The sequence below is a fragment of the Rhodococcus sp. SORGH_AS_0301 genome (genome assembly GCF_030818285.1).
GTDB lineage: Bacteria > Actinomycetota > Actinomycetes > Mycobacteriales > Mycobacteriaceae > Rhodococcoides.
In genome coordinates this window covers 4,005,001-4,120,343 of record NZ_JAUTAC010000002.1, presented here as the reverse complement: position 1 = coordinate 4,120,343, position 115,343 = coordinate 4,005,001, and the positions used below count along the sequence as shown (strand labels likewise).

General features: G+C 69.0%; 109 protein-coding genes, 3 tRNA genes and 1 pseudogene (2 of these 113 only partly in view). 55 read left to right on the top strand and 58 right to left on the bottom strand.

Translation table 11 applies throughout. From position 1 onward, the window contains the following. Positions 1-571, bottom strand: the 5' portion of a protein-coding gene (locus QE397_RS20110; protein WP_027505973.1) for a YqgE/AlgH family protein. Its footprint begins 35 nt before the window's first position; only the first 571 of its 606 coding nucleotides appear in the window; the start codon lies at positions 569-571; its stop codon lies off the left edge, out of view. 73 nt (positions 572-644) lie between these two features. On the opposite strand from QE397_RS20110, the gene QE397_RS20105 reads away from it, so the two are divergent. Then, on the top strand, positions 645-1,985 hold the full coding sequence (locus tag QE397_RS20105) for an MFS transporter (RefSeq protein ID WP_307096929.1): 1,341 nt from the start codon (positions 645-647) through the stop codon (positions 1,983-1,985). On the opposite strand, the gene QE397_RS20100 is transcribed toward QE397_RS20105, so the two are convergent. Beyond that, the gene (locus QE397_RS20100; RefSeq protein WP_222629431.1) at positions 1,930-3,381 is read right to left on the bottom strand and encodes a CCA tRNA nucleotidyltransferase; all 1,452 of its coding nucleotides are present in this window, start codon (positions 3,379-3,381) and stop codon (positions 1,930-1,932) included. The two genes, QE397_RS20105 and QE397_RS20100, sit on opposite strands and share 56 nt — an antisense overlap. Positions 3,382-3,459: 78 nt before the next feature. Here QE397_RS20100 and QE397_RS20095 point away from each other — a divergent pair, with 78 nt between their 5' ends. The 8 genes from QE397_RS20095 (at position 3,460) to QE397_RS20060 (ending at position 14,754) form a co-directional block, all read left to right on the top strand. Next, complete coding sequence (locus QE397_RS20095; protein ID WP_222637845.1) at positions 3,460-4,122, top strand: NUDIX hydrolase; 663 nt, start codon at positions 3,460-3,462, stop codon at positions 4,120-4,122. After that, positions 4,119-6,533 carry a DUF6049 family protein gene (locus tag QE397_RS20090; RefSeq protein WP_307096924.1) on the top strand — a complete coding sequence of 805 codons (2,415 nt, stop codon included), beginning with the start codon at positions 4,119-4,121 and terminating at the stop codon, positions 6,531-6,533. The genes QE397_RS20095 and QE397_RS20090 overlap by 4 nt, the downstream gene beginning before the upstream one ends. A 126-nt stretch (positions 6,534-6,659) precedes the next feature. Further along, positions 6,660-10,481, top strand: a complete 3,822-nt coding sequence (gene murJ / locus QE397_RS20085; RefSeq protein ID WP_373425305.1) for a murein biosynthesis integral membrane protein MurJ — start codon at positions 6,660-6,662, stop codon at positions 10,479-10,481. 76 nt (positions 10,482-10,557) lie between these two features. Continuing rightward, complete coding sequence (gene sigM / locus QE397_RS20080) at positions 10,558-11,136, top strand: RNA polymerase sigma factor SigM (RefSeq protein WP_307096920.1); 579 nt, start codon at positions 10,558-10,560, stop codon at positions 11,134-11,136. A 60-nt stretch (positions 11,137-11,196) separates the two neighbouring features. Next, positions 11,197-11,874, top strand: coding sequence for a hypothetical protein (locus tag QE397_RS20075; RefSeq protein ID WP_307096918.1), 678 nt, complete (start codon positions 11,197-11,199; stop codon positions 11,872-11,874). Between the two features lie 134 nt (positions 11,875-12,008). Beyond that, positions 12,009-13,004: a thioredoxin-disulfide reductase gene (gene trxB / locus QE397_RS20070; RefSeq protein ID WP_307096916.1), complete on the top strand. Its 996-nt coding sequence runs from the start codon at positions 12,009-12,011 to the stop codon at positions 13,002-13,004. Between the two features lie 45 nt (positions 13,005-13,049). Next, positions 13,050-13,382: a thioredoxin gene (trxA, locus tag QE397_RS20065; RefSeq protein WP_027505953.1), complete on the top strand. Its 333-nt coding sequence runs from the start codon at positions 13,050-13,052 to the stop codon at positions 13,380-13,382. A 187-nt stretch (positions 13,383-13,569) separates the two neighbouring features. Then, a complete protein-coding gene (locus QE397_RS20060) occupies positions 13,570-14,754 on the top strand; it encodes an N-acetylmuramoyl-L-alanine amidase (RefSeq protein WP_027505952.1) in 1,185 nt (394 codons plus the stop codon). Positions 14,755-14,784: 30 nt separating this feature from the next. Here QE397_RS20060 and QE397_RS20055 read toward each other — a convergent pair whose 3' ends face one another. The 9 genes from QE397_RS20055 to rpmH all read right to left on the bottom strand — a co-directional run bounded on the left by QE397_RS20055 (position 14,785) and on the right by rpmH (position 21,386). Further along, positions 14,785-15,495 (bottom strand): hypothetical protein, encoded by a 711-nt coding sequence (locus QE397_RS20055; RefSeq protein ID WP_027505951.1) that lies wholly within the window; start codon positions 15,493-15,495, stop codon positions 14,785-14,787. A gap of 212 nt (positions 15,496-15,707) precedes the next feature. Beyond that, positions 15,708-16,700, bottom strand: coding sequence for a ParB/RepB/Spo0J family partition protein (locus tag QE397_RS20050; RefSeq protein ID WP_307096913.1), 993 nt, complete (start codon positions 16,698-16,700; stop codon positions 15,708-15,710). After that, complete coding sequence (locus tag QE397_RS20045; protein WP_307096911.1) at positions 16,697-17,692, bottom strand: ParA family protein; 996 nt, start codon at positions 17,690-17,692, stop codon at positions 16,697-16,699. The genes QE397_RS20050 and QE397_RS20045 overlap by 4 nt, the downstream gene beginning before the upstream one ends. A gap of 37 nt (positions 17,693-17,729) precedes the next feature. Next, complete coding sequence (rsmG, locus tag QE397_RS20040; protein ID WP_027505948.1) at positions 17,730-18,434, bottom strand: 16S rRNA (guanine(527)-N(7))-methyltransferase RsmG; 705 nt, start codon at positions 18,432-18,434, stop codon at positions 17,730-17,732. A 187-nt stretch (positions 18,435-18,621) separates the two neighbouring features. Beyond that, positions 18,622-19,227 (bottom strand): protein jag, encoded by a 606-nt coding sequence (locus QE397_RS20035; protein ID WP_081821301.1) that lies wholly within the window; start codon positions 19,225-19,227, stop codon positions 18,622-18,624. A gap of 71 nt (positions 19,228-19,298) precedes the next feature. After that, the gene (gene yidC / locus QE397_RS20030; RefSeq protein WP_307096908.1) at positions 19,299-20,402 is read right to left on the bottom strand and encodes a membrane protein insertase YidC; all 1,104 of its coding nucleotides are present in this window, start codon (positions 20,400-20,402) and stop codon (positions 19,299-19,301) included. A 4-nt stretch (positions 20,403-20,406) separates the two neighbouring features. Continuing rightward, positions 20,407-20,796, bottom strand: coding sequence for a membrane protein insertion efficiency factor YidD (yidD, locus tag QE397_RS20025; RefSeq protein ID WP_307096905.1), 390 nt, complete (start codon positions 20,794-20,796; stop codon positions 20,407-20,409). Next, entirely contained in the window at positions 20,796-21,218 is a 423-nt protein-coding gene (rnpA, locus tag QE397_RS20020) for a ribonuclease P protein component (RefSeq protein WP_051613399.1), read from the bottom strand. Before rnpA ends, yidD begins: the two co-directional genes overlap by 1 nt. 24 nt (positions 21,219-21,242) lie before the next feature. Further along, positions 21,243-21,386: a 50S ribosomal protein L34 gene (gene rpmH / locus QE397_RS20015; RefSeq protein WP_027505944.1), complete on the bottom strand. Its 144-nt coding sequence runs from the start codon at positions 21,384-21,386 to the stop codon at positions 21,243-21,245. A 549-nt stretch (positions 21,387-21,935) separates the two neighbouring features. Here rpmH and dnaA point away from each other — a divergent pair. From dnaA to QE397_RS19945, 14 genes are all read left to right on the top strand, one after another. Beyond that, positions 21,936-23,498, top strand: a complete 1,563-nt coding sequence (dnaA, locus tag QE397_RS20010) for a chromosomal replication initiator protein DnaA (protein WP_027505943.1) — start codon at positions 21,936-21,938, stop codon at positions 23,496-23,498. 498 nt (positions 23,499-23,996) lie between these two features. Continuing rightward, positions 23,997-25,181, top strand: coding sequence for a DNA polymerase III subunit beta (gene dnaN / locus QE397_RS20005; protein WP_027505942.1), 1,185 nt, complete (start codon positions 23,997-23,999; stop codon positions 25,179-25,181). A 46-nt stretch (positions 25,182-25,227) separates the two neighbouring features. Further along, complete coding sequence (gene gnd, locus QE397_RS20000) at positions 25,228-26,133, top strand: phosphogluconate dehydrogenase (NAD(+)-dependent, decarboxylating) (RefSeq protein ID WP_027505941.1); 906 nt, start codon at positions 25,228-25,230, stop codon at positions 26,131-26,133. Then, positions 26,134-27,399 (top strand): DNA replication/repair protein RecF, encoded by a 1,266-nt coding sequence (recF, locus tag QE397_RS19995; protein WP_285186387.1) that lies wholly within the window; start codon positions 26,134-26,136, stop codon positions 27,397-27,399. It begins immediately after the preceding gene. Continuing rightward, entirely contained in the window at positions 27,396-27,941 is a 546-nt protein-coding gene (locus QE397_RS19990; protein WP_027505939.1) for a DUF721 family protein, read from the top strand. Before recF ends, QE397_RS19990 begins: the two co-directional genes overlap by 4 nt. Before the next feature lie 154 nt (positions 27,942-28,095). Continuing rightward, entirely contained in the window at positions 28,096-28,959 is an 864-nt protein-coding gene (locus tag QE397_RS19985) for a metal-dependent hydrolase (RefSeq protein ID WP_231476351.1), read from the top strand. 26 nt (positions 28,960-28,985) lie between these two features. Continuing rightward, positions 28,986-30,080: a PDR/VanB family oxidoreductase gene (locus QE397_RS19980; protein ID WP_222632697.1), complete on the top strand. Its 1,095-nt coding sequence runs from the start codon at positions 28,986-28,988 to the stop codon at positions 30,078-30,080. Between the two features lie 254 nt (positions 30,081-30,334). Next, a complete protein-coding gene (gyrB, locus tag QE397_RS19975; RefSeq protein ID WP_027505936.1) occupies positions 30,335-32,374 on the top strand; it encodes a DNA topoisomerase (ATP-hydrolyzing) subunit B in 2,040 nt (679 codons plus the stop codon). A 37-nt stretch (positions 32,375-32,411) separates the two neighbouring features. After that, positions 32,412-34,934, top strand: a complete 2,523-nt coding sequence (gene gyrA, locus QE397_RS19970) for a DNA gyrase subunit A (protein ID WP_027505935.1) — start codon at positions 32,412-32,414, stop codon at positions 34,932-34,934. Continuing rightward, positions 34,931-35,896, top strand: coding sequence for a DUF3566 domain-containing protein (locus QE397_RS19965; RefSeq protein WP_222632471.1), 966 nt, complete (start codon positions 34,931-34,933; stop codon positions 35,894-35,896). Before gyrA ends, QE397_RS19965 begins: the two co-directional genes overlap by 4 nt. Before the next feature lie 98 nt (positions 35,897-35,994). Continuing rightward, positions 35,995-36,068, top strand: a tRNA-Ile gene (locus QE397_RS19960). A 132-nt stretch (positions 36,069-36,200) separates the two neighbouring features. Beyond that, positions 36,201-36,273: transfer RNA gene (locus QE397_RS19955), tRNA-Ala, on the top strand. A 121-nt stretch (positions 36,274-36,394) separates the two neighbouring features. Beyond that, entirely contained in the window at positions 36,395-37,390 is a 996-nt protein-coding gene (locus tag QE397_RS19950) for a GGDEF domain-containing protein (RefSeq protein ID WP_231476347.1), read from the top strand. 110 nt (positions 37,391-37,500) lie between these two features. Then, positions 37,501-38,817 (top strand): alpha/beta hydrolase, encoded by a 1,317-nt coding sequence (locus tag QE397_RS19945; RefSeq protein WP_307096901.1) that lies wholly within the window; start codon positions 37,501-37,503, stop codon positions 38,815-38,817. 14 nt (positions 38,818-38,831) lie between these two features. Here QE397_RS19945 and QE397_RS19940 read toward each other — a convergent pair whose 3' ends face one another. After that, positions 38,832-39,194, bottom strand: coding sequence for a hypothetical protein (locus QE397_RS19940; protein WP_056695686.1), 363 nt, complete (start codon positions 39,192-39,194; stop codon positions 38,832-38,834). 41 nt (positions 39,195-39,235) lie between these two features. On the opposite strand from QE397_RS19940, the gene QE397_RS19935 reads away from it, so the two are divergent. Together QE397_RS19935 and QE397_RS19930 are read left to right on the top strand one after the other, a co-directional pair. Further along, a complete protein-coding gene (locus tag QE397_RS19935) occupies positions 39,236-39,763 on the top strand; it encodes a peptidylprolyl isomerase (RefSeq protein ID WP_027505933.1) in 528 nt (175 codons plus the stop codon). A gap of 39 nt (positions 39,764-39,802) precedes the next feature. Next, positions 39,803-40,696 carry a rhomboid family intramembrane serine protease gene (locus tag QE397_RS19930; protein WP_307096897.1) on the top strand — a complete coding sequence of 298 codons (894 nt, stop codon included), beginning with the start codon at positions 39,803-39,805 and terminating at the stop codon, positions 40,694-40,696. Here QE397_RS19930 and QE397_RS19925 read toward each other — a convergent pair. After that, positions 40,693-41,154: a PH domain-containing protein gene (locus QE397_RS19925; RefSeq protein ID WP_027505931.1), complete on the bottom strand. Its 462-nt coding sequence runs from the start codon at positions 41,152-41,154 to the stop codon at positions 40,693-40,695. The two genes, QE397_RS19930 and QE397_RS19925, sit on opposite strands and share 4 nt — an antisense overlap. Before the next feature lie 78 nt (positions 41,155-41,232). After that, positions 41,233-41,496: a cell division protein CrgA gene (crgA, locus tag QE397_RS19920; protein ID WP_027505930.1), complete on the bottom strand. Its 264-nt coding sequence runs from the start codon at positions 41,494-41,496 to the stop codon at positions 41,233-41,235. A gap of 126 nt (positions 41,497-41,622) precedes the next feature. Here crgA and QE397_RS19915 point away from each other — a divergent pair, with 126 nt between their 5' ends. Beyond that, positions 41,623-42,255, top strand: a complete 633-nt coding sequence (locus QE397_RS19915; RefSeq protein ID WP_222632479.1) for an aminodeoxychorismate/anthranilate synthase component II — start codon at positions 41,623-41,625, stop codon at positions 42,253-42,255. Between the two features lie 18 nt (positions 42,256-42,273). Here QE397_RS19915 and pknB read toward each other — a convergent pair whose 3' ends face one another. From pknB to QE397_RS19880, 7 genes are all read right to left on the bottom strand, one after another. Further along, positions 42,274-44,208, bottom strand: a complete 1,935-nt coding sequence (gene pknB, locus QE397_RS19910; RefSeq protein ID WP_307096895.1) for a Stk1 family PASTA domain-containing Ser/Thr kinase — start codon at positions 44,206-44,208, stop codon at positions 42,274-42,276. Next, the gene (locus QE397_RS19905; RefSeq protein ID WP_307096892.1) at positions 44,205-45,617 is read right to left on the bottom strand and encodes a serine/threonine-protein kinase; all 1,413 of its coding nucleotides are present in this window, start codon (positions 45,615-45,617) and stop codon (positions 44,205-44,207) included. Before QE397_RS19905 ends, pknB begins: the two co-directional genes overlap by 4 nt. A 7-nt stretch (positions 45,618-45,624) precedes the next feature. Beyond that, positions 45,625-47,112 (bottom strand): penicillin-binding protein 2, encoded by a 1,488-nt coding sequence (locus QE397_RS19900; protein WP_222637829.1) that lies wholly within the window; start codon positions 47,110-47,112, stop codon positions 45,625-45,627. Then, complete coding sequence (locus QE397_RS19895) at positions 47,109-48,593, bottom strand: FtsW/RodA/SpoVE family cell cycle protein (RefSeq protein ID WP_222632699.1); 1,485 nt, start codon at positions 48,591-48,593, stop codon at positions 47,109-47,111. Before QE397_RS19895 ends, QE397_RS19900 begins: the two co-directional genes overlap by 4 nt. Further along, entirely contained in the window at positions 48,593-50,053 is a 1,461-nt protein-coding gene (locus QE397_RS19890) for a PP2C family serine/threonine-protein phosphatase (RefSeq protein WP_307096889.1), read from the bottom strand. Before QE397_RS19890 ends, QE397_RS19895 begins: the two co-directional genes overlap by 1 nt. Further along, a complete protein-coding gene (locus QE397_RS19885; protein WP_027505924.1) occupies positions 50,050-50,511 on the bottom strand; it encodes an FHA domain-containing protein in 462 nt (153 codons plus the stop codon). The genes QE397_RS19890 and QE397_RS19885 overlap by 4 nt, the downstream gene beginning before the upstream one ends. A 138-nt stretch (positions 50,512-50,649) precedes the next feature. Continuing rightward, entirely contained in the window at positions 50,650-52,299 is a 1,650-nt protein-coding gene (locus QE397_RS19880) for a DUF3662 and FHA domain-containing protein (RefSeq protein ID WP_307096887.1), read from the bottom strand. 275 nt (positions 52,300-52,574) lie between these two features. Between QE397_RS19880 and QE397_RS19875 the strand changes: the two genes are divergently transcribed. The 3 genes from QE397_RS19875 (at position 52,575) to QE397_RS19865 (ending at position 59,165) form a co-directional block, all read left to right on the top strand. Further along, a tRNA-Leu gene (locus QE397_RS19875) sits at positions 52,575-52,660 on the top strand. A 444-nt stretch (positions 52,661-53,104) separates the two neighbouring features. Continuing rightward, positions 53,105-57,706 (top strand): glutamate synthase large subunit, encoded by a 4,602-nt coding sequence (gene gltB, locus QE397_RS19870; protein ID WP_222632497.1) that lies wholly within the window; start codon positions 53,105-53,107, stop codon positions 57,704-57,706. Beyond that, a complete protein-coding gene (locus QE397_RS19865; RefSeq protein ID WP_027505921.1) occupies positions 57,699-59,165 on the top strand; it encodes a glutamate synthase subunit beta in 1,467 nt (488 codons plus the stop codon). The genes gltB and QE397_RS19865 overlap by 8 nt, the downstream gene beginning before the upstream one ends. Before the next feature lie 78 nt (positions 59,166-59,243). Here the strand turns inward: QE397_RS19865 and QE397_RS19860 are convergent, their stop codons facing one another. After that, a complete protein-coding gene (locus tag QE397_RS19860) occupies positions 59,244-60,755 on the bottom strand; it encodes an MFS transporter (RefSeq protein WP_204869460.1) in 1,512 nt (503 codons plus the stop codon). Between the two features lie 114 nt (positions 60,756-60,869). Here QE397_RS19860 and QE397_RS19855 point away from each other — a divergent pair, with 114 nt between their 5' ends. Both QE397_RS19855 and QE397_RS19850 read left to right on the top strand, forming a co-directional pair. Further along, positions 60,870-61,736: an NAD(P)-dependent oxidoreductase gene (locus tag QE397_RS19855; protein ID WP_307096883.1), complete on the top strand. Its 867-nt coding sequence runs from the start codon at positions 60,870-60,872 to the stop codon at positions 61,734-61,736. 97 nt (positions 61,737-61,833) lie between these two features. Beyond that, positions 61,834-62,118: a putative quinol monooxygenase gene (locus QE397_RS19850; RefSeq protein WP_027505918.1), complete on the top strand. Its 285-nt coding sequence runs from the start codon at positions 61,834-61,836 to the stop codon at positions 62,116-62,118. A 1-nt stretch (position 62,119) separates the two neighbouring features. Here QE397_RS19850 and QE397_RS19845 read toward each other — a convergent pair whose 3' ends face one another. From QE397_RS19845 to QE397_RS19825, 5 genes are all read right to left on the bottom strand, one after another. Further along, the gene (locus QE397_RS19845) at positions 62,120-63,712 is read right to left on the bottom strand and encodes a phage infection protein (protein WP_307096881.1); all 1,593 of its coding nucleotides are present in this window, start codon (positions 63,710-63,712) and stop codon (positions 62,120-62,122) included. An 87-nt stretch (positions 63,713-63,799) separates the two neighbouring features. Beyond that, the gene (locus QE397_RS19840) at positions 63,800-64,417 is read right to left on the bottom strand and encodes a histidine phosphatase family protein (RefSeq protein WP_222641406.1); all 618 of its coding nucleotides are present in this window, start codon (positions 64,415-64,417) and stop codon (positions 63,800-63,802) included. A gap of 19 nt (positions 64,418-64,436) precedes the next feature. Continuing rightward, on the bottom strand, positions 64,437-64,835 hold the full coding sequence (locus QE397_RS19835; RefSeq protein ID WP_307096880.1) for an MmcQ/YjbR family DNA-binding protein: 399 nt from the start codon (positions 64,833-64,835) through the stop codon (positions 64,437-64,439). Positions 64,836-64,857: 22 nt separating this feature from the next. Then, positions 64,858-65,397: a GNAT family N-acetyltransferase gene (locus QE397_RS19830; RefSeq protein WP_222647782.1), complete on the bottom strand. Its 540-nt coding sequence runs from the start codon at positions 65,395-65,397 to the stop codon at positions 64,858-64,860. A gap of 2 nt (positions 65,398-65,399) precedes the next feature. Then, positions 65,400-66,203 (bottom strand): transglutaminase family protein, encoded by an 804-nt coding sequence (locus QE397_RS19825; RefSeq protein ID WP_307096877.1) that lies wholly within the window; start codon positions 66,201-66,203, stop codon positions 65,400-65,402. A 157-nt stretch (positions 66,204-66,360) separates the two neighbouring features. Between QE397_RS19825 and QE397_RS19820 the strand changes: the two genes are divergently transcribed. Beyond that, positions 66,361-66,975: a maleylpyruvate isomerase family mycothiol-dependent enzyme gene (locus QE397_RS19820; protein WP_051613396.1), complete on the top strand. Its 615-nt coding sequence runs from the start codon at positions 66,361-66,363 to the stop codon at positions 66,973-66,975. Between the two features lie 67 nt (positions 66,976-67,042). Here the strand turns inward: QE397_RS19820 and QE397_RS19815 are convergent, their stop codons facing one another. From QE397_RS19815 to lysX, 3 genes are read right to left on the bottom strand one after another with little or no spacing between them, the layout of a single operon-like run. Next, positions 67,043-67,921, bottom strand: coding sequence for an oxygenase MpaB family protein (locus tag QE397_RS19815; RefSeq protein WP_027505911.1), 879 nt, complete (start codon positions 67,919-67,921; stop codon positions 67,043-67,045). A gap of 26 nt (positions 67,922-67,947) precedes the next feature. Beyond that, positions 67,948-68,832 carry an alpha/beta fold hydrolase gene (locus tag QE397_RS19810; protein ID WP_261770429.1) on the bottom strand — a complete coding sequence of 295 codons (885 nt, stop codon included), beginning with the start codon at positions 68,830-68,832 and terminating at the stop codon, positions 67,948-67,950. Between the two features lie 9 nt (positions 68,833-68,841). Next, on the bottom strand, positions 68,842-72,201 hold the full coding sequence (gene lysX / locus QE397_RS19805; RefSeq protein ID WP_307096874.1) for a bifunctional lysylphosphatidylglycerol synthetase/lysine--tRNA ligase LysX: 3,360 nt from the start codon (positions 72,199-72,201) through the stop codon (positions 68,842-68,844). A gap of 224 nt (positions 72,202-72,425) precedes the next feature. On the opposite strand from lysX, the gene QE397_RS19800 reads away from it, so the two are divergent. Beyond that, positions 72,426-73,001, top strand: coding sequence for a TerD family protein (locus QE397_RS19800; protein ID WP_027505908.1), 576 nt, complete (start codon positions 72,426-72,428; stop codon positions 72,999-73,001). On the opposite strand, the gene QE397_RS19795 is transcribed toward QE397_RS19800, so the two are convergent. Both QE397_RS19795 and QE397_RS19790 read right to left on the bottom strand, forming a co-directional pair. Beyond that, complete coding sequence (locus QE397_RS19795; RefSeq protein WP_231476344.1) at positions 73,002-73,289, bottom strand: hypothetical protein; 288 nt, start codon at positions 73,287-73,289, stop codon at positions 73,002-73,004. Between the two features lie 40 nt (positions 73,290-73,329). Next, positions 73,330-74,556, bottom strand: a complete 1,227-nt coding sequence (locus tag QE397_RS19790) for a diguanylate cyclase (RefSeq protein ID WP_307096868.1) — start codon at positions 74,554-74,556, stop codon at positions 73,330-73,332. 165 nt (positions 74,557-74,721) lie between these two features. Between QE397_RS19790 and QE397_RS19785 the strand changes: the two genes are divergently transcribed. Next, on the top strand, positions 74,722-75,762 hold the full coding sequence (locus QE397_RS19785; RefSeq protein ID WP_156380436.1) for a nitronate monooxygenase family protein: 1,041 nt from the start codon (positions 74,722-74,724) through the stop codon (positions 75,760-75,762). Between the two features lie 4 nt (positions 75,763-75,766). Here QE397_RS19785 and QE397_RS19780 read toward each other — a convergent pair whose 3' ends face one another. Both QE397_RS19780 and lat read right to left on the bottom strand, forming a co-directional pair. Then, positions 75,767-76,576, bottom strand: a complete 810-nt coding sequence (locus QE397_RS19780) for an alpha/beta fold hydrolase (protein ID WP_027505905.1) — start codon at positions 76,574-76,576, stop codon at positions 75,767-75,769. A gap of 60 nt (positions 76,577-76,636) precedes the next feature. Beyond that, positions 76,637-77,974 (bottom strand): L-lysine 6-transaminase, encoded by a 1,338-nt coding sequence (lat, locus tag QE397_RS19775; RefSeq protein ID WP_307096866.1) that lies wholly within the window; start codon positions 77,972-77,974, stop codon positions 76,637-76,639. An 85-nt stretch (positions 77,975-78,059) separates the two neighbouring features. Here lat and QE397_RS19770 point away from each other — a divergent pair, with 85 nt between their 5' ends. Together QE397_RS19770 and QE397_RS19765 are read left to right on the top strand one after the other, a co-directional pair. Next, complete coding sequence (locus tag QE397_RS19770) at positions 78,060-79,571, top strand: aldehyde dehydrogenase family protein (protein WP_222632527.1); 1,512 nt, start codon at positions 78,060-78,062, stop codon at positions 79,569-79,571. A 143-nt stretch (positions 79,572-79,714) separates the two neighbouring features. After that, entirely contained in the window at positions 79,715-79,912 is a 198-nt protein-coding gene (locus QE397_RS19765; protein WP_027505902.1) for an RNA-binding S4 domain-containing protein, read from the top strand. A gap of 8 nt (positions 79,913-79,920) precedes the next feature. Here QE397_RS19765 and rraA read toward each other — a convergent pair whose 3' ends face one another. After that, positions 79,921-80,415: a ribonuclease E activity regulator RraA gene (rraA, locus tag QE397_RS19760; RefSeq protein ID WP_056440786.1), complete on the bottom strand. Its 495-nt coding sequence runs from the start codon at positions 80,413-80,415 to the stop codon at positions 79,921-79,923. Positions 80,416-80,553: 138 nt separating this feature from the next. On the opposite strand from rraA, the gene QE397_RS19755 reads away from it, so the two are divergent. After that, the gene (locus QE397_RS19755) at positions 80,554-80,853 is read left to right on the top strand and encodes a DUF6480 family protein (RefSeq protein WP_231476342.1); all 300 of its coding nucleotides are present in this window, start codon (positions 80,554-80,556) and stop codon (positions 80,851-80,853) included. Between the two features lie 61 nt (positions 80,854-80,914). Here QE397_RS19755 and QE397_RS19750 read toward each other — a convergent pair whose 3' ends face one another. Beyond that, positions 80,915-81,682, bottom strand: a complete 768-nt coding sequence (locus QE397_RS19750) for a MerR family transcriptional regulator (protein ID WP_027505899.1) — start codon at positions 81,680-81,682, stop codon at positions 80,915-80,917. A 170-nt stretch (positions 81,683-81,852) separates the two neighbouring features. Between QE397_RS19750 and QE397_RS19745 the strand changes: the two genes are divergently transcribed. The 3 genes from QE397_RS19745 to QE397_RS19735 all read left to right on the top strand — a co-directional run bounded on the left by QE397_RS19745 (position 81,853) and on the right by QE397_RS19735 (position 85,964). Then, the gene (locus QE397_RS19745; protein ID WP_056442105.1) at positions 81,853-83,397 is read left to right on the top strand and encodes a succinic semialdehyde dehydrogenase; all 1,545 of its coding nucleotides are present in this window, start codon (positions 81,853-81,855) and stop codon (positions 83,395-83,397) included. A 126-nt stretch (positions 83,398-83,523) separates the two neighbouring features. Further along, on the top strand, positions 83,524-84,951 hold the full coding sequence (locus tag QE397_RS19740; RefSeq protein ID WP_027505897.1) for a hemolysin family protein: 1,428 nt from the start codon (positions 83,524-83,526) through the stop codon (positions 84,949-84,951). After that, a complete protein-coding gene (locus tag QE397_RS19735; RefSeq protein WP_200933782.1) occupies positions 84,948-85,964 on the top strand; it encodes a CNNM domain-containing protein in 1,017 nt (338 codons plus the stop codon). The genes QE397_RS19740 and QE397_RS19735 overlap by 4 nt, the downstream gene beginning before the upstream one ends. Here QE397_RS19735 and QE397_RS19730 read toward each other — a convergent pair whose 3' ends face one another. Genes QE397_RS19730 through QE397_RS19710 form a run of 5 tightly spaced genes read right to left on the bottom strand, consistent with a single transcriptional unit; the run spans position 85,965 to position 89,282 of the window. After that, on the bottom strand, positions 85,965-86,900 hold the full coding sequence (locus QE397_RS19730) for a CopD family protein (RefSeq protein ID WP_307096857.1): 936 nt from the start codon (positions 86,898-86,900) through the stop codon (positions 85,965-85,967). Between the two features lie 3 nt (positions 86,901-86,903). Then, the gene (locus tag QE397_RS19725; RefSeq protein ID WP_307096855.1) at positions 86,904-87,410 is read right to left on the bottom strand and encodes a copper resistance CopC family protein; all 507 of its coding nucleotides are present in this window, start codon (positions 87,408-87,410) and stop codon (positions 86,904-86,906) included. Further along, on the bottom strand, positions 87,407-88,072 hold the full coding sequence (locus tag QE397_RS19720) for a YcnI family protein (protein ID WP_027505893.1): 666 nt from the start codon (positions 88,070-88,072) through the stop codon (positions 87,407-87,409). Before QE397_RS19720 ends, QE397_RS19725 begins: the two co-directional genes overlap by 4 nt. 16 nt (positions 88,073-88,088) lie before the next feature. After that, the gene (locus QE397_RS19715) at positions 88,089-88,586 is read right to left on the bottom strand and encodes a hypothetical protein (RefSeq protein ID WP_222632535.1); all 498 of its coding nucleotides are present in this window, start codon (positions 88,584-88,586) and stop codon (positions 88,089-88,091) included. A gap of 57 nt (positions 88,587-88,643) precedes the next feature. After that, complete coding sequence (locus QE397_RS19710; protein WP_027505892.1) at positions 88,644-89,282, bottom strand: DUF6474 family protein; 639 nt, start codon at positions 89,280-89,282, stop codon at positions 88,644-88,646. Between the two features lie 152 nt (positions 89,283-89,434). On the opposite strand from QE397_RS19710, the gene QE397_RS19705 reads away from it, so the two are divergent. Further along, entirely contained in the window at positions 89,435-91,066 is a 1,632-nt protein-coding gene (locus QE397_RS19705; protein ID WP_307096852.1) for a TM0106 family RecB-like putative nuclease, read from the top strand. A gap of 115 nt (positions 91,067-91,181) precedes the next feature. Here QE397_RS19705 and QE397_RS19700 read toward each other — a convergent pair whose 3' ends face one another. Beyond that, on the bottom strand, positions 91,182-91,949 hold the full coding sequence (locus tag QE397_RS19700) for an SDR family NAD(P)-dependent oxidoreductase (protein ID WP_222629296.1): 768 nt from the start codon (positions 91,947-91,949) through the stop codon (positions 91,182-91,184). An 84-nt stretch (positions 91,950-92,033) separates the two neighbouring features. On the opposite strand from QE397_RS19700, the pseudogene QE397_RS19695 reads away from it, so the two are divergent. Then, a pseudogene (locus QE397_RS19695) lies at positions 92,034-92,529 on the top strand (nucleoside deaminase). Here QE397_RS19695 and QE397_RS19690 read toward each other — a convergent pair. The 3 genes from QE397_RS19690 to QE397_RS19680 all read right to left on the bottom strand — a co-directional run bounded on the left by QE397_RS19690 (position 92,471) and on the right by QE397_RS19680 (position 94,735). Further along, on the bottom strand, positions 92,471-93,169 hold the full coding sequence (locus QE397_RS19690) for a TMEM165/GDT1 family protein (RefSeq protein WP_222632541.1): 699 nt from the start codon (positions 93,167-93,169) through the stop codon (positions 92,471-92,473). The pseudogene QE397_RS19695 and the gene QE397_RS19690 overlap by 59 nt on opposite strands. A 317-nt stretch (positions 93,170-93,486) precedes the next feature. Next, the gene (locus tag QE397_RS19685) at positions 93,487-93,975 is read right to left on the bottom strand and encodes a peptidase (RefSeq protein WP_307096850.1); all 489 of its coding nucleotides are present in this window, start codon (positions 93,973-93,975) and stop codon (positions 93,487-93,489) included. A 136-nt stretch (positions 93,976-94,111) separates the two neighbouring features. Further along, complete coding sequence (locus QE397_RS19680; RefSeq protein WP_027507329.1) at positions 94,112-94,735, bottom strand: superoxide dismutase; 624 nt, start codon at positions 94,733-94,735, stop codon at positions 94,112-94,114. Positions 94,736-94,936: 201 nt separating this feature from the next. Between QE397_RS19680 and QE397_RS19675 the strand changes: the two genes are divergently transcribed. After that, positions 94,937-96,127: an acyltransferase gene (locus tag QE397_RS19675; protein WP_307096848.1), complete on the top strand. Its 1,191-nt coding sequence runs from the start codon at positions 94,937-94,939 to the stop codon at positions 96,125-96,127. Here QE397_RS19675 and QE397_RS19670 read toward each other — a convergent pair. Continuing rightward, the gene (locus tag QE397_RS19670; RefSeq protein ID WP_307096846.1) at positions 96,115-97,041 is read right to left on the bottom strand and encodes an LLM class F420-dependent oxidoreductase; all 927 of its coding nucleotides are present in this window, start codon (positions 97,039-97,041) and stop codon (positions 96,115-96,117) included. The genes QE397_RS19675 and QE397_RS19670 overlap by 13 nt on opposite strands. A gap of 176 nt (positions 97,042-97,217) precedes the next feature. Between QE397_RS19670 and QE397_RS19665 the strand changes: the two genes are divergently transcribed. The 5 genes from QE397_RS19665 to QE397_RS19645 are packed head-to-tail and all read left to right on the top strand — an operon-like array spanning position 97,218 to position 100,781. Continuing rightward, a complete protein-coding gene (locus QE397_RS19665) occupies positions 97,218-97,670 on the top strand; it encodes a hypothetical protein (protein WP_261776415.1) in 453 nt (150 codons plus the stop codon). A 43-nt stretch (positions 97,671-97,713) separates the two neighbouring features. After that, on the top strand, positions 97,714-98,055 hold the full coding sequence (locus tag QE397_RS19660; RefSeq protein WP_204869490.1) for a rhodanese-like domain-containing protein: 342 nt from the start codon (positions 97,714-97,716) through the stop codon (positions 98,053-98,055). Positions 98,056-98,059: 4 nt separating this feature from the next. Next, positions 98,060-99,079 carry a DUF4328 domain-containing protein gene (locus tag QE397_RS19655; RefSeq protein ID WP_307096843.1) on the top strand — a complete coding sequence of 340 codons (1,020 nt, stop codon included), beginning with the start codon at positions 98,060-98,062 and terminating at the stop codon, positions 99,077-99,079. Continuing rightward, entirely contained in the window at positions 99,076-99,858 is a 783-nt protein-coding gene (locus QE397_RS19650) for a glycerophosphodiester phosphodiesterase family protein (protein WP_204869492.1), read from the top strand. Before QE397_RS19655 ends, QE397_RS19650 begins: the two co-directional genes overlap by 4 nt. Before the next feature lie 11 nt (positions 99,859-99,869). Further along, positions 99,870-100,781, top strand: a complete 912-nt coding sequence (locus tag QE397_RS19645) for a DUF5926 family protein (protein ID WP_027507323.1) — start codon at positions 99,870-99,872, stop codon at positions 100,779-100,781. A gap of 3 nt (positions 100,782-100,784) precedes the next feature. On the opposite strand, the gene QE397_RS19640 is transcribed toward QE397_RS19645, so the two are convergent. From QE397_RS19640 to QE397_RS19625, 4 genes are read right to left on the bottom strand one after another with little or no spacing between them, the layout of a single operon-like run. Then, complete coding sequence (locus tag QE397_RS19640; RefSeq protein ID WP_081821499.1) at positions 100,785-101,378, bottom strand: ferritin; 594 nt, start codon at positions 101,376-101,378, stop codon at positions 100,785-100,787. A 42-nt stretch (positions 101,379-101,420) separates the two neighbouring features. Next, positions 101,421-102,707, bottom strand: coding sequence for an LCP family protein (locus QE397_RS19635; protein WP_222647815.1), 1,287 nt, complete (start codon positions 102,705-102,707; stop codon positions 101,421-101,423). 25 nt (positions 102,708-102,732) lie between these two features. Further along, positions 102,733-103,515 carry a CPBP family intramembrane glutamic endopeptidase gene (locus QE397_RS19630; RefSeq protein ID WP_051613717.1) on the bottom strand — a complete coding sequence of 261 codons (783 nt, stop codon included), beginning with the start codon at positions 103,513-103,515 and terminating at the stop codon, positions 102,733-102,735. Between the two features lie 30 nt (positions 103,516-103,545). Beyond that, on the bottom strand, positions 103,546-104,322 hold the full coding sequence (locus QE397_RS19625; protein WP_307096839.1) for a DUF2470 domain-containing protein: 777 nt from the start codon (positions 104,320-104,322) through the stop codon (positions 103,546-103,548). A gap of 88 nt (positions 104,323-104,410) precedes the next feature. On the opposite strand from QE397_RS19625, the gene QE397_RS19620 reads away from it, so the two are divergent. From QE397_RS19620 to QE397_RS19610, 3 genes are read left to right on the top strand one after another with little or no spacing between them, the layout of a single operon-like run. Continuing rightward, a complete protein-coding gene (locus QE397_RS19620; protein ID WP_307096837.1) occupies positions 104,411-105,106 on the top strand; it encodes a hypothetical protein in 696 nt (231 codons plus the stop codon). 1 nt (position 105,107) lies between these two features. Continuing rightward, positions 105,108-106,025, top strand: a complete 918-nt coding sequence (gene pheA / locus QE397_RS19615) for a prephenate dehydratase (protein ID WP_307096835.1) — start codon at positions 105,108-105,110, stop codon at positions 106,023-106,025. Beyond that, positions 106,022-106,684, top strand: a complete 663-nt coding sequence (locus QE397_RS19610) for a histidine phosphatase family protein (RefSeq protein WP_307096833.1) — start codon at positions 106,022-106,024, stop codon at positions 106,682-106,684. The genes pheA and QE397_RS19610 overlap by 4 nt, the downstream gene beginning before the upstream one ends. Here QE397_RS19610 and QE397_RS19605 read toward each other — a convergent pair. From QE397_RS19605 to QE397_RS19585, 5 genes are all read right to left on the bottom strand, one after another. Next, positions 106,627-107,457, bottom strand: coding sequence for an ESX secretion-associated protein EspG (locus tag QE397_RS19605; protein ID WP_307096831.1), 831 nt, complete (start codon positions 107,455-107,457; stop codon positions 106,627-106,629). The genes QE397_RS19610 and QE397_RS19605 overlap by 58 nt on opposite strands. Next, on the bottom strand, positions 107,454-108,635 hold the full coding sequence (locus tag QE397_RS19600) for a PPE domain-containing protein (protein WP_307096829.1): 1,182 nt from the start codon (positions 108,633-108,635) through the stop codon (positions 107,454-107,456). Before QE397_RS19600 ends, QE397_RS19605 begins: the two co-directional genes overlap by 4 nt. Beyond that, positions 108,632-108,943 carry a PE domain-containing protein gene (locus QE397_RS19595; RefSeq protein ID WP_307096827.1) on the bottom strand — a complete coding sequence of 104 codons (312 nt, stop codon included), beginning with the start codon at positions 108,941-108,943 and terminating at the stop codon, positions 108,632-108,634. The genes QE397_RS19600 and QE397_RS19595 overlap by 4 nt, the downstream gene beginning before the upstream one ends. Before the next feature lie 85 nt (positions 108,944-109,028). Further along, positions 109,029-109,361, bottom strand: a complete 333-nt coding sequence (locus QE397_RS19590) for a metallopeptidase family protein (RefSeq protein WP_081821502.1) — start codon at positions 109,359-109,361, stop codon at positions 109,029-109,031. A 13-nt stretch (positions 109,362-109,374) separates the two neighbouring features. Beyond that, positions 109,375-110,595: a septum formation family protein gene (locus QE397_RS19585; protein WP_081821501.1), complete on the bottom strand. Its 1,221-nt coding sequence runs from the start codon at positions 110,593-110,595 to the stop codon at positions 109,375-109,377. A 35-nt stretch (positions 110,596-110,630) separates the two neighbouring features. Between QE397_RS19585 and QE397_RS19580 the strand changes: the two genes are divergently transcribed. Both QE397_RS19580 and serS read left to right on the top strand, forming a co-directional pair. Then, a complete protein-coding gene (locus QE397_RS19580; protein WP_027507313.1) occupies positions 110,631-111,041 on the top strand; it encodes an ankyrin repeat domain-containing protein in 411 nt (136 codons plus the stop codon). A gap of 28 nt (positions 111,042-111,069) precedes the next feature. Then, positions 111,070-112,332, top strand: coding sequence for a serine--tRNA ligase (serS, locus tag QE397_RS19575; RefSeq protein WP_307096825.1), 1,263 nt, complete (start codon positions 111,070-111,072; stop codon positions 112,330-112,332). A 115-nt stretch (positions 112,333-112,447) separates the two neighbouring features. On the opposite strand, the gene QE397_RS19570 is transcribed toward serS, so the two are convergent. Further along, positions 112,448-112,843: a hypothetical protein gene (locus tag QE397_RS19570; RefSeq protein ID WP_307096823.1), complete on the bottom strand. Its 396-nt coding sequence runs from the start codon at positions 112,841-112,843 to the stop codon at positions 112,448-112,450. Between the two features lie 63 nt (positions 112,844-112,906). Beyond that, positions 112,907-113,470, bottom strand: a complete 564-nt coding sequence (locus QE397_RS19565; RefSeq protein ID WP_307096821.1) for a TetR/AcrR family transcriptional regulator — start codon at positions 113,468-113,470, stop codon at positions 112,907-112,909. Positions 113,471-113,537: 67 nt separating this feature from the next. Here QE397_RS19565 and QE397_RS19560 point away from each other — a divergent pair, with 67 nt between their 5' ends. Together QE397_RS19560 and QE397_RS19555 are read left to right on the top strand one after the other, a co-directional pair. Beyond that, positions 113,538-114,551, top strand: a complete 1,014-nt coding sequence (locus QE397_RS19560) for an NADP-dependent oxidoreductase (protein WP_307096818.1) — start codon at positions 113,538-113,540, stop codon at positions 114,549-114,551. A 22-nt stretch (positions 114,552-114,573) separates the two neighbouring features. After that, the gene (locus QE397_RS19555) at positions 114,574-115,332 is read left to right on the top strand and encodes a 1-acyl-sn-glycerol-3-phosphate acyltransferase (protein WP_307096816.1); all 759 of its coding nucleotides are present in this window, start codon (positions 114,574-114,576) and stop codon (positions 115,330-115,332) included. Here QE397_RS19555 and QE397_RS19550 read toward each other — a convergent pair whose 3' ends face one another. Further along, positions 115,333-115,343 carry the 3' portion of a VOC family protein gene (locus tag QE397_RS19550; protein WP_027507307.1) on the bottom strand. It continues 418 nt past the right edge of the window, so only the last 11 of its 429 coding nucleotides appear in the window; its start codon lies beyond the right edge, outside the window; the stop codon is at positions 115,333-115,335.

The window sequence follows — 115,343 nt, the reverse complement described above, 5'->3', positions numbered from 1 at the left end:
GCATCGCCAGCGGCAGCGGCTGACGGCGCAACACCTGCGCCCACAGATCGACGCGCGGCGGGCCCACGACGTCGGACGGCAGCGCGGACACCACCATCCAGTCGTCCCGCTCGAGTTCTCCCTCGAGCTGTCCGAGCGTCCATCCCGAGTAGCCGGCGAAGATGCGCATGCCCTCCACCAGCGGGGCGATCGCAGCCGGGTCGGAGTCCAGGTCGACCATCACGACACGGCCGTCCACTCGACGGATGCCCCGCACGTCGTCGACGTCCACGCCGGACCGCAGCGTGGCCAGACACAGTGCGGAGTCGCGTTTGACGGGTCCGCCCACGTAGAGCGCTTTCGGGGACGCCGCGAGATCCGACCACTGCGGGAGCACGTTGTGCACAGCGGTCTCGCTCGGCCGATTGATGACGACGCCCAGGCTGCCGGCGTCGTTGTGCTCGATGATGTAGACCACGGTGCGACGGAACGTCGGTTCGACGAGTTCCGTGGACGAGACCAGCAGCGATCCCGGCCGCACCACCTGATCGGCCGACGCGGTCCGGTCCTCCGGTTCTTCTGCGTGTGCCACCTCCTCATCATGGCACCGGCAGCCTCGACAGTGCGAGAGATGACGCGCCGAGGCGGCGGTTAGTGTCACCCGCGTGACCCGAACGGAGCGGACCGGCGCCGTCGACGCGCTGCGATCCGTCCGACACGAGCCCGGAGCACCTCGTCTGGTCGCGCTGCGTGTCGCCTCTCAGTTCGGCGACGGCATGTTCCAGGCCGCCCTCGGAGGCGCGATTCTCTTCGACCCACAGCGCGGTGGCGATCCCGCTGCGATCGCCGCCGGCTTCGCGGTGCTCTTGTTGCCGTACTCGCTGATCGGCCCGTTCGCCGCGCGGATCCTCGACCGCGTCGATCGAGCGACCGTGCTCGCCCGCGCAGGCATCGTGAAGTCGCTCCTCATCCTCTGCGCCACCGGGCAACTCGTCGCGGGCGCCTCGACGACGGCCGTCCTGATCACGGCCCTCGCCGTCGTCGGAGTGAGCCGGTTCGTCCTGGCGGGCCTGTCCGCGTCGCTACCGCACGTCGTTCCGGTGCGATCGCTCGTCGCGACCAACGCCGCCCTGGTCACCGTCGGCGCAGTCGTCTCCGCCGTCGGCGCGTCGGTGGCTGTCCTGGTGCTCGGACTCGTCGGGCCGTCGGATCGGGCCACGGCCCTCGCGACGGCCGTGTCCGCCGTCGGTGCCGTCGCGGCGACTCTCCTCGCGCGCGGCTTCGCTTCCGGACGGCTGGGTCCCGGCGCCGCCTCGGTGTCCGCCCCGACCCGCCGCGTTTTCGCCGACTGGGTGTCCGGCTTCGTCGCGGTGCGCCGTACCCCGTCCGTCGCCGCCGCGCTGGTGGGAGTGGGTGCCCACCGGGTTGCCTTCGGCATCGACACCCTCGTGATGGTGCTGGTGCTGCGCGAGGGCGCGCGCTCGTCCGTCCTGCCCGGCGGTGTGGCGGGCTTCGGGTTGACGGTGGGCGCCGCCGCGGCGGGCATGTTCCTCGCCGCACTCGGCACGCCCGTTCTCCTGCCGCGCCTCGGTCGCACGCGCACAGTGGTCGGTGCGCTGGTCCTGGCCACGCTCACCCAGGCCACCCTCGTCGTCGGGCTGGTGCCGGACCTGCTGATCCTCGCGGCCTTTCTCCTGGGGTTCGCAGGTCAGACGGTCAAGCTGACCGCCGACGCGGCCATGCAGACGGACATCGACGACGACACCCGCGGACGCGTCTTCGGAGTACAGGACACCGTGTTCAACGTGGCGTTCGTCGGCGCCGTGGCGGGCGCGGCCCTCGTGATCGGTCCGGGGTCGACCGCGGTCGACACGTCCGCAGCCATCGTCTGCGTGATCGCCGGCGTCGTCGCCTACGCGGCGGCAGCGGCGATCGCGCTCCGGATCGGCGTCAGGACCTCGCGGCCCACCACGCCAGGAGCTCCTTCTCCGCATCCTCACGACTGAGCGGCCCGCGGTCGAGACGAAGCTCCTTCAGGAACTTCCACGCCTCTCCCACCTGCGGGCCGGCCGGAATGCCGAGCAGTTCCATGATGGCGTTGCCGTCCAGATCCGGACGCACCCTGGCCAGGTCCTCCTGCTCGGCGAGTGCCGCGATACGCCGCTCGAGATCGTCGTACGTCGCCTGCAGGGACGCTGCACGGCGCTTGTTGCGGGTGGTGCAGTCGGCGCGGACCAGCTTGTGCAGCCGGGGCAGCAGATCGCCGGCGTCGGTGACGTAACGACGCACGGCCGAATCGGTCCACTGACCCTTGCCGTAGCCGTGGAAACGCAGATGAAGGAAGACGAGCTGCGCGATGTCATCGGTCAGCTTCTTCGGGAACTTCAGTGCGCGCAGGCGGCGACGCACCATCTTGGCGCCCACCACCTCGTGGTGGTGGAAGCTCACCCCGCCGCCGGGCTCGTTGCGTTTGGTGTCGGGCTTGCCGATGTCGTGGAGCAGCGCCGCCCATCGGAGCACCAGGTCCGGATCGCCGTCCTCGAGGTCGATCGCCTGCTGCAGAACCGTGAGGGAGTGCTGATAGACGTCCTTGTGCTGGTGATGCTCGTCGATCTCGAGCGTCATCGCCGGCACCTCCGGGAGGATGCGGGCCGCGATCCCCGTCTCGCACAGGGCGTCGATGCCGTCGACGGCGAACTCGCCGAGAATCAGCTTGTCCAGCTCGGCGGTGACGCGTTCGACCGTGATCCGGTCGATCTGCTCCGCCATGTTCTCGATCGCCGCGCGGACCCGCGGCAGCATCGTGAAGCCGAGCTGGGCGACGAACCGCGCAGCGCGCAGCATCCGGAGCGGATCGTCGTCGAAGGACGCCTCCGGGGTGGTCGGCGTGTCCAGGACTCCCTCGAGCAGCGCGTCCAGGCCACCCAGGGGATCGACGAACTCGCCGGCCCCGTCCGGCCCGATCCGCACCGCCATGGCGTTGAGTGTGAAATCGCGCCGGACCAGGTCGTCCTCGAGCGTCGAGCCGTACTGCACGATCGGATTCCGGGACACCCGGTCGTACTTGTCGCTCCGGAACGTCGTGATCTCGATCTGCCGACCGTGCTTGACCGCACTGACGGTGCCGAAGTCGATGCCGGTGTCCCACTGATGGTCGGCCCAGCCCGCCAGCAGCGCCTGCACGTGCTCGGGCAGAGCGTTCGTCGTGAAGTCGAGGTCACTGCTCAAGCGGCCCAGGAGAGCGTCCCGGACGCTCCCGCCGACGAGGTACAACTCGTGGCCCGCCGCAGCGAACAGCGACCCCAGTGGACCGAGGATGTCGTCGTGCGCGCGCAGGGCCACGGCACCCGACGCGAGGAGCCGTGCGCGGCGGTCCGGATCGGTGGCAGGCGGGGGAGGCACGACGTCACACCCTACCGAGGCGCGCACTTCGCGGTGCGTCCCACCGGGAGCAGGGCGGACGGAACTAGTATCGATCGGGTGTCCGGTGCCGAGCGAGCCAAGAGAACACGTCGCGGTGTGCGACGGCGTCCTCGTGCCGCCGCCGACCCCGGAACACGAGGGGCCGACAAACCCACACTGCGCACCGTTCGGGAGACCTCGGCCGGCGGCCTGGTCGTCGACGGACTCGACGGACCCCGCGACGGACTGTGCGCCGCCCTCATCGGTCGCACCGACCGACGCGGCCGCCTGCTGTGGTCGCTGCCCAAGGGTCACATCGAGCAGGGCGAGACGCCCGAGCAGACCGCCGAGCGGGAAGTGGAGGAGGAGACCGGCATCACCGGGTCCGTCCTCGCGCCCCTGGGAAGCATCGACTACTGGTTCGTGACCGAGGGACGACGCGTCCACAAGACCGTCCACCACTACCTGCTGCGATCCCTCGGCGGCGAACTGTCGGACGAGGACGTCGAGGTCACCGAGGTGGCCTGGGTGCCGCTCAGCGAGCTGCACTCCCGGCTCGCGTACGCCGACGAGCGCAAACTCGCCGAGCGAGCCGGCGAGATGATCGACTCGATGGCGCGCGAGAAGTCCGCCGACACGCAGAATCCCCGACCGGTCTCCGACCTTCCCGCACCATCCCGACCGGTCTCCGACCTTCCCGCCTCCCCCCGACCGGTCTCCGACCTTCCCGCCGCCGAATGACCCGGTCCGCACCGACGGCCCGGCGCCTCGCCGTGGTCATGGCGATCCTCGCCGTGCTCGCCTGGCTGACCGTCCCCGCGGGAGCGCAACCCTCCACCCCGCCCAGCGACCCCACCACGACGCGGAGCACACCGTCGCCCTCGGCCACGCTGGCGCCACCGGACACCTCGATCGACGGCACGTTCCTGTCGATCTCCGTCGACGAGGTCACGCCGACCACCGTCTCCACCAGCAGTGCGCCGGTCGTCACCGTCACGGGAACGGTGACCAACGTCGGGGACCGCGCGGTCAGCGACATCTCGGTCCGGCTGCAGCGAGCACCCGCGGTACGCACGGCCGACGAACTCCGGACCTCGCTCACCGAGGATCAGGACCGCTTCGACACGGTCGGGCCCTTCGAGTCGCTCACCGGCGACGGATCGGACACCGCGCTGCAACGCGGCGACACGCTGCCGTTCGAGCTGACCCTGCCGCTGCGCTCGACCACCGGACCGTCACTTGGTCTGGATCGGCCGGGTGTCTATCCGATGATGGTGAACGTCAACGGCAACCCCGAGTACGGGCAGGAGGCACGGCTGGACGACGCCGCGTTCCTACTTCCCGTCGCGGGTCTGCCGCGGGACACCACGGTGCTCGATCCGGCCGCTCCCGATGCCGTTCCGCTTCCACCGGACACGGGACGCCCCGTCGCCACGACGCTGCTCTGGCCGCTGGCCGACCGCCCACACCTGGCGGCGGGCCTGCCCGGCACCGTCGACGAGGAGGTGCGACTGAACGACGACGACCTCGCCGCCTCGCTCTCCGCCGGCGGTCGACTCGAAGGACTGGTGTCGGCACTGGAGTTCGCGACCGGACCGACCGTCGACACCGAGGGCGCACTCGCGTCCTCGACGTGTCTCGCCGTCGATCCCGACCTGCTGGTCACCGTCTCGAGCATGACGCGGGGTTACCTCGTGGTCGACGACCCGGCCGATCCCACCGGCCCTGCCTCCGAGGGCAGCGGCGCCGTCGCCGCCGCGTCGTGGCTCGATCGCGTCCGCACCCTCGCGTCCTCGATGTGTGTCACCGCGGTGCCGTTCGCCCAGACCGACCTCGCGGCCGTCGCCGCCGTGGCCGACCCGGTTCTGACCTCTGCCGCGATCACGACTCCGGCGGACGTCGCCGACTCGATCCTCGGAGTCACGTCCCGCCGCGACGTCCTGTGGCCGGACGCGGGTGCTCTCGACGATGCGGGGGCGGGCATGGTCGCGGCGTCGGGCCGGACGGTCGCACTGCTCGCACAGGACGCCGTGCAGACCGTCAGTACGCCCGACACGGTGACCCTCGCGACCGATGCGGGCACCCCTCCGCTGCGTGCCGCGCTCTACGACACCGAGGTCTCCACCGCGCTGTCCGCGGTGGGCGAGCACCCGACGACCCCGTCCGTGACACCGCGTGAGCAGGTGTACGACGTCGCCGAGGACTCGCGCACGGCCCGATTGCAGGACGCGCTCGGCGCGTTGCACTTCGACGCGCTGAACGCCGGAGCCCCGGACACGGTCGCTGCCACGGACGGCCCACGATCACTCACCGTCGCGCCGCCACAGACCTGGACTCCCGACCGCGACGAGGCCTCCGCGGTGCTCGGCACCATCGCGGGCCTGTTCCGTAGCGGACTCGCGACGCCGCGCTCCCTGTCCGACCTGCTGGCGGTCCCGCCTCCGCTGGAGGCGGCCGAGTCGGACTACCCGGACGCGGCCGTGGAGGACGGCGCACCGGCCGACGTCCGCGATGTCGTGGCTGCCCAGAACGCCCGCATCGGTGCGCTGGCGGCCGCGCTGATCGACGATTCGCGTGCCGCGATCTCGCCCGCGCTGTACGTCGCTCCTCTCCGGGAGGATCTCCTGCGGGCGATGACCACGTCGGACCGTCGAGGCGGGCAGCGCGGGGAGTCGGATCAGGCCGCGCGCCGCCGTGCCGCCGACGTCACCGCCGGCCTGGACCGGCTGTACGGATCCGTGACGATCCTCGCGCCCGGCGGTGTCTTCACCCTCGCCTCGGAGGCCAGCCCGCTGCTGTTGGTCGCGCGGAACGATCTGCCCATCGGCATCACCGTCGACCTGGCGGTCGACGCGCCCGACGCGATGCAGATCGAGAACATCGGCCCGCAGCAGCTGCCCCCACGGGGAAGTCGTTCTCTGCAGATCCCCGCTCGAGTGAGCGATTCGCGCAAGATGGTGGTGGAGTTCTCCCTGAGCACCACCGACGGGACGCGACTCGGGCAGGCTGCGACCGTCAATGTGCGGTCCAATGCGTACGGTCGTGCTTTGGCGATCATCACAGCAGGCGCCGGTGCGCTCCTGCTGCTGCTCGCGGGCCGACGGTTGTGGCACCGGTTCCGGGGCCAACCGGATCCCGCCGACGAACAGTAAGGATTCTCGATGACGGGGAGCATTCCTCACGGGCGACGGGACGCCGTACCGCGGGCGCCTCGCGCGCCCTGGGAGCGCAGCTCCGATGGGGCGCAGCAGCGCAGCTCCGACGCGGCTCAGGATCCGATGATGGTGCCCACGAGCGTCGCGCCCCCGGTCCGTCCTGCCGCCCCGACCCGCATCCCCCCGGCCGCGGCGTCACCGCAGCCGGCGTCCGGCTCCAGCTCCTCCCGCCTGCTCTCCGCGACGGGTGCGATCGCGTTCGCGACGTTGATCAGCCGCATCACCGGATTCGCCAAGCAACTGCTGCTGGTGACGGTGCTGGGCACCACCGTCGCCACGTCGTACACCGTCGCGAGTGTCATCCCCAACATGATCGCCGAGCTCGTCCTCGGTGCCGTGCTGACGGCCATCGTCGTGCCGGTGCTGGTGCGGGCGGAGAGCGAGGACGCCGACAACGGCCGTGCTTTCGTGCGCAGGCTCTTCACGGCTGCGCTGACCATGCTGATCCTCGCGGCGGTGCTGGCGACGGCCGCGGCGCCACTGCTCACGCGCTACGTCTTCCTGTCGGAGGACGGCCAGGTGAACACGGGCCTCACCACCGCACTCCTTCTCCTGCTGTTGCCCGCGATCCTGTTCTACGGCCTCTCCGCACTGTTCACGGCGATCCTGAACACTCGGCAGAACTTCAAGCCCGGTGCCTGGGCACCCGTGCTCAACAACCTGGTGGTGCTCGCCGTCCTGGTGATCTACCTACTCGTACCGGGCGAGATCTCCCTCGATCCGGTGCGCATCAGCGACCCGAAGCTGCTGGTGCTGGGCGTCGGCATCACGCTCGGCGTCGTGGTCCAGGCCCTGAGTCTGGTGCCCGCGCTGCGGCGCAACAAGATCGATCTGCGCCCGCTGTGGGGGCTCGACGACAGGCTGCGTCAGTTCGGCGGCATGGCCGTCGCGATCGTGCTCTACGTCGTCATCAGTCAGGCCGGCATGGTGTTCGCGACGCGCATCTCCTCGCACGTCGACCCCGCCGGCCCGCTCATCTACAACCAGGCCTGGATCCTGCTGCAGCTGCCGTACGGCGTGCTCGGCGTGACGGTGCTGACGGCGATCATGCCCCGGCTCAGCCGCAACGCCGCCGCCAAGGACACCCCGGCCGTCGTCGACGACCTGTCGGTGGCCACCCGGATGACCATGCTCGCGCTCATCCCGGTCATCGGCTTCCTCACCGTGGCCGGCCCGCAGGTCGGCGAGGCTCTGTACGGCTACGGCAACTTCGGCGCAGCCGACGCCGAGCGACTCGGTGAAGCCGTCAGCTGGTCGGCCTTCACCCTCGTTCCCTACTCGCTCGTCCTGATCCACCTGCGGGTCTTCTACGCCCGCGAGCAGGCGTGGACGCCCACGTGGATCGTTCTCGGCATCACCGGCGTCAAGATCGCGCTGTCCGCCCTGACGCCGTTCCTGGCGACGTCGGATCGATCCGTGGTCCTGTTGCTCGGCGCGGCCAACGGTCTCGGCTACATCACCGGGGCGATCATCGGATGGATGCTGCTGCGTCGCAGCCTCGGCGAACTACGACTCGCGGGAGTCCGGCGCACGGTCGCGGCGACGCTGATCTCCACCGCGATCGGCATGCTCGCGGTGTTCGCGGCCGACACGGCCCTCGGGCTCGACCGTCTGACCGGACCGGGCGCGCTGCTCCGCGTCGCTTTCGGCGGCGCAGTCATGCTGCTGATCACCGGTCTGTGCCTGTACCGGGCACGGATCCCGGAAATCGAATCCATCACCGTCGCGGTGGCGCGTCGCCTCGGCCGCGCCCCGGCCGTGACGTCCGGACCTGTGACGACAGCGCATGTCGGGACCGATCCGATGTATGCGGAGACCGAGTTGATCCCCGCGATCGGCGGCCCCGACATGCCCCCGGTGGGTCGGCCGACCGAGGGGTTCGGTCGGGCCACCGGCGCGGGTCGGCTCCCGTACCCTGACAGGCGAGTGGACCCGCGAGCACACGGCGGGTCCCGCGCGCCGATGTACACCGGAGACGAGTCGGAGACGACGATCATCCCCGCGTACACCGGCGCGTTCACGACCAGTAGTGACGAAGGAGTGTCAGTGACCGACGACGAGGGTGCACGGGGGCGTACGCCGTCCGAGGCCGAGGACGCCGCTCAGCCCGGTGGCGTGTCCACCGACGACCGTCGCGTCGCCGACTCCGATGCCGCCACCGGGTCGTCCGAGGACACCGACCGGCAGCACGACGCGTCCACCACGGATCCGATCGAGTCGAGCCCCGACGTGTCCGGCCAGGGCGACGTCACCGAGACCGAGCGCACGGCCGACGAGACCGAGTCCGGACTCGTCGACACCGGCGTCATGCCGGTCGGATCGCCCACGCTGCCCCCGGCCGTCCCCGTCGCCGAGTCGCCCCGCACACCGTTGCGCGGACCGAAGCTCATCCCCGGCGCGTCGGTCGCCGGCGGGCGCTACCGCCTTCTCGCACCGCACGGCGGCGCACGCGGCCTCAAGTTCTGGCAGGCCCACGACGTCAAGCTCGACCGCGAGGTGGCCCTGACGTTCGTCGACGCCGACCAACGATCGACCGGCGACGCCCCCGAGCGCGCCGACGGCCCGCAGGCCGTGCTGTCCCGGACTCTGCGCCTGGGCCGGATCAACTCGCCCGGCCTCGCCCGCGTCCTCGACGTCGTCCGCGGCAGCTCGGGCGGCATCGTCGTCGCGGAGTGGACTCGCGGACGATCCCTGCGCGAGATGGCCGACACGGAACCGTCGCCCCTGGGCGCCGCCAACGCCATCAAGTCGCTGGCCGCTGCGGCCGAGGCCGCCCATCGCGGCGGCGGCGCACTGTCCATCGACCACCCGGACCGTGTGCGCATCAGCATCAAGGGTGACGCCGTTCTCGCGTTCCCGGCCACCTTCGGTGATGCCGATCCCGGCTCCGACGTACGCGGACTGGGCGCGATGCTCTACGCCCTGATCACCGCGCGGTGGCCCCTGGGCGACCCGTCGGGCCCCGCGACCGTCGGCGGGATGCGCATCGCCGATCGCACGGCGTCCGGTGCGGCCGTCGAGCCCCGCGAGATCCGCCCCGACGTACCGTTCGAGATCTCCGCCGTCGCCGTGCGTGCCCTCGAGCAGAACAGCGGCATCCGGACCGCCGCCACCGTGCAGCACATCCTCGGCCAGGCCGCGGTGGTCAACGAGAAGACCGAGATGATCCCCGCACTGCGGCTGGGTCAGCGGCCGCCCGGATCGACCGGTCACGCACTCGCCGACCCCGACGACGAGCCGCCCGCGGACCGCTCCAACGTCATGGTCGCCGCGTTGGTGGGCCTCGGAGTCCTCACTGTCGTGGTGCTCGGCCTCGTCGGCTGGTGGCTCGCCAACCTGTTCGCCGGCGGCGGTTCCGACGAACCTCTCACCGAGCAGAACTTCGGGCTCACGACGTCCGCGTCGGCTCCGGCCGCGCCCGGAGAGGCGGCACCCGCGCCGACCACCGTGCCCGTCGCTCTGTCGTCCGTCGACGTATTCTCACCGCAGGGCACCCCGGACAACCCGGGCACCGTCGACAACGTGGCCGACAACGACGCGGGGACGGTGTGGGAGACGGACTCGTACTTCAACCCGTTCCCGTCCCTCAAGTCCGGCGTCGGCATCATGGCGACGCTCGACCAGGAGACCACTCCAGCCAGCGTCTACGTGAACTCGCCGTCGCCCGGCACGGTCGTCGAGATCCGGTCGGCCACCAGCGCGACACCCAGCCTGGACGAGACCCAGGTGATCGGGTCCGCGACGCTCGGCAACGGCCTCACCGACATCGCCGTCACACCCGACGGCCCCGTCCGGTACGTGCTGTTCTGGATCACGGATCTCAGCACAGCCGGTGGCGGCAACCAGAGCACCATCGCGGACATCGGGGTCTCCGCAGCATCCTGATCGCCGCGTGTCGTGCGCTGTCACAACAGATTTCGTGACCAGCTCGGACGGTTCGTTTCTGGGCTAGCCTCCGCGGGTGCGACAAATCGGGGGAGTCGCGGGTGGTGAGGCCACGGACGGCGAGCTGCTCGCGGCGCACATCGCGGGGGACGCGACGGCTTTCGCCGTGCTCGTACGGCGCCACCAGGACCATCTCTGGCTCACGGCACGGAGGGCCAGCTACTCCGCGGAGGACGCGGCGGACTCCCTCCAGGAGGCGCTGCTGTCCGCGCACCGCACCGCCGCCTCGTTCCGTGCGGACGCCGCCGTCCGCAGTTGGCTGCACCGGATCGTCGTCAACGCGTGCCTCGACCGCATCCGCCGCAATCGCGTCCGACCCACCGTGCCGCTCGGGGAGGAGACCCGCGAGCCACGTGATCCCTTCGACCGCTACGCCGACGTCGATCTCTCCCTCGTCGTCGAGAAGGCACTGTTCTCACTCCCTTCCGACCAGCGCGCCGCGATCGTCGCCGTCGACATGGAGGGGTACTCCGTCGCCGATGCCGCCGCGGCGCTCGGGGTTCCCGTCGGCACGATCAAGAGCCGTTGCGCCCGGGGCCGTCAGAAGCTCGCCGTCGTCCTCGCCTCCGTCCGTGTGCAGAACTCGGACGAGTGAGGGGAACCGGGGACCCGCCGCGGGCGTCCAATCTGTCATGGCGACAGACGAGGCGGTGACGTGTCCGTGACCGACCGCGCTCCCCTCACTCCCGACCTCCTCGCCGACCTGCACGCGGGCCTGCTCCCGGAGGACGAGGCCGCCCGCATCCGCGAGCGCGTCGAGACCGATCCCGAGGCAGCGGCCCGTCTGGCCGACCTGGACGCCGTCGTCGACATGGTGCGCGCACGGGGCGCCGATCTCACCGCCGGTGTCACGATGCCGCCCGACGTCGCCGCGCGACTGCACGGCGCACTCACCGGAGTACCGCGGGACGAGTTGGCGGCACGACGCTCGGTCCGACGCACCCGGATCCCGATCATCGCGGCGGCCGCGGCGATCGTCGCGCTGGTGGGGGCCGGTGCCGGCCTGGCACTCGCGTCCATCGAGACGGTCGGGGGCGGTGATCAGGTGATCGCCTCGGCCCGGCCACTCGACGACCGCACGGTGTTGTCCGTCGTCGGGTCGGTCGATCGAGGCCGCTTCGTCGATGCCGCCGTGCTGGCCGGTTGCCTCGAGGCCAACGGCATCCCGGCGTCGGCCACGGTGGTCGGATCCGGCCCGGTCACCCTGGACGGCATCGAGGCGACCCTTCTCGTCACGGCCGGGACCACGCCCGGTTCGCTCGTCGCGGTCGCTGTGGGCGACTCCTGCGGTCCGGACGATCCGGACACGGTCTCGCGCGCGGAGATCGGCTGACACGCCCGGTGCCGTCGCCTCGGGCCGCCTGCCTCGAGTGAGGGAACAACGTCTCCTGACCTAGTGTTGAGGGCATCAGAGGGCGAGCGCTGGAGCGCCGACCCTGGTTCCACACACGATCTCGGAAGGCGAAGATGACTACTTCGGACATCCACGACCTGATCATCGTCGGGTCCGGTCCCGCCGGCTACACCGCTGCGGTGTACGCCGCTCGCGCGGAGCTGAAGCCCCTGGTGTTCGAGGGCACCCAGTTCGGCGGCGCGCTGATGACCACGACCGAGGTGGAGAACTTCCCCGGCTTCCGTGACGGCATCATGGGCCCCGACCTCATGGAGCAGATGCGCGAGCAGGCCATGCGATTCGGCGCCGACATCCGCACCGAGGACGTCGAGGAGCTGTCACTGACCGGTGACGTCAAGACCGTGACCGTCGACGGCACCGAGTACCGTGCCCGCGCGATCATCCTGGCCATGGGTGCCGCCGCACGCTACCTCGGTGTTCCCGGAGAGCAGACGCTGCTCGGCCGCGGCGTCTCCGCGTGTGCGACATGCGACGGCTTCTTCTTCCGCGACCAGGACATCGCCGTCATCGGTGGTGGCGACTCCGCCATGGAGGAGGCCACCTTCCTCACCCGTTTCGCGCGCTCGGTCACCATCGTGCACCGCCGCGAGGAGTTCCGTGCGTCGCGCATCATGCTCGAGCGCGCCAAGGAGAACGAGAAGATCACGTTCGTCACCAACGCCGATGTGGTCGAGGTACAGGGTGAGTCCGGCGTGACGGGTCTGAAGATCCGCGACACCCGCTCCGGTGAGGAGCGCGTCCTCGATGTCACCGGCGTGTTCGTCGCCATCGGCCACGACCCCCGCTCCGAGCTCGTCCGCGGACAGGTCGAGCTCGACGACGCGGGCTACGTGGTGGTTCAGGCGCCCACCACGTCCACCTCCATCGACGGTGTCTTCGCGGCCGGCGACCTGGTGGATCACGTCTACCAGCAGGCCATCACCGCGGCCGGTACCGGCTGCGCCGCGTCCATCGACGCCGAGCGCTGGCTCGCCGACCAGGGCGACATCACCGAGAACACGCTCGAGAACGTCGACGTCGACGTCGACGTCGACGTCGTGAGTGTCTGAGCACCGTCCATCCCGCTACGTCCGGCACACGAGAGGCACGAGAACATGACCGACAAAAACACCGTCACCATCAGTGACGACACCTTCGCCACCGAGGTCCTGCAGAGCGAGAAGCCCGTCCTGGTCGACTTCTGGGCGACGTGGTGCGGACCGTGCAAGATGGTCGCACCGGTGCTCGAGGAGATCGCCGGAGAGCACGCGGACAAGATCACCGTCGCCAAGCTCGACATCGACGCGAATCCGCAGGCAGCGCGTGACTTCAAGGTGATGTCCATCCCCACCATGATCCTGTTCCAGAACGGTGAGCCCGTGAAGACCATCGTCGGAGCCAAGGGTAAGGCCGCGCTGCTGCGCGACCTGGACGGCGTCCTCGCCTGACCTGACATTCCCGCACCACCACACGCCCGGCCTGTTCATGACACGCCGGGCGTGTGTGCGTTCTGCGGCCGGGACGATTGTGGGAGGAGCATGATCTTCTGAGACAATCGTCCATCAGGAACACCCACCGGGGACGTGTACCGCCGGTCGCCGTTGCGACCGGTCACGAAGAAGGGTCGACGACAGTATGAAGCCACTCCGCCACGGCGATCGAGGTCCAGCCGTCGCGGAGGTCCGGGACATCCTCTCGGGTCTCGGCTTCCTGCCTCCCTCGGCCGCGGTGGACGGCGACACTGCCTGGGCGGAGCCGGACGTCCTGTTCGACGCCGCTCTCGACGAGGCAGTCCGCGCGTTCCAACAGCAGCGCGGTCTCCTGGTCACCGGCGAGGTCGACACCGCCACGTACCGCTCGGTGAAGGAGGCATCCTTCCGACTCGGCGCCCGCACCCTGATCTACCAGCTCTCCGCTCCGCTGTACGGCGACGACGTCGCCACCCTGCAGCGTCGCCTGCAGGACCTCGGGTTCTACAACGGACGGGTCGACGGCTACTTCGGTGGCGAGACGCACGAGGGTCTGTCGTCCTTCCAGAGCGAGATCGGACTGTCGCCCGACGGCATCTGTGGACCCGCCACCCTGCGTGCCCTCGACCTGCTCGGCACCAGGGTCACCGGCGGATCGCCGCACGCGATCTCCGAGGAGGAGCTCGTCCGTCGGTCGGGACCGCAGCTGACGGGCAAGCGCATCGTGATCGACCCGGGACTGGGTGGCGTGAACTCCGGCATGGTCGTCCAGACCCCCGACGGTCCGCTGACCGAGGAGGCGATCCTGTGGGATCTCGCCGGACGGCTCGAGGGGCGCATGGCGGCGACCGGTATGGAGACGTACCTGTCGCGTGCCCGGTCCGCGGATCCCAGCACGGCTGAGCGTGCCGAGACCGCCAACGGTATCGGCGCCGACCTCATGATCTCGCTGCGCTGCAGCAGCTACCCGTCGCCGGTGGCGCACGGTGTGGCCAGCTTCCACTTCGGCAATTCACACGGCTCCGCGTCGCTCATCGGTCAGGTGCTCACCAGCTACATCCAGCGTGAGATCGTGGCACGGACCTCGTTGCAGGACTGCCGGAGTCACGGTCGCACGTGGGACCTGCTGCGTCTGACCAACATGCCGACCGTGCAGCTCGAGCTGGGTTACCTCACCAGCCACGAGGACGTCGAGGTGCTCGCCGATCCGCGGATGCGCGACATCATCGCGGAGGCCGTCCTCGTCGCGGTGAAGCGCCTGTATCTCCTCGGCCAGGACGATCAGCCGACGGGAACGTTCACCTTCGCCGAGCTGCTCGCCTACGAGCTGTCTGTCGCCGAGGGCGCCTGACACTCGTCCGTCCGGCCGGCCGGACGTCGCTCAGCGAGCCCCGACGGGCACGCGAGCATCGGCCTCCACCACGGTGAGTGCTGCAGCCTCCAGCAACCGCTCGAGCGCAGCCTCCACGTCTTCCTTCCACCCGTGGTCCCGATCGAGCTCCAACCGGAGCCGCGGGAACCGGTGATGCGGAGCCACGACCTCGAAGCCGTACTTCTCGAGGAAGTCGGCGTCGATCATGCAGGTCGCCTCCCCGCACGGGGGGGTGTCGATGAGGGACCGGCGTTCGTCGACCTCGTTATCCTCGAGCCGGACTCCGAACGCCTCGAGAGCTCGCACACCACGGTTGACGAGATCGCGCACCACTGCGTGCAGGAGCGTGTCCCGAATTCCGTCACCGTCCTCCTCGGACAGCGGTGAGTAGAGCGACGTCAACAGGACTGCATCCGGGCTGACCGGTGCGGTGGGGAAGTGCGCGACTCGGGGCACGGCGCCGGGAGGTGCGTACAGAGCGCACCCCACCGAGTCGGAGGATGCCGGTACATCGGCGCCCGCGACATCGGTGGCGACCTGTCCGCACGGACCCCACTCGAGCATGACCATCGACAGCCACGCTTCCTTCTCGAATTCGGTGTCGACGAGAGTTGCCGTGGAGGGGGCCGCGGGATCCATGGTCCAGAAGACGCACTGGCGGTCGTGTGCCGGCAGCGCATCGAATCCGCCGAGGGTGAGTGTGGAGACGACGATCGACACGCGTTGACTCAGCCTCCGTACCCCGACTCGCGGCGGCGACGAGCCTCCGCGACTGTGTGTGCCCCTTCAGGATAAGCGATAGGCCTCTCCCGAGGACACCACGTCGCCCGTCAGGCGAAAGTCGAAGCAGTGCACTGACTTTCGGTTCCGATAGCGCAGTTACGTCACAGTGACGAAAGGAGCGTGGGTGGCCGTACCCGCGATCGACGCGGTCACGACGACTTCTGGCGTTCCATCATCTCCACGATGCGCTGAAGGTCGTCCACCGAGCCGAACTCGACCACGATCTTGCCTTTACGCTTGCCGAGGCTCACGGTGACACGGGTGTCGAACGATTCGGAGAGCCGCTCCGCGACGTCCTGCAGACCCGGCATCTGGATCGGCTTGCGTTTCGGAGCCGGGGCCGGCGCAGCCGGGTCCTCCCGATTCGCGAGAGTCACCGCCTCTTCGGTGGCTCGCACCGACATGCCCTCGGCCACGATGCGTGCCGCCAACTCCTCCTGTGCCGCGGCGCCCGCCTCGAGCGACAACAGTGCTCGAGCGTGACCGGCGGACAGAACGCCCGCCGCCACGCGCCTCTGTACGGGAATGGGGAGCCGCAGAAGCCTGATCATGTTGGTGATGACGGGGCGTGATCGACCCAGCCGCGCAGCGAGCTGATCATGCGTCACGTCGAACTCCTCGAGGAGCTGCTGGTACGCAGCCGCCTCTTCGAGGGGGTTCAGCTGGACCCGATGGATGTTCTCGAGGAGCGCGTCGCGGAGGAGCGTGTCGTCGGCTGTCTCGCGCACGATCGCCGGAATCGCGTCGAGTCCGGCTTCCTGGCTCGCCCGCCATCGGCGCTCACCCATGACCAACTGGTAGCGATCGTCGCCGATCTGGCGGACCACGATCGGCTGCATGAGGCCGAACTCGCGGATCGAGTGCACCAGTTCGTCGAGCGCTTCCTGCTCGAACACCGAGCGCGGCTGCTTCGGATTCGGTTCGATCTTGCTGGGTGCGATCTCCCGATAGACCGCGCCGGCGGGCGAGAGGTCGTCCTCCACGATGGACGGTGGGGTGGGGGACGGAGCCGTCGCCGTGCGGGACTCGCCACCGATGACGACGTCCGCGGCCGCCGATCCCAGGCCGGAACTCTGACCGGCGGATGTCGGAATGAGAGCCGCCAGACCGCGGCCGAGACCGCCCTTCTTGGTCGAACTCATGCCGTTCCCTCCGCTGCTGCGTTCATGCTCGCGCTCCGCGCTGCCATCTCACGCCCCGCGTCGAGATAGGACATGGCGCCACGTGAACCCGGGTCGTAGTCCAAGACGGTCATTCCGTATCCGGGAGCTTCGGAGACCTTCACGCTGCGAGGAATCACCGACTTGAGTACGGCATCACCGAAGTGCTTGCGCACCTCGTCGGCCACCTGGTCGGCGAGCTTGGTTCGGCCGTCGTACATCGTGAGGATCACGGTGGACACGTGCAGACGCGGATTGAGGTGCGCCTGGACCAACTCGATGTTGCGCAGCAGCTGACCGACGCCTTCCAGTGCGTAGTACTCGCACTGGATGGGGATGAGCACCTCCGTTGCCGCGACCATCGCGTTGACGGTCAGGAGTCCGAGCGACGGCGGGCAGTCGATGAGGACGAAGTCGATCTGCAGATCGTCGAGCGCCGCGCTGGACAACGCGGTCTTGAGTCGACCTTCGCGAGCCACCATGGAGACCAGCTCGATCTCGGCGCCTGCCAGATCGATCGTCGCCGGGATGCACATCAGGCGATCGTTCTTCGGGCTGCGTTGAATGGCCTCCACGGCGGTGATCTCACCGAGGAGCAGCTCGTAGCTGGACGGGGTGCCCGACGTGTGGACGGCGCCGAGAGCCGTGGACGCATTGCCCTGGGGATCCAGATCGACGACCAGAACAGACAGTCCCTGCACAGCGAGTGCCGCGGCGATGTTCACCGCCGTCGTCGTCTTGCCGACGCCGCCCTTCTGGTTGGCGATCGTCAGCACTCTCCGGACCGGGGGGCGCGGCAGAGCGACGCCGCTCTTGTGCAGAACCTGGCTCGCGCGCTGCGCCGCCGCACCGATGGGGGTGTCGTCCGACGTGATGGGGGAGTAGCCGTAGGACTCCGATACCGATCGTGTTTCACGTGAAACGTCGACGGCGGGTGTTTCACGTGAAACAGCGGCTTCGGATTCACCCGACATGACTTGCTCCTTCGACAACGATCGATCCACGCAGACGTCAGCGTGAGCCGGCGGAGAACTTGGGGACGCGGTTACCACGCACAGCGCGCTCCGCGCGTACAACGATAGTCGGTGTGGGAACGACGCCCTCACCACACTGCAACACCTGGAAGTTCTTCGCGCCTATCCGCGTGAGCGTCCCGGAGTCGCGATCGATCTCCTCCTGCGCCGTGCTGCCCTTCAAGGCGAGCATCACGCCGCCCTCGTGCACGAGGGGCAGGGACCAGCGCGCCAACTTCTCCAACGGGGCAACCGCACGCGACGTGACGATGTCACAACCGCCGGCTTCTTTGATGACGCCCGGCTGCTCGGCTCGTCCGCGCACCACCGTCACGTCGAGACCGAGTTGCTCCACGATCTCTGCGAGATACACCGTGCGCCGTAGGAGCGGCTCGACGAGGAACACGGACAGATCAGGTCGAGCGATCGCGAGAGGGATCCCTGGCAGCCCGGCACCACTGCCGACGTCGACCACGCTGGCGCCCTCGGGGATGAGCTCTCCGATCACGGCGCAATTCAGGAGATGACGCTCCCACAGCCGAGGGACCTCGCGCGGACCGATCAATCCTCTGACGACACCGTCACCCTTCAAGGAGTCGTAGTACGCCCGAGCCGTGTCGGCACGGTCACCGAACACTCGAACGATGGCATCGTCGACCCACGCTGGAGTCGCGGACTCTTCCTCATGTTCCACGTGAAACATCCTCTCGCGTCGTCCTGAGTGGTCGTGAACCACACTCGTGTAATTCTGCTGACGCCGGGCGCCACGCGCTGGAGGCAGTCTAGTGACGACCGCAGACATTCCTCACCCGCCGAGACGTCGTCCGACCCCGGGCACGAGAAAGGGGCGCGGTCCGTGGACCGCGCCCCTTGTCGACTCCGTCGTCAGATCACTCCTTGACGACGACCACGTGTCGATTCGGCTCGACGCCGTCACTCTCACTCGTCACACCGGCGATCGTCGCCACAGCGTCGTGCACGATCTTGCGCTCGAACGGGGTCATCGGCTCCAGAGGTTCGCTGTCACCGGACGCCGCGACGCGCTCAGCGGCCTCGGTTCCCAGTCGCGTCAACTCCTCGCGGCGGCCCGCACGCCATCCGGCCACATCGAGCATCAGCTTGCTGCGGTCGCCCGTCGACTGCTGCACAGCGAGACGCGTCAGTTCCTGCAGTGCGTCGAGTACCTCACCCTTGCGACCGACCAGCTTGTTGAGATCCTTGCCGCCGTCGATGCTGACGACTGCACGGTCACCCTCCACGTCGAGGTCGATGTCGCCGTCGAAGTCGAGGACGTCGAGCAACTGCTCCAGGTAGTCGCCCGCGATCTCGCCCTCCTCGACGAGGTAGTCCTCGGCGTCACCCTCGGGCTCGTCCGCCTCTGTGTCTGATTCCGGGGTCACGGGAGCAGCGGCCACCACGGTGTCGTCTGCCGAGGCCTCGACCTCGGGTGTGCTCTGCTCGTCCGTCTTCGAATCGATGGTCACGTTGTCGTCCATTTCCGTTCGCACTCGTATCACTTCACGTGGTTCTGGTCCGCGGGCGGACCGGCAGGGTCACGACGGCCGGATCAGCGGCGCTTCTGCTGCTTGGGTCGCACCTTGCCGGGAGGAGTCTTCTTCTTCCGAGGAGTGGTGGCGCCGTTGGTGGCCGCGGTGCCCGATGTCGGGTTCGACTCCGATGATGCCGTGTCACTACCGGTGTCCGTGGTCGATTCTGCCGCGACGGCGCGGGTGGGCTTGGCTCCCGGTGCCGGCTTCTTCTTCAGAGCGTCAGGGCGCGCACCGGGCTTCGGAGCGTTCTCGTTCCGGCGCTCCAGAGCGGCTTCCTTCTTCGCCGCCTCTTCCTTGTCGATGCGACCGAAGACGAGGTGCTGCTGCGCGTAGGTCCACACGTTGTTGCTCACCCAGTACAGGAGGATGGCCACGGGGAGGAACGGGCCACCGACGAGCACGCCGAGCGGGAACACGTACAGAGCGAGCTTGTTCATGATCGCGGACTGCGGGTTGGCCGCAGCTGCCTCGCTCTGACGCGCCACCGACGCGCGCGAGTTCAGGTGGGTCGCGATGCTGGCGATGATCATCAGCGGGATCGAGACGGCGAGGATCGGACCGATCGACGGGATGCCGCCGAACGGCTCGAACGCGCGCAGCTGCGACTCGGGTGACGTGATGGCCGCCGAGATGGGCGCACCGAACAGACGTGCCGACAGGAAGGACTGGACGTCCTCGACGCTGAAGAAGTAGTTCGGAGTCTCGGCGTTGACCTCCGGGCTCAGACCCAGCTGCCCGATTCCGGTGCCGGTGCGGTTGAACGACCGGAGCACGTGGAACAGGCCGATGAACACCGGCGCCTGTGCGAGCACGGGGAGGCAACCCATAATCGGGTTGAAGCCGTGCTCCTTCTGGAGCTTCTGCATCTCCACGGCCAGCTTCTGACGGTCCTTGCCGTACTTCTTCTGCAGAGCCTTGATCTGCGGCTGAAGTTCCTGCATCTGGCGCGTCGTCCGCACCTGCTTGACGAAGGGCTTGTAGAGGATCAGACGCAGTGTGAACACGAGGAACACCACGGACAGCGCCCAGGCGAAACCGCTGTCCGCGCCGAGCACGGCGCCGAACACTTTGTGCCAGACCCAGAGAATTCCGGATACCGGGTAATAGATGAAGTCGAGCACGGCTCTATGTACTCCTCTGTTGGTTCACCCTCACGGGGTCACGAGACTGCGGGCAAGCGTGGTCGGTGTCGGTGGGCACCGCGTCGGCACCACCCCGGAGACGACGCGGGGGTGGAACGGGATCCCACCCACCAGGGTGCCAGGGCGCGCACTTCAGGAGGCGGACGACCGCCAGAACGGCACCGACGACGAACCCACGGGTGCGGAGCGCCTCCACGGCGTACTCACTGCACGTCGGCGTGAATCGACACGTCGGAAGGCGAAGAGGGGAGATGTAGGACCGGTACCCCTCGATGAGGAGGATGACCGATCGGGTCGGGAGAGACGTCAGCCGGCGCAGGAGGCTCCGGTCGGACGCAGGCTCGACCGGGACCGGATTCGCGGACTCCGTCATCACGTCTCGGACCGGCCGAGGGCGCGGGGGCGCTCGGCGGGAACCGGGTGAGAGGAGTTCATCGCGCGCATCGCTCCGAGTCGTCGCAGACCCGACGCCAGCTGGCGTTCGAGTTCGGAGGACGCCGCGGTCGCTGCTCCGGGCAGTGCCCGCACGACCACGTCGACATCCGACTCGACGAGAGGAAGCATCGAGCTGCAGATATGACGAAGCCGGCGTGCGACTCTGTGTCGAGTCACCGCCGGCCCCACTGCTTTACTGACCACGAGCCCGAAACGCGGGTGTCCGGAAGAGACGAGAGCGTTCTCGTCCCCCCGGAACCTCAGGTGCACGACGATGTCGTGGCGTCCTGTACGGCGGCCGCGACGCACCGTCGCCTGGAAATCCGACGACTGGTGCAGCCGATGCTGCTCAGGTAACACCCGAGCGTTCCGGTTACCGGGAAATCAGGCGGTCAGCGACGCGCGGCCCTTGCCGCGACGAGCCGACACGATCGCGCGACCGGCACGCGTGCGCATGCGCAGACGGAAACCGTGCACGCGTGCACGACGACGGTTGTTCGGCTGGAACGTCCGCTTGCCCTTGGCCACGGTGGTACTCCTCGAGATATCGGCAGTCCCGAGGACTGCCGGTGGTGTGCTGATGGTCGCGAGTTCGGCGAACTCGAGTTCGGTGGCCACTCGCGCAGGAGAACGGCAGGACCGATCCACGCATGTCGCGGGTGACCGTTCGAGGGTACTGACGGCGTCGAACGAGGTCAAACCGCGCTACCCCGGGGACGGTGCTCCTGTCACGATGACACGCCTCGAGCACGACGACGACCTCGCGGCGGCAGGATAGGACCGTTCGTCTTGTTGTGCACCGACGAGCCTGCTAACTTCGCTGTGCGGGTGACGACGTCTCGCCCCGTCGGTGGGGATCTCTCACCAAGGCTCTGCATCGCCGCAGGTCAGAACGCCGCTGCTCCGGCCCGTCTCCGTGCGAGATGCCGTCGAGCTACACCGGTGTCGTTTGTCCACAGCTGTGGATAATTATGTGGAAACACAGGTCGGGTGGCATATTCGTGTCGTCGGCGGGGCCCTCGAGGCACCGCAGCATCATCGACGGCCGCGGTCACGCCACGGCCCTGGGGAGGCACCGTGGAGGACGATCCGGACGTCTTGGCCGCTGTATGGCCGAGCGTCGTCGCCGAGCTCACGGCGGAGTCGAATTCGGGGTCCTCCCTGTCTCGCGCCCAGAAGGCGTGGCTCGCTCTCGTCCGCCCCATCACTCTGGCGCAAGGTTTCGCTCTGCTCTCGGTTCCGTCGCCGATCGCGCAGGAGGCGGTCGAGCGCGGTCTGCGTGAACCCATCCTCGCGGCCCTCGGTCGCCACCTCGACCGCCCGGTCGAGGGGCTCGGTGTCCGGCTGGCGCCCGGAGCCGACGCCGACCTCTCGGACGTTCCCACGCCCGTCGACACCGAACGTCGCCCCGACACCGCACACAGTGCACCCGTATATCGCCGGCGCCTGCTCACCGAGTCCACCGCGGGCGAGCCGTCCGACTCCGAGAGCAGTGACTACGGCGATCACGAGGAGGTCGACGACGACCGGGACGCTCTGACCAGCGTCCAGAACTCGTGGCCCACCTCGTACACGGTGCCGCCGCGCTCGACGTCCACTCCGACGGGCAGCACCAGCCTCAACGCGAAGTACACGTTCGACACCTTCGTCATCGGCGCCTCCAACCGGTTCGCCCACGCGGCCGCCGTCGCCATCGCGGAGGCTCCGGCGCGGGCGTACAACCCGCTGTTCGTCTGGGGTGCGTCCGGACTGGGGAAGACGCACCTGCTGCACGCCGCCGGCCACTACGCCCAACGTCTGTTTCCCGGCATGCGTGTGAAGTACGTGTCCACCGAGGAGTTCACGAACGACTTCATCAACAGCCTTCGAGACGACCGCAAGGTGGCGTTCAAGCGCCGCTACCGCGAGACGGACGTCCTGCTGGTCGACGACATCCAGTTCATCGAGGGCAAGGAAGGTATCCAGGAGGAGTTCTTCCACACCTTCAACACGCTGCACAACGCGAACAAGCAGATCGTGGTCTCCTCCGATCGGCCGCCCAAGCAGCTCGCGACCCTCGAGGAACGACTGCGCACCCGCTTCGAGTGGGGCCTCATCACCGACGTGCAACCGCCCGAGCTCGAGACGCGTATCGCGATCCTGAGCAAGAAGGCGCAGATGGACCGCCTCGACGTGCCCCACGAGGTGCTCGAACTCATCGCGAGCCGGATCGAGCGGAACATCCGTGAGCTCGAGGGCGCGCTCATCCGAGTCACGGCCTTCGCGTCGCTCAACGGGCACAACCTGGACACCGCGCTCGCCGAGGCCGTTCTCCGAGATCTGATGCCGGACTCGACGGGACTGGAGATCACGGCGGCGACGATCATGGCCGTCACCGCGGAGTACTTCGACACCTCGATCGAGGAACTGTGCGGCCCCGGCAAGGCCCGCGCGCTGGCGCAAGCGCGACAGATCGCGATGTATCTGTGCCGCGAGCTGACCGATCTGTCGCTGCCCAAGATCGGTCAGACGTTCGGCCGTGACCACACCACCGTCATGTACGCCGACAAGAAGATCCGCAAGGAGATGGCCGAGCGGCACCGTACGTACAACCAGGTGCAGGAGCTCACCGCTCGCGTGAAGCAGCGCTCCAAGCGCTGACCCCTCCGAGTGTCCACGGCCGTTCGACTCGCCCCCGCGGCGATGCGGGCGGCCGTTCTCGTCGGTACGGAGCCCCGAAGGGAGACGAGTTCGGCCGGGATCCGGGCCGATTCTGCTCGATACACACCTGTGGACAACTGTGTGAATAACGTGGATACCCCGGGGATGAAATCTGTAGTTCGCACCGAGTCCACCGTCCGTCCACATGTGACCCGCACCGAGCCCGTCGTGATGCCCGGGTTCATCCTCGAGCCGCCACGCCGTGCCACCAGCACCGGACAGGGTCGGTCCACAGATTCCACAGGACCTATGACTACTGCTTGTATTTCTTCCTAGGAACATCTCTTTGAAAACAGGGTGGGGACGGATCCATTCACAACCGGATCCGAGGCCTCGGATCGAGACCAACCCCGACTTTTCAGCACGCGCTCGAGGGCATACGGTGTGGTTTGCCCACCGACTCGTGTGGAGCAGGTCAGCGAGAGGATCAACCGGGCGATGGAGCTTGGCAGTGTGAAGTTTCGAGTTGCTCGAGAAGATTTTTCCGATTCGGTGGCCTGGGTGGCGCGATCACTCCCGTCCCGTCCCGCGGTTCCCGTCCTCGGCGGTGTGCTGCTGTCGGTCGACGACTCCGGACTGACGGTCTCCGGCTTCGACTACGAGGTGTCGGCCCAGGTACGCGTTCCCGTGGAGGTCGCCGGCGGAGGCCAGGTGCTCGTGTCGGGCAAGCTGCTCGCCGACATCACGCGCTCGCTGCCGAACAAGCCGGTCGACGTCTCGGTCGACGGGACCAAGGTGCTCATCACGTGCGGCAGTGCCAAGTTCTCGCTTCCCACGATGCCGGTGGAGGACTACCCGCAACTCCCCGAACTGCCGTCGCAGACGGGCACCGTCCCGGTCGACGTGTTCGCCGAGGCCATCAGCCAGGTGGCCATCGCCGCGGGCCGTGACGACACGCTCCCGATGCTCACCGGTATCCGCATGGAGATCGACGGCGACTCCGTGGTGCTCGCCGCTACCGACCGGTTCCGTCTCGCCGTGCGCGAACTCGACTGGACTCCGGCCGCACCCGGCACGGCCGCCGCGGTGCTCATCCCCGCCAAGACCCTGTCCGAGTCCGCGAAAAGCATTGGTGGCGGCGCGGAATCGGGCGTCGAGCTCGCTCTGGGCTCCGCATCGCACATCGGCAACGACGGCCTCCTGGGCATCGTCAGCGACGGCCGCCGCACCACCACCCGTCTGCTCGACGCAGAGTTCCCGAAGTTCCGGCAGTTGCTGCCGTCCGAGCACACCGCGGTCGCCAGCGTGCCCATCGCTCCCCTCCTCGAGGCCATCAAGCGTGTCGCTCTGCTCGCCGAACGTGGGGCGCAGGTCCGCCTCGAGTTCTCGGCCGACACGGTCACTCTGTCCGCCGGCGGCGACGATGCAGGCCGGGCCGAGGAGTCGATCGAGGCGAACTTCCAGGGCGAGCCCCTGGTGATCGCGTTCAATCCCGGGTATCTCATCGACGGTCTCAACTCGCTGCACTCCGAGCGGGTGTCCTTCGGGTTCACCACACCGAGCCGGCCCGCAGTGCTGCGCCCGGCGGGTGAGGACGAGCTCGAGCCGGACGAGACCGGAACGTTCAGCGCACCGAAGAGTGCGTACACGTACCTGCTCATGCCGGTACGCCTTCCGGGCTGAGTCGCTCGCGAGGCACCGGCGCAGGTCCATCGAAAGGAAGCCACGCATGAACATCGGGTTGGTCGGTCTCGGCAAGATGGGCTTCAACATGCGTGAGCGCCTGCGGCGCCACGACATCGAGGTCACCGGTTACGATCCGCGGCCGGAGGTCACCGACGTCGAGTCGCTCGAGGCCCTCGCCGCCGCGCTCCCCGCTCCCCGCATCGTCTGGGTGATGGTGCCGTCCGGCCCCGTCACACGCGACACCGTCACCACTCTGGCCGGCGTGCTGTCCGAGGGCGACCTCGTGATCGACGGCGGCAACTCGCGCTTCACCGATGACGCGGTGCACGCGGAACTGTTGTCCGCGAAGGGCATCGGCTATGTCGACGCCGGCGTCTCGGGCGGCGTCTGGGGCCTGGAGAACGGGTACGGCCTCATGGTCGGCGGTGCTGCTGCGGACGTCGAGCGCGCCATGCCCGTGTTCGATGCGTTGCGTCCCGAGGGCGAGCGGGCGGACGGCTTCGTCCACGCCGGCCCGGTGGGCGCGGGTCACTACGCGAAGATGGTGCACAACGGTATCGAGTACGGCCTCATGCACGCCTACGCCGAGGGGTACGAGCTCCTCGCCGCGGAGGATCTCATCGAGGACGTCACCGGTGTGGTGCGTGCGTGGACCAAGGGCACCGTCGTACGGTCGTGGTTGCTCGATCTCCTGGTGAAGGCTCTGCAGGAAGATCCGGGATTCACCGACATCTCCGGCTACACACAGGATTCCGGTGAAGGACGCTGGACCGTCGAGGAGGCGATCCGACACTCGGTGCCGGCTCCCGTCATCTCCGCGGCACTGTTCGCGAGATTCGCGTCGCGACAGGTGGATTCGCCCGCCATGAAGGCGGTGTCCGCGCTGCGCAACCAGTTCGGTGGACACGCGGTGCAGCGTGCCCCCAACACGGAGAGCACCGGCGCGTAAGTGTTCGTCCGCTCGGCGACCCTGGTCGATTTTCGTTCCTGGCAACAACTCTCGGTGGATCTCGCGCCGGGGGTGACGGTGTTCGTCGGTCCCAACGGCCACGGGAAGACCAACATTCTCGAGGCACTGGGGTACGTCGCGACGCTGTCGTCGCACCGGGTGTCGGCCGATGCTCCGCTCGTCCGGACGGGTGCGGAACGCGCTCTCGTGCGGGCGTCCGTCGTCAACCTCGGTCGCGAGCTCACCGTCGACGTGGAGATCAACGACGGGCGGGCGAATCGCGCTCGCATCAACACTTCTCCGGTGCGGCGGACACGGGAGGTGCTGGGCATCCTGAACACGGTGCTGTTCGCACCCGAGGATCTGGCGATGGTGCGCGGTGATCCGAGCGAGCGGCGCCGCTATCTCGACGAGCTGATCGTCGCGCGGTCTCCTCGAATGGCCGCTGTCCGTGCGGATTACGACCGCGTTCTCCGGCAGAGGTCCGCGCTACTCAAGAGCGCGAGCGGGGTTCTGCGACGCGGATCGTCGTCGAGCGACGGCGCGAACGCGTTGGCCACGCTCGACGTGTGGGACGGGCAGCTCGCCGGCTTCGGTGCCGAGATCGTGGAGCACCGGCTGCGCGCGGTACGCGACGTCGGTCCCTTCGTCGTCGACGCCTACCGCCGGATCGCACCGTCGTCGCGGCCTGCGGCCATCGCGTACCGGAGCAGTCTCGCCGACGCCATGCCCCCCGAGATGCTCGCGCTGGATCGAACGGAGGAACCGGACGACGTCGAGGTGCTCGAAGCAGCCTTCCTGCAACAGCTCTCGGTGATGCGGACACGGGAGATCGAACGCGGTGTCACCCTCGTCGGCCCGCATCGTGACGATCTCGACCTCGTACTCGGAACCGATCCTGCCAAGGGGTTCGCGAGTCACGGCGAGTCGTGGTCCTTCGCACTGTCCCTGCGGCTCGGCGCTTTCGAGTTGCTGCGTTCCGAGGGTTCGGATCCCGTGCTCCTCCTCGACGACGTCTTCGCCGAACTCGATCGTGCGCGGCGGACCGCCCTGGCGGGGGTCGCGGTGACGGCGGAGCAGGTGTTGGTGACCGCGGCAGTGCCCGAGGACGTTCCGCCCGAGTTGAGAGCGCGGCGCATGGACGTCCGTGCCCACGAGACCGAGGGTGCACGCAGATCGGAACTGACCGAGGTGTCCGGGTCGGATTCTGTCGGAGGCACGTCCGATACTGATGTCGACACGAGCCACGTGGAGGAGGAGTCATGACGGACGAGACGCCGTCCGGCAGCGATCCGGCCGAGCCCCCGCTGCGCGGAGCGGACATCGCGCGGCGTGCGCTCGAGAACGCGCGTGCGGCGGCCAAGGCCAACGGCAAGGCCGTGGGGCAGGGTCGCGCGTCGACGCAACGCCGGCCGCGACGGTCGCGCACCTGGTCCGGCTCGAGGCCCGACGACCGTGATCCGCAGGCACTCGGGTCGCTCGCGAAGACGCTCGCCGCGTCGCGTGGCTGGTCGGCGAAGGTGGACGAGGGCACGGTGCTCGGCCGGTGGCCCCAGGTGGTGGGTGAGGACATCGCGGCACACGCGGAGCCGGTGTCCGTCCGGGACGGCGTGCTGGCGGTGTCGGCGGAGTCCACGGCGTGGGCGACCCAGTTGCGGTTGATGCAGTCGCAGATCCTCGCGAAGATCGCCGCGTCCGTGGGCCACGGTGTGGTCACGTCGCTCCGTATCACCGGCCCGGCTGCGCCCAGTTGGAAGAAGGGCGACCGTCACGTGTCGGGTCGCGGACCTCGTGACACCTACGGGTGAACCCCCGGGCCCATTGATCGATGTCACGAGGGTGCGTAGCGTTTCACGGGGAAACGACCGGACGTGGTGATCGGGGACAGCGTCACGGTGGATCCGATCCGAACTCGCGCTCTGCGGCGAATGATCGAATGATCAGCCACGAAAGGACCCGATGATGAACGACGATCCAGGACCCGTCGTCCTGCAGGCGCGCAACGTCTCGTTCGACTGGGAGTCCATGCGCATGCACTACATGGACGGTGACCCCCTGGCCACGCACCTCATGAACGTGATGCACCTGTTCCTCCCCGAGGGCGAGGAGTGGTTCGTGCGCGTGTTCAAGGAGGCGCTGCCGTTGATCCACGACGAGAAGCTGCGCGCCGACGTGATCGGCTTCATCGGCCAGGAGGCCATGCACGCGCAGGCGCACTCCGGCATCCACACGTTCCTGGCCGACCAGGGCCTGGACCCGGCGCCGTACGTGAAGCAGATGGAGTACGTCTTCCGGGTCGCTCTCGACAAGAGGTCGACGAACACCAAGAACAGCCTCGTCGAGCGCCTGGCTCTCATCGCCGCCATCGAGCACCTCACGTCGTTCCTCGGCATGTGGGTGCTGACGGAGAAGGGCCTGGACGAGGCGGACGTGGATCCCCGCATGTTGGACCTCGTGCGCTGGCACGGGGCCGAGGAGGTGGAGCACCGCGCCGTGGCCTACGACGTGTTGCAGTACTTCGACACGCGTCGGTTCCGCCGCACGCGTACCTACCTTCTCGTCGCACCGACCGTCGTGGTCATGTGGGGCCGCGGTCTCCGCTTCCTCATGAAGAACGATCCGACGCTGACGGACGATCAGCGCAGCTACACGCTGAAGCAGATCAGGGCCGTCACGCAGCGCGGGTTGTTCCCCACCGCCAAGGCCGTCGGCAAGGCGTCCGTGCGGTACCTGCGGAAGGACTACCACCCGTCCAAGGAGGGATCCACCTCGTTGGCAGTCGCGTACCTCGCCACCTCCCCGGCGGCGAGGGCCGCCACGGTCTGATGGGCGATCGCACGTTCGCACGAGCCATGGCGGCCGTGCGCGAGTACCGCGCGTCCCGGACGATTCCCGAGGATCTGCTCGGCAAGGGCGGCATGGACGAGTCGCTGGCGCAGATCACGGACGGGCTGGACAAGCTGTTCGCCATCCTGGATCACTCGAAGTACAAGGCGCGTGCGGCGCCGGTCCAGACGCGGACGCACACGATGGCGGTCTCCGAGCGTTTCACGCTGTGCCGGGACGAGAACGTGGTCGGGCTGACGCTTCGCCGAGTCGACGGCGGCGACGTCCCGCCGTGGCATCCGGGCAGCCACCTCGACCTCGTGCTCCCCTCGGGGCGTCGCCGGCAGTACTCGCTGTGCGGTGACCCGCTCGAGAAGGACGCGTACTCGATCGCGGTGCGACTGGTACCGGACGGCGGCGGCGGTTCGGCCGAGATGCACACCCTCGAGGTGGGAGACAGACTCTCGGTCACCGGTCCGCGCAACGCTTTTCCGTTCTACGCGTCCGGATCCGCGTTGTTCGTGGCCGGTGGTATCGGCATCACCGCGATCATCCCGATGGTGCGGCGGGCCCGTGCCCTCGGCATGGACTGGCATCTGGTCTACAGCGGACGCTCACGGCAGTCGATGCCGTTCCTCGACGAGGTGTCGACGTGGGACCAGGAGCGTGTGACCGTCCGGACCGACGACGTCGACGGGTTGCCCACCGCAGCGGATCTTCTCCGCCACGCGCCGGACGGCGGATCCGTCTACTGCTGCGGTCCGCCCCCGATGCTGGCTCTGGTGCGCGAGGGTGTCCCGGCGACGGGAGCGACGCGTCTGCACTACGAGCGGTTCTCGCCGCCGCCCGTCGTCGCCGGATCCCCGTTCAGTGTCGAACTCGCGTCGTCCGGGACGGTGCTCGACGTCGCGGCGGACCGGACGGCACTCGACGTGATCCGCGAGGTCGTCCCGGGTGTGCCGTACTCGTGCCGCCAGGGCTTCTGCGGAACGTGCAAGGTGAAGGTTCTGGCCGGCGCTCCCGAGCACCGGGACCGACGCCTCGCCGACGACGAGCGCGAGGATCACATGCTGATCTGTGTGTCGCGCTCCGCGGGCGAGCGGCTGACGCTCGATCTCTGACGCGCGGAGCCCTCGTACCCACGAAATGAACCGCGGAACACGAGAAAAGTCCGTCTCCGACGCAATGAGGGGCCGTTTCGGGTGTCGACGTGAGCCGCGACCCACGCTTTACCGGTACGATGGACCGGTAAAGACCACCGAGCGCGAGGGGCATGCGTCCCCGAGCGCATTTTTTCGGGTCGAGGTCCTCTGCCGTCCTCACCGAGCGAGGTGAGTGTCGGGGGGAGCGTAGTCGAGAAGGAGAACAGCTGACCGTGGCTGACCCCAAGGCAGGCAAGAGCGACAAGCCGAAGGAATACGACGCGTCGTCGATCACCGTCCTCGAAGGACTCGAGGCGGTACGCAAGCGACCCGGTATGTACATCGGTTCCACCGGAGAGCGCGGCCTGCACCACCTGATCTGGGAGGTCGTCGACAACTCCGTCGACGAGGCGATGGCAGGTCATGCCACCACGGTGGAGGTCACCCTTCTCGCCGACGGCGGCGTGCGGGTCGTCGACGACGGTCGCGGTATCCCCGTCGGCATGCACTCCTCGGGCATCCCGACCATCGAGGTCGTCATGACTCAGCTGCACGCCGGCGGCAAGTTCGACTCCGACTCCTACGCGGTGTCCGGCGGCCTGCACGGCGTGGGTATCTCCGTGGTCAACGCTCTGTCGACGACCCTGCTCGCGCAGGTCGACAACGACGGCTTCCACTGGGAGCAGACCTACACGCGATCCGTCCCCGGCGAGCTGATCAAGGGCGAGCCGACGAAGCGCACGGGTACGGCGATCTCGTTCTGGCCGGACGCGGACATCTTCGAGGAGACCGTCTTCAAGTTCGACACGGTCGCGCGTCGCCTGCAGGAGATGGCGTTCCTGAACAAGGGACTCACCATCGTCCTCACCGACGAGCGCGCCTCGGACATCGAGCGCATCGCCGACGAGGCCTCCGAGAGCGAGCTGGCGGAGACGCCCAAGGCGGACGCCGAGGAGCCGTCGGGAGCACCGGCCAAGATCAAGACCCGGACCTACCACTACCCCGGTGGTCTCGAGGACTACGTCCGCTACATCAACCGTGCGAAGACGCCGCAGCATCCGTCGGTCATCGGTTTCTCGGCCAAGGGCCCGGGCCACGAACTCGAGATCGCGATGCAGTGGAACTCGACGTACGCGGAGTCCGTGCACACGTTCGCCAACACGATCAACACGCACGAGGGCGGTACGCACGAGGAGGGGTTCCGCTCCGCGCTGACCAACGTCGTGAAGAAGTACGCCAACGAGAAGAAGCTCGTCAAGGAGAAGGACGGCATCCTCACCGGAGACGACATCCGCGAGGGTCTCGCCGCCATCATCTCCGTCAAGGTCGGTGAGCCGCAGTTCGAGGGCCAGACGAAGACCAAGCTCGGCAACACCGAGGTGAAGTCCTTCGTGCAGAAGGCCGCCGGCGAACACCTCACGCACTGGTTCGAGGCGAATCCCGCCGAGGCCAAGCTCATCATCTCCAAGGCCGTCGCCTCGATGCAGGCGCGCACAGCTGCTCGTCGTGCGCGAGATCTGGTGCGGCGCAAGAGCGCCACCGACATCGGTGGACTGCCGGGCAAGCTCGCGGACTGCCGTTCCAATGATCCGTCGAAGTGCGAGATCTACATCGTGGAGGGCGACTCGGCCGGCGGCTCCGCCAAGTCCGGTCGCGACTCGATGTATCAGGCCATTCTTCCGTTGCGCGGCAAGATCATCAACGTCGAGAAGGCCCGCATCGACCGTGTCCTCAAGAACACCGAGGTCCAGTCGATCATCACGGCGTTCGGCACCGGCATCCACGACGAGTTCGACATCGCGAAGCTGCGCTATCACAAGATCGTGCTGATGGCCGACGCCGACGTCGACGGCCAGCACATCTCGACTCTGTTGCTCACCTTGTTGTTCCGCTTCATGCGGCCTCTCGTGGAGCACGGCTACGTCTACCTGGCCATGCCGCCGCTGTACAAGCTCAAGTGGCAGCGAGGTGCGGATCCCGAGTTCGCCTACTCCGATCGGGAGCGCGACGGACTGATCGAGGCCGGCCTGGCGTCGGGCAAGAAGATCAACAAGGACGACGGCATCCAGCGCTACAAAGGCCTGGGCGAGATGAACGCGAAGGAACTGTGGGAGACCACGATGGATCCGAGCGTGCGCGTGCTGCGTCAGGTGACTCTGGACGACGCTGCCGCCGCCGACGAACTCTTCTCCATCCTCATGGGTGAGGACGTCGAGGCCCGCCGCAGCTTCATCACCCGTAATGCCAAGGACGTTCGTTTCCTCGACGTATAGGCGCTCCGCGCCCCGAGCGCCGCGCTAGGAGAATGCAATGACAGACACCACCCTGCCCCCCACCGGCGGCGACGGACCCACGTCCGACCGCATCGAGCTGGTCGACATCCAGCAGGAGATGCAGAACAGCTACATCGACTACGCGATGAGCGTCATCGTCGGTCGAGCACTCCCGGAGGTGCGCGACGGTCTCAAGCCCGTGCACCGCCGCGTGCTGTACGCCATGTTCGACAACGGATATCGGCCCGATCGCGGATACGTGAAGTCGGCTCGACCGGTGGCCGAGACCATGGGCAACTACCACCCCCACGGCGACAGCTCGATCTACGACACCCTCGTGCGCATGGCGCAGCCGTGGTCCATGCGGTACCCACTCGTCGACGGTCAGGGCAACTTCGGTTCCCGCGGCAACGACGGCCCGGCGGCCATGCGGTACACCGAGTGTCGGCTCACTCCTCTCGCGATGCAGATGCTCGCGGACATCGAGGAGGAGACCGTCGACTTCATCGCGAACTACGACGGCCGCACCCTCGAGCCGACCGTGCTGCCCGCCCGCTTCCCCAATCTGCTCGCCAACGGCAGTGGCGGAATCGCGGTCGGCATGGCGACCAACGTTCCGCCGCACAACCTTCGGGAACTCGCCGAGGGTGTGTACTGGATGTTGGACAACTACGAGGCCAGTGAAGAGGTCGCCCTCGAGGCGATGATCGAGCGGATCAAGGGACCGGACTTCCCCACTCACGGTCTCATCGTCGGATCGCAGGGCATCGAGGACGCGTACCGCACCGGTCGCGGATCGATCCGCATGCGCGGCGTGGTCGACATCGAGGAGGGGGAGCGCGGCGGCACGCAGATCGTCGTCACCGAGCTGCCGTTCCAGGTGAACCCGGACAACATGATCGCCTCGATCGCCGAGCAGCTCAAGGACGGCCGCATCGCCGGCATCTCCGACATCGAGGACCAGTCGTCCGACCGTGTCGGTATGCGCATCGTCATCAAGCTGCGTCGCGACGCGGTCGCGAAGGTGGTGCTGAACAACCTCTACAAGCACAGCCAGTTGCAGACGAGCTTCGGCGCCAACATGCTCTCGATCGTCGACGGCGTTCCGCGCACCCTGCGGATCGACCAGATGATCAAGCTGTACGTGACACACCAGCTCGACGTGATCGTCCGTCGTACGCGGTACCGGTTGCGGAAGGCCGAGGAGCGGGCCCACATCCTGCGCGGACTGGTGAAGGCGCTCGACGCCCTCGACGAGGTCATCGCGTTGATCCGCCGGTCCGCCGACGCTGATGTCGCACGCCAGGGCCTGATGGACCTGCTCGACGTCGATCAGATCCAGGCGGACGCCATCCTCGCGATGCAGCTGCGTCGCCTCGCCGCCCTCGAACGGCAGCGCATCGTCGACGAGCTCGCCGCGATCGAGATCGAGATCGCGGACCTGCAGGACATCCTGGACCGTCCGGAGCGTCAGCGGGAGATCGTGCGCTCGGAGCTGAAGGAGATCGTCGACAAGTTCGGCGACGATCGTCGTACCCGGATCATCGCGGCCGACGGCGACGTCAGCGACGAGGACCTGATCGCGCGTGAGAATGTCGTGGTCACCATCACGGAGACGGGGTATGCCAAGCGCACGCGGACCGACCTCTACCGATCGCAGAAACGCGGCGGCAAGGGTGTGCAGGGCGCGGGTCTCAAGCAGGACGACATCGTCAGCAAGTTCTTCGTCTGCTCGACGCACGACTGGATCCTGTTCTTCACCACGAAGGGCCGGGTCTACCGGGCCAAGGCGTACGAGCTCCCCGAGGCCAACCGCACGGCCCGCGGACAGCACGTCGCCAACCTGTTGGCGTTCCAGCCGGACGAGCGGATCGCGCAGATCATTCAGATCAAGACCTACGACGACGCGCCGTACCTGGTGCTCGCGACGAAGGCCGGTCTGGTGAAGAAGTCCAAGTTGGCCGACTTCGACTCCAACCGTTCCGGTGGCATCGTGGCCGTCAACCTGCGTGGCGACGACGAGTTGGTCGGAGCCGTGCTGTGCACCAATTCGGACGACCTGCTGCTCGTGTCCGCTCAGGGCCAGTCGATCCGCTTCTCGGCCACCGACGAGGTGCTGCGCCCGATGGGCCGCGCCACTTCGGGTGTCCAGGGAATGCGCTTCAACGGCGAGGACGCACTGCTCTCCCTGAACGTGGTGAAGGACGGCACGTACCTGCTGGTCGCCACGTCCGGTGGCTACGCGAAGCGCACCGCGATGGAGGACTACCCCCCGCAGGGCCGCGGTGGCAAGGGCGTGCTGACCATTCAGTACGACCCGCGTCGTGGCACCCTGGTGGGAGCGCTCATCGTCGAGGACGACGACGAGCTCTACGCCATCACCTCGAGCGGCGGTGTCATCCGCACCGCGGCTCGTCAGGTTCGCAAGGCAGGACGCCAGACCAAGGGCGTTCGGCTGATGAACCTCGGCGACGGCGACAACCTGCTGGCCATCGCACGCAACGCGGACGAGCCGGAGGACCTCGCGATCGCCGAGGCCGACGGATCCAAGGAGTCATGAGCGCAGTGAGTACTCCCGAACAGCCCGGGTCCACCGGAAACGGACGCCCCGCGCCGAGCACCACGTCCGACCGTCAGGCCCCACGGCCTGCCGGCGGACCCCCGGCACCTCGCCCGCCCGCGGCGTGGCCGCCTGCCCAGCAGGACGGCGCACGCCAGGACGGGGTGCAGCAGGACTCCGCTCGACAGGACCCTGCTCGGCAGGACCCCGGCCATCAGGGTCCCCGTCCGGCTCGGACACCGGACTCCCAGCAGGCTCCCGTGCGGGAGCAGCAGCCACCTCAGCGGCAGCCGCAGACGAACCTGCAGAGCCGTCCCTCTCCGACGGGCCGCGCTCCCGAGCAGGCTCGTCCGGACCAGGGTCAGGCCCGGACGACCGTGCAGCCCGCTGCACGTCCGACGGACGGTCAGGACCGTCCCCGCCAGGGGCGTCCCGCCGAGGCGACGGCCAAGGCTGCGGTGATCGACGGGCCGACGCGCAACATCGCGCGGAACGACCTGCCCACCGACATGCCGGACCTCTCGACGGTCCGTCACCCGCAGCAGGAGGAGCAGCGCACCGAGCGCGCCACCCCGATGATGACGGCGCGACCGTCGGAGTCCGGTGAGCCGCTGCGCGCGACCGTCCAGGTGCGCAAGATCGATCCGTGGTCGATGTTGAAGCTGTCGCTCGTGATCTCCGTGTCGCTGTTCTTCGTCTGGATGGTGGCCGTCGGGCTGCTGTACATGGTGCTCGACGGCATGGGCGTGTGGGATCGACTGAACAATGCGTTCTCCGACATCGTCGCCACGTCCGGCGAGTCCGGGTTGGTGTCGGCCGGCCAGATCTTCGGTTACGCCGCCGTCATCGGTCTCATCAACGTGGTGCTGTTCACAGCACTGACGACCATCGGCACGTTCATCTACAACCTGTGCTCCGACCTCGTCGGTGGCCTGGAAGTGACGCTGGCGGACCGGGACTGACCCACCGCACACCGGCGTTTTGGTCTCGCGCCGTGTGTGCGGTAATCTCGTTCCTCGGTCAGCACAGCACGTTCCACCGTGCTCTGCGAGCCGAGTGCGGGCCTATAGCTCAGGCGGTTAGAGCGCTTCCCTGATAAGGAAGAGGTCGGAGGTTCAAGTCCTCCTAGGCCCACGAACGAGAGCGAGAAAGGATGTCCGTGAGGATTCTTCTCCCCGCCCTCGTGACGTCGGTCGTCGTTGCCGTCACTGTTCGCGCGATCCGCGTGGAGAGTACGCGGTGGCATCGTCTGCCGGATGTCGATCCGGGGCCTTAGCTCAGTTGGTAGAGCGCTGCCTTTGCAAGGCAGATGTCAGGAGTTCGAATCTCCTAGGCTCCACAGTCACGACCACACCCTGTTCCGCATGCCGGAGCAGGGTGTTCTCGTCTCTGGACATGTCACCATGCCCACCGGCGATGCTTCGTCCACCACTGCGCGCCTCATCGTCGATACTTGACGCGTGAACCCCGGACGAGGAACAGAAGCGAGCACCGCGATGGTGGTCTATCTCTGTCCCACCGCCGTTCTCTTCATCGCCGGTGCCGTCGCGTTCTCGGGCACGACCACCGGAACCGTGGTCATGGTCCTCGCGGCAGGTCTCCAACTCCTCGGTGCGGCCGTCCTGCACTTCGGCCCGCGTCCGACCTCGCCTCGCACGCTGGGCATCGTGACGGGCGGCGCCGTCGCGTCGCTGTGCGCGATGTTCCTCACGTCGGACGGACCGGTGGCGTACCTGCTGCTGAGTCAGGCGGCGATGTTCCTGGGCATGCAGCTCGCGGGGTACTGGAGTGAGCGCGGCGGCTGGGTGTGGGTGAGCGTGCTGACGGTGGGATCGGTCGTGGCGGCCGCGCTGTCGCCGTCGACCATGCCGATGGTGGGTTACGTCCTCACCGCGCTGGGCATCGTGGCCGCCGCCGAGTTCTTCGGCTCCCACTCGCGGCGCATGCGGCACTCGGCGTCGCGGGACGCCCTGACCGGACTCCTCAACCGTCAGGGCCTCGAGGACCGCGTCGAGAAACTGCTCCCGGTCTTCGCCTCTCGTGGTCTGCCGGTGAGCATGGCGGTTCTCGATCTCGACAACTTCAAGACGGTGAACGACATCTACGGGCACATCGCCGGCGACGTACTGCTCGAGCGGGTCTCGGCAGCGTGGCGCGGTCAGCTGCGCAAGGGCGACGTCCTGGGCCGTCTCGGCGGCGACGAGTTCGTGCTGTTCATGCCGGGAACCGGTGAGGGCGAGGCGGCGACCCTTCTGGAGCGGCTGCGGGCAGCGCACTCGGCCGAGTGGAGCGTCGGACTGGTCTGCATGCCCACCGTGCGCAAGTGGTCGGAGATCTACCGGGCCGCCGACGCCGAGCTCTACAAGGCCAAGCGCAGCCGAGGTGCCCAACAGATGTCCACGCCGGTGCCCAGGGCCGTCATCGAGGACACCGGAGTGCCTGCCGAGCGGCGCTGACGGCTCGTTCCCCGGGCTGTGGACGACGCAGCGAGGCCCGCCGTCTCCATCTGGTCCACTGTCCGCTCGAGGCGGCCGTCACGTGCCGTCCGGGAACGACGGGGGTCGGCGTGAGCGAGTCGGTGGTCTGGACAGCACCGGACATGTGGAGCATGCACACGAGGGTGGTGTCCGCGGGGACTCGCGTGCGCGTGCTGGTCGATCGCACGACCGCGATCGGGCGGCTGCCCGGGTGGGAGGGAGCGGCGGCCGACGCCGCTCGGTCGGGCGTCGTGGGTACGGCGGCGGAGCTGTCGACGCGAGCGGACGTGTTGGGTCGGATCGCGGACGTCCTCGCCCGCGCGGGTGACGACCGTGCAGCCCTGTCGCGATGGGATCCCGCGGATCGGACGGGCGCCCTCGCCGAACTGGATCGCACGGTCGCCGAGGACCTGACCAGGGCAGGCGGAGACGCGCCGCCGGACTCGGCGCCCACGAGGGCCGCGGCGGTGCTCGACACCGCCAACCGGGCGCGGATGGTTGAGGACCGTGAGCGCCTCGTCGTCGCCGAACGGGATCTGTCCGCGCGACTCGACGACGCCGCGTTCGGGGGCGCGTTCTCGAACGTGGACGCGGGACTCGCCGAGACGCGGCAGCGCCTGGCGGCCATCGACGCGCTGATCGAGGTGCTCGCGCGACCCGAGCGCCGTCTCGTGCACTACGAGGCGGGTGCGCGCCGCACCCTGGCGGCGGTGTCCGTCGGCGACCTCGACGGTGCGGATCGGGTGGCGGTGGTGGTTCCGGGCGCCGGGACCACGGTGGCGGGGTCGATCGCGCGACACGACGGCGAGACGGCGGCACTCGTCACCGAGGCGGGTGCGCTGTCACCCGGCTCCGTCACCGCAGGTGTGTCGTGGCTCGGATACGAAGCGCCGCAATGGAACACGGAGCTCTTCGAGCCCGGGCGCAGCGTGGCCTCGACCGCACCGGCCGCGGCCGGCGCGCCGGCACTCGTCGGCGTTCTCGAGGCGCTCGGCGATCGTCGACACGGTGGTGACGCTCCGGAGGTGACGCTGGTGGCGCACTCCTACGGCACCGTCGTCGCGGCGCAGGCCATCGAGGCCGGTGCCCCCGTCGACGCCGTGGTGGTGATGGGCTCGCCCGGATGGAGCGACCGCGCCGCCGCAGCCGCGCCGGGCCCGGTGCACGTCGCCGAGGCGGCGTGGGACCCCGTCGCCGACCTGGGACGGTTCGGGCCCGATCCCAGCGAGCGACCCGAGACCGAGGCGCTGGACACGGCGGGCACCGTGGGCCATGCCGACTACCTGGAACCGGGCAGCGTGTCGGCACGGGCCGTGGCCGAGGTGGTGGCCGGAGTGCCGAGCCCACCCGCCCCACGAACCATGGACCTGGCCGACGTGGCGCGGTTCGTGCTCGGGATGCTCTGACCGGCGGAGCAGTGTCAGGGCGCCTGGTGACCGTTGGTCGTCGGCGTGCCCAGGCTCGGCGGCTCGGCGGCGGGAGGGGGCAGCTCGGTGCGGCGCGAGCGGGAGAACGCGACAGCGCCGGCGCCGAGGAGGACGAGCAGTCCGATCACGCCGGCGCGGCGGCCGGGCACGAACCGACCGCGTCGAACGGGCGCCGCCGCACGCACGGGTGCGGGACGAGCGGCACGCTGCTGGGCGCGTCGTGACCGGAGGACCGACACCCCCTTGCGAGTGACGACGAAACCTGTTGCTGCGGGGCCCTTCGCGAGCGTGAGGGCGGTGTCACGGGCGATGCCGAGCGCCTTCTTGGCGGTGGCACTGTCGGGTGTTGACGTCATCCGTTCACCCTTGCACATTCCCCGGGTGGCACGATGGTGTTGTGACCTCACCTCTACAGACTCAGACCGCGACCCTGCACACGAATCACGGCGACATCGTGATCGCCCTCTTCGGCAACCACGCGCCGAAGACGGTCGAGAACTTCGTCGGTCTCGCGCAGGGCACCAAGGACTACAGCACGAAGAACGCGTCGGGCTCCTCCGAGGGACCTTTCTACGACGGCGCGATCTTCCACCGCGTCATCGCGGGCTTCATGCTCCAGGGTGGTGACCCCACCGGCACCGGCACGGGTGGTCCCGGATACAAGTTCGGTGACGAGTTCCACCCCGAGCTGTCGTTCGACCGTCCGTACCTGCTCGCCATGGCGAACGCGGGCCCCGGCACCAACGGTTCGCAGTTCTTCATCACCGTCGGCCCGACGCCGCATCTCAACCGTCGTCACACCATCTTCGGCGAGGTCATCGATCCCGCGTCGCAGAAGGTCGTCGACGAGATCGGCTCGACCGCGACCGGCCGCGGCGATCGCCCCGTGAACGACGTCGTCATCGAATCCGTCACCATTGCCTGATTCGACCGACACGGTCCCCCGTCGCGAGATCGGTGTGACATGACAGGACCAGGATGGGGCGGCGCTCCGGTGCCGCCCCTCCCTACCTGCGTGCGCCACCCCGATCGGCCCACCGGCCTGTCCTGCACCCGGTGCGACCGACCGGCCTGCCCGGAATGCCTGCGGCCGGCCGCGGTGGGTCAGCACTGTGTCGAGTGCGTGGCACAGGCTGCGGGGTCGATCCCGCGTGCCCGCACGATGGCCGGCGGTGTCAGCAGGACCGTCACCACCCCCGTCGTCACCTACGCGCTGATGGCACTGAACATCCTCGTATTCGCCCTCACGGCCGCTCAGTCCGGCGGCCTGGCGAACCAGTCGAGCTCGCTGTTCCGCAGCTGGCAGCTCGTCCCGCTCCTGGTGGCCGACGGCGATGTCGTCCGCATCCTGGGCAGTGGTTTCCTGCACTCCGGCATCGTGCACCTCGCCGTGAACATGTTCGCCCTGTACGTCATCGGGCGCGATTGCGAACTGGTGCTCGGACGCTCGCGATACCTCGCCGTGTACGTCGTCGCGCTGCTGGGCGGCGCCGCGGCGGTGATGTGGCTGTCCAGCCCCCTGGTGGCGACGGTCGGAGCATCCGGCGCCGTGTTCGGCCTCCTCGGTGCACAGGCCGTGATCCTCGTCCGGCTGCGCCGCAGCCCCACCCCGGTGCTCGTCGTGATCGGGCTCAACGTGGTGCTGAGCATCGCGATCCCCGGTATCTCCCTGTGGGGACACCTCGGCGGGCTCGCCGCCGGTGCCGCCGCCACGGCCGCGGTGCTGTTCGTCACCGGTTCGGACGCTCGTCGGTCACGCCGACTGGGATGGTTCGGCATCGCCGGCGTCGGGCTGCTCGCACTGGCGCTGATCGGTCTGCGTGCCGCGACGCTCGCTCCGACTCTCGTGGTGGGCTAGTCCCGCTGCGACCAGCCCGCGTCGACCCACCCGTGCAGCTCGAGGGTGTCGAACACGGCGCGCGGATCGGCCCCGAGGTCCCAGCGACCGAAGATGACGAGTCGCTCGTCGTCGCCGTCGGTCACGTCCATCTCCAGCATCGGAACCCGTCGACCGAGCCGCGGGTACGGGACCAGACGCAGTGAGAGCACGTCGTCGCGCCCGTAGTCGCGGGTTCCGCGCAGAGTTCTGATGCGCAGGACGTCGCCGTCGACACTCAACTTCGGACGTTGGACCGCGGCCAGCACAGCCAGCGCCAGGGCTGCCAGTGCGGCGAGTCCGATGAGCGCGCGGCCGGCCGGATCACCCGTCGTGGCGACGGCAGCGGCGGCGAGTGCAGCGGCTCCCACCCCCAGCGCGGCCACGGCGGCGAGGGGTGTGGACCAGGACTGCGGTGCCTCGCGACCACCTGTGGACAAGTTATCCACAGAAGTTATCCACAGTGTGGATGAACAACACCCGTGTAATTTCGGCGCGCATGGCGGAGGAAGCCCCGGTCAGCGCCATTTCATCGTCATGACGAGACCGACGATCCAGAAACCGAAACCGATCAGCAGGTTGTAGGCACCCAGATCCGACATCCAGCCGATGCTGTCCTGGGCGAGGTAGTACACGATGAGATACACCAGACCGAGCACCATGAAACCGAACATGACCGACAGATACAGCGTGCTCGACGGCGCGGCCTTGACCTTGACGGGCGTCCGCGACGCCGGATCGATCGTGTAGTCGGGCTTCTTGCGGACCTTCGACTTGGGCATGGATGACCTCGAACTCTCGTACCGGACTGCAGGCGGGCGGGTGTGAGCCACGGTGGGGACGCTCACTGCTCACGTCCACGATAACCTGCAGCCGAGCTCCCACCCGTGCGGCATTAGTCTTGTGACATGCGCATCCTCGTCGTCGACAACTACGACAGCTTCGTGTTCAACCTGGTCCAGTACCTCGGCCAGCTGGGGACACGGGCCCGAGTGCTGCGGAACGACGACCCCGGGGTGCTCGATGTCGAGGCCGCCGTGGCGGAGGTGGACGGAGTGCTGCTCAGTCCCGGACCCGGCACGCCGCAGCGCGCCGGCGTCACCATGGACATGGTGCAGGCCTGCGCCTCGTCGGGAACGCCCCTGCTGGGCGTGTGCCTCGGACACCAGGCCATCGGTGCCTCCTTCGGCGGCGTGGTCGAACGCGCGCCGGAACTTCTGCACGGTAAGACCAGCGTCGTCCACCACTCCGGAGACGGCGTGCTGGCAGGGTTGCCGGATCCGTTCACCGCGACGCGCTACCACTCGTTGACGGTGCGGGAGGACACGATCCCGGACGACCTCGAGGTGACCGCGCGCACCGAGAGCGGCATCGTCATGGCGATGCGCCACCGGGAGCTGCCGATCCACGGCGTGCAGTTCCACCCCGAGTCGGTCATGACGCAGGGTGGTCACCGCATGCTGGCGAACTGGCTCGCCGTGTGCGGCGAGGCTCCCGAACCGGGCCTGGTGGCCGAGCTCGAGAGCGCCGCCCGCGTCTGAGCACGGCGCCGCGTCGGGTCAGAGCCCGAACTTGCCGACGGTGACGTTGACGCGCGCCGTCTTGGCGATGGCCGTCCCCGGCGCGACCGCCTGCTGCTGAACGCGGTTGACCTGCGTGAGGTCCGACGTCTGGACGTCGACCTGGTCGATCTCGGCGATGGTGCCCTCCCAGCCGGCGGCGCGGAGGAGGTCGACGGCCTGGACCGGGGTCTGGCCTGCCAGGTCCGGGATCTCGAACTGCGATCCGTTGGACACCCGCACCACCACGGTGTCGCCGTCGGTGGCGTTGCTGCCGCCCGCGGGCGTCGTGGCGACCACCTGACCGGCCGGGAGCGTCGAGTCGACGTTCTGGCGGTCGACGAGGAAACCGGCACCCGCGATGTTGGGCTGAGCGACCTCGATGCTCTGACCGACCACGTCGGGGACCCGCACCTGACGCGGTCCCGATCCGAGCGTGATGCGTACCGACGAGCCCTGAGCCATCGACGATCCGCGAGCCGGCTCCTGACCGATGACCTTGTCGACGTCCGCGCGAGACGACGCGGCCCGGCCGATCGACGGGTCGAGAGCGAGACCGGCCTGCACCAGTGCCTGTTCCGCAGCGCTCTGCGTCAGTCCTGCAAGCTGGGGGACCTGGATCTGCTCCGGACCGGTGGACACCTCGAGAACGAGGGTGCTGTTCTCGTCGACCGTCGTGCCGGACACGGGTCGCGTGCCGATGACGGACCCCTCGGGCACCGTCGCGTCGGAGCGTTGCTGGACGTCGACGCGGAAGCCCGCGTTCTCGAGGGTGGTGCGGGCGGCGTCGGCGGTCTGCTCGGACACGTCCGGGACGGTCACCGAACGGGCCTCCGCACCGGGGCCGAGATTCCACAGGAAGACGCCGACGATGCCGACGACCACGAGGGCGGCGAGCGCCATGACGGCGACGCGCACGCCCTTGCGGCGCGGTCGGTCTCCGTCGTCGTCCGCGTCGGGATGCGCGTGGCGGGCGATCCGGCGAGGCTCGCCGGAGTTGTCGGACGCCGGCCGAGCGCCGGACCGCGGCGCATCCATCGAGCCGAGGATGGTGGTGCGATCCTCGTCGTTCATCACCATCGGCGCACTGGGCCGCTGGCCACCGAGGACGCGGATGAGATCGGTGCGCATGTCCGCGGCGCTCTGGTACCGATTGGCCGGGTTCTTGCTCATCGCCTTGAGAATGATCGAGTCCAGCTCCCGCGGGATGTCCGGATTCACCGACGACGGCAGTCGCGGATCCTCCCGGACGTGCTGGTACGCGACCGCGACCGGGGAGTCACCCGTGAACGGCGGCTCGCCCGTCAGGATCTCGAACAGCACGCAGCCCAGCGAGTAGACGTCGGATCGCGCATCGACCTGTTCGCCGCGAGCCTGCTCTGGCGACAGGTACTGGGCGGTACCGATGACGGCAGCGGTCTGCGTCATCGGAGACGAACTGTCGGCGATGGCCCGCGCGATGCCGAAGTCCATGACCTTGACCGCACCGGCGCGGTTGATCATCACGTTGGCCGGTTTGACGTCGCGGTGCACGATGCCGTTGCGGTGGCTGAAGTCGAGGGCGGCGCAGACGTCGGCGATGACCTCCATCGCACGCTTGGGAGCCATCGGCCCCTCGGCGCGGACGATGTCGCGCAGCGTGTCGCCGTCGACGTACTCCATGACGATGTAGGGCAGCGGACCCGTCTCGGTCTCCGCCTCACCCGTGTCGTACACCGCTACGATCGCCGGATGGTTCAGTGCCGCAGCGTTCTGCGCCTCGCGGCGGAACCGCAGGTAGAACGTGGGATCGCGTGCCAGATCCTGACGCAGCACCTTGATGGCCACGTCGCGATCGAGACGGCCGTCCTTCGCGAGGTGGACCTCCGACATGCCACCGAAACCGAGGATCTCCCCGAGGTCGTACCGGGACGAGAGCTTGCGCGGTGTGGTCATCGCGCTCCTCCCGGTGCGTAGTTGAAGGGGTTGCCGTCCCCGTTGCCGTTGCCGTTCCCGCCGCCGAGACCGGGGATGGTGAACAGTCCCCCGTCGGTCGTGGTCGTGGTGGTGGTCGTCGGCTCGGTGGTCGTGGGCTCGGTGGTGGTCGTCGTCGGTTCCGTCGTCGTGGTGGTCGTGGTGGTGGTGGTGGTCGTCGTCGTGGGCTCGGTGGTGGTGGTCGTCGGCCGCGTCGTGGTGGTGGTCGGCTCCGTGGTGGGCGCCGCCGTGGTGGTCGAGGTGACGACGGGCGTCGAACCGTTGCTCTCGGTGAAGACGAACAGCCCGAACGCGACGACGGCGGCGAGCAGGAGCAGTCCACCGGCAGCCCAGGCCAGGGCCTTCTGCCCGGGGGTCATGCCCGATTCGCGGTCACGATCAGGTTCCGGTGATCGTGGTGTGGCCGCTGCCGCGGCGGCGTAGCCGGTGGCGGACGTGGTCATCATGCGGGTGCTGGACGGCCCACCGACGGCGCCGACGGGCGGGGCGACCCGACCGGTACCGGACGCCGTGCCCGGGGCGGGCGGGCGCCGGCCGGCGCGCACGGCAGCGACCGCGTCGGCGAACTCCCCGCCGTTCTCGTACCGTGCGGCCGGGTCCTTGGTCATGGTGATCTCGATGAGCTCCCGCACCGGCTGCGGCAGATCGCCGGGAAGCGGCGGCGCGGCGTCCCGCACGTGCTTCATCGCGACCGTCAGCGCGCCGTCGCCGACGAACGGACGGGTCCCGCTGATGGCCTCGTAGCCCACGACGCCGAGCGAGTACACGTCGGACGCGGACGTCGCGTCCTGACCCAGCGCCTGTTCGGGAGCGATGTACTGCGCGGTGCCCATGACCATGCCGGTCCGCGTGACGGGCGAGGCGTCCACGGCCTTCGCGATGCCGAAGTCGGTGATCTTCACCGTCCCGTCGGGCGTGATCATGATGTTGCCCGGCTTCACGTCACGGTGGACGATGCCTGCGCGGTGCGCGGCCTGCAGGGCGCGGCCGGTCTGCTCGAGCATGTCCAGTGCGTGGACCAGCGGAAGCCGACCCATGCGCGTGAGCACCGTGTTGAGGGGCTCGCCGATGACGAGCTCCATGACGAGATACGCGAGCGACTGCCCGTTGGCGTCCCGCACCTCGCCGTAGTCGTAGATGTTGGCGATGCCGGGATGGTTCAACAGCGCGGTCGTGCGCGCCTCGACACGGAACCGTTCGACGAACTCGGGGTCGTCCGAGAACTCCGGCTTGAGGATCTTGACGGCGACGCGGCGATCGAGCCGGTTGTCCGTCGCTTCCCAGACCTGTCCCATTCCACCGGTCGCGATCAGTCGGAGCAGTCGATAGCGGTCGGCGACCACTGCTCCGTTACCCAGGCCTCCACTCATGCGGGGCTCACCTCCCCTGCAATCCGGCGCCGAGCACTGCTCTCGCCACTGGTGCCGCGACGGACCCACCGGTGGCGGCGAGTGCGCGGTCACCACCGTTCTCGACGATGACCGCGATGGCGATCTTCGGGTCCTGTGCCGGCGCGAACGCGATGTACCAGGCGTGCGGAGGGGTGTTGCGCGGATCGCTGCCGTGCTCGGCGGTGCCGGTCTTGGATGCGATCTGCACCCCCGCGATCTTGCCCTCGCCGCCGGAGTTGTTCTCCGAGCCGACCATCAGATCGGTGAGCGTGGACGCGACCTCGGGAGAGATCGACTGGCCCAGTGACGTGGGCTCGGTGGTGTCGAGGGTCGACAGATCCGGACCCTGCAGCTGGGCCACCATGTGCGGCGCCATGCGCACGCCACCGTTCGCGATGGTGGCGGCGATCTCGGCGTTCTGCAGCGGTGTCAGTGCGACGTCGCGTTGGCCGATGCTGCTCTGACCGAGGGCGGCGTCGTCGGGGATCTCCCCGACGGTGCTGTCGGCGACCGGGATCGGCACGGCCTGGTTCGCCTCGCCGATGCCGAACGCGGACGCGGTGTCCTTGACGTTCTGGGTGCCGGCGTCGATACCGAGTTCCACGAAGGCGGTGTTGCACGAGCGCGCGAACGCCTCGCGCAACGACGCGGTGGCGCCGCCGCCGCACGTGGAGCCGTTGTAGTTCTCGAGCGTCGTCGACGTGTCGGGCAGCGTGATGGTCGGCGCCGCCGTGAGCTGGGTGTCCGGGGTGGAGCCGGCCGCCAGCGCCGCCGCGGTGACGACCACCTTGAACGTCGAACCGGGCGGGTAGGTCTGGGAGACCGCGCGGTTGACCAGGGGCTCGCCCGGATCGCTGCTCAGTCGCTCCCACGCCTGCGTCGACGTCTCGCCGTCGTGCGTCGCGAGCTCGTTGGGGTCGTAGCTCGGCGTGCTCACCATCGTCAGGATCTTGCCGGTGGACGGCTCGATGGCCACGACGGAGCCGGTGTAGCCCTTCGACGTCAACTGGTCGTAGGCGACCTGCTGCATCACCGGATCGATCGTGGTGACGACGTTGCCGCCGCGGGGGTCGCGACCGGAGAGCAGGTCGAAGAACCGCTTGCCGAACAGTCGGTTGTCCGAGCCGTTCAACACTGCGTCCTCGGACCGTTCGAGAGCGGTGCTCGAGTACAGCATCGAGTAGAAGCCGGTGACCGGTGCGTTGGCGGCCGGGCTGGACGGTGCCGCGGGGTTGGCGGGGTACGTCCGCAGGTACTTGTAGCGATCGTCGGTCGCGACGGAGGCCGCGAGCACCTGGCCGCCGCTCGAGATCTGCCCACGCTGGCGTGCGTACTCGTCGAGCAGCACCCGCGAGTTCCGCGGATCCGTTCGGAGGTCGTCCGCCTTGATGACCTGGACGTACGTCGCGTTCGCGAGCAGGACGACGATCATCGCCATGACGCCGATGGCGACTCTGCGCAGAGGTGTGTTCACGGTCGCTTCACCACCTCGGTGGGAGCGTCACCGATCGGAGCCGCCGGTCCGCGTTTCTGCGGCACGACGGGCGCCCGTGCGGCGTCCGAGATCTTGATGAGCAGGGCGACCAGAGCGTAGTTCGCGAGCAGCGAGGATCCTCCGTAGGACATGAACGGTGTGGTGAGACCGGTGAGCGGGATGAGCTTGGTGACGCCGCCGACGACGACGAACAGCTGCACCGCGATGGTGACGGACAGTCCGGCGGCGAGCAGCTTGCCGAAGCTGTCGCGCACCGCGAGGGCGGTGCGCAGCCCACGCAACACGAAGACCAGATAGAGCATCAACACGGCTGCCAGGCCGATGAGGCCGAGCTCCTCGCCGATGGTCGCGATGATGAAGTCGGTGCTCGCGAACGGCACCTGCGACGGCCGGCCACTGCCGAGCCCGGTACCGCCCATGCCGCCGGTCGCCAGACCGAAGAGCGACTGCGAGATCTGATAGCCGGTGTCGTTGTAGTCCGCGAACGGATCCAGCCACGTGTCGGTGCGGATCTTCACGTGCCCGAAGAACTGGTACGCGAGCAGGAAGCCGAGCAGGAGCAGCGCCACACCCACGACGATCCAGCCGACGCGCTCGGTGGCGACGTAGATCATCACCAGGACCGTGCAGTAGATCAGCAGCGACGTGCCGAGATCCTTCTCGAACACCAGGACGCCGATGGACACGATCCACGCGACGACGATGGGGCCGAGATCGCGGGCGCGCGGGAAGTCCATGCCGAGCACGTGCTTGCCCGCGGTGGTGAAGAGCTCGCGCTTCGCCACGAGCACCGAGGCGAAGAAGATGAGCAGCAGGATCTTCGAGAACTCACCGGGTTGGATGCTGAAGCCGGGCAACCGGATCCAGATCTTCGAGCCGTTGACCTCGGACAACGACGAGGGCAGGACGGCCGGCAGGGCCAGGAACACCAGACCGCCGAGGCCCAGGGTGTAGCCGTACCGCGCGAGGGTGCGGTAGTCGCGGATCAGCACGAGGACAGCGATGAACCCGGCGATGCCCAGGGCCGTCCACAGCACCTGCTGCGTGGCGTCGGCCGACGGCTCCTCGATGCCGAGGTACACCGCCGACTGCTGCGCCGCGAGGTCGAGCCGGTGGATGAGCACCAGTCCGAGCCCGTTCAGCATGGCGACGACCGGGAGCAGCAGCGGATCCGCGTGGGTGGCGAATCGACGGACCGCGGCGTGGGCGACCGCGAACATCGCGAGGTAGGCGAGGCCGTACTTCGCCAGGTCCCAGGTGATGGCCTGCTCCTGGCTCGCCTCGACGAGCACCAGCGACACCGTGGTGATGACCGCGGCCGCGCCGAGCAGTGCCGCCTCGACACCGCGTCTCGTCGACTGCGGCGGGGCGGGGGCGAACCCACCGGGCGGGCTGGGGAACGAGGCGGACGACTGGCTGGGGGTGGGCCGGTTCGGGGTCGGCAGGTTCGGAGCGGACATCACGAACCCGTCCTGCAGGTCTGGCCCGCCACCAGCGTCGGCGTCGGTGCCGGGGTGGGCTCGATCGTGGTGGTCACGGGAGCCGCCGGATCGACGGGCGCCGCCGGGTCCGGAGCGGGCGGTGCGGCCGTGGGAGCAGGCGTGGCCTCGGGAGTGGCGCTCGGCGTGGTGGTGGTGCTCGCCGGCGGCGTGCACGGGGGCAGCAGGTCACCGGACGCGAGTCGCGCCACCTGGGTGCGCGCGTCGTCGAGGGTGCCCGACGGCAGACCCGAGCGCACCTGTTCGCGTGCCGAGGGCTGGAGATCGTCGACACCCAGGATCGTGCAGTCGGCGTCGCCGGGAGCGCGCAGCTCGACCGTCGCGTCCTCGGTGGCCGTGGCCCCGTCGCGGACGCAGCCGACCAGATCGACCTCCTGCAGCGAGAAGCCGAGCACCGAACCGGAGACTCCGCGCATCACCACCACGCGACCGTCGTCGGTTCCGACGTAGTAGTTACGTTGCAGCAGTTGCCATCCCACGACGAGGCCGACGACGAGAAGGGCGACCACGCCGAGGCCGGCGAGTGACCACCGGAGCTTGTGCGACTTCTTCTCCGGCACGGGCGGTGGTGTCACGACACGTTTCGGGGTGGTGCGGGGCGGCCGCATGGCGGCGGCGCGGCCGGCTGCCGTGTTCGGCGGCGGCGCGTCCTCCTCGTCGGACATCGACGCGGCTCCGGCGAGAATGGGGTGCGACTGGCCGTAGTCCAGATCGATGACGTCGGCGACGACGACGGTGACGTTGTCGGGGCCACCGCTGCGCAGCGCCAGCTCGATGAGCCGATCGGCGCACTCGTCGTTCTCGCCCTCGCGGAGCGTGTCGGCGATGGTCTCGCTGCTGACGACGTCGGACAGGCCGTCCGAGCACAGGAGATACCGATCCCCGGCGCGGGCCTCACGCACCGTGAGCGTCGGCTCGATCTCGTTACCGGTGAGCGCGCGCATGATGAGCGACCGCTGCGGGTGCGAGTGCGCCTGCTCGGCCGTGATCCGGCCCTCGTCGACCAGGGACTGGACGAACGTGTCGTCTCGCGTGATCTGCGTCAGCTCGTCGTCGCGCAGCAGGTAGGCACGCGAGTCGCCGATGTGGACGAGCCCGATCTTTCTGCCGCCGAACAGGATCGCCGTCAGGGTCGTGCCCATGCCGTCGAGCTCGGGATCCTCCTCGACCTGCTCGGCGATGGTGGAGTTGCCCTCGCGCGTCGCCCGTTCGAGCTTGCCCAGGAGATCGTCTCCCGGCTCGTCGTCGTCGAGGTGGGCGAGCGCCGCGATCATGAGCTGGGACGCGACCTCACCGGCGGCGTGCCCTCCCATGCCGTCGGCGAGAGCGAGCAGGCGCGCACCGGCGTAGACCGAGTCCTCGTTGTTGGATCGCACGAGACCGCGATCGCTGCGCGCGGCGTAGCGGAGAACCAGTGTCACGGGCGCAGCTCGATCACGGTCTTGCCGACGCGGACGGGCGTGCCCAGCGGGACGCGCACCGCCGTCGTGACCTTGGCCCGGTCGAGGTAGGTGCCGTTGGTCGAACCGAGATCCTCGACGTACCAGTCACCCCCGCGAGGAGACAGCCGTGCGTGGCGCGTGGACGCGTAGTCGTCGGTGAGGACCAACGTCGAGTCGTCCGCCCGACCCATGAGGACCGGCTGCGACCCGAGCGTGATGCGGGTACCGGCCAGCGAACCCTGCGTGACCACCAGCTGCTTGGCCACCTTCGCCTTGCGGCCCTGCAGCGACACCGGTGACGTGCGGGAGCGCGGTGCCACGCGCAGCCCGGAGGCCGCATAGATGTCCGACCGCAGGGTGCGCAGCACTGCCCAGACGAACAACCACAGGATCAGGAGGAAGCCAGCTCGAGTGAGCTGCAGAATCAATCCCTGCACAGCGTGTCACCTCCTCGTGTCACCAGAAGCCGGGTCACGGCTTTCTCGGTCGCCCGGGGACGTCCCGTCTCGGAGCATCATAAGGGCAGGCGCCGACGGCCGGTGTCGGCCGCCGCACCCGTCGCCGGTCCGGTCGTGTCAGACGATGCGGACGAGGATCTCCGAATGTCCGGCGCGGACGATGTCGCCGTCGGCCAGCTGCCAGTCCTGGACCGGTGCACCGTTCACGGTCGTGCCGTTGGTGGAACCCAGGTCGGACAGCATGGCCACCCGGCCGTCCCAGCGGATCTCGAAGTGCCGACGCGAGACGCCGGTGTCGGGGAGCCGGAACTGGGCCTCCTGGCCGCGACCGACGACGTTGCCGCCCTCGCGCAGCTGGTAGTGACGGCCGCTGCCGTCCTCGAGCTGCAGGGTGGCGGCGAGCCCGCGAGACGCGGCCGGGCGGTCGTAGTCGTCCCCGTCCGCGACCTGCTGGTAGCCCTGTGTGGCCGGCTGGTCGTACGCCGCCGCGGCGCCGTACGCCCGCGGCTGTGCGGCCTGGCCGCCCTGGTCGTAGCCGCGCTGGTCGTAGTCGCCGTACGCCTGCTGACGGTCCTGACCGTGCTGGTCCTGACCGTGCTGGTCGTAGCCCGATCGGTCGTAGCCGCCCTGGTCGTAGCCGCGCTGGTCGTACCCACCCTGGTCGTACCCGCGCTGGTCGTAACCGCCCTGGTCGTAGCCGCGCTGGTCATAGCCGCCCTGGTCGTACCCGCGCTGGTCATAGCCGCCCTGGTCGTAGCCCTGCTGGCCGTAGGCGCGGGGATCGGGTCCACCCTGGTCGTACTGAGGACGGCCGTGGCCGCGCGGATCCGCCGCCGGCTGTCCGTAGGCCTGGCGGTCGTACGGCTGCTGAGCGGGAGGCTGCTGGCCGTAGGCACGCGAGTCGTAGGGGGCTCGGTTCTGCGGCTGGCGTCCGTAACCCTGGTCGTAGCCGCCCTGCTCGTGACCCTGCTGGTCGTACCCGGCCTGGCCGTAGCCCTGCTGGTCGTACCCGGCCTGGCCGTAGCCCTGCTGATCGTGACCCTGTCCGTACGGTGCGCGTCCGTATCCGCCCTGCTCCTGACCGGCGGGCGGGCGGCCGTAGCCGCGGGCGTCCTGCTCGGAGTCGCCGTACGCGCGGGGCGGGCGCACCCGATTCTCCGCCGCCGGGTCGACGCGGCCCGACGCCTCGGGGTCGTACGCCTCGGACGGGTACGCGCTGCCGTTGCGAGGGGCACGGGCGGCGACGCCCGATGCGGGCCGATCGTTGTCGCGGTCGGGCTCGTCGCCCTGGTTCTGAGTCCCTGAGTTCTGGGTCATGGGGCCGGCTCCTGATGTCGACGACGGTCGGTCTTGTGCAGTGGACTGGTGAGGTGGAGCGCTCTGCTGGGGTGACGCGTCGGGATCGACTGTTCCCGACGTGCGGAACTGTCCCGTGTGCAGTGTGGTGGACGGTTCGAAGCGGACCACCACGCGCCCGTACGTCTGCCATCCCTGGTCGGTGATGAAGTCCTGGAGATGGCGTGAGAAGGCGCGAGTGGTGAGGTCGTGGTCGGACGCGAGCCTGTCGTGATCCGACGGGCTGATGGTGATGACGTAGGCGTTGGGTGCCAGCAGATGTCCGCCGTCCAGCGTGCGGACCGACATGGTGGCCTCCTGCTGGAGGGCCGCCTCGACCTCCTGCGGCACCACACCGCCACCGAAGACGCGAGCGAAGGCGTCACCGACAGCACTCTGCAGCTTTCTCTCGAATCGCTGAACCACTCCCACGACACCCTCCTTCTCCGTCTTCGTCGGTACTGCGTCTCACATCGGTACTGCGTCCGTGCGTCGGAGACTCATGATGCTGGAACCGTCCCCGAGGCGTCCACGCCGCCGACGTCCGCGCAGGCCGTGCGGCCTCGCGTGTCCTTCCGTCGTGCGACTACCGATCCATGCTATACGCCCGGAACCGGTTCCCGGCCCCGCCTCGGGACCGGAAACCCGGACCGACGGTATGGATTTCTGCCCGAGTGACGGGTCGTGTTAATCTCGTCCCGTCGCTCGGGCGAGTGGCGGAATGGCAGACGCGCTGGCTTCAGGTGCCAGTGTCCTTCGGGACGTGGGGGTTCAAGTCCCCCTTCGCCCACCACACTGGCCGTAGCCGAGAAATCGCTACGGCCAGTAGTCTTTCATCGGACGTACGTCTCGGTGTGAGATCTCCGACGTCGAGCTCGTGCGCTCCCGGAGTATTCTCGTGAGCGAACGCCGAGGTACCGCGCAACGTCGCGCACACACCCATACCGCCGGGGGAACGACCAGGTCAGGCCTGAATGAGGATGCCCTGATTTGTGAATTCGACCGGTTCCTGACTTATCGTTCAGCTGCGGGGTCGACCCACAAGGATCGCCCCTGCCCGAAAACACTCGGTCACCACCTCGGAACGGATCGTTGTCCGAGAGTGGCCGGAGCCCCATCGGAGTGCGTGTTCAACGGCGAACCCGCTCTCGCATCGCCCCGCGGTGGCTCGCGTCGAATCTCGGACGTGGCCGCGCTCTCGCGGATCTTGGCTCGACTCGTCAGTTAGGCAAGACACATGCAGCTTCCCGGACACCGGTACCCATCAGCGCGCGGCCTCTACGATCCCGCCAACGAACACGACTCCTGCGGTGTCGCGTTCGTGGTCGACATGCACGGCCGACGGAGCCGCGACATCGTCGACAAGGCGATCACGGCGCTGATCAATCTCGAACACCGCGGCGCTGCGGGTGCCGAGCCCAACACGGGTGACGGTGCCGGCATCCTGATCCAGGTCCCCGACGCGTTCTACCGCGCCGTGGTCGACTTCGATCTGCCGCCCGAGGGTTCCTATGCCACCGGTATCGCGTTCCTCCCGCAGGCGCGCGCCGCGTCCGCCGAGGCTGTCGCCGGTGTCGAGCGTGTCGTGACCGAGGAGGGCCTCGAGGTTCTCGGCTGGCGCGACATCGAGACGGACGACGCCTCCCTGGGCGCGCTGGCGCGCGACGCCATGCCGACGTTCCGCCAGCTGTTCGTCGCCGCTCCCGACCGTGCACTGTCCGGCATCGATCTCGAGCGCCGCGCGTTCGTCGTGCGCAAGCGCGTCGAGCACGAACTCGGCCTCGAAGGCCCCGGCAAGGACGGTCCCGGACGCGAGTCCGTGTACTTCCCGTCGCTGTCGCCGTCGACCATCGTCTACAAGGGCATGCTCACGACGCCGCAGCTGCGAGGCTTCTACCTCGATCTGCAGGACGAGCGCGTCGTCAGTGCCCTCGGTCTGGTGCACTCGCGCTTCTCCACCAACACGTTCCCCTCCTGGCCGCTGGCACACCCGTTCCGCCGTGTCGCGCACAACGGTGAGATCAACACCGTCACCGGCAACGAGAACTGGATGCGTGCCCGCGAGGCCCTCATCGAGTCGGACGTCTTCGGTGGCCCGGAGAAGCTCGAGAAGATCTTCCCGGTGAACACGCACGGAGCGTCGGACACCGCGCGCTTCGACGAGGTGCTGGAGTTCCTGCACCTCGGCGGTCGCAGCCTGCCGCACGCCGTGCTGATGATGATCCCCGAGGCGTGGGAGCACCACGACAAGATGGATCCGGCTCGCCGGGCGTTCTACCAGTACCACTCGACTCTGATGGAGCCGTGGGACGGACCGGCGTCGGTGTGCTTCACCGACGGCACCGTCATCGGCGCGGTCCTCGACCGCAACGGCCTGCGTCCGAGCCGTCTCTGGGTCACGGAGGACGGCCTGGTCATCATGGCGTCCGAGGTCGGCGTCCTCGACATCGAGCCGTCGAAGATCGTGCGCAAGGTCCGCCTGCAGCCCGGTCGCATGTTCCTGGTGGACACCGCGCAGGGCCGCATCGTCAGCGACGACGAGATCAAGGACGAGCTCGCCGCCGAGCACCCCTACCAGGAGTGGCTCGACGAGGGTCTCGTCGAGATCGACGACCTGCCCGAGCGCCCGCACGTCCACATGACGCACGACCGCGTGCTGATCCGTCAGCAGATCTTCGGGTACACCACCGAGGAACTGACCATGCTGGTCGCTCCCATGGCCAAGGCGGGCGCCGAGGCCATCGGGTCCATGGGCACCGACACGCCCGTCGCCGTGCTCTCGAACCGCCCTCGGATGCTGTTCGACTACTTCTCGCAGCTCTTCGCACAGGTGACCAACCCGCCCCTGGACGCCATCCGGGAAGAGGTGGTCACCAGCCTCGGCGGCACCATCGGTCCCGAGCGGGATCTCCTGCAGCCCAGTGCCGAAGCATGCCGGCAGATCGTGCTGAAGTCGCCGATCCTGCACAACGACGAGCTGGCCAAGCTGGTCCACATCAACGACGACGGCACCCAGGACGGACTGCGCTCCGTGGTGGTCCGCGGCCTCTACCCGGTCGCCGAAGGCGGTGAGGGACTACGTCGTTCGCTCGAGATCATTCGTTCGCAGGTCTCCGCGGCGATCGACGGCGGCGCGCGCATCGTCATCCTGTCCGACCGCGAGTCGAGCGAGCGGCTGGCACCGATTCCGTCGCTGCTGCTGACCTCGGCCGTGCATCACCACCTCGTCCGAGAGAAGACCCGCACCAAGGTGGGGCTGATCGTCGAGGCCGGTGACGCCCGCGAGGTCCACCACATGGCCACCCTCGTCGGCTTCGGTGCCGCAGCGGTCAACCCCTACATGGCGTTCGAGTCGATCGAGGACATGATCGATCGCGACACCCTGCAGGGCATCGACTACGACAGTGCCGTCAAGAACTACATCAAGGCCGCCGGCAAGGGTGTGCTGAAGGTGATGTCGAAGATGGGCATCTCGACGCTCGCCTCGTACACCGGCGCCCAGCTGTTCCAGGTGATCGGCCTGTCGCAGGCACTGGTCGACGAGTACTTCTACGGCGTGCAGTCGCCGCTCGGCGGCATCGACCTCGACCAGATCGCGGCCGACGTCGCGGTGCGTCACGGAGTCGCGTACCTGGACAACAAGTTCGAGCGCGCGCACCGCGAGCTCGAGACGGGCGGCGAGTACCAGTGGCGGCGAGAGGGCGAGTACCACCTGTTCAACCCGGACACGGTGTTCAAGCTCCAGCACGCGACCCGTACCGGTCAGTACTCCGTGTTCAAGGAGTACACCCGCATGGTGGACGACCAGTCCGAGCGGCTCGCGTCGCTGCGCGGACTGTTCCGCTTCAAGACCGAGGGTCGCACCCCGATCCCGATCGACGAGGTCGAGTCGGCACGCGACATCGTCAAGCGTTTCTCCACGGGTGCGATGAGCTACGGCTCCATCTCGGCCGAGGCGCACGAGACGCTGGCCATCGCGATGAACCGCCTCGGTGGTCGCTCGAACTCGGGTGAGGGCGGCGAGGACACCGCACGCTTCCTCCCCGACGAGAACGGTGACTGGCGTCGGTCGGCCATCAAGCAGGTCGCGTCGGGTCGTTTCGGTGTCACGTCGAACTACCTGACCAACTGCACCGACATCCAGATCAAGATGGCGCAGGGCGCCAAGCCCGGTGAGGGTGGCCAGCTTCCGGCGCACAAGGTGTACCCGTGGGTGGCCGAGGTGCGTCACTCGACGCCGGGTGTCGGCCTCATCTCGCCGCCCCCGCACCACGACATCTATTCGATCGAGGATCTGGCTCAGCTGATCCACGACCTGAAGAACGCCAACCCGTCGGCGCGCATCCACGTGAAGCTCGTCTCCGAGGTCGGTGTCGGTACGGTCGCCGCCGGTGTCTCCAAGGCGCATGCGGACGTGGTGCTCATCTCGGGCCACGACGGCGGCACGGGCGCCACCCCGTTGACGTCGGTCAAGCACGCCGGCGCACCGTGGGAGCTCGGCCTGGCCGAGACCCAGCAGACGTTGCTGCTCAACGGTCTTCGCGATCGCATCGTCGTGCAGGTCGACGGTCAGCTCAAGACCGGTCGCGACGTCATGGTCGCCGCGCTGCTCGGTGGTGAGGAGTTCGGCTTCGCCACCGCGCCGCTGGTGGTCTCGGGCTGCATCATGATGCGCGTCTGCCACCTCGACACCTGCCCGGTGGGCGTGGCGACGCAGAACCCACTGCTGCGCAAGCGGTTCGCCGGTCAGCCGGAGTTCGTCGAGAACTTCTTCCTGTACATCGCCGAGGAGGTCCGCGAGTACCTCGCGGAGTTCGGTTTCCGCACGCTCGACGAGGCCATCGGCCAGGTCGCGCTGCTGGACACCACCGCGGCGAAGGATCACTGGAAGGCGTCGAAGCTCGATCTGTCGCCGATCCTGGACGTCGCGGAGTCGGCGTTCATGAACCAGGATCTCTACTGCACCGGCACGCAGGACCACGCACTGGACAAGGCTCTCGACCAGCAACTCATCGCGCAGAGCCGCGAGGCACTGGACAAGGGCGAGAAGGTCGAGTTCTCGACGCGGATCACCAACGTGAACCGCACCGTGGGCACGATGCTCGGCCACGAGGTCACCAAGGCGTACGGCGAGGACGGTCTGCCGGAAGGCACGATCGACATCACCTTCACCGGATCGGCCGGTAACAGCTTCGGAGCGTTCGTGCCCAAGGGCATGACGCTGCGACTGCAGGGCGACGCCAACGACTTCGTCGGCAAGGGTCTGTCCGGTGGGCGGATCGTCGTACGCCCGTCGCTCCAGGCCAACTCGAGCTTCGTCGCCGAGAACAACATCATCGCCGGCAACGTGATCCTCTTCGGTGCCACCGAGGGTGAGGCGCTCATCCGCGGTGTCGTCGGTGAGCGGTTCGCCGTCCGTAACTCGGGCGCCGTCGCGGTGGTCGAGGGTGTCGGTGACCACGGGTGCGAGTACATGACCGGTGGCAAGGTCGTCATTCTCGGCGAGACCGGCCGCAACTTCGGTGCCGGCATGTCCGGCGGTGTGGCGTTCGTCTTCGACCCGAACTCGACGTTCGAGGACAACCTCAACACCGAGCTCGTCGACATCGAGGAGCTCCAGGGTGACGAGTTCGCGTGGCTCAAGGATGCGATCACGCGGCATCGTGACGAGACCGGGTCCGAGGTCGCCGAGCGCATCCTCGCGGACTGGTCTCAGCAGGTCAATCACTTCGTGAAGGTGATGCCCCGCGACTACAAGAAGGTACTGCTCGCGATCTCCGAGGCCGAGAAGAACGGCGCGGACGTGGACGAGGCGATCATGGAGGCAGCTCGTGGGTGATCCACAAGGATTTCTGAAGAACACGTCGCGGGAGCTCCCGTCGCGGCGCCCCGTCGACCTGCGCCTGATGGACTGGAAGGAGGTGTACGAGGACTTCTCCACGGACACCCTCCGCACCCAGGCCAGCCGGTGCATGGACTGTGGCATTCCGTTCTGCCACAACGGGTGCCCGCTCGGGAATCTGATTCCCGAGTGGAACGACCTGGTGTACAAGGACCGGTGGCGCGAGAGCATCGACCGGTTGCACGCCACCAACAACTTCCCGGAGTTCACGGGCCGGCTGTGCCCGGCCCCGTGTGAGGCGTCGTGCGTCCTGGGCATCAACCAGGACCCGGTGACCATCAAGCAGGTCGAGGTCGAGATCATCGATCGCGCCTTCGACGAGGGATGGGTCCAGCCCGTCTACCCGACGTACCTCACCGGCAAGAAGGTGGCCGTCGTCGGTTCCGGTCCCGCGGGTCTCGCTGCAGCGCAGCAGCTCACGCGTGCCGGCCACACCGTCACCGTGTTCGAGCGAGCGGATCGCATCGGCGGACTCCTGCGCTACGGCATCCCCGAGTTCAAGATGGAGAAGCGCCACATCGATCGCCGGTTGGCGCAGATGGAGGCCGAGGGCACCATCTTCCGAACCGGTGTCAACGTCGGTGTCGACATCACCGCGGACGAGCTCCGAGAGGAGTTCGACTCGGTCGTCCTGTCGGGCGGTGCCACCAAGGCCCGCGACCTCGAGGTCCCCGGCCGCGAGTACGGCGGCATCCATCAGGCGATGGAGTTCCTGCCCTGGGCCAACCGTGTTCAGCTCGGCGACGACGTCGTCGACCAGTACGGCCAGCCGCCCATCACGGCGAAGGGCAAGAAGGTCGTCATCATCGGCGGCGGCGACACCGGCGCGGACTGCCTCGGCACGTCGCACCGTCAGGGCGCGGCCAGCGTCCACCAGTTCGAGATCATGCCCCGCCCGCCGGAGGAGCGCGCCGGATCCACCCCGTGGCCGACGTACCCGCTGGTCTACCGCGTGTCCTCGGCTCACGAGGAGGGCGGCGAGCGCGTCTTCTCCGTCAACACGGAGCGCTTCACGGGCGAGAACGGCATGGTCACCGGACTCGACGCGCACGAGGTCGAGTTCAAGGACGGTCGCTTCGCCAAGGTCGAGGGGTCGGACTTCCACCTCGAGGCCGACATCGTGTTCCTCGCGATGGGCTTCACCGGGCCCGAGAAGCCGGGCCTGCTCACCGATCTCGGAGTGAATCTCAACGAGCGCGGCAACGTGTCGCGGACCGACAAGTGGAACACCAACGTCGACGGTGTCTTCGTGGCCGGCGACATGGGCCGCGGTCAGTCGCTCATCGTGTGGGCCATCGCCGAGGGCCGCTCCTGCGCGTCCGCGGTCGATTCGTTCCTCATGGGAAAGACGGCGCTGCCCGCGCCGATCGTGCCCACCCAGGCACCCCAGCGGTAGCGAGCCCACACCCCCGGTACGAACAGAACACCCCCTGCAGCCTGCTGCAGGGGGTGTTCTGTGTCGGGAGTCGGTGCGTCAGCGCGCTCGACGGAACAGGACGGCGGCCGCGCTGCCGGCGATCAGCAGCGTGACGAGCGTGGCCCCGGACGCGGCGACGATGCCGTCCACGTACGCCTCGCGGGCGCGGGACGCGAGGTCGGGCCCGACGTCGGGTGACATCCGGCCGGCTTCGGCCAGGGTGCCGGCGAGCGTGCCGTCTCCGGACGTGTCGGCGGGCCCCAGCACCAGGCGGTACGTGGCCACGCTGATGGAGCCGAGCACGGCGATGCCCAGTGCCCCACCGAGTTCCGCACCCGTCTCCGACACGGCACCGGCCGCGCCCGCCTTCTCCGGTGCCGCGGTGGCGAGCACCCGATCCGAGCCGAACGTCGTGCCGGTACCCACACCGAACGCAGCGATCACCATGCCGCACAGCAGGATCGCGAGCGTGGCGCCCGACCCGACGTCCGAGGGGAGGGCCACCGCACCGATCACGACGGCACCGACGAACATGACGGATATGGCGCCGACGAGGATGACGGCCGGCGGGCGGCGTTTCATGATCAGGGGGGCCGTCAGTGAGGCGGTGGCCGTCGCGATCGCCGGGATCAGCGACCACAGTCCCGCCTCGAGGGTGCCGAGCCCCATGACGAGCTGAAGATACTGCGACAGCATCAGATTGAAGCCCGTGATGATGAAGACCGACACGAGGATGACGATCACCGCGACGGAGAAGGCCGGGGTGCGGAACAGGTCGAACTCGATGACCGGGTGCGTGCTCGCGCGTTGACGTCGCACGAACCACCAGCCGACCAGGAGCCCCACCGCGAGCGCGGCGGCCACCTGCCAGTCGAGGCCGTTCTGCGCGGCGTGCTTGAGCGCGTAGACGATACCGAGCATCGCGACGATCGAGGCGCCGACGGCGGGCAGGTCGAAGCGGCCGGGGTTCGGGTTCCTCGCCTCGGGCAGCATCACCGGCGCGGCGATCAGCAGGACCACCATGATCGGGATGTTGATGAGGAACACCGAGCCCCACCAGAAGTACTCGAGCAGCGCGCCCGCGATGACCGGGCCGAACGAGCCACCGCCGGCGAATCCGGCCGTCCAGATCCCGATGGCGACACCGCGCTGCACGGGGTCGACGAAGAGCTTGCGGAGCAACGACAGTGTCGACGGCGCGAGGGTGGCGCCGCCGATCCCGAGAAGAACCCGCGAGGCGATGAGGGCCTCCGGGGTGTGCGAGAAGGCGGCGGCGACGGACGCGATGCCGAAGACGAGCGACCCGATCATGAGCAGCCGACGGGTGCCGATGCGGTCGCCGAGGGAGCCCATCGTGACCAGTAGGCCGGCGAGCATGAAGCTGTAGATGTCGAGGATCCACAGCTGCTGCGAGCTGCTCGGCTGGAGGTCCTCGGTCAGCGAGGGCAGGGCGAGGTACAGGACCGACATGTCCATCGAGACGAGGACGATGGGGACGACGAGGACGGCGAGACCCCACCACTCGCGACGCCCCGCCCGTTCGGTGGCGGGCGTGTCGGTGCTGGTCATGCGTGATCCGTTCGAGAGTGCGTGTGGTGGTGCTCCGTGAGGGGAACACCCTGCATTGCAACACACGGAGCGGGTCGGAAAAGAATCCGCTCCAGCCGGTGAGAGGGAACGAACATGCGGGTGGCAGTACTGGGAACCGGAACGATGGGCGCGGGCATGGCGGGGTCTCTGCTCCGCGGCGACCACGAGGTGACGGTGTGGAACCGCAACGCCGATCGCGCGGCGCCGCTGAAGGACCAGGGGGCGACCGTCGCGGACGATCCGGCGGCCTGCGTCGCCGACGCCGACGTGATCGTCACGATGCTCTACGACGAGTCGGCCACCGCGGACACGGCCACCACCTTCCTGTCAGCGGTGAAGGACGGCGCCGTGTGGGTCCAGTCCGCGACCGTCGGTCCGGCCGGCGCCCGACGGCTGGCCGATCTGGCGCAGCACCACGGGGTCGCCTTTCTCGACTGCCCGATGCTGGGGACCAAGGAGCCGGCGGAGTCGGGAAAGCTCACGGCGCTGGCCTCCGGACCCGCCGGGGGGCTCGAGTCGGTGCGCCCGGTGCTCGAGTCGATGACGGTGAAGATCGTGAACGCGGGGACGGCGCCCGGCCGGGCGAGTGCGCTCAAACTGGCGTGCAACGCGATGGTGTCCACGCTCACGGCGGCCACGGCGCAGTCACTCGCGATGGCGTCGGAACTGGGCCTGGAGCCCTCGCTCGTCCTCGAAGCGCTCGACGGTGGTCCGATCAACGCGCCGTACACACAGATGAAGGGCCGCTCGATGATCGAGCGCGACTTCACCCCGTCGTTCGGGATCGACGGCGTGGTCAAGGACGTCGACCTGATGATCGATGCGGTGGATCCGCGCACCTCCCGCCTGCTGCAGGCCGTGCGCAGTGCGTACGTGGACGCGAGCGTCGCGGGGCACGGCGCCGACGATCTGGCGGCCGTCGTCACGGCCTTCGAGAACGACGAGGGGTTCCAGGGCTGAGTCGTCAGGGGGCAGTCGGGCGATAACCGACGCCCGCCGCCGCTCCTCGCCGTACGTTCGGGTGGACCGATGACGAACGAGCGAGACGAGAACGACGATGAGTGATCTGCACGTGGTGGCCACCATTCCGGTGACGGACGGCTTCGACGAGGTGCTGGAGGCGATGCGGCAGTTCGCCGTTCTCACGCGCGAGGAGGACGGCTGCCTGGAGTACGACGTCTACACCTCGAACGCGGCGCCCGACACCATCGTCACCGTCGAGGTGTGGCGGGACCAGGCGGCCCTCGACGGGCACATGGCGTCACCGCACATGGCCGACGTCATGGGTCGCCACGGCGCCAAGCTGGGCGCCCTGGCGATCCATCCGTTGACGCCCGCCTGAGTCAGGCGAGGCGCGGTTCGTCCCGGTAGGCCGCGCGGTCGTCCTCCGGGTCGGACCGGGCGACGAGCGAGTAGACGAGACCGGACACCGCGAGCAGGGCGACCATCACGAGGACGGCGAGCCAGCCGGTCGAGTCCATGGCGTCCGCCGCGATGCGCTCGAGTCCGGCGGCGAGCCACCCGACGGGCGTGAAGGCCGCGGCCTTGCCGAAGACGGAGCTGTCGGGCGACCCCACCAGGGCTCCGCCTGCCAGGACGAGCTGGACGAGCAGCAGCACCAGGTTGATCGACTGGCCGACGGCACGGCCGAACGCCATCTGCACGGCGCCCGCCGCGGCGAGGAACGCCGCGGAACCCAGGAACAGGAAGACGATGCCGCCGAGGAGCGAGCCGAAGCTGAGACCGTCGCCGACGAACCAGTAGGCGATACCCGCAGCTGCGGTGACCGCGAGGGCCCCGAGGACGGGTGCGATGCGCGCCACGCGGTCCCGACGCGTCAGAAGGCGCATCAGACTCACGGCGGCAGCCGCGGCCACGGCCACCAGTGCCGCGATCAGGTAGTAGTTCGACGGGGTGCTTCCCTGCACGACGAGGGTGGTCTGCGTCTGACCGTTCTCGTCGGTGGTCGTGGTCGCCGCTACTGCGTTGGCCGCGGGCAGCGAGGTCTGCGCGGTCTTCACGTTGGTCTGCAGGCTGCTGACGACGCCGCCGATCGGCTCGATGCCGGTCGTGATCTGGTCGGTGCCCGCCTTCAGCTGCTTGCCACCGTCGTCGAGCTGGATGATGCCGTCGTTCAGCTGGCCGGCGCCCGTGGAGAGCAGCGCGCTGCCGTCGACGGCGGTGTTCACGCCGGTGACGAACTCACTGGAAGGATCGTCGAGCTGGAACGCGAGCAGGGCGGCGCCGTCGCGCAGCTGGTTGATCTGGGAGACGGTGTCGGGGCCGATGCCCTGCGCGTTCAGCGTGTCGATGAGCTCACGCAGCTGCCGTGCCGCGTCGGTGGTGATCGGGTTGTTCAGCACCTCGATGCGGTTCGCGACGTCCGCGATGGACGAGGTGACCTGAGCCTGCTTCTCGCCGAGCGCCAGCAGGGGTGTCGTCAGCTGGTTCACGCCGCCGCTGATCTGCACGGCGCCGTCACCGAGCTGGCCCACTCCGCCCTGCAGCTGCACGAGTCCGCCTGCCAGCTGGGAGTTGCCGTCCGCGAGCTGCTGCGACCCGGAGCGCGCCTGCCCGAGGCCGTCGGAGAGCTGGGTGACGCCGTCGGTGAGCTGCGGCGCCGCGTCGGTCAGCTGAGTGAGTCCACCGCTGAGCAGGCTCAGGGGCAACTGCGTCTGGGTGAGAGCCGAGCGCGTCTTCGCCAGCGGGTCTCCCGCGGCGGGGGTGCCGCCGTCCGTGCCCTCGGAACCGTCTGCCGAGGTGGTGGTCTCGGAACTGCTCTGCGAGGCCAGGGGAACGACGTCGTTCCCGCTGAACGACGCGAAGAGGCCGGCCAGGAGCAGGGGGAGGGCGATCACGAGAACGACGATCACGGGCCGCGACAACGTGGCGACGAGACCCGAACGCGGGGCACCGTGTGCTGAGGGAGAAGTCATGATACTGCTCAGGCTAACCGGTGCCGACGCGCTCGACGGACCGTGCCGAGCGCCGATCGCGCCCGTAATGCCCGGTGACCTGCGCGATTAAGAAGTCGGTGAGGATCGCGCCCGGTTCCGGGGGAGCAGATCCCACACGTGCTGCGTCTCGTTCACCGACGCTACCGTACGTCTGCCGCTGCGCGAGAACAGTATTCGCGTGACCGAGACGTAGTCGATCGGGAAGGTCAGAGGCATGGCGGTGCCGAGCAGATCCTGCAGGTGGACGTTGATCACCCCGCCGTGGGCGAAGACCGCGACCGTGTCCTCCGGCTCCGCGTCCCGCACCACCGAGGCGATGTCGTCGAACACCCGTCGGCGGAAGGCGTCGGCGTCCACCGCGCTCGGCAGATGCCCGGCCTTGATGCGCTCGAACTCGGCGGGGAACTTCTCGCGCGCCTCCTCGATGGGGAGGTAACCCGGGAAGTCGCGGTCGTACTCGGCCAGACCGTCGAGCACGTCCACCGGGAGTCCGGTGTCCGCGGCGAGCGGTTCCGCGGTCTGCCGGGCGCGCAGTTGTGGACTGCTGACGATGCGCGCGAGCCGATGGGCGCGCAGCCCGTCGGGCACGCGCGCGGCCTGCTCGAGTCCCAGCGGTGCGAGGGCGGGATCGGCATCCGCGTCGGAACGCAGCGGGAGAGCGTGGCGGATCAGCAGCAGTTGCACAGCGGCCACTGTCTCACGGTCACGAGAGCGTTCCGAGTGCTGCCACCAGCCGTGCCGGCGCCGTCCGCCGGAACGACATGTCGAGCAGTTCGTCGACCTCGGTCCAGTCGGGGGTCCCGATCGTCAGGTCGAGTCCCACCCAGCCGCTCGCCGCGGTGTACGCGGGCTCGAAGAATCGCTCGTCGTCCAGCAGCGCCGCTCGCTCGTCGGTGTCGGGCAGGACCTGCAGCGACCGATCCCAGCGGGTGGAGGGGTGATCCCCCTTCACCGTGGCGCCGTAGATCGCGAAGACCTTCGTGGTGCGGAAGTTGGGGCGGCCGTGGGAGACCTTCTCGGTGGCGCCCGGCAGGCGCAGGGCTCGTTCCCGCACCGTGGCCAACAACGGATCGTCGTCGCGGAATCGCACGGGATGCTCCATGACCGAGGAGACTAGGCCCTCGTCATCGAGCCGGGCGGTCGATCGCCATCACCACGTGGTCGGTGGGGTCGATCGGATTGTCCGGGGTGAGGTGGGCCTCGGCGACACGTCGGTACCCGGCCTTCTCGAGCGCCCGCCACGACGCCACGTTGCCCGTGGCCACCGGCACGACGACGCACGTCGCGCTCGGGTACCGCCGCCACGTGTCGGCCGTGAACTCGATCAGCACGCGGGTGCCGAGGCCGTGCCCGACGAGGTGCGCCTCGCCGATGAGGTAGTCGATGGTGACGGCCTCCGCGGGCACCGCCCAGAACGGCGCCAGCTCGTCGACGTACTCCGGGTAGTCGTGCCACCGGGCGCGCTGGAGCAGGCCGACGGGGGTTCCGTCGTCGAGAGCCAGCACATCCTCGGACGGCTCCTCGCCGCGGGCGGACGCTCCGAAGTCGCGGGCGACGGCCTCGGCATTGACCTCGTGGTTCCACCACCGCGCCACGTGCGGGTGCGACAACCAGCGCGCGAGCAGCGGGAAGTCGTCCTCGGTGACCCGCCGGAAGGTGATCACGATCAGCGCATGGACACGAGTTCGTGCACGTCGTCGTAGGGGAGCATCCCGTCCACCGTGGCCATGACCTGCATGCGGTCCAGAACGATGTACCCGTCGTGGTTGTCGAGGAACGCGGTGTCGGACGCGTCCCGCCCGGTGGCGATGCGCACGAGGCTCTGCCGTGGGGCCAGCCGGGTCGCGTCGACGACGCGCCAGACGCCGTCGACGTAGGCCTCCGCGACCGCGTGGAAGTCCATCGGGTCGCAGCCGGGCGCGTAGACCGCGACGAGGCGGGCCGGCACCGTCATCGCCCGCAGCAACGCGACGACGAGATGCGTGTAGTCGCGGCAGACTCCGCTACCCGCGAGGAGGGTGTCGGTGGCGCCGTCGATGGGGTCACTGCTGCCGGGGACGTAGCGCAGACGGCGGCCGACCCAGGCGGAGACGCGCTCGAGCACGTCCGCGTCGGAGGTATAGCGCCCGAACTCGGTCTCGGCAAAGCCCAGGAACTTGTCCGATTCGCTGTACCGGCTCGGCCGCAGGTAGACGGACAGGTCTCGCTCGACCACCGGGGCGGGATCCGCCTCGCCTTCCACGCGGGCGCGGTAGTCGACGACGAGTTGTCCACGCCCACAATCGAAACGGTGGATGCGCCCGCCGGTCTCCGCGCGGATCTCCGTGGGTGTGATCTCCTCGCCGTCGAGCCGGAACGACAACGATTCGGTGACCGTCGTCCCCGGTAGCTGCGCGACCGCGATCTGGAACTCGAGGTTGGTGGGGTCGACGACGGTCACGTCGAGGTGGGCAGATACGTCACGCGTCACTACCGCATGATGCCACCGGTCACGGGCGGAAGATCGCCCGGACCGCGTGTGGTCCGGAAGCCCCGCGCTTCGATGACTTTCGATCCGCCGCCATGTCTGTCCAGTGGCAGGCCTGTCCAGTGGCAGGTCTCGAACACGACGGAGGATGTGGAGTCGCATGTCGAACGAGTTGGACAGAGAGCGCGTCGCGGCACTGACCGCGACGCAGAGGCAGGCAACGGTCGCGGTACTCGAAGGACTGTCGAACACCGAGTGGCAACAACCGACTCTGTGCGAGGGTTGGACCGTTGCCGACCTGGCGGCGCATCTGTCGATGTCTTTTCGGGTGAGCTTGCCCAAGTTGTTGGTGACGATGATTCGAGAACGCGGCAGCTTCGACCGCGCGGCCGACCGTCTTGCCCGCCGTGACGCCGCGACGATGGGCCGAGTCGAACTGATTGCCGCGCTCCGAGACAACATCACCACCGAGTGGAGTCCACCGGGAGGTGACCTCGTCGATTCGTTGTGCCACGACGTCGTTCACGGACTCGATCTGACGGAGGGACTGGGACTGCCCGCGACCGCCACGACGCCGCAACTGGAGGTGGTGCTTCGCACGATCGAGTCCAGGAATCGGATGGCCTATTTCGGCGCCGACCTCGACGGGTGTGCACTTCAGGCGTCCGACATCGACTTCCGCATCGGAGACGGCGACACCTTGATCTTGCCGGCGAAAGCGGTTGTCCTGATCCTCACCGGCCGGGCGACCGTGCACGATCATCGTGGAGCGTGACAGATCGGCCCCCGACTCCGGCACGGCCGCACCTGTGATCCGATGCCCGGGAGGCCCGCCGCCCTCCTCAGCCCGCTTCGCGCCCATCCTGCACCGTCGGGCCCGCACCCAGTGCCCACCGGATGGCGGTGGTGACGGCGATGCCGCTCGCGCGCACGGCGGTGGCCTCGGTGATCGGAAGGTAGGGCAACCGGAGGGGGAAGCGGGTCCAGCGCGGCATCATCGACACCGCCACCGACGACAGCAACCCGTAGGCGGGGCGTACTGCCAACGGGATCGGTGGATTGAGCAGGATGAAGCGGGCGGTGCGACGTGCTGCGGGAGTGCCGCGCAGTTCGGGCCGGTACATCGCCAGCATCTCGTTCAGCTCGTCGACCGTCTCGGGCACGTCCTCGGCGCCGAGCCCGCGAGCGACCCAGGCCGACTCCCGGACGTAGGCGTCGCGGCCGCCGGCATCGAGAGGTCGGGCACCGTAACGATCGTGCGCGCGCAGGAAGCTGTCGATCTCCGCGACGTGGACCCACCGCAGCAGGTGCGGATCCGACGCGGCGTACGGCCGCCCGTCCGGCGCGACACCCGTGATGCGCTTGTGCACGGCGCGCACGATCCGCACGGCGCGCTCCGCGTCCTCGATGGTGCCGAACGTGGTCTCGGCGAGGAACGTGCTGGTGCGTTGCAGACGGCCCCACGGGTCGCCGCGGTAGCCGGAGTGCTCGTCCACGGCAGCCATCGCCAGCGGGTGCAACGACTGCAGGAGCAGGGCGCGCATTCCGCCGACGAACATCGACGCATCGGCGTGGACGCGCTGGATCGCCGAATCGGGGCCGTACCGACGTGGCCCCTCGGCCAGGTGGATCCGGTCGCGTCGAGCGGGGCCCTCGTCGCCCGCGACCCGCGCGAAGATGGTCTCGCCCACTCGGGTCTGGACCGTGCGCAGAGGATTCATCTCTCCAGTGTGCGCTCGCGCGGCGTTCAGCCGGTGGAGACAGTTCTCACCAGCGCCGCGACTCGCCGGGGCTGATCGATCATGGCGTGGTGGTGCGACGGGGACACCACGGCGAAGCGGCCGCCGAGGTAGCGGGCCAGACGCTGCTGGCGCCGCAACCACTGCGCTCCCCACGGGGTCCGTCGTCCCGTGTGCGCGGCGGCCACGATGACGGGGACGGACGGAACGGGCGTCGCGCGGCGCAGGCGGTTCAATTCGAGGGCCATGTCGGCGTACACCGCGTACTCGATCGCGGCGGCCTCCAGATAGGAGGGATCGCGGTAGATGCGGCGGAGATCGTCGACCCGGTCGGGCGCGTACCCGTCCGGGGGAACGGCCTGCGTCAGGACGTGGCGCACCGGATCGGCGAGCAACCGTTGCAGACCGGCGGCCGAGACGATGCGGGCGATCACGCGGGTCACCGGAATGCGGATGCGCGGCGGCACCAGGGCCGACGGCGACTTCTCGACGCTCGAGTCGAGCAGCACGAGCGCCGCCGTGCGCGCGGGGTACGACCGCGCGAAGCCCTCGACGTAGAAGCCGGCCATCGAGTGCCCCACCAGGACCACGGGGTCCGTCATCGCGAGGGCGTCCAGGACGGCGAGGATGCGATCGGCCTCCTCGTGCACCGTCGGCACCCGGTCCGGAGGCAGCGGTTCGCTGTCGCCGAAGCCCGGTCGATCGATGGCCACCGTCGTGTGGCCGGCCGCCACCAGCAGCGCGGACACGTCGATCCAGTCGTGCCACGTCGAGGCGAGCCCCCCGCACAGCACGACGACCGGGGCGGGCGCCGCCGCCGCGTCAGGACGGGAGACCACCACGTGCACGGCGGTCCCCAGTACGTCGACGACCACCTCGCCGTTCGGTTTCATGTGAAACATTCAGCTCCGCGGCTTGGCCAACGGGAACGCGAGGGTCTCGCGGATCGACCCGCCCGTGATGAGCATGACCACCCGGTCGACACCCATTCCGAGGCCACCGGTCGGCGGCATGCCGTGCTCGAGCGCCTGGAGGAAGTCCTCGTCCAGTTCCATCGCCTCGGGATCGCCGCCCGCGGCGAGCATCGACTGCGCGGTGAGACGAGCGCGTTGGTCGACGGGGTCGGTCAACTCGCTGTACGCGGTGCCCAACTCGACCCCCCACGCCACCAGATCCCACTTCTCGGCGACGCCCGCGATGCTGCGGTGGGGCCGAGTCAGCGGGGACATCGACGTGGGGAAGTTGGTGTAGAACGTCGGGAACTCGGTGAAGTCCTCGACGAGGTGCTCGTACATCTCCTGCGCCACGGCGCCCTCGTCCCAGGTCGACTGATACGGGACGTCGTGCAGATCGCACAGACGCTGCAGCTCCGCGAGCGGTGTGTCGGGCCGGACGTCGGCACCGATCTTCTCCGCGACGGCGCCGTGCATGGTCTTCACCGGCCACTCGCCGGAGATGTCGATCTCCGTCATGGTGCCGTCCTCGGCCGGCCGGTAGATCACCTCGCGGCCGTGCGCGGCCACGGCGGCGCGCTGGATCAGCTCCCGGCACAACACCATCGCGCGCTCGTAGTCGCTGTGCGCCTCGTAGGCCTCGAGGATCGTGAACTCCGGATTGTGCTTGAAGTCGGCGCCCTCGTTGCGGAACACGCGACCGATCTCGAAGACCCGCTCCATGCCGCCGACGCACAGCCGCTTGAGGTACAGCTCCGGCGCGATACGGAGGTAGAGATCGAGGTTGTAGGCATTGATGTGCGTGAGGAAGGGTGCCGCGTTCGCGCCGCCGTGAATCTGTTGCAGGATCGGCGTTTCCACCTCCATGTATCCGCGGTCGCCCAACGTGTCGCGCAGCGACTTCACCACCGCGCTGCGAGCACGCATGAGGGCGCGCGCCTGCGGATTGATCTCCATGTCGACGTAGCGCTGACGCACCCGCGCCTCGGGATCGGTGAGCCCGCGGAACTTGTCCGGCAGCGGGTGCAGCGATTTCGCGTTCATGCGCCAGTCGCTCACCAGCAGCGCGAGCGCTCCGGTGCGACTGCGACCGACCACTCCCGTGCAGGAGATCAGGTCGCCCAGGTCGAAATCGGACGTGAAGCGTCGCAACCGATCTCGATCGATGCGCTCGCTGTCGAGGAGGATCTGCAGGTCCCCGCTCCAGTCGCGCACGAGGCCGAAGACGACGCCGCCGTAGTCGCGGATGCGCAGCAGGCGACCGGACACGCGCACGGTGGTGCCCTCCGGGGCGTTCGCCGCGGAGTCCACGGTGTGGGTGGGCGGATGCGCGACGGGGTAGGCGTCGACGCCGTCCGCGGAGAGCCTGTCCATCTTGGACATCCGCACCCGGACCTGTTCCGGCCGTCGCCGGCCGGGCAGCGTGTCGACGGGTGTGTCGTCGGGCTCGCTCCCGTCGGCGTGCAGCGTGCCGTCGGCCAGCAGCGCGGCGGGAACAGCCTGTCGGGTGCCGGTGTGAGTGCGTGCACCGAGGCCCGGCAGCGTGAGGAAGCCCTCCGCGATGGCCGATGCGGTACCCACCTTCGGCAGATCGCGGTTGTCCTCGAAGCACAGGTACCGCGGTACCCACTCGGGCTGGTACTTGAGGTTCGATCGGTACAGCGTCTCGAGCTGCCACCATCGCGAGAAGAACACGAGCGTCGAACGCCACAGGCGCAGAACAGGTCCCGCACCGATGCGGCCGCCCTCCTCGAACACGGAGCGGAAGACGGCGAAGTTCAGGGACACCTTGGTGATGCCCACGGTGTCCGAGCGGGACGCGAGCTCGGAGACCATGAGCTCGACGGTGCCGTTGGGTGAGGCGGGATCACGGCGCATGAGGTCGAGCGATGCTCCGCTCGCGCCCCAGGGCACGAGGGAGAGGGTGCCGACGACGCGGTCGTCCGCATCGAGCACGGCCTCGACGAGCAGGCAGTCGCCGTCGAGAGGGTCGCCGAGGCGCCCGAGTGCCATGGAGAACCCGCGTTCGGTCTCGGTGTCACGCCAGCGGTCGGCACGCTCGACGATGCCCGGCCACTCGTCCTCGGGGATGTCGCGATGCCGTCGGATGCGCACCGTCACGCCCTTGCCGCGCGCCCGATTGACCGCCTGGCGCACCGGGCGCATGTCGGGTCCGTTCAGGCTGAACGAGCGGGTCTGCAGGATCGCCTCGTCGCCGAGTTCGAGCACGGCGAGTCCCGCCCGCCGGAACGCGGCGGCACCGGTCTCGCTCGCTCCCATCACCGCCGGGGCCCACCCGTACCGAGACGACATCTCGAGCCACGCCTCGATCGCGTGAGGCCAGGACTCCTCGAGGCCGATGGGATCGCCGCTGGCGAGGCACACTCCGACCTCGACGCGATAGGTGATGGCGGCCTTGCCGTTCGGTGCGAAGACCACCGCCTTGTCGCGGCGGGTGGCGAAGTAGGCCAACGAGTCGTCGTGGCCGGAGCGGGCGATGAGTCCGCGTAGCGCCGACTCGTCCGTGCCGGTGAGGGCGTTGCTCGCACGCTGCGAGCGGAACAGTGTCACCACCGCCGCGGCGAGGGCGACGAAGGCGAGCAGTCCCAGAAGAAAGTTGAGGAATCCGTGTGGTCGGCCGCTGAACTGCTCGTTGTCCACCAGTGCCAGGCCGGCCACTCGGTTGAGTGACCACAGGAAGGTCTCGTTCCGCGGCAGCGAACCCGGGAAGGCCTCGAGCAGCGCCCAGCCGGCGAGGATGCCGACGATCAGACCGGTGACGAGAACACCGAGTGCCTTCCATCCGGCGCCGCGTCGGACCTTGGTGTCGAACTCGGTGCGGGAGGCGAGCAGCAGTGCGAGCACCGCGACCTGCAGGACGAGTCCGATCCAGGACCCGACGCTGCCGGGATCGTCCACCAGGGTCGATACGTTCACCACCGCGGATCCGGCCGTGTAGAGAAGAGCGATCCACCACGCGACGCGTTTGCGCGTCGACAGCGCCGCGGCGACCAGCGCGACCACGAAGCCGTAGGACAGGCTCGTGTCGGGAGCGTCGATGACGTACGAGTCGAGCCACTCGCGGGGTACGTGGACGAGGGCTCGGAGCGCGGGTGACAGGCTCCACAGGAGGACCAGCGTCGCGTAGACACCGAGCACGAGGCCGACGTGGTGCGGCACCTGCCGCAGGCGCCCCTTGTGGCGCGACCGGCGATCGGCGCGGGCGACGCGGGACGCGTCGGACAGGCCTGACGGGGACGGTGATGCAGTGCCCGCGGCGGATGCCGCCGGGGTCGCCTGTGTGGCCATGATCGAGCGCCTCCTGCCGGGACCGTGGATGACGGGACGAGCCCGTGCTCCGCAGGACACAGGCTGTGACAGACAACTATGCAGCGTTCGATGCCGCCGCGCGCCCTGTGCTGCGCGGCGGGTCGTCACGAAGGGCCGGGAACCGGAACGACGTCGGGTTCGTTGGCCGGGCAGCACCGATCCGAATACGGATGAATCGGGCGAAACGAGAAGGGATCTCTCACATGGGCGTCAGCCTGACCAAGGGTGGCAACGTGTCTCTCACGAAGGCCGCACCGAATCTGACCGCGGTGTCCGTCGGACTCGGATGGGATCTGCGCACGACGACCGGAACGGATTTCGATCTCGACGCCAGCGCCATCGCGCTCGGCCCGGACAAGAAGGCGCCCGGCAACGAGTACTTCGTCTTCTTCAACAATCTGAAGACTCCGGACGGCTCGATCCAGCACACGGGTGACAACAAGACCGGTGAGGGCGACGGCGACGACGAGGTCATCGACGTCGATCTCGCAGCGGTCCCGTCCACCGTCGACATCGTCACGTTCCCCGTCTCGATCTACGAGGCCGACGCGCGCTCGCAGTCGTTCGGCCAGGTCCGCGGCGCCTACATCCGCGTGATCGACAAGTCGAACGGCACCGAGCTCGCCCGTTACGACCTCACCGAGGACGCCTCGACGGAGACCGCCATGGTCTTCGGCGAGCTGTACCGCAACGGTGCGGAGTGGAAGTTCCGCGCCGTCGGCCAGGGCTACGCCTCCGGACTCGCCGGCATCGCCCGCGACTTCGGCATCAGCGTCTGATCAGTCTCGACGCCTGACCTCGGGGCGGTCGGCTCGTCGCCTCGCGCGCACGATGCCGACCGCCCCGATGATCATGCCCACGATGGACAGCACGTCCGACTCGGTGAATCCGTGCTGGAGTGAGAACACCACCAGCACACGGCCCTCGAGCGGCGCGTTGAAGAGCAGCCAGCCGATCGACGCGAGCACCACCGCGGAGATCGACCAGGCGTTCGGCCGCGCCAGGCACCACGCCGACGCGGCGAACAGCGAGTTCATGACCACGAGTGCGTGGAAGATGTCGATCACGGGGTGGGTTTCCTCGTCTGGGTCCGATGCAGGGCGGGTGTCACAGGAAGGTCGAGAGCAGCCGATGCCCGCCGGCGGCCTTGGCTCGGTACATCATCGAGTCCGCACCCCGCGTCGCGCGGTCGATCGCCCCGGGTCCGGAACTCCACAGCGACGAGTCGGGAGTCAACACGGCGACGCCGACGCTGGCGGTCACGGGAATGGTGTCCTGTCGATCGTGGACCGTCTCGGTGACACGGGCGACCACCGACTCGACGTCACCGTCCACATCGGTGAGGACCGCCACGAACTCCTCGCCGCCGGTACGCGCGAGCACCCCGTGGCCGTCGAAGAGCTCGGCGAGCCGGGTCGCGACCAGGACGATCACGGTGTCGCCCTGATCGTGTCCGAAGCGATCGTTGACGCTCTTGAAACGATCGATGTCGATCATCACGACCACCACGGGCGATGTGGTCGCGAGTGCCGTCTCCCACAGATCCTCGACCGAGTTCTGCAGACCGCGGCGGTTCCTGACGCCGGTCAGCGAATCGAGGTCCGAGGCTTTCGCGTCCGTCGAGACGAGTGACCACGCGATGGACGCGAAGACCGGCACCCCACTGCTCGCGCCGCTGGCCACCAGCACCGCGGCGATCGCGTCCCACGGCCCCCACAGGTTCTGGACGTACGCCAGGGTGCCGATGAGGACGATGACGGCATTGGTGAACGCAAGATGGGCGAGCAGCACTCGTGGGCTGAGGAAGAACGTGCAGAGAGCGCCGTTGATCGCGAACAGGAAGGTGCCGATCAGTGCCGACGTCGGGGTGTCCAGCAGGATCACGGACGTGATGCCGACGTCGCCGAAGATCAGGAACCCGAGGAACTGCGCCTTCGTGTCCGGCGTCGGTCCCGTGAGCACCCAGATCATCGCGGCGATCTGCAGTGCCAGCACGAGGAAGACGTAGACGATCGCCGGCGTGCCGGAGGGGCCGTTGGGCGAGGCGAGCATCAACATGGACACGGTCGCGTTGAGCAGCACCGCGCCGGCGAAGACCAGCCGGATGATGCCGTGTATGGACCGGGTGGAGTGATGGACGAAGATCCAGTCGAAATCGTGCGGCGTGGTCAGCCACCGACGCACGACGTCGAGTGCGCTGTCCCGAGGCCGGTGGGTGAGGGGTCTGCGTTGCGCGTTGCGGATGCGCCGGGATCCGCTGTGTCGACCCGGGCGAGCGCGATCGCGGGACGCGCGGACGCGCTGCGTGACCGGCGGACGGGTCGGGTGCGACATGCGTGGAGAATCCCTTCGAACTCGATGCGACCCCCGACGCGGCGTGTGTCCCTGCTGGTGACCAGTGAAGTGTACGTGTAGTCGGTTTGGTCGGCCCGAAACCGGTGAAACATCGGGTATTCGTGATAGGTAGCCGAGATCATCCCTCGACGTACGATCGGCCGCATGACCGCTGTGTTCCCTGCCAGGCTTCCCGTCGTGTGCGCGCCGATGGCCGGAGGCCCGTCCACCCCCGCCCTGACCGCCGCCGTGAGCGATGCCGGTGGCCTGGGGTTCCTGGCCGGAGCGCTGCTGAGCCCGGAGGCGCTCGACGGCCGGCTCTCCGAGATCGAGTCCCTCACGTCGGCGCCGTACGGCGTCAATCTCTTCCTCCCGTCAGCGCACATCGCGGTCGCCGACGAGATGGAGTCGTACCGCGCCGCGCTGGCCCCGATCGCCGCCGAGTTCGGGGTCGAACCCGGCCCGGCGACACCCGGCCCCGACGACATCGACGCGGTGATCGACGTGGTGCTCGCCCACCGCCCGGCGGCCGTGTCGGTCACGTTCGGTCGACCCGGCGCCGAACTCACCGCCCGCGTGCACGAGATCGGCGCCCTGATGATCGGGACGGTCACCTCCGTCGACGAGGCCCGCGAGGCCGTCGAGGACGGGGCCGACATGCTCGTCGTCCAGGGCAGCGAGGCCGGCGGACACCGGGGCGTCTTCACGGACGATGCGTCGTCTCCTCGAGGCGGTGACGCGATGTCGCTGCCGTCCCTGCTGCTCGCCGTCGGACTGTCTGTCGACGTGCCCTTGATCGCGGCCGGCGGGATCATGGACGGGTCCGGCGTGGTGGCCGCTCTCGGACTCGGCGCCGTCGCTGCGCAGATGGGCACCGCGTTCCTGTGCTCCGACGAGGCCGGTACCTCGGCGGTGCACCGCGCCGCACTGCTGGACCGTCGCTACCGGCGCACCGTGGTGACGCGTGCGTTCTCGGGACGACCGGCTCGGGGACTCGAGAACGAGTTCGCGGCGCAGTTCACGGCCTCCGCACCGGCCGGCTATCCCGATGTCAACGCGATCACGGGCCCGATCCGCACCGCGGCGACGGCTGCCGGCCGAGCGGACGTGCCCAACCTGTGGGCCGGTACCGGGTGGCGTTCGGTGATCGCCGCGCCGGCCGCGGACATCGTCGCGCGGATCGTCGCCGAGATGGAGACCGCCTAGAACCTCAGGACGGGTCTGCGGTCGGGGACCGGTCCTGACTTCCCGCGAGGAGGATCGACGCGATCAGCTCGGGGTTGTCCGTCATCGGCACGTGGCCGACCCCGGGGACCGAGATGACGCGGGCGTGCGGGAAGCGGCGACGGACGCCCCGCACCTGGTAGTGCGGCAGGATCAGGTCTCGCGTGCCCCACGCCACCGTCACCGGCACCAGCGGTTCGGTGAGTGGCGGGAACTCGAACGGCGCGTCGATGCCCGCGTCGATCATCGCGTTGGTGGTGAGTGACGAGGCGTCGACGACGGCGGCCTCGTACGACACCCTGCTCGGATGCGCGAAGAACGGCAGCAGCGTGGGGTACCGCACCGCCCGCATCTTGAGCGCCGTCGGTGTGGCCTTGCCGAACGTGCGCGCGACGGTCCGCATCGCGCGGAACGTCACCATGGTTCGAGCCTGGTCGGTGTGGTTGAGGAAGAAGCCGGCGGGGGACAGCGCGGTGGCCGACGCCACCTCACCCTGCGCGGCGAGACACAGCGCGACGTAGCCGCCGAGCGAGTTGCCGGCGATGTGCACCTGGTGGTCCGGCTCCTCGATCTCGCGGACGAACTCGGTGACCTCGTTCTGGAGCGTGAGCAGCACGTTCTCACCGGACTCGTGCAGCGGCTCCGACTCCCCGTGCCCGGGCAGGTCCACGGTCACGACCCGCCGATAGGGCGTGAGCAGGTCCAGCACCGCGTCCCACGCCTGGCGGCGGTGAACGACTCCGTGCACCAGTACGAGGGTGGGACCGTGACCGTCGACGTCGTAGCGCAGTGTCATGGGCGGATGGTAGCGGAGCCCGGCGCAGTGCCTGTCACTCGGCGTACACAGACAATCCGGTCATGAGCTGAGAACCCGGTCGATCGCCGCGACGGCGTCGGCCAACGCCTCCTCCGTCACGGTCAGCGCGGGACGGAACCGGACGCTGCGCGAGCCGCACCCCAGCATGATCACCCGCTCGTCGACGAGGAGCCGCGTGATCAGTCGATCGCGAGTCGCGGTGTCCGGCAGTGAGAACGCCCGGAACAGGCCGCGTCCCCGCACGTCGGAGATCGACGGGTGACGCACCGCGAGTGCGTCGAGAGCGGCGCCGAGGATCGCGCCCCTCTCCGCGGCGCGGGCGATGAGGCCGTCGCGTTCGATCACCTCGAGGATCCGCCGTGCCCGCACCATGTCGGCCAGGCCGCCGCCCCACGTCGAGTTGATCCGGGATCCGACCTCGAAGACGTTGTCGCGCACCATGTCCACGCGGCGGCCCGCCATGATGCCGCACACCTGGGTCTTCTTGCCGAAGGCGAGGACGTCGGGTTCGACGCCCAGCTGCTGGTGCGCCCACGCGGTGCCGGTGATGCCCGCCCCGGACTGGACCTCGTCGACGACGAACAATGCGTCGAACTCGTGGCACAGAGCCTGCAGCCCGAGGAGGAACGACGGTCGGAAGTGATGGTCGCCGCCCTCGCCCTGGATCGGCTCGACGATGGCGGCGGCGATGTCGTCGGGGAACGACTCGAACGCGGCCCGCGCAGCGGCCAGTGAGCGCGCCTCGAGAGCGTCCATGTCCGCGCCCTCGCGCAGGTACGGCGACGGGATGCGGGGCCAGTCGAACTTCGGGAAACGCGCGACCTTGATCGGATCCGTGTTGGTGAGCGACATGGTGTAGCCCGACCGGCCGTGGAAGGCGTGCTCGAGGTGCAGGATCCGTCCGCCCAGTGCCGGGTCGAGACCGCGGGACTCGTTCAACCGGCTCTTCCAGTCGAAGGCCACCTTCAGGGCGTTCTCGACGGCGAGCGCACCGCCCTCGACGAAGAAGAGGTGGGGTAGTTCGGGGATGCCGAGCACGCGCGCGAAGGTCGCGACGAAGCGGGCCATCGGCTCGGAGTAGAGGTCGGAGTTGCTCGGCTTGTGCAGCGCGGCCGTCAGCAGATCCGCCCGGAACTCGTCGTCGCGGGCGAGAGACGGATGGTTCATCCCGAGCGCGTTCGAGGCGAAGAACGTGAACATGTCGAGATAGGACGCACCGGTCCGCGCATCGACGAGTGTGGAGCCGTGCGACCGCTCGAGGTCGAGAACCAAGTCGAAGCCGTCGGCCAGGATGTGGCGCGACAGCACGTCGTGGACCGACTCCGGCGCACCGGCGGGAACGGGGGTGGTGGGCCGCGATGGCAGTACCTGCGTCATGAAGGCGAAAGTACGCGATAAAATACTGTCAAACAACATCGGAGCCGGAATAAATCCTGTCACGACCATCGGAGACAATGAATCCATGACATCGACCGTCGACCTGTCCGCCCGTACGTCCGAGCTGCTCGCCGCAGTCGGGGCCGCGCCGCTCGACCACGACTCCGGCCTGGCCGCGACCAGCCCGATCACCGGTGCGGTGCTGGGCCACGTGCCGCTCACGAGCGACGTGGACGCGGTGATCGCCGCAGCCGCGGACGCCTACCGGTCGTGGTCTCTCGTTCCCGCGCCGGTACGCGGCGGTCTGGTGCGTGAGCTGGGTGAACTGCTCCGCGAACACAAGGACGCACTCGGTGAGCTGGTGTCCATCGAGGCCGGCAAGATCGTCAGCGAGGGCCTCGGCGAGGTCCAGGAGATGATCGACATCTGCGACTTCGGCGTCGGACTGTCCCGCCAGCTCTACGGCAACACCATCGCCACCGAGCGGCCCGGCCACCGGATGATGGAGCAGTGGCACCCACTCGGAGTCGTCGCCGTGATCACGGCCTTCAACTTCCCGGTCGCGGTGTGGTCGTGGAACACCGTGCTCGCCCTCGTCGCCGGCGACACGGTGGTGTGGAAGCCGTCGGAGAAGACGCCCGTCACCGCGGTGGCCGTGCAGGCGCTGTTCGAGGAAGCCGCACGCCGTGCCGGGGTGTCGCCGGCGGTGGCGCAACTCGTCGTCGGTGACCGTGCCGTCGGTGAGACCCTCGTCGACGATCCGCGCATCGCCCTGGTCTCCGCCACCGGATCGACCCGCATGGGCCGCGAGGTGGGCCCCCGCGTCGCGGCACGGTTCGGCCGCGTGCTCCTCGAACTCGGCGGCAACAACGCCGCGATCGTCTGTCCGAGCGCCGATCTCGACCTCACCGTCCGCGGCCTGGTGTTCTCCGCGGCCGGCACGGCCGGTCAACGGTGCACGTCCCTGCGCCGCGTCATCGTGCACGAGTCCGTCGCCGACACCCTCGTCGACCGACTGGGTACCGCGTACTCGTCGTTGCCCGTCGGGTCGCCGCTCGACTCGTCGACGCTGGTCGGACCGCTGATCGACGAGGCCGCGCACGACGGGTACGCCGACGCGTTGGAGCTCGCGCGGAAGGACGGCGGCACCGTCGTCGCGGGTGGTGAGCGGGTGCGAGTGGCGGGCGCCGAGGACGGTGTCTACGTCCAGCCGGCCATCGTGCGGATGCCCGCTCAGACCGACGTGGTGCGCCGTGAGACGTTCGCGCCCATTCTGTACGTCATGACCTACAGCGATCTGGACGAGGCCATCGCCCTCCACAACGACGTACCGCAGGGGCTGTCGTCGTCGATCTTCACGACCGACCTGCGCGAGGCGGAACGCTTCCTGTCGGCGGCAGGGTCGGACTGCGGCATCGCGAACGTGAACATCGGCCCGTCGGGCGCGGAGATCGGCGGCGCGTTCGGCGGCGAGAAGGAGACCGGTGGCGGGCGCGAATCGGGCAGTGACGCCTGGAAGTCCTACATGCGACGCACCACCAACACGGTCAACTACAGCTCGGAGCTGCCGCTCGCCCAGGGGGTGACGTTCCTGTGACTGCGGGAAGGCCGGAGGCCGGCCGGGATCATGCGGGAAGGCCGGAGGCCGGCCGGGATCACGCGGGAAGGCCGGAGGCCGGCCGGGATCACGCGGGAAGGCCGGAGGACGGCCGGGATCACAGCAGCGATCGAACGGTCGAGATCCGCGACGAGGTGATCAGGCTGGGGCAGTTCCTCAAGCTGGCCGACCTCATCGAGTCGGGGTCCGAGGCGAAGGCCGTCATCGCGGACGGTCTCGTCGAAGTCAACGGTGAGACCGAACTGCGCCGAGGACGTCAGCTCCGTGCGGGCGACACCGTCACCGTCGGCGGGGTGTCCGCCCGCGTCGCTCAGGCCTGAGCTGCCGGTCAGCCCTGAGGCGGGAGGGGTTGCGCCGCGACGACGACACCGTCGTCGTCGCTGTAGACGAACTCGCCGGGGATGAAGGTGACTCCGCCGAACTCGACTGTGACGTTCTTCTCACCCGACCCTGTCTGCGTGCTCTTGCGCGGGTTGGTTCCCAGCGCCTTCACCCCGATGGCGAGAGTCGTCAGGATGGCCGAGTCGCGCACGGCACCGTTGACGATGACGCCCGCCCACCCGTTGTCCACACCGCGCCCGGCGATGATGTCGCCGACGAGGGCGGTGTGGACACTCGCGTCGCCGTCGACCACCAGGACTCCGCCGTTGCCGGGCTCCGACAATGTCTGCTTGACCAGCAAGTTGTCCTGAAAGCAGCGAATGGTGGTGATGGGTCCGCAGAACTCCCGCACGGCCCCGAGCTGACGGAACTGCGTGTCGCAGCTCCGGATGTCCGGCCCGATGGTGTCGGCGAGATCGGCGGTCGCGATGAAGGTGCTCATGGCGTCACAGGCTAGCGGCAGTCCTGCGGCACGTCGGGTCACGCTGTCGGGGACACCCGCCGGGGCGGCGGTTGGTGCGTCGGCGGTTCGGTCCCTCGAGGTCGATTGGACGGTGCAGGTCGGGGGAACCCGCACGTCATGAGTACAAGTCACGACGGCAACGACGGTCACACCGGTGACGAGACTGCGCGCGACGCCACCCGAGAGGACCACCCCATGTCCGGCCAGAACCCCGATCCCGCAGAGACTGCAGGACTCGAACCCGGTGGCAGCATCGTGCCGGGTGACACGCCGCCGGACTCCACGTCGGCCGCGGGTCCCAATCATGAACCGCCCCAGCGCACTCGGACACCCGCGATCGTGTTCCTGGTCGCGGTCGGCGTCGTCGTGGTGCTGATCGTCCTCGGTGTCGTGGGCAGGATCGCGGGCCTCGTCTAGAGCCCCCGACAGAACTGACGACGGAGCACGTGGCCTCTCGGCCTCGTGCTCCGTCCGTGTGTCAGGCCCCGTTCTCGCGGGCGTTCGCTCCGACGACGGCGACGATCCACTCCGCCAGCCCGGCGGCCCGCCCGTCGTAGTGCGCGCGGAACCGCTCGTCGGCGGTGTACATCCCGGCCACGCAGACATGCATCGCGTGATCGCAGTCGTAGAAACGGTCGATCGACGCTCGGTGGCGTTCCGCGAGGACGTCGGCCTCGTCCGAACCGGGCTCCACGCCGCGGAGCATCGCTGCAGCGAGATCAGCCTCGAGTTGTTCGGTGTCGGCCTTGATCGCACGCCAGTCGTCGGCCGACATCGCGGCGGTGCGCTCCGTGCTCTGTGCCCACGCATCGGTGGTTCCCCAGCGCTCGCGGGCCTCGTCCTCGTACTTCTCGCCGGCCCAGTCGTCGCCCCAGATCTCACGCTGCTCGGCCGGGGTCAGGTTCGTACCCATCGTCTTCCTCTCGATCACGGTGTCCACGGCGTTCGCCATGGCTGTCAGGTGAGCGATGCGCCGGTCGAGCAGGGTGCGCTGCCGTCGGAGATGCTCGAGCGCGTCCGCGGCGGGATCGTCGAGTATCTCCTTGATCTCGGTCAGCGGGAACCCGAGTTCGCGATAGGTCAGCACGGAGTACAGGCGCTCCACGTCCTGCGAGGAGTAGGTGCGGTATCCCGCAGGAGACCTGCCGCCGGGCACCACCAGCCCCACCGCGTCGTAGTGGTGCAGGGTGCGCACGCTGACGTCTGCCAGCGCGGCGACCTGTCCCACGGTCAGTGCATCGTTCACACCGGTCACTGTCCTGCCTCCCGTTGCGTGAGGGTCAAGCACAATCTTGGCCCGATCCGCCGAGGCGTCCGGTCGGGGGCTGTGTCCGAACGCACTCCTGGCGTACCGTGTCGATACCGACGGTGTATCCGTCAACCGTCGTCACACTCATCCGCCACTGGGAGATACGCATGTCAGCGCCGACCGCAGACACGTTCACACGACTCGTCGCCCTCGCCTCGGTCGCACCGGGCCGGGAGACCAAGCCCGTCATCGAGGTGTTCACCGGCCGCGAGATGGCGACCATCCCCGTCGGCACCCGCGACGACGTGCTGGCGGCGAACGACAAGGTCCGCGCAGCCCAGAAGCGGTGGGCGACGACGTCCATCGCAGATCGAGCGAAGATCCTCCACAAGTATCGCGACCTCGTGTTGAAGCACCGGGCGTCGCTCATCGACCTGGCGCAGGCAGAGACCGGGAAGTCCCGGTCCGCCGCCCAGGAGGAGGTCCTCGACATCGCGATGACGGCGCGGCACTACGCGCGGGTCTCCGGCGAACTGCTGAAGAGCAAGCGCGTCAAGGGCATGCTTCCCGTGCTGACCAAGACGCAGGTCAACTACCAGCCCAAAGGCATCGTCGGCATCATCTCGCCGTGGAACTACCCGATGACCCTCGCGGTGTCCGATGCCATCCCGGCTCTGATGGCCGGCAACGGCATCGTGCTGAAGCCGGACAGCCAGACGCCGTACTGCGCGCTCGCATGTGTCGAACTGCTCTACCAGGCCGGTCTGCCCCGTGACCTCTTCGCCGTGGTTCCCGGCCCCGGATCGGTGGTGGGCACCGCCATCGTCGACACCTCCGACTACCTGATGTTCACGGGTTCCACCGCCACCGGCCAGCTTCTCGCCGAGCAGACCGGTCGGCGACTCATCGGGTTCTCCGCCGAGCTCGGCGGCAAGAACGCCATGATCGTCGCCGCCGGCGCCAAGATCCCCGAGGTGGTCGACGCGGCCGTCCGTGCCTGCTTCTCCAACTCCGGTCAGCTCTGCATCTCCATCGAGCGCATCTACGTCGAGAAGTCGATCGCCGACAAGTTCACCGCCGCGTTCGGTGAGCGGGTGCGCCGCATGACGCTGGCCGCCACGTACGAGTTCGGGGTCGAGATGGGCAGCCTCATCTCGGAGGACCAGGTCAAGGCCATCTCGAACCACGTGGACGATGCGAGGGTGAAGGGTGCGACCGTGGTCGCCGGCGGCAAGGCACGCCCCGACATCGGCCCGCTGTTCTACGAGCCCACCGTGCTCACCGGCGTGACCGACGACATGGAGTGCTGGGGAGCCGAGACGTTCGGTCCCCTCGTCTCCATCTACCCCGTCGCCAGTGTCGACGAGGCTGTCGAGCGGGCCAACGCCACCGAGTACGGACTGAACGCCAGCGTGTGGGCGAAGACGAAGGCGCAGGGCGAGGCCATCGCCGCGCGACTGCACGCCGGCACCGTGAACGTGGACGAGGGGTACGCGCCGACCTGGGGAAGCACCGGTGCGCCGATGGGCGGCATGGGTGTCTCGGGCGTCGGTCGTCGACACGGACCGGACGGCGTCCTGAAGTACACCGAGTCGCAGACCGTCTCCACGACGCGCCTGATCAACCTCGGCGGACGACGGCTGCCTCCGAAGCTCTGGGCGAAGACGTTGCCGATCTTCATCCGGGCGCTGAAGTACGTGCCGGGACGGTAGCGGCGCGCATCCCGTAGAATCGGGCGAAACACCCGCAGCGACTAGAGGACGAATGGACAGCGACAAACCCGGGCCGGTCATGGCCCCCCTCGTATCGACCGATGCGACCAGGGCGGTGACCGGCACATGAGCGAGTTGTTGACGCTTCTCCTCGGTATCGTCGTCGTCGTCGGAATCACCGCCGGCACAGGCTATTTCGTGGCCCAGGAATTCGCCTACATGACCGTGGACCGGTCGAGGCTCGAAGCGCGCTCGAAAGCGGGTGACACCGTCGCCGCGCGCACCCTGGCCGTCACGAAGCGCACGTCCTTCATGCTCTCGGGCGCTCAGTTGGGCATCACCGTCACCGGCCTGCTCGTCGGTAACTTCGCCGAGCCGCTCATCGGACAGTCCCTCGGGACTCTGCTCGGCGGCGTCGGCATTCCGAGCGGTGTCGGACTCGCCGTCGGTGCGGTGACGGCGCTGGTGGTGTCGACGTTCGTGCAGATGCTCTTCGGCGAGCTGTTCCCCAAGAACTTCGCCATCGCCCGCCCCGAACCCGTCGCGCGATGGCTCTCGCTGTCGACGACGATCTACCTCAAGCTGTTCGGCTGGCTCATCCGTATCTTCGACGCCTCGTCCAACGCGCTGCTGAAGGCGCTGAAGATCGAGCCGGTCCACGACGTCGAGCACTCGGCGACCCCGCGCGACCTCGAACACATCGTGGCCGAGAGCCGGGGCACCGGTGACCTGCCCGAGGAGCTGTCCACACTGCTCGACCGCATCCTCGACTTCCCCACCCAGACCACGGGTCACGCGATGATCCCCCGCGCGAAGGTGGCGACGGTGCGCTCCGACTCCACCATCGCCGAGGTGCGCGCCCTCATGAGCGTCGAGCACTCGCGGTATCCGGTGCTCCATGCCGACGACTCGATCGAGGGCGTCGTGCACCTGCGCGACGTGCTCGCCACCGACCTGCCCGGCGACACACCGGTCGCCGTGCTGTCCCGCGACGCACTGGTGCTCCCCGAGACCCAGATGCTCCCCGACGCCATGGGGGAGCTGCGCGCGTCGAAGAACCAACTCGCCTGCGTCATCGACGAATACGGCTCCTTCACCGGTGTCGTCACCATCGAGGACCTGGCCGAGGAGCTCGTCGGCGAGATCACCGACGAGCACGACGACGCCGACGGCGCGGAACCCGTGCCCGGCGACGACGGTGTGTGGACGGTGGCCGGCGACGTCCACCTCGACGAGGTGGAACGTGCTCTGGACCGCGAACTTCCGGAGGGTGACATCGAGACCATCGCCGGACTGGCCATAAGCGTCCACGGATCGCTTCCCGAGGTCGGCGACGTCATCGAACTGGAGCTGCCCATCGACCCCGGTGACCTCGCGACCGACGCCGAACCGCCCCGACGGTTCCTCGTCATGAGGATTCAGGAGATCGACAACCACGTGCCGTCGTCGGTCACGCTCGAGGTCGTCGAGCGTGGCGGGAAGGCCGGAGGCCGGCCTGAATCAGACACGGCCTCGAATGATTCCACCGCGGTCGAGACGGAGAGTGCGCTGTGAGCAACCCCCTGGTGTTCCTCGTCGTCACCGTCGGCCTGATCGCGCTCAGCGCCTTCTTCGTCGCCGTCGAGTTCGCGCTCCTCGCCGCCAAGCGGCACCGGCTCGAGGACGCGGCGGCCGACTCGCGGTCGGCGCGCGCCGCGCTCCGCAGTTCCACCGAGCTCACGGTGCTGCTCGCCGGCTCGCAGCTGGGTATCACGTTGTGCACGTTGGCACTCGGTGCGTTCACCAAGCCCGCCGTGCACTACTGGCTCCGGCCGCTGTTCGAGTCACTCGGTCTGCCCTACTGGGCATCCGACGTGCTCGGCTTCGTCCTGGCCCTGATCATCGTGACCTTCCTGCACCTGGTCGTCGGCGAGATGGCGCCGAAGTCGTGGGCCATCGCGCATCCCGAGAAGTCGGCGACGATGCTCGCGATCCCGATGCGTGTCTTCATGTTCTTCACCCGCCCGATCCTGGTGTCGCTCAACGGGATGGCGAATGCACTGCTGCGCCGGGCCGGTGTGGAGCCGGCCGATCAGGTGATGTCGGGCCAGAACCCGGACGATCTCGAGCAGCTGGTCGCGCACTCGGTGAGTGTCGGATCGCTGGACAAGGGCTACTCGGATCAGATCTCGAGTGCGCTGGAACTGCAGAAGCTCACGGTGGCGGACCTCGTGCGCATCGATTCCGAGCCCACCGCGGTGGCGACGACGGCGACGGTCGCCGACGTGCGGGCGGCGTCGCTGCGCACGGGCCATCTGCGCATCCTCGTGCGGGACGGCGCCGACGTGATCGGTCTGGTCCACGTGCGGGACACGTTGCAGGCGGAGGACTCCCGCTCGGTGGACGACTTCGTGCGACCGGCCTTCGAGCTCGACGCCGCCGCGCCCGTGTACGTCGCGCTCGCGGAGATGCGGGAGACCCGCAACCATCTCGCGGTGGTGCGCGACGGCGGTGCGGTGGTCGGTGTCATCACCATGTCGGACGTGCTCGTCCGGTTGTTGCCCAGCGCGGACCCGCTGCCCGCGTGATCAGGCCGTGGCCGCCAGTGCGGCGGCCACGCCGAACGCCACGGCCATCGCCGCGGTCTCGACGACGGCACGCCGCGTCGAGACCGTGGCGTGCGTGGTGTGGGCACCGATGACGCTCACCCACGTGCGCCGTCGCCACCACCCGCCGATCACCAGGGCGACCAGCAGGACCGACTTGAGCAGGATCAGCCGCCCGTAGTCGGTGTCGACCAGGGCGGTCACCGAGGTGAGCCGCACGGCGGCGTTGACGACACCGGTGACGGCGACGGCGACCACACACCACAGCGCGGCCGCCGAGTAGCGCGGGAGCAGATCCGCCCAGGCGGTCCGTGACCGCAGGGTCACCGCCATCGCGACCAGCAGCCCGAGCCACACCGATGCCGCCACGACGTGCACGGCGACGAGCAGCGCGCCGACGGCGTGCTGCGCCATGTGGCCGGTCATCGGGCGAGCGATGAGGGCGACGGCGGTGGGTACGACGACGACGATGCCGGAGACTTCCAGATCGGTGCGGAGGGCAGTGGCCGCCAGCACGGCCATCGCGAGCGCGACGACCACGACCGCGGAGCCGATCCGGCCGTTCGCGATGTTCTGGACGTAGTCGGTGAACGTGCCGAGCGACACCGCGGTGGCGCTGACGGCATCGGACCGCGCCGCCCCCAGCACCAGCAGCGTGACCTCGGAGACTGCCCAGCACGCGGCCGCGACGAGGGCGCCGCGCCACGCGAGGTGGTCGTCGACGTGCCGGGAATCGCGGGCCCACAGGATCAGCAGACCGAACCCGAGCACCACGGCACCGGCGACGTCGGCACCGGTCCGCACGAAGGAGTCGAGCGGAAGGTCGGAGGGCGCCAGTACGAGGGCGGCGATCACTCCGAGCAGTGCAGCCGGAACGACGGCGAGCGGTGACCACCGCGCCGTCGTCGTTCCGGCCACGACTCAGTTCTTCTTCCGCAGAGCGAACGCGAGACCGCCGAGGAACACCACCGCGGCGGCGACCAGGAACGGCCAGAGCGGCACACCGCCCCCCGACTCGGTCGAGGACGCGCCGGCGTCGGCCGCGGGACCGGGGGTCCCGGTGCCGGCCGTCGTCAGCTCGAATGTCCGCGTACCGCTCACGGGGTGGCCGTCGGCGGACGTGACCCGGAACGCGATGGTGTATGTGCCCGTCGGCCCGAGCTCTCGGAGGTCCACCGCGACGGTGGAACCCGACACGCGCGGGTCACCGTCGGACCAGAGGTTGCCGTCGGGACCGACGACGGTCAGCGAGGCGAACTGCGACTGCACTGCCTCGTTGAACGTCACCGTCGCCTCCGCCGGACCCTGATCGACGGAACTCTCGTTCTCGGGGGAGCTGGACACCACCACCGAGTGCGCGGACGCCGTCGAGGTGCCGAGCAGCAGCGCCGCGGCGAGGGCGAGCAGCAGAGCGAGGAACCGTCTCACGAGCGTCGACTCCGTACCGTGGCGCCGATCCCGAGTGCGGCACCGAGTGCTCCGAGAACCAGGCCGATCCCGCCGAGCCACCGGGCCGTGGTGTCGGACGACGACGCGGCGGCCTCAGTGGTCGAGGACGCTGACGACACCGTGGGGCTGCTGTGATGATCGCCGCTACTCGCCGCGAGTTCCAGTGTGGGAGCCGGCAGTTCGGGCTCGGTACCGTCCTCCGGTGTCGGCTGGTCCCAGTTCACGACCTCGCCGTCACTGTAGGTCTGGCGGGCCGGGAAGGACACGCTCTCCTCCTCCGGCAGGGGGCCGGCCGAGAGCTGGAACTGCTCGAACTGTCCGGGCCCGACACCGGGGTTGCCGGGATCCGCCGTCCAGGTGACCGAGGTGGCCAGTTCGTCCGCCGAGCGTTCGACGACGGCCGTCCAGCCGGGCATGGGCTGCGTGCGGGCCGAGGTGAGGCCGGGCAGCTGGACGGTGACGGAGGTGGTGGACGCCGCCTCCGACTCGGTCGGCACCCGGAAGGTGAGAACGCCGTATCCACCCTGTGCCGCGTCCGGAGCGGACACGACGACGTGGGCGGACGCCAGTCCTGCGGAGGCGAGGAGGGCGGCGGCGGTGAGGACACTCGTGCCCAGGGCACGCGTGGAGAAGCTGGTCATGACAGATGTCTTCCGTTCAGGTGAGGGAGTACCGCGGTGTGAGTGGCTGCACGAGCACCTGCGGTGGTCCTCTCCTGGAGACGGCGGACAGAACGGGTACGGGAACGGGCCGATCGAGCGGCGCGGTGGCGGTGACGGGTCGGGGGCGACGCGGCGGCGAGAACGTGAGCTGCGGTGCGCGCAGCACCGACGTGATCGCGGCGAACAGCCGCTCCGACGAGGCGACCAGGACTGCGCCGACACCGACGGCGACGGCGTGCGCCGCGAGCATCGACGCGTCGAGCGGGTGGGCGTGTTCCGCGACGGCGGCCAGTGCTTCGTGCGCGACGACCTGTCCTCCCACGAGCCACAGGAGGATCGGGAGGGGGCCGGTCCGGGCGGTCCCGACACCGGCGGCGAGCACGCCCGCACCGATCGCGACGGCGAGCAGCAGGGAGAGAGCGGACGAGGTGGGCACGCCACCACCGCCGACACCGTGCGCGGCGACGGCGAGCGTGGCCGTGAGTGCTCCCACGGCACCACCACGCCACACGCGCGTGCGCTCGGTCCCCATCGTCGACTCAGGCAGGGATCAGCGCACGCCGAGGCGCGCGAGGATGTCGGCCTCGATGCCGTCGAGCTCGTCGGAGATGGCGCCGTGAGCCAGCTTGCGGCGCGACGGCGGCATCTGCTCGGCGGCGTGCACCGCGGTGGTGAGCTCGGTCAGGCGCGACCGGATCGCGTCGGCGAAGGCGCCCGTCTCGGCGTCCTGGTGCGACGCGGCGACCTCGGCGACGGAGCGCTCGGCACCGACGATGCGAGCGCTGAGCTTCGCACCGTGTCCGGTGTACTGGCCGAGCTCCTTCACGTCGACGCCGATGCGGCCGGCCCGGTACTGGTCGAGCTGACCCCGCAGGAGGGTCGCCGCGCGGTACGCGATCGGCACGAGGACGGGGGCCAGGACGCGACCGATGCCGACGTACTTGCGCACCTTCGCCGCGTTGATCTTGCCTTCGCGCGCGGCCTTCTCCCGTGCGGCCAGGGTCCTGATGTGCGCCTGATCCACCTTCTGTTGGCTGGTCAGCGCCTTGGCGTCGTTCTTCGCCAGCTTCTTCAGATGCTTGCGCTCGTTCCGGGCGGTGTACTTCGCCTCGAGGCCCGCCTTGTGGCGCAGGGCCTTGGCCTCGGCCTTCCGGGTCGCACGGCGAGAACGCTTCTTGCGCAGAGCCATGGTGTACGTGCCCCTATCGTGTCCGACTACGTCGCCAGAACGCTCCGACCGGATGACCGACGAGCGCCTGAATGCCTGCCGCCAGCCTATCGGTCCGCTCCGGGTGCGCTGCATCCGCGTGAGGTGTCGGCCCGTGGATCTACGCTGCGAGAATGTCCCACGTCGTGCCGCCCCCCGCTCCGGCGTCCGGCCCCTCCGTGCTGATCGACGCGTCGTCGCTCACCCGGTGCCGCCACCGCGTGTATCTCGACACCGCCTACCGCTCTCTGCTCGTCGACACCGCGGAGGACGCGGGGGTGCAGATGCGCCGGGAGGCGGCCGCCGCGTACCGAGCCGAGATCCGGGACACCCTGGTCGCCGCGGATCCGCAGTCGTGGGTGGTGGTCTCCCCGTCGATGTCCCGCTCGATGCAGGTCCGCGCCACCCGCGCGGCGTGCGAGTCCGGTGTCGAGCGCATCTGGAACGCGACCTTCGCCGACGACGAGGACGCCGGTCGGCGTGGCCGGTGCGACATGCTGGTGCGCGATCCGGACGACGGGTACATCCCGGTACTGGTGGTCAACCACAAGGTCACCGATCCGGGAAGCGGCGCGGTGACCACGCCGTTCACGTCGTGGGCCCCCGCTCTCGATCCCACGCGCAAGGTGCGACCGCAGTTACGGGACCAGTTGGCGGCCGTGCACGTGCATCGGCTCCTGGGCCGCATCGGTCAGGCCGGTGTGTCGGCGCGAGCCGGTGTCATCGGCTTCGGTGCCGAGGTGATGCTCGTGCACGATCTGACGGCGGTCGAGGCGGAGTACGACACGCGCTTCGGTGACCGACTGGCCATCGCGTCGGGCTCGGTCGTCACGTCGCCGTCGAAGGTGTCGGAATGTCGGTCCTGTCCGTGGTGGTCCGAGTGCGGGGAGACCCTGCGGCGCACGCGGGACGTCTCGCTGGTGGCGGCGGGGTCGCGAGCGGACGCCCTGCGGTCCGCGGGCATCGTCACCATCGACGACCTGGCGGACTGGACGGGCGGCGTGCCCGACGAGTGGCCGCACGGCGACTTCGACGAGACGGTCGTCATCGCCCGTGCATGGATCGCCGACCTGCCTCTCGTCCGGCGCCGCGACACCGTGACGGTCCAGCGGGCGGACGTAGAGGTGGACGTCGACATGGAGAGCTACCAGGAGCACGGCGCCTACATGTGGGGAACGCTCCTCGACCGGCGGGACGGTGCCGAGCCGCAGTACCGCGCCTTCGTGACGTGGGAACCGGTTCCCACGATGGACGAGGCGCGCTCGTTCGGCGAGTTCTGGTCCTGGATGCAGGGCGTGCGTGCGGACGCGCACGCGGAGGGCCTGACGTTCGCGGCCTACTGCTACTCGCGCGCCGCCGAGGACAAATGGCTGCTGGGATCCGCGCGGCGGTTCGCCGGCATGCCCGGTGTCCCCACCGAGGCCGAGGTGCGGGAGTTCATCGACGGGCCGGACTGGGTCGACATCTACATCGCGGTGTCCCAGAACTTCGTGTGTCCGTCGGGCAAGGGCCTCAAGAAGGTCGCACCGGTCGCGGGCTTCCACTGGCGGGACGACGAGGCGGGCGGCGAGGCGTCGATGGCCTGGTACCGCCGCGCGGTGGGATACGACGGAGACGTCGACGCGTCGCAACGCACGCGGTTGCTCGAGTACAACGAGGACGACGTGCAGGCCACCCGCGCGCTGCGGGTCTGGATGGACGGGGCGGCCGCGCGGGAGATTCCGACTGCGGACGAGCTCGGCGGGATTTCCTCTGTAACGAAGTGAAACGCTCGCCATCGCTACCAGTCGGGGGTTGGCAGCGACGACGAGCGTCTCGAGCTGTGATTCGTCCCAGTACCCGGTGTGGATGGGTGGTGACGAAAAACTTTTTTTCGAGCAGTTACCGCGGTGCCATCCGGAGTGCGCCGTCCATGCGGATGGTCTCGCCGTTGAGGTAGTCGTGCTCGACGATCATCTGTGCGAGCTGCGCGTACTCGGTGGGCTGAGCGAGTCGGGACGGGAACGGGACGCCCGCCTCGAGGCCGGCGCGGTATTCCGGGGTGACGCCGGCGAGCATCGGGGTGTCGACGATGCCGGGGGCGATGGTGTTGACGCGGATGCCCACCTGCGCGAGGTCGCGCGCCGCGGGGACGGTCATGCCGTGCACGCCGCCCTTGGACGCGGAGTAGGCGATCTGACCGATCTGGCCCTCGAACGCGGCCACCGACGCGGTGTTGATGATGACGCCGCGCTGTCCGGCCTCGTCGACGGTCGGCAGCGTCTGCATGTGATCGGCCGCCAGACGCATGACGTTGAAGGTGCCGAGCAGGTTGATGGTGATGACCGTGCGGAAGAGCTCGAGATCGTGCACGCCCTTCTTGGACAGGATGCGTCCCGCCCAGCCCACGCCGGCGCAGTTCACGACGATGCGCAGCGGGACGCCGGCCTCGCCGATCTGTGCGAGGGCGGCCCGTACCTCCTCGTCGCTGGTGACGTCGGCGGCGATGAGCGTCACGCCGTCCGGTACGGAGTCACCGGCCTTGTCGATGGACTGCTGCAGGTCGAGGCCGAAGACGGTGACGCCGTTGTCGGCGAACCGCTTCGCCGTGGCCGCGCCGAGCCCCGATGCGCCGCCGGTGACCAATGCCGCTGTTCCCGCGATCTCCACTGCCGTGTCCTCTCGTCGGACGGCCGACTCGGTTACCGGCCGCTCACTGAAACGAACCCTAGTCGGTGGGTGCAGACTCGGGACATGACGTTCCCCGGTTCGGCAGACGAGGTCCATGTCCGGCGTTGTGTCGCGCTCGCGCGCGAGGCACTCGACGCCGGTGACGAGCCGTTCGGGTCGGTGTTGGTCGACGCGGACGGTCAGGTGCTCTTCGAGGACCGCAATCGCGTGGGCGGCGGGGACTCGACGCGCCATCCCGAGTTCACGATCGTGGAGTGGGCCGTGCGGAACCTGACGGCCGACGAGCGCGCCCGGACCACGGTGTACACATCGGGGGAGCACTGCCCGATGTGTTTCGGCGGCGCACGCGTGGGTGGGGCTCGGCGACATCGTCGTCGCGGTGACGAGTGCTCAGCTCACCGCGTGGCGGTCGGAGTGGGGTCTGGAGCCGGGCCCTGTCGCCGCGCTGCCCATCGGCGACGTGGCGCCGCGGATCCGGGTGCGGGGGCCCGTACCGGAGGTCAGCGCGGAGATGCGGTCACTTCATCGTCGGAATGCCGGTCTGCCGTCGGACGAGTGAGAGTCCAGCTCGTCGCCGCGATACCGAGGGCGAGGACCACGGCTGCGGCGATCAGTCCGACGGGTGTGCCGGGAAGCAGCCCCTCGAGGATCAGCCACACGCCGAAGACGAAGAACAGGGTCGCGGCACCGAGGGTGATGAGCCGCTCGGGCAGGTGCTTGCCCAGGGTCGCGCCGATGACGATGGCCAGAGCGTCGGCGGCGACCATGCCCAGCGTCGAGCCGATCCACACGCCGACCCAGTCGTTGTCGGAGGCGAGCGTGACGGTGGCCAACATCGTCTTGTCGCCGAGCTCGGCGAGGAAGAAGGCGGACGCGACGGCGATGAAGGCGGACTTCGTCACCCGGTCGGCCTTCGTCTTCTCCTCGTCGTCGAGCGAATCGCCGCGCAGCGTCCACAGGCCGAAGACCAGGAACGCGACGCCGCCGACGATGCCGATCAGGTGCGTGGGCAGCGCGACACCGAGGTAGTGGCCCACGGCGACGGAGACGAGGTGGACGAGCGTCGTGGCGACCGTGATGCCGCCGATGACGACCCACCAGCGGTACTTCAGGGCGAACGTCATGGCCATCAGCTGGGATTTGTCACCGAGTTCGGCGACGAAGATGACTCCGAAGCTGAGCAGCAGGGCGGCGAGCACGTCGAACCTCCAGGACAGGGCGCGTCGGCCGACACGAGGGGAGAACCTGGCCGACGCTCGGTGCAGCGCACCGTGCGGTCATCGGGACCGGTGCGGGAAGGCCGGAGGCCGGCCGGTCGACGAAAGGTCTCGCCCACCTGCTGCCACGTGGGTGGCAGCTCGGTTCACCGAGCCGGGAGCGCTCCGGCGAACCGGTGCGCGCCAGTATGTCGACTGGATGATCGGGGGCTACTCCCCTTCGCTGATCTCCACGCTAAAGCCCTGGTCAGGCTTCTGCAACTTCGACAAACCTGTTCGGCTACCCGAAATTTGTCGTGTCATGCAGCGAGCAACATCGCGAGGACGGCCGTATCGGGATGGCTGATGGGATCGAGGCCCACACGGCTGATCATCGACGTCACGGTGCCGTCCGCCTCGGCCTCGACCCAGGCGGCACGATGGTCCAGCCCGAGGTGCGGCAGACCCGGCAACAGCACGCACCCCGACGCGGCCCCCGCGCACTCCGGCAGCGTCGGCATCGTCTCCGACGGCGGATGCAGCATCATCAGCGCGGCCGGCTGATGCAGCGCGAATCGCTCGGGGGTCACCGCGTGGTCCCCGATGACGGGGCCCTCGGACAACACGATGCCCACGGTCCCCTCGTGTGGGTCGTCGGGCAGTTCCTCGCGGACACAGAAGACGGTGCTGGTGTCCAGCAGGCCGGGGGTCGACGCGACCCGCACCGTGAAGGCGAGAAGCTGCGCCCATTCCTTCGTCGTGTCGGGCCACCGGCCGGAGATGACGAAGCCGCGCAGGGTTCCCGACACAACGTCGGGTAGAGGAAGAGAACACCACCATCGCGCTGGCACACAAGTGGACACGAGTGCCAGATGTGGCGGGTGAGACGACGAATGCCGCGCCCTCGTGGGGACGCGGCATTCGCGGTACGACTGTGCGGCGGGACTACGGGAAGATGAGACCCGAGGTCTGCGACGTGGCTGCGGCGAAGCGCTGCTGCACGTCGGCCCAGTTGACGACGTTCCAGAACGCCTTCACGTAGTCGGCCTTGACGTTCTTGTACTGCAGGTAGAAGGCGTGCTCCCACATGTCGACCTGCAGCAGGGGAATGATGCCGAGCGGCACGTTCGCCTGCTGGTCGTACAGCTGGAACGTGAGGAGCTTCTTGCCCAGCGTGTCGTAGCCGAGCACTGCCCAGCCGGAGCCCTGCAGACCGTTGGCCGCGGCGGTGAACTGCGCGCGGAACTTGTCGAACGAGCCGAAGTGGTCGTCCAGTGCGGCCGCGAGCTCGCCCTCGGGCTTGTCTCCACCGTTGGGGGAGAGGTTCTTCCACCAGATGGAGTGGTTCACGTGGCCACCGAGGTGGAACGCGAGGTTCTTCTCCTGCAGGAAGATCGAGCCGTGATCGTCCTTGTCACGGGCGTCGGCCAGCTTCTCCAGTGCGGTGTTCACGCCGGCGACGTAGGTGGCGTGGTGCTTGGAGTGATGCAGCTCGTTGATCTCCCCGGAGATGTGGGGCTCGAGAGCTGCATAGTCGTAGTCGAGGTCGGGCAGTGTGTACTCGGACACGTGTTTCCCTTCTCTTGCATCTGTTGTAGCTGACTGCTGGCGTTACCCAGCCAACGTCATTCGTACACCTCGCGCAAGAGTTCGACGCAGTCGGAGTGCAGCGCAGACGCACCGATGCGGACCGTGGTCCCCTTGCCCGCGCGCAGCGATGACGTGGGCGAACTCGACCGACAGGTGAACGGAACCTTAAGATCGAGGGTGATGACCTCCTCGACGCCCGACTCGGACGGTGGGGTGGTCTCCGTCCGTACGGCGGCCGATCCGCCGCGGATCCGGTTCGGCGGAGTCGACATCCTGCGTGCGCTGGCGGTCCTGACCGTCGTGTACTCGCACATCTCGTACTTCCTGGTCGACGATCTCGGAACACCGTGGTGGCTCATCGACGTCGTCACCCTCGTGTTCGTCGAGCACGGCGGTCTGAACCACCATCTCTCGTTCGTGGGCGTCGCGTTCTTCATGATCCTCACCGGACTGGTCGCGACCGCGTCCGTCGTCCGCAACTCGCCGCGCGCCTTCCTCGTGGGGCGGGCAGCGCGGTTGCTCCCGGTGTTCTGGCTGTCGGTCCTCGCCGCGATCGTGCTGGTCCGCCTCGGGGTGAACGGGATGTTCTCGCAGACCGTGGGCATCAGCAACGCCGAGGCCGCCATGAGCTTCGTGCTCGGCGGCTTCTTCGTGCGCCCGGAGGTCGTGGTCCTCGGGGTCACCTGGACGCTCGTCGTCCAGGGGGTCTTCTACGTGTACGCGGTGAGCATGCGCCGGGTGCTCGCGTCCCGCCCCGTGCTGGTTCCGGTCGTCGGCGCGGCGGTGTGCTGGCTGATCCTGCTCTACACCGATCTGGTGCCGTACGAGTACACGATCCCCATGGTCGACAAGGTCGCGGCGACGTTGCCCACCGTCTTCCTGGGCCAGATCGTGTATCTCGCGTTCGCCCGGCTGGCGTCGTGGCGGGCCCTTCTTCTCGCGGGTCTCGCCCAGTTCGCCGTCATCCGGTACGCGACGACGGTGGACGCCTTCCACGTTGGTCAGCAGGGTCACTTGTGGACGGTGCTGGTGCTCGTCGTCGCGGTGGTGCTGGTGGCTCCCACCGACACCGCGTTCGGTCGTTCGCGCGTGATCCACTGGCTCGCGACGCGCAGCTACACGATCTACCTGGTCCACACTCTGGTGCTCTACCGCATCTACTCGCTCGTCGAGCCGCATCTCGGTGCGACCGTCGCGGTGCTCGTCTTCGCGCTGATCACCGGTGTGCTCTCGGATCTCGTGTACCGCTACGTCGAGACGCCGGCGGCACGGTGGATCGCCCGCCACTGGTCGGGGCATCCGCGGACGCCTGCCCCGACCGCGAACGAGCCGACCTCGAGTGACCCGACCTCCGGCCCTCAGGCCAGCTGACGCATCACCTCGGCGGCGACCAGCTCGATGTGGTCGAGATCGGACAGGTCCAGCATCTGCAGGTAGAACCGGGTGGATCCGAGCTCGGCGTACGTTCCGAGCTTGTCGACGATCTCGGCAGGCGTCCCTGCCGCGCCGTTCGCCCGGAGCTCCTCCACGTCCCGTCCGATCGCGGCGGCGCGGCGGGCGATCTCGTCCTCGGTGGTGCCGCAGCACAGCACCAGCGCGTTGGAGAACGTCATCGACGACGGATCACGGCCGATGTCGGAGCACGCTGCGCGCACCCGGTCGAACTGTGTCGCCGTCGCGTCGGTGTCCGCGAACGGGAGATTGAACTCCGTCGCGTGACGCGCGGCGAGTTCCGGCGTCCGCTTCTTCCCCATGCCGCCGATGATGATGGGCGGCGGACTCTGCACCGGCTTCGGCAGAGCGGGTGAGTCGGTCACGGTGAAGTGGTCGCCCTGGTACGAGAACGTCTCACCCGCGGGAGTGCCCCACAGACCGGTGACGATCGCGAGGGTCTCCTCGAAGCGATCGAAGCGCGTGCCCACCGACGGGAACGGGATCGCGTACGCCGCGTGCTCCTCTGCGTACCAGCCTGCTCCGAGCCCCAGTTCGACGCGGCCGGCGCTCATCGCGTCGACCTGCGCGACCGAGATCGCCAGGGGACCCGGGTACCGGAAGGTGGCCGAGGTGACGAGGGTGCCGAGGCGGATCGTGGAGGTCTCCCGGGCGATGCCGGCCAGGGTGATCCAGGCGTCCGTGGGTCCGGGGAGACCGTCCGTGCTCATCGCCAGGTAGTGGTCGGAGCGGAAGAAGGCGTCGTACCCGAAGTCCTCGGCGGCGCGCGCCACGCGGACCAGGTCGTCGTAGGTCGCGCCCTGCTGCGGTTCGGTGCAGATTCTGAGGTCCATGGTTCGACAGTAGAAGGGCGTGCCGGAGTCGGGGAGCGACCGTGGGTGCGACACACGCGAAGAAAACGGGATCGAGTCCCGTTTCTGTGGATGTTTCTGTGGATGATGGGGATGGTGATTGTCGATCAGCAACCTCCATAAGGATTCGAAGATGCTGATCGACAATACTGCTCCCCATGGACTTCACCGCCGAGGCCGAACTGTCCGCCGCGCTCGACGACCTGCACGCCGCGGAGATCGACTCCCTGGCCTCGGCGGTCGCGCCGTTTCGCGGGCGCCTCACCCGGAGCCATCTCGGCCGCGCGCGCCTGGTGGTCACACTCTCGGCCGACGGCCTGCCGCAGGCCGTCACCCTCGCCTCGGCTCTGCTGCGAGACCTCGTCGGCGGTCGCGACCTCGTGTCGCTGTCCGTCCGCTCGGCACGAGACCACGAGTCGGTCTCCGGACTGCCGCCCACCGACGGGTGGTCGTCGGTGTCCGAGGTGGCGGCGGAGCGGGCGATCTCCCGACAGGCCGTGCTCGCGCAGATCGCGGCGGGCACCCTGCCCGCGGCGAAGGTGGGGACCACGTGGGTGGTGGCCCGCGGCGCACGACGGTTCGAGAGCGGGCGGTTCGAGAACGACTGGTGATCGACGGTGGCACCGGGGCGAGGGGCGTGACAGGATCGAGTGCGTGAGCTTCGGATCCGTACCGTCCGTGTCCGTCTCCGACGTCCCGGAGCCCGGTCCCAGCGCCGCCCTGCTCGACGTCCGTGAGGACGACGAGTGGACCGCCGGGCACGCTCCCGGCGCGCTGCACGTCCCGATGGGCGACGTCCCGTCGCGGATGGCCGACATCAGCGTGGACGGCACCCTCTACGTGGTGTGCCGCCAGGGTGGGCGTTCGGCCCGCGTCGTCGAGTACCTGCAGCACGCGGGAGTCGACGCGGTGAACGTGGACGGCGGCATGGTGGCGTGGCAGCAGGCCGGCCTCCCGGTCGTCGACGACGCCGGTCGCCCGGCCACCGTGTACTGACGCCGTGACCGCTCCTCGGCCGGTGGCCTGGTTCCAGATCTGTGCGCGCTGCACACGGCGCATCGACGTGGGGCCGTCGCCGCGGCAGTGGTGTCCCGTCTGCCACGGGGTCCTGCTCTCCCCGGTGCCGGTCGGGCAGTCGACTGCCCCGGTCGGGCAGTCGACGATGGCCGTCCGTCGTAACTTCCGCTGGGTGGCCTCCGCGCCCGGATCCGCGCCGCTGCGCCGTGTCCGCCGGGTCCCGACCCCCACCCCCCGTTACGACGTCATGCCCACCTGGGGTCTGCCGATCGCGCCGCGCCCGCACCCGAGTGCGCCGGAGAGCGCCACGGACCGGCTGGCCCGGCGCTCGACCTCCCTGCTCACGGCGACCGTCGCCCTGTTCGTCGCGGCGGCCGTCGCCGAGGTGGCCCGGTACGTCGTGCTGCTCGTCAGTCGCGACCGACTGATGCCCGCCGCGGTCCTCGCACTGTCGGACGCCGCCGTGTGGTGCCTGTCGTTCCTGTCCCTCGGAGTCGGTCTGGTCGCCGCGGTGGCGACGGTCGCCCGCGTGGTCCGGTTGCGGCGGGGCGCCTACGCCCGTCACGGACTCACCGATCCGCGGCGCACGCGAACCCTGTACCTCGGATCGCTGCTGCCGATCGTCACCCTGCTGTTGCCCGGGGTCTTCCTCACGGAGCTGGCCCGCACGAGCGAGCACCGGCTCCGGCTCGAGCGCCTGGTGCCGTGGTGGTGGGCGGCCTGGGTCGGCAACTGGCTGCTGATCGCCGCAACTGTCGCGTGGCGCACCGTCGACGGCATCCAGGCGCAGGCGAACGGTGTGGTCCTCACCGCGATCACCGACCTGGTCGCCGCGGGGGTGGCCGCCCTCACGCTCACCGTGATCCGCCGAGCCGACGGCCGCACCGTGCGCGGCGACACCCGCACCCTCACGCGATGGACGGTCCTGCCGACCACCCCCGTGTCCGACACGACCCCGGCCCCGGAGGACACCGCACCCGACCAGCTCGCCGACGTCCGATGATCTACTCCGCACACGAGGCCACACCCCTCGTCGTCGCGCATCGAGGCTCGTCGGGAACGCGGCCGGAACACACACTGGTGGCGTACGAACAGGCGCTGCGCGAGGGGGCCGACGGCGTCGAGTGCGACGTGCGGCTCACGCGCGACGGCCGGGTGGTGTGCGTCCACGACCGACGGATCGACCGGACGTCGTCGGGAACCGGGATCGTCAGTGCCCTCACCTACGAGGCACTGTCCGGCCACGACTACGGGACAGCCGACGATCCGGCGAACGTGCTGCTGCTGAGCGATCTCATCGACATGGTCATGGCGTGGAAGGCGAAGCCCGCCAAGATTTTCATCGAGACCAAGCACCCGGTGCGCTACGGGGGCCTGATCGAGAACGCCGTGCTGGCGGAACTGCACCGCTTCGGCATCGGCCGACCCGGGTCGGCGTCCCTGTCCCGCGCCGTCGTGATGTCGTTCGCGCCGTCGGCGGTGTGGCGGGTGCGGCGATCGGCGCCGATGCTGCCGACCGTGCTGCTCGGCACCGCGTCGCGCTACATCGGCGGCGGCGCCGCGACCACGGTGGGCGCCACGGCGGTCGGGCCCTCGATCAAGACGCTGCGTGATCATCCGAACCTGGTCGACCACGCGGCGGCGGCCGGTCGAGCGACGTACTGCTGGACCGTGAACACCGAGGAGGACGTGCATCTGTGCCACGACCTCGGGGTGCGCTGGCTCGCCACCGATCATCCGGGTCAGGCGCTCGCGTGGTTGGACGACAGCATCACCCGGTAGGTTCGACGCTCGTGGGTAAGAAGAGCAAGAGAAACAGCGGACCGAAGCCCGACAGTCGACGCGCGGAGCTGCTCGAGCAGCGCAGAGCCGAGCGTGAGGCGCTGTCGTCCGCGCCGGTGCGGCCGTTCGAGGGCCTCGCCTTCGAGTGCGACATCGTGGCGATGCGCGAGTTCGTCGCCTCCGCGTCGGCATCCCTCCCGGTTACGGGAAGCGACCGTCCCTTCACTCTCGCGACCGTGCTCCCCGGTGCCGTCGCCGCACTCGTGCGTGACGACGAGCAGAAGAACGCGTTCGTCGCGATGCAGGTCCAGACCTTCTCGGAGGATCTGTCGGCCGACCTCGCCGCCTCCGTCGTGTGGGCCTCCTCGGCGACGCCCGGAACCTCGACGGCGGCGTCGAACCCGTCCGCCGAGACGCCCGCGCTCACGGAACTCGTGGACGCGACGTCCCCTCTGGACATCACCGTCCACAAGGACTTCTCGTGGTGGATCCCGGAGGGCGCGGGAGCGGACCCCGAGGTCGACGCCACCATCGAGCGCGCCAACGGTGCGATCCTCCCGTCCGCCCGCATCACGGCCGACGGTGTGTCCGCGGCCTGGTGGGTCGACGCCGGCGACAAGGCGCACATCCGCTGGGTCCGCCCCGAGGACGAGGATCAGTTGATGATCGCGCTGGCTCGCTTGCAGTCGGTGGGTGAACTGCATGTGGGGGAGGGATCGCGCTTCGCCGGCTCGTTCCGTACCCACGGCCTGCTCGTGCCCGTCTTCGACCTCGATCCCGAGGTTCATCCCGACGAATGGGCAACGGGCACAGCGGCTCTCGGCCGCAGGCTCGACGAGACGCTGGCCGACACCAGCGAGCTCACCTCCGAGCAGCGGCGCGCCCGTGACGGCCTGCGCAGCCGCCAGGTCACCCTGCGCTGACGATCAGGCGAGTCCCCCGGCGGCCCTCGGCGCGTTGCCGCCGCCGCGGGACTCGCTCGTCATCTCGCGGGCGATGAAGTCCTCGATGTGGAAGAGGTTCTCGCCGGCACGGTCGACGATGGTGAGCAGCGTCGTCATCGACGCCACCTCTTCGATCTGCTCGGCGAGGAACCACTGCATGAACTGCTCGCCCAGGTAGTCGCCGGTGTCGCGGGCGGTGCGTGCCAGCGTCGTGATCTGCTCGGTGACCTTCTTCTCCTGCCGCAGCGCCAGCTCGACCGGCTCGCGCACCGACCCGAACGCGTTCACGACGTCGTCGACCCCGGGCACCCGGACCTCGAGGTCGTTGTCCAGCAGGTACTGGATCATCATCATGGCGTGGCCGCGTTCCTCGTCGGCCTGGGCGTAGAACCGTGCGGCGAGCTGCGGCAGATCCGCCCCGTCGAAGTGGACCGCGATCGCGATGTACTGCTGCGAGGCGGTGAACTCGTGTCGCACCTGTTCACGGAGGAGAAGGTGGAACGCGCTGGACTCCCTGTCGTGGAACACCCCGGAATCCCGGGCGTCGGAGGCAGCGGACACGTCGTCGAGGCTCATGACGACACACGGTACTGGGTCGAGCGTGTCCGTCGGGACGCGTCATCCGCCGCCGACGAGGTCGGGGGGCAGCTGCTGATCGGTGGCAAGGAGCTCGAAGAACCGGGACGCCCGCTCGCGGTCGGACAGCAGGACGTTGCCCGAGCCGTCGACGTCCTCGAACCCGGAGACGGGAATGGTGGTGGTGACCATCTCCCCGCGCAGCGCCCAGCCGAGGGAGGCCAGGTTCCAGATGTGGTCGCCGTCGTCGACCTGCAGCGACTTCACGACCCCCCGTACCAGCGGCACCGCCCGGAACGGGTTCAGGAAGGTGGTCGGGCTGGTCGCCTTCGAGAGCAACGACGACAGGAAGAGTCGTTGGTTGTTCATCCGATCGATGTCGGCGAGTGCCGTCGCGCGGCTGCGGACGAAGCCGAGCGCCTGCGGACCCGAGAGCTCCTGGCAGCCCGCACGCAGGTCGATTCCTGCCAGGGGGTCGACGATGTCGTAGGGCACGCAGATGTCCACCCCGCCGATCGCGTCGACCATGTCGGCGAACCCGCCGAAGCCCACCTCGGCGTAGTGGTCGATGCGCAGGCCCGTCACACCCTCCACGGTCTGCACCAGCAGCGGCGCGCCGCCGAGGGAGAACGAGGCGTTGAGCTTGTCGGTGCCGTTGCCGGGAATCGGCACGTACCAGTCGCGCGGGAGGCTGACCATCGTGGTCGGGCCGCTCGCCGGCACGTGGATCAGCAGGATCGTGTCGGTCCGGCCCGCACCGATGTCCCCACCGGTCGCGAGTTCGGCCTCCTGCTCGGGAGTGAGTCCGGTACGACTGTCCGATCCGACGAGCAGCCAGTTGGTCCCCGGGGTGTCCCCCGGGCGACCCTCGTAGTTCCCGAGCGCGTCGACTCGGGACAGCGACGTGTCCGCCCAGACGGCGCCCCCGACGACGAGCAGGAGCAACACCACCAGGGCGATACCTATGCGGCGACCCCACCGTGGCCGCCGGCGTCGACGCGTCGGCTCGGGCGGCACCTGGCGCGGCGGAACCGGGGCGGGAGCAGGGGCGCGGCCTCGATCGGCCGGCCCACGCCCGTCGTCGTACGGTCGCCGGTCGTCCCGGTACCGATCGTCACGCCGTGGCGCGTCCCGCGCCGGGGGAACCGCCGACCACGCCCGCGGATCCTGCCGGGGTGGTGGCTGCTGAGGACCCCGCTGCACACGGGTCTGGTCGGCCCACCCCGGAGGGCTGCCCGCCCGTCGCCGCACCACCGGCGGTTCCTCCGGACCCGGACGGCGAGGGGGTGGCGGTCGCCGCCGCGGGTCGTACGGAGGTTGCTGGCTCATCCGGCGACTCTAACCGGCCGACCTGTCAGCCCGGCAGCCACGAAACGTGATCCCGCAGGGCGGCGAACCCCACGAACGCCACGATGTCGATGAGGGCGTGGGCGATCACGAGGGGCCACAGTCGACCGGTGCGCTGGAAGTACCGGCCGAAGATCAGACCCATGACGAGGTTGCCGACGCCGGCCCCGAAGCCCTGGTAGAGGTGGTAGCTCCCGCGCAACACGGCCGACGCGAGCAGCGATCGGTTGTCGGTCCACCCGAGGGCGCGCAGCCGCGAGATCAGCCACGCCACCACCAGGACCTCCTCGGCGACCGAGTTGGCCACCGCGGAGAGCGTCAGCGTGATCGGGCGCCACCACACGTCGTTCAAGGTGCTCGGCAGCACCGTGACGTTGAGATCCAGTGCGACGGCGACGAGGTAGAACAGCAGGCCCGGGATGCCGATGATCGCGGCGAGCCCCACGCCGTGCAGCACGTGCGGGCGCAGGCGGGGACGTGCGAAGCCGATGGCGCGTGGCCCGATTCCGCTGCGCCACAACAGGTACAGACCGAGTGCCCCCCATGCGCAGAGCCGGACGACGCCGATCAGTTGACGGAGGAAGTCGATCGGTCCGAGAGTCGACTGCGGCACGTTGATCGCCACGGTCTGGTCCGACAGGGCGCCCTGCTCGAGCGCGCTCTCGACGAGCGACAGAATGCTCGACAGTCCGCTGAGCCCGAACGTGAACAGCAGGACGACGACGATCTCGATCCGGATCGACCGTGGCGACTCGGTGGTGGGTGTCTTCTCCGGATGCACCCGGTCGATTGTGCCCGTGACCCGTCTCGAGGGTCGTGGTCAGTGGTGGTCGCGCGCCCGCAGGCCGTTCATGAACGGGCATCCGGCGAGCACGCGCAGCGCGCGACCGAGCTCGGTCACGTCGGACACGGGGTTCGCGAACGGCACCCGCACATCGTGGTCCTGGCCCTGCCCCTCCACCCGGATCCCGACGCCGTAGCGGTCGATGCTCAGCGGCCGGGCGCGACCGATGCGCAACGACGGCGGGAGTCGCCGCGCGATCTGCTCGACCATGTCCGAGTGGTCGCTGTCGAGGTGCTGCAGCCAGCCTCCCTCGACCTCCCAGAACGGATCGGGATCGGCGTTCATGAGGTCGCGCACCGGCACCGGCTCCGCCCCCGTCGCATCGGCCACGACGACGGACTCGAGCAGGAGACGCATCAGGATGCCGCTGTGTCCGATGTCGAGCAGTCCCGCGTGCGGGTACTGGGAGGCGACCGCCGCGGCGACCGCGCGCTCGGCGGTGTCCGGGACGCGGCGCAGCTCACCGCTGAGCCAGACCAGTGAGCGCACGGGTTCGCGCAGGTCCAGGGGAGTGTGGTCGGTCAGTTCGAGCACGGCGGGGATCCCCGCGGAGCCGGCCTGGAAGGACACGGCCCCCACGGTGCTGTCCGCGGGCACCACCATGACGATCTCGCCTGGCGAGCGCAGGAAGTGCATGGTCGTGGCGACGGGTGCGCTGCCCTCCACCGCCAGGACGGTGTGCTCGGCACGTAGACACACGCTGCGCACCCGCTCGGCGGTGGACGGCGCGGTGGTGGTGACGACACCGTTCATGACGGCCCCCTCGGGTGGAAGTAATTAGGTAAGGGTTAGCTAACCAGCCCTCGCGCCGGTGCGCAAGACGTCGAACTAGACTCGGAGCGTGCCCACGATGCTGACCCTGGGCGTGCGCCCCCGGCGAGATCCCGAGGCCCTGTTCGCCGACCTGCTCGTCGCGACCGTCGACGACGTGGCGACGGCGGAGGCCCTCGAACCGCACTCACTCGTCGGAACGGCCTGTGTCCCGCTGAGTGCGGTGGACGACTCGGCCGCCCTCGAACGGTTCCTCGTACGACTGGACGTGGCTCCGCCCGACGAGCCGCCCTCGGTGCGCGCCTACGTGGTCGCGGCGACGGCCGAGCAGCTGGGCGACGCGGTGGCGATCGCGCCGGGCTCGTCCGTCGTCGTGCTCTGCCCGGACGGCGAGGTCGTGGAGACGACGGCGCTCGTCGATCGGGCCGGTCGGCATCCCGGCCTGGACGCGGGGTGGCCCGAGGATCGGGTCGCCGACTTCCTCGCGGTCGTCGCGCACGCGGAACACGGGTTCTTCGCCGTCGCGACCGACACGTCCTCGGTGCTCGCCGTGCTCGCCGGAACGGTGGCCGCACTGCGCGGCGACGACGTCCGCAGCGCGCTCCGCTCCCCGGATCTGGCCGCGCTGGTGGCCCTTCATCCCGACGCCGCGGCCGCGACCCGAGAGGTCCTTCTCGGTGTCCTGGTGCCGAACGCCGGGAACATCGCACACGAACTTCGCCGTCGGATCGACGAGATCACCGGCGACGCGGCGGGGGACGCGTAGCGTGACCGGGGTGCGCATCGCCTACTTCGGACCCTCGGGAACGTTCACCGAGATGGCCCTGGGGAAGCTCGAGGCGGACGGGGCGTTCGGCGCTCCCGTCGAGCGCGTGAGTGCGTCGAGCCCGCCCGCCACCCTCGAACTGGTGCGCTCCGGTGCGGCCGACGGCGCGGTGGTGCCCATCGAGAACTCGGTGCAGGGCTCGGTCCCGCCCACCCTCGACGCGCTCGCGATCGGGGACCGGCTGCAGATCCTCGCGGAGACCGAACTCGACGTGTCCTTCACCATCGTCGCTCGTCCGGGCACCGCCATGGCGGACGTCCGCACGATCCGGGCCTACCCCCACGCCGCCGCCCAGGTCCAGCAGTGGATCGCCGCCACCATGCCCGATGCTCAGGTGGAGTTCGCGTCGTCCAATGCCGGTGCGGCCGAGGACGTCGCGGCCGGACTCGCCGACGCCGCGGTGTCCACCGGTCTGGCGGGCCGACGGCACGGACTCGACGTGCTGGCCGACGGCGTGGCCGACGTGGAGAACGCACGGACCCGCTTCGTGTACGTCACGCGCCCGTGCCCGCCGCCCGCGCCCACGGGTGCGGATCGCACTGCCGTGGTGCTCACTCCCGCCAACCGGCCCGGCACATTGGTGTCCGCGCTGGCCGAGTTCAGCACGCGCGACATCGATCTGACGTTCATCGAGTCTCGCCCTCTCCGTACCCATCTGGGCACCTATCGCTTCTACATCGACTGCGTCGGCCACATCGACGACGTCGCGGTGGCGGACGCCCTGCGGGTCCTGCACTCGCGCACCGACGTGCGGTTCCTCGGCTCCTGGCCCAGTGCGTACGTCGCCGCCGGCGGTCCTCGCCCCACCGACGACCGCGGCCGGGACTGGTTGGACGCGTTGCGACGGGGAGATCGGTGAGCGGCCGACTCGTCCTGGTGCGGCACGGTCAGACCCACTCGAACGTCGCTCGTCGTCTCGACACCCTGCCGCCCGGCGCGGAGCTGACCGAGCTCGGACACCGACAGGCGCAGGAGTACGCCCGGACGGTCACGCAGACGCCGGCCGCCGTGGTGTCGTCCATCGCCGTCCGCGCACGTCAGACCGCGCAGTACCTGGCCGACGCGACCGGCACGATGCTGACGGTGCGCGACGGTCTGCAGGAGACGTTCGTCGGCGACCTCGAGGACCGCAGCGCCGAGGAGGACCACGCCCGCTTCACCTCGGTGTATCGCGCCTGGCTGGACGGTGACCTCGATGCCCGCCTGCCCGGGGGCGAGTCCGGCGCCGAGGTGCTCGCCCGCTACGTGCCGGTACTGGACGAGCTCCGCGCCACCCACCTCGGCGACGATTCCGCCACCGTCCACGTGGTGAGTCACGGTGCTGCGATTCGGCTCGTCGCCGCGGTGCTGTCCGGGATCGATCGCGACTTCGCCGCCGACAACCATCTCGACAACACGGGGACCGTCGAACTGGTTCCCGCCGAGGATGTCTCGGCCTGGGACTGCGTGCGCTGGGGCGACTACACGCCCCCGTTCGAGACGAAGGGCAGCCGCACTCCCGACGATCCGATGGGCTGAGCGGACACACGGACCAGGTGGTCGTCGAGTATCGAGCGCCGTTCCAGCGAGGTGATCAGCGAGCGGAGTGCTCCGACGGTGCGTACCGGTGTCGCGGATCGCACGGACGTGCTCGATCGTCCGGCCGGATCCTGGACCGTGGTCGCGACGACACGGCCGGAGTCGCTGTCGTACACCGCGATCGACGGGTCGACCGTGGTGGTGACACCGTGATCGTGTCGGAGTCCGACGATCTCGGTGTGGCGGGTGCAGTGCGGGACGACGTCCTCGATACCGGCCGTGAGGACGTCGGTGTACTCGGTCAGCGGATCGATCGGCGCTCCTGCGGCGTCGCCGAGCCAGGCCGCGATCAGGGCGGCCATGTCGGTGTCGACCCGCGTGATCGTCACCGATCCCTCGCTCTCGGTCATCCACACCGGATCGTCGATGTCGTTGCCGCACAGACATCCTCGCCGGTTCTCGATGCCGGTGGAGTGGCCGACGATGCGGACGTCGACACTCCAGCGAGGCGCCGCCGCCGCACGGAGCATCGCGGCCAGATCACGGTGCAGGCCGCCGTCGGCTGACACCAGGAGACGATCGGCGAGGCGTCGGGCGGCACTCGCGAGCACGGTCGCGCGATCGGCGACGGTCGCGCCGGCCGGGTGCCATCCGAGAACGGCAGGGAGAGAACGTCCTCCGATCGCCCCCACGAGATACGTCAGTTCGTTCGTGTCGAGCGTGAGCGAACCCTCGAGCGGGACGTCCCCGCCCAGCACCGGCGCCGCGCTCATCGCCGCGCCCCGATGACGGCGGGCACGACCGGAACTCCCGCCTCCTCCTCGACGACGGCAGGTGTCCTGCGGGCGTGCACGACATCGTCGGAGCCGAGCCTGCTGTGACCCATGGGAAGTCCCGCGCCGAACGGCGACCGGGCGTGCGCGGCGCCGGACACGGACGCGTCCTGTCCCGCTGACACCGCCGTGTCCGATCCGACGCCCGCACCGAGGAACGGTGACGGCGTCCGTGCGAACGAGCCACCGGCGGCGTGCACGGAGCCATCCTGTCCGCTGCCACCTCGCCCGCCGCCGCCACCCCACCCGGTGGCGACCATCGGAACCTGCTGCGGCACAGCGTGGGTGATCGTCGGTGCCGCACCGGCCTGCGGTGCCGACGACAGAACGGAGGACAGCGTCGACCCGGCCTGCGCGGGCATCTGCTGGATCAGCGACGCCGCCCTCGTGACGGCGGGATCGTGTCCGATGCTGTCCGTGGTGAGGGGCGACCGGTGACCCTGGTGCGCCGCCCCGTCCGAGAATCCATGCTTCTGCCGGTCGGATCCGCTGTCGTCCGACGGCGGTGTCCCGGCCTCGCCCGGCACCGGCCTGTGACCGGGGACAGCAGAGATGACCGTGGAGGTGGCCGCGGTGACCGCCGTGGTGATCTGCGGGGGCATCTGCAGACCGTCGACGAGCGCGAGCGGCGCCGTCGCCGCTTCGTACGCCTCCATGACCAGGGCGGCGCGGAGATCGAGCGCGGCGTCGGCGGCATCGGCAGCCTGCGCCGCGCCGGTGAGGGCGCCGCCGGTGGCGTACGCGGTGGTGCGTCCGGCCTTCACCGCGGCAATCTCCGGCAGTGTCGGCATGACGGCGAGCGCGGTCACCACCGTCGCGGACTGGGCGGCGGCCCGAGCGGACACGGCGGCGGCGTGTTGCGCCGCTCCCGTGCCCCACGTCGCGAACGCCGTCATCCCCGCTCCGGCGGCGTCGGCGGCATCCCCGTCCCACGTGGCTGCCAGTGCGGACGCGACACCGCTGACCGTCGCGGCGGCCGCGGCGAGTGCCGTGGCCACCGCGGCCCACGCCGTGCCGGCGGCGGCCAGCGGAGCGGGGCCGGCACCCGCGAGCAGTGCGGCCGAGTTCACCGCCGCGGTACGCGGGAGCCAGAACACCCCGGTGGGCCCGGCCGTCACGCGGTGCCCGCGGTCAGGGCCGTGGAGAACGACGCGTCGACCTCGCGGTACGCCGCCGCCTGGACTCGCAGGGCAGCCGCCGTCTCGTGGAGCTCGGTCACCGCCGCGGACGTCGAGGTGTCGAGAGACTGCGCGGTCGACCAGAAGTAGCGTGCAGCCAGCGCGGACACCTCGTCGCTGCCCGCGGGGGGAGGACGGAGCGCGACGGACGCGGAGGCGAGAGACGACGCCAGGCGCATCGCCGCGGCATCGAGTTCCGACGCGGCCGCGAGCAGCGCCTCGGGATCGACGAGTACGTGGCCGGGCATGGGGGTCTCCGTTCGAGCGTCCGGTCGGATCTCGAGACTTGGACGCGCGACGGCGGGAATCGGTTCCGCGGGTGGAAAGCGGAGCTCAGCCGAAGCCGAGTTCGTGCAGGCGATCGTCGTCGATGCCGAAGTGGTGCCCGATCTCGTGGGCGACGGTCACCGCGATCTCGCGGCGCGCGTCGTCCTCGTCACGGGCGATGTCGAGGATCGGCAGTCGGTAGATCGTGATGACGTCCGGCAGGTGCCCGCTGTACTCGAACCGTTCGGTCAGAGCGACGCCCTCGTACAGACCCAGGAGATCCTCCGTCGGGTGTTCGTCCTCGACCAGCACGACGACGTTGTTCATGTATGCGGCCAGCTCGTCCGGGAGAGTGTCCAGCGCATCGCCGACCGCGTTCTCGAACTCCGCTTCGGACATGCTGACCGACACGTCACGCACCGGGCAGGGGAGACGCTCCGGGGAGCGGGATCGGCAGGCTGCGGCCGTCCGGAACGGGAGGCGGCGGAACCGGCGCGGCGCCGTCGATGGTGATGTCGCCCTTCGCCGAGCCGACGATGGACGCGAACCCGCCCGACTCGACCTCCTTGCCGATGGAGCAGCTCACCTTCTTGCTGCCCGCCAACCAGCTCGAGGCGTCGACGTTGTCCCAGAACAGCGTCAACGTCTTCTCCCGGAGAACGTCCGGACCGCCCAGGTAGGCGTCCGACGCCTGGGTGCACGTGGGTTCGAGATAGCGGTCCTGGTCCTCGACGGACGGTAGTCCGCCGGGGAACTGCGCGGCGAGATCCACCACCGACACCACCTCGAAGGCGTGCGGAGCGGTGCAGTCGATCGGGTCTGTCGGCACGCCCGACTCGACGCCGACGCAACTACCGGTCTCCCAGACCATCGACTGGTCCTGGTCGGCGACGCTGCCGGTCATCACCTGCAGCGCGCTGGTCGCGCCGGTCTGTTGGATGCCGCACCGGATCGCGCGCTCGCCCGCGGCCCACCCGGCCTGGCTGGGGAACATGAGGCCGACCGAGTACTTGCCCGTGGGGTCGAAGCGGCCCCCGGTGTAGTCCTGCACCGCGGTCTCACAGTGTTCGTCGCGCAGGGAGGCGAAGCGGGCCGCGTCGGGATACGGCGATCCCGTCGCGAACTCGGCGACCGGGTACACCCCGAGGTCCACCGTCTCGGCGACCTCGAAGCGGTGCGGCTCCGCGCAACTCACCTCGGCGAGGTCCTGGCGGTCGGTGTCGGGGTCGTCGGTGGGGGTCCACTGCAGGCAGTCGCCCGCGTCGGACGAGCCGAAGGACGTCGTCGACGCGGTTCCGACGGTTCCTGCCGTGGACGGTGTGGCGAGCTTCTCGCTCCGGTCGAACCCACCGGACACACCGATGGTGACGGCGGCGGCTCCGATGGCGCCGATCGCGACCAGGGCGAGCAGCCGACGGGCGTTCGAGGCCTGGACGGTGCGGGGGCCACTCTTCTCGTCCGTCGCGGTGTCGGTCTCGTCGGCCGTCGATGCCTCGGGTACCACCGCGTCGGGCGCGGACGTGTCGGATGTGGACGCGTCGGGTGTCGCGATCTCGGACGTCGGGGCGTCGTCGACCACCGGGCCGTCCTCGCCGGACGGGCTCGGGGTGGGATCTTCGGGCTTCGGAGACATCGGCTCCATCATGCCTGCCGGTAGGTTCGGACGGTATGAGTGGTGCTGATACCGAGGACACCGGGCTCGAGGCCGGGATCGAGGACCTCGCGACGCGCGTGTTCGACATGGCACGCAGCGGCGACACCGCCGCACTCACCGCGTACGTCGACGCGGGCGTGCCCGTGGATCTGACGAACGGATCCGGGGACACCCTGGTGATGCTGGCGGCCTATCACGGTCACGCCGAGAGCGTCGTGGCCCTCGCGCACCGCGGAGCCGACGTGAACCGCGCGAACGACAAGGGGCAGACCCCGCTCGCCGGTGCCGTGTTCAAGGGGGAGGACGAGGTCGTCCGGGCACTGGTCGACGCCGGAGCCGACGCCGATGCGGGGCATCCGACCGCGGTCGACGCCGCGCGCATGTTCGGCCGAGAGGACTACCTGGACGTCCTCGGACGAGGGTGACCACATCGCCCCAGTAGGCTGACGTCCCGTGATCGACCTCAGAGTTGTCCGCGAGGACCCCGACGCCGTCCGTCAGTCGCAGCGCACCCGTGGCGAGGATCCGTCCCTGGTGGACGCGTTGCTCGAGGCGGACACCGCGCGCCGGGCCGCCGTGTCGGCTGCCGACAATCTGCGCGCCGAGCACAAGGCGTTCGGTAAGAAGATCGGTAAGGCCACTCCCGACGAGCGCCCGGAGCTTCTCGCGACGGCGTCCGCGCTCGCCGCGCGGGTGAAGGAGGCGGAGGCCGAGCAGAATGCCGCCGACGCGGCTCTCGACACCGCACACCGTGCGATCTCCAACATCGTGCAGGAGGGCGCGCCGGCCGGCGGCGAGGACGACTTCGTCACCCTCGAGACGATCGGTGAGATCCCGACCATCGAGAATCCGAAGGACCACCTCGAGCTCGGCGAGGCTCTCGGGATCATCGACATGGAGCGCGGCGCCAAGGTGTCGGGCGCTCGGTTCTACTTTCTGACCGGCTACGGCGCACTGCTGCAGCTCGGTCTGCTGCAGCTCGCCGCCCAGAAGGCAGTGTCGAACGGGTTCACGATGGTCATCCCACCGGTGCTCGTGCGGCCGGAGATCATGGCCGGGACCGGCTTCCTGGGCGCGCACTCGTCGGAGATCTACCACTTGGGCGACGACGACCTCTACCTCGTCGGCACGTCGGAGGTGCCCCTCGCCGGCTACCACTCGGGCGAGATCCTCGATCTGAACGGCGGCCCGAAGCGCTATGCGGGATGGTCGTCGTGCTTCCGCCGCGAGGCCGGCAGCTACGGCAAGGACACCCGCGGCATCATCCGTGTCCACCAGTTCGACAAGGTGGAGATGTTCGTCTACACCCGTCCCGAGGACGCGGACGCGGAACACCAGCGGCTCCTCGGCTGGGAGAAGGAGATGCTCGCCGCGGTCGAGTTGCCGTACCGCGTCATCGACACCGCCGGCGGCGACCTGGGATCGTCGGCTGCGCGCAAGTTCGACTGCGAGGCATGGCTTCCCACGCAGAACACCTACCGTGAACTCACGTCCACCTCGAACTGCACCACGTTCCAGGCGCGTCGACTCGGTGTTCGTTACCGCGACGAGAACGGGAAGCCGCAGACGGCCGCGACGCTCAACGGGACCCTGGCCACGACGCGGTGGATCTCCGCGATCCTCGAGAACCACCAGCAGCCCGACGGCAGCGTTCGCATTCCCGAGGCACTCGTCCCGTTCGTCGGCACCGACGTCCTGCGTCCGCCGACTTCATAGCCATACTGCACGTGAACGCACCCGATCGTGACTGGATCTGCCGTGTCGCAGGTTTCCGATCGATCGGGTGCGCTCACGTGCATCTGTGAGGCCGAGAATCAGCAGTGCGGGTTCGCTACTCGTCCCGTGTCGGCGGTTCGGTGACCAGGACGTCGTCTGCCGGCAGCGGGACGGCGAGTTCCACCATCCGCTCCGGATACGACGGGTAGGCGGGACGGATCCACACCTTGGTGTCGTCCAACTGCGTCATGACCATCCGACGCCACTGCCATTCCGGTGTCGCACGCCGGAGATCCAGCTCGCCGACAAGCGGTAACGGCGCACGCGCCCAGTAGGGCACGGACAGCGAGCTCAGCCCGCGCGCTTCGAGAACGTCGATTGCCGCCTCGAGCTGCACGTCCTCGGCGATCACGTGGCCGACAGGGTTGACGGCGTCCACGAGTTCGCCGTCGTCGCGAGCCATGTCGGAGACGGTCCACCCCACGAGCTCACCGTCCGATGCTCTGGTCACGGGGAGTCGGCTACGCCACCGGTCGATATCCACTTCCTCGACGGTACCGATGTCCGCGTCGGCTCATGATTCCCAGGACCGCGCCAACTTCCGTGCCGAGGCGATGATTGCGCGTGCCTCGTCCCGGTCGACGCGTGCCTGCAGAAGTGCGCCCGAGCTCATCGTCACCAGAATGCGAGCCCGATTCTCGGGATCGTCGTCACCCCGGTTCACCAGGGCGTCGGTGACCGCATCGGTGAGTCGCCGACGGTAGGCGTCGACGACGGCGGCGAGGGTGTCGTCGTGCGCGGCGGATCCCGCAGCAGTGTTGACCAGAAGACAGCCGCGACGTGGTGCTTCGGCATCGAGGTTCTCGAGTTCGACGTCCATCGACGCGAAGTACGCGTCCAGACCGTCGTCGGTACGCAACAGGGCGAGCCGCGGTGCCACCACCGTGTCGAGATAGTCCTGCACCGCTGCGTCGAACAGGCCGCGCTTGCTGGTGAACGCGTGATAGATGCTGGACCGGGACAGCCCGGTCGCCACCTCGAGTTCGGGCAGAGATGCGCCATCGAATCCTCTGTGCCAGAACACATCCCGCGCATCAGTGACGACCTGCGCCGCATCGAACGTCGCTCTCCTACCCATCTGTCACCCTTCGTCGGTGAGGCGTACGGTATTTAGTGTACCGAACGATCCACAAAAGGAGTATTTCGTGAAGAGCACCCAGATCCAGTTGGTCTCCCGTCCCACCGGATGGCCCACCGAGGAGAACTTCCGGTCGGTCACAGTCGACCTTCCCGACCTCGAGCCGGGCCAGGTGCGCGTCGCGAACGACTTCATGTCGGTGGATCCGTACATGCGCGGGCGCATGAACGACGTCAAGTCGTACGTACCGCCCTTCGCTCTCCACGAGACGATGACCGGTGGCGCCGTCGGCCGAGTTCTCGAGAGCCGTTCGGACGACGTCGCTGTGGGGAGTGTCGTGGTGCATCAGCTGGGATGGCGTGACATCGCGCAGGGAGAGGCCTCGGCTTTCCGTACGGTCCGTGAGATCGACGGCGTTCCGACCTCGGCCTACCTGGGAATTCTCGGTATGACGGCCCTGACCGCGTACGTCGGACTGCAGGACATTGCCGGGATGAAGCAGGGCGACTCGGTGTTCGTCTCGGGCGCTGCCGGAGCAGTGGGAAGCGCGGTGGGTCAGATCGCCCGCATTCTCGGCGCCGGACGGGTCATCGGCTCTGCGGGCTCGGCGGAGAAGGTCGACCTTCTGACCGGCAAGTACGGCTTCGACGCGGCACTCGACTACAAGCAGGCTCCGGTTCGCGACCAGCTGCGCACAGCGGCTCCGGACGGCATTGATGTCTACTTCGACAACGTGGGCGGTGACCACCTCGAAGCTGCGCTCGACTCGTTCAAGGACGGCGGACGCGCTGCACTGTGCGGTGCGATCTCTGCCTACAACACGGTAGGGACGACTCCCGGTCCGGACAATATGTCGAACATCGTGACCCGAGGCCTCACGCTGCGCGGCTTCACGGTGGGCAACTTCTTCGACCGGTTCCCCGCGTTCGCCGAGGACATGACCGCATGGCTCACCGACGGCAGGATCAGCTACGACGAGACGGTCGTCGACGGGATCGACCGTTCGGTCGACGCCTTCCTCGGCATGCTCCGAGGAGAGAACACCGGAAAGATGGTCGTACGGATCTCCGCTGCGCGGTAGCGCTACCGCTACGCTGCTGTTTGTGGAACCTGTCTATCGCACCATCATCGGCATCGCCCGCACGGTCTTCGCTGCTCAGGGCCTGAAGTTCGACGTGACCGGCGCGGAGAACATTCCCGCGCAGGGCGGTGCGGTGATAGCGGTGAACCACACCGGATATCTGGACTTCACCTACGCCGGCCTTCCCGCGCGTAAGCACAAGCGGTACATCCGGTTCATGGCGAAGAAAGAGGTCTTCGACAACTCGAAGTCGGGCCCGATCATGCGGGCGCTCAAGCACATTCCTGTGGATCGCGGCGCCGGCGCCGAGTCGTACAGGTCGGCAGTGGACGCACTCGCGCGCGGTGAACTGGTCGGCGTGTATCCCGAGGCGACCATCAGTCGTAGCTTCGAGATCAAGGACTTCAAGTCCGGGGCAGCCCGGATGGCGATCGAAGCCGGGGTTCCGATCATCCCCATGGTCATCTGGGGCGCGCAGCGTGTGTGGACCAAGGGGTTCCCGAAAAAGCTCGGACGCACGAAGACCCCGATCTCCATCGCGGTGGGAGAGCCGATCGCGCCGACCATGTCGGCCGGTGACCTCACCGCCCACCTGCGATCGACGATGCAGACCATGCTCGCCGACGTGCAGAAGAACTATCACCATCCCGCCGGCGAGTACTGGGTACCGGCCCGTCTCGGGGGGACGGCCCCGACCCTCGAGGAAGCCGACAAGTTGGATGCCGTCGACCTCGAGGCTCGGATGGCAGCGCGAGACGAGCGCAAGCGCGCCTCGGACTGACTAGCTGTTGG

What these genes read in the sequence shown, in the direction of transcription:
- QE397_RS20090 (WP_307096924.1), top strand. Translation starts at nt 4,119, where the DNA reads ATGACCCGGTCCGCACCGACGGCCCGGCGCCTCGCCGTGGTCATGGCG.
- murJ (WP_373425305.1), top strand. Translation starts at nt 6,660, where the DNA reads ATGATGGTGCCCACGAGCGTCGCGCCCCCGGTCCGTCCTGCCGCCCCG.
- trxB (WP_307096916.1), top strand. Translation starts at nt 12,009, where the DNA reads ATGACTACTTCGGACATCCACGACCTGATCATCGTCGGGTCCGGTCCC.
- trxA (WP_027505953.1), top strand. Translation starts at nt 13,050, where the DNA reads ATGACCGACAAAAACACCGTCACCATCAGTGACGACACCTTCGCCACC.
- QE397_RS20060 (WP_027505952.1), top strand. Translation starts at nt 13,570, where the DNA reads ATGAAGCCACTCCGCCACGGCGATCGAGGTCCAGCCGTCGCGGAGGTC.
- QE397_RS20050 (WP_307096913.1), bottom strand. Translation starts at nt 16,700, where the DNA reads ATGAGTTCGACCAAGAAGGGCGGTCTCGGCCGCGGTCTGGCGGCTCTC.
- QE397_RS20045 (WP_307096911.1), bottom strand. Translation starts at nt 17,692, where the DNA reads ATGTCGGGTGAATCCGAAGCCGCTGTTTCACGTGAAACACCCGCCGTC.
- rsmG (WP_027505948.1), bottom strand. Translation starts at nt 18,434, where the DNA reads ATGTTTCACGTGGAACATGAGGAAGAGTCCGCGACTCCAGCGTGGGTC.
- QE397_RS20035 (WP_081821301.1), bottom strand. Translation starts at nt 19,227, where the DNA reads ATGGACGACAACGTGACCATCGATTCGAAGACGGACGAGCAGAGCACA.
- yidD (WP_307096905.1), bottom strand. Translation starts at nt 20,796, where the DNA reads ATGACGGAGTCCGCGAATCCGGTCCCGGTCGAGCCTGCGTCCGACCGG.
- dnaN (WP_027505942.1), top strand. Translation starts at nt 23,997, where the DNA reads ATGGAGCTTGGCAGTGTGAAGTTTCGAGTTGCTCGAGAAGATTTTTCC.
- gnd (WP_027505941.1), top strand. Translation starts at nt 25,228, where the DNA reads ATGAACATCGGGTTGGTCGGTCTCGGCAAGATGGGCTTCAACATGCGT.
- QE397_RS19990 (WP_027505939.1), top strand. Translation starts at nt 27,396, where the DNA reads ATGACGGACGAGACGCCGTCCGGCAGCGATCCGGCCGAGCCCCCGCTG.
- QE397_RS19985 (WP_231476351.1), top strand. Translation starts at nt 28,096, where the DNA reads ATGAACGACGATCCAGGACCCGTCGTCCTGCAGGCGCGCAACGTCTCG.
- QE397_RS19980 (WP_222632697.1), top strand. Translation starts at nt 28,986, where the DNA reads ATGGCGGCCGTGCGCGAGTACCGCGCGTCCCGGACGATTCCCGAGGAT.
- gyrA (WP_027505935.1), top strand. Translation starts at nt 32,412, where the DNA reads ATGACAGACACCACCCTGCCCCCCACCGGCGGCGACGGACCCACGTCC.
- QE397_RS19965 (WP_222632471.1), top strand. Translation starts at nt 34,931, where the DNA reads ATGAGCGCAGTGAGTACTCCCGAACAGCCCGGGTCCACCGGAAACGGA.
- QE397_RS19940 (WP_056695686.1), bottom strand. Translation starts at nt 39,194, where the DNA reads ATGACGTCAACACCCGACAGTGCCACCGCCAAGAAGGCGCTCGGCATC.
- QE397_RS19930 (WP_307096897.1), top strand. Translation starts at nt 39,803, where the DNA reads ATGACAGGACCAGGATGGGGCGGCGCTCCGGTGCCGCCCCTCCCTACC.
- crgA (WP_027505930.1), bottom strand. Translation starts at nt 41,496, where the DNA reads ATGCCCAAGTCGAAGGTCCGCAAGAAGCCCGACTACACGATCGATCCG.
- QE397_RS19915 (WP_222632479.1), top strand. Translation starts at nt 41,623, where the DNA reads ATGCGCATCCTCGTCGTCGACAACTACGACAGCTTCGTGTTCAACCTG.
- pknB (WP_307096895.1), bottom strand. Translation starts at nt 44,208, where the DNA reads ATGACCACACCGCGCAAGCTCTCGTCCCGGTACGACCTCGGGGAGATC.
- QE397_RS19905 (WP_307096892.1), bottom strand. Translation starts at nt 45,617, where the DNA reads ATGAGTGGAGGCCTGGGTAACGGAGCAGTGGTCGCCGACCGCTATCGA.
- QE397_RS19895 (WP_222632699.1), bottom strand. Translation starts at nt 48,593, where the DNA reads ATGTCCGCTCCGAACCTGCCGACCCCGAACCGGCCCACCCCCAGCCAG.
- gltB (WP_222632497.1), top strand. Translation starts at nt 53,105, where the DNA reads ATGCAGCTTCCCGGACACCGGTACCCATCAGCGCGCGGCCTCTACGAT.
- QE397_RS19860 (WP_204869460.1), bottom strand. Translation starts at nt 60,755, where the DNA reads ATGACCAGCACCGACACGCCCGCCACCGAACGGGCGGGGCGTCGCGAG.
- QE397_RS19855 (WP_307096883.1), top strand. Translation starts at nt 60,870, where the DNA reads ATGCGGGTGGCAGTACTGGGAACCGGAACGATGGGCGCGGGCATGGCG.
- QE397_RS19850 (WP_027505918.1), top strand. Translation starts at nt 61,834, where the DNA reads ATGAGTGATCTGCACGTGGTGGCCACCATTCCGGTGACGGACGGCTTC.
- QE397_RS19845 (WP_307096881.1), bottom strand. Translation starts at nt 63,712, where the DNA reads ATGACTTCTCCCTCAGCACACGGTGCCCCGCGTTCGGGTCTCGTCGCC.
- QE397_RS19835 (WP_307096880.1), bottom strand. Translation starts at nt 64,835, where the DNA reads ATGGAGCATCCCGTGCGATTCCGCGACGACGATCCGTTGTTGGCCACG.
- QE397_RS19820 (WP_051613396.1), top strand. Translation starts at nt 66,361, where the DNA reads ATGTCGAACGAGTTGGACAGAGAGCGCGTCGCGGCACTGACCGCGACG.
- QE397_RS19815 (WP_027505911.1), bottom strand. Translation starts at nt 67,921, where the DNA reads ATGAATCCTCTGCGCACGGTCCAGACCCGAGTGGGCGAGACCATCTTC.
- QE397_RS19810 (WP_261770429.1), bottom strand. Translation starts at nt 68,832, where the DNA reads ATGAAACCGAACGGCGAGGTGGTCGTCGACGTACTGGGGACCGCCGTG.
- lysX (WP_307096874.1), bottom strand. Translation starts at nt 72,201, where the DNA reads ATGGCCACACAGGCGACCCCGGCGGCATCCGCCGCGGGCACTGCATCA.
- QE397_RS19800 (WP_027505908.1), top strand. Translation starts at nt 72,426, where the DNA reads ATGGGCGTCAGCCTGACCAAGGGTGGCAACGTGTCTCTCACGAAGGCC.
- QE397_RS19790 (WP_307096868.1), bottom strand. Translation starts at nt 74,556, where the DNA reads ATGTCGCACCCGACCCGTCCGCCGGTCACGCAGCGCGTCCGCGCGTCC.
- QE397_RS19785 (WP_156380436.1), top strand. Translation starts at nt 74,722, where the DNA reads ATGACCGCTGTGTTCCCTGCCAGGCTTCCCGTCGTGTGCGCGCCGATG.
- QE397_RS19780 (WP_027505905.1), bottom strand. Translation starts at nt 76,576, where the DNA reads ATGACACTGCGCTACGACGTCGACGGTCACGGTCCCACCCTCGTACTG.
- lat (WP_307096866.1), bottom strand. Translation starts at nt 77,974, where the DNA reads ATGACGCAGGTACTGCCATCGCGGCCCACCACCCCCGTTCCCGCCGGT.
- QE397_RS19770 (WP_222632527.1), top strand. Translation starts at nt 78,060, where the DNA reads ATGACATCGACCGTCGACCTGTCCGCCCGTACGTCCGAGCTGCTCGCC.
- rraA (WP_056440786.1), bottom strand. Translation starts at nt 80,415, where the DNA reads ATGAGCACCTTCATCGCGACCGCCGATCTCGCCGACACCATCGGGCCG.
- QE397_RS19755 (WP_231476342.1), top strand. Translation starts at nt 80,554, where the DNA reads ATGAGTACAAGTCACGACGGCAACGACGGTCACACCGGTGACGAGACT.
- QE397_RS19745 (WP_056442105.1), top strand. Translation starts at nt 81,853, where the DNA reads ATGTCAGCGCCGACCGCAGACACGTTCACACGACTCGTCGCCCTCGCC.
- QE397_RS19740 (WP_027505897.1), top strand. Translation starts at nt 83,524, where the DNA reads ATGAGCGAGTTGTTGACGCTTCTCCTCGGTATCGTCGTCGTCGTCGGA.
- QE397_RS19720 (WP_027505893.1), bottom strand. Translation starts at nt 88,072, where the DNA reads ATGACCAGCTTCTCCACGCGTGCCCTGGGCACGAGTGTCCTCACCGCC.
- QE397_RS19710 (WP_027505892.1), bottom strand. Translation starts at nt 89,282, where the DNA reads ATGGCTCTGCGCAAGAAGCGTTCTCGCCGTGCGACCCGGAAGGCCGAG.
- QE397_RS19705 (WP_307096852.1), top strand. Translation starts at nt 89,435, where the DNA reads ATGTCCCACGTCGTGCCGCCCCCCGCTCCGGCGTCCGGCCCCTCCGTG.
- QE397_RS19675 (WP_307096848.1), top strand. Translation starts at nt 94,937, where the DNA reads ATGACCTCCTCGACGCCCGACTCGGACGGTGGGGTGGTCTCCGTCCGT.
- QE397_RS19670 (WP_307096846.1), bottom strand. Translation starts at nt 97,041, where the DNA reads ATGGACCTCAGAATCTGCACCGAACCGCAGCAGGGCGCGACCTACGAC.
- QE397_RS19665 (WP_261776415.1), top strand. Translation starts at nt 97,218, where the DNA reads ATGGACTTCACCGCCGAGGCCGAACTGTCCGCCGCGCTCGACGACCTG.
- QE397_RS19650 (WP_204869492.1), top strand. Translation starts at nt 99,076, where the DNA reads ATGATCTACTCCGCACACGAGGCCACACCCCTCGTCGTCGCGCATCGA.
- QE397_RS19640 (WP_081821499.1), bottom strand. Translation starts at nt 101,378, where the DNA reads ATGAGCCTCGACGACGTGTCCGCTGCCTCCGACGCCCGGGATTCCGGG.
- QE397_RS19635 (WP_222647815.1), bottom strand. Translation starts at nt 102,707, where the DNA reads ATGAGCCAGCAACCTCCGTACGACCCGCGGCGGCGACCGCCACCCCCT.
- QE397_RS19625 (WP_307096839.1), bottom strand. Translation starts at nt 104,322, where the DNA reads ATGAACGGTGTCGTCACCACCACCGCGCCGTCCACCGCCGAGCGGGTG.
- QE397_RS19605 (WP_307096831.1), bottom strand. Translation starts at nt 107,457, where the DNA reads ATGAGCGCGGCGCCGGTGCTGGGCGGGGACGTCCCGCTCGAGGGTTCG.
- QE397_RS19595 (WP_307096827.1), bottom strand. Translation starts at nt 108,943, where the DNA reads ATGCCCGGCCACGTACTCGTCGATCCCGAGGCGCTGCTCGCGGCCGCG.
- QE397_RS19590 (WP_081821502.1), bottom strand. Translation starts at nt 109,361, where the DNA reads ATGTCCGAAGCGGAGTTCGAGAACGCGGTCGGCGATGCGCTGGACACT.
- QE397_RS19585 (WP_081821501.1), bottom strand. Translation starts at nt 110,595, where the DNA reads ATGTCTCCGAAGCCCGAAGATCCCACCCCGAGCCCGTCCGGCGAGGAC.
- QE397_RS19580 (WP_027507313.1), top strand. Translation starts at nt 110,631, where the DNA reads ATGAGTGGTGCTGATACCGAGGACACCGGGCTCGAGGCCGGGATCGAG.
- QE397_RS19565 (WP_307096821.1), bottom strand. Translation starts at nt 113,470, where the DNA reads ATGGGTAGGAGAGCGACGTTCGATGCGGCGCAGGTCGTCACTGATGCG.